The 98,459-nt window shown below is 68.2% G+C and carries 94 protein-coding genes and 1 pseudogene (1 of these 95 only partly in view); 59 read left to right on the top strand and 36 right to left on the bottom strand.

From position 1 onward, the window contains the following. Window positions 1–100 precede the first annotated feature (100 nt). From proW to IAE24_RS13280, 5 genes are all read right to left on the bottom strand, one after another. Window positions 101–1,291 (bottom strand): glycine betaine/L-proline ABC transporter permease ProW, encoded by a 1,191-nt coding sequence (proW, locus tag IAE24_RS13300; RefSeq protein ID WP_199961704.1) that lies wholly within the window; start codon window positions 1,289–1,291, stop codon window positions 101–103. Beyond that, window positions 1,288–2,610 carry a glycine betaine/L-proline ABC transporter ATP-binding protein ProV gene (gene proV / locus IAE24_RS13295; protein ID WP_141834109.1) on the bottom strand — a complete coding sequence of 441 codons (1,323 nt, stop codon included), beginning with the start codon at window positions 2,608–2,610 and terminating at the stop codon, window positions 1,288–1,290. The genes proW and proV overlap by 4 nt, the downstream gene beginning before the upstream one ends. A gap of 674 nt (window positions 2,611–3,284) precedes the next feature. Next, window positions 3,285–4,088 (bottom strand): lipoyl protein ligase domain-containing protein, encoded by an 804-nt coding sequence (locus tag IAE24_RS13290; RefSeq protein ID WP_197942963.1) that lies wholly within the window; start codon window positions 4,086–4,088, stop codon window positions 3,285–3,287. Window positions 4,089–4,131: 43 nt separating this feature from the next. Further along, window positions 4,132–4,494: a hypothetical protein gene (locus tag IAE24_RS13285; RefSeq protein WP_141833917.1), complete on the bottom strand. Its 363-nt coding sequence runs from the start codon at window positions 4,492–4,494 to the stop codon at window positions 4,132–4,134. A 441-nt stretch (window positions 4,495–4,935) separates the two neighbouring features. Next, entirely contained in the window at window positions 4,936–5,544 is a 609-nt protein-coding gene (locus IAE24_RS13280) for a TIGR00645 family protein (RefSeq protein ID WP_012204594.1), read from the bottom strand. A 231-nt stretch (window positions 5,545–5,775) separates the two neighbouring features. Here IAE24_RS13280 and acs point away from each other — a divergent pair, with 231 nt between their 5' ends. Together acs and IAE24_RS13270 are read left to right on the top strand one after the other, a co-directional pair. Next, complete coding sequence (acs, locus tag IAE24_RS13275; RefSeq protein WP_013803247.1) at window positions 5,776–7,776, top strand: acetate--CoA ligase; 2,001 nt, start codon at window positions 5,776–5,778, stop codon at window positions 7,774–7,776. Window positions 7,777–7,951: 175 nt separating this feature from the next. Further along, window positions 7,952–8,434, top strand: a complete 483-nt coding sequence (locus tag IAE24_RS13270) for a hypothetical protein (protein ID WP_013803246.1) — start codon at window positions 7,952–7,954, stop codon at window positions 8,432–8,434. Between the two features lie 103 nt (window positions 8,435–8,537). Here the strand turns inward: IAE24_RS13270 and IAE24_RS13265 are convergent, their stop codons facing one another. Beyond that, entirely contained in the window at window positions 8,538–8,843 is a 306-nt protein-coding gene (locus IAE24_RS13265) for a c-type cytochrome (RefSeq protein ID WP_034398318.1), read from the bottom strand. 106 nt (window positions 8,844–8,949) lie between these two features. Between IAE24_RS13265 and IAE24_RS13260 the strand changes: the two genes are divergently transcribed. Together IAE24_RS13260 and ilvD are read left to right on the top strand one after the other, a co-directional pair. Next, the gene (locus IAE24_RS13260) at window positions 8,950–9,198 is read left to right on the top strand and encodes a TIGR04438 family Trp-rich protein (RefSeq protein ID WP_013803244.1); all 249 of its coding nucleotides are present in this window, start codon (window positions 8,950–8,952) and stop codon (window positions 9,196–9,198) included. A 189-nt stretch (window positions 9,199–9,387) separates the two neighbouring features. Beyond that, a complete protein-coding gene (gene ilvD / locus IAE24_RS13255) occupies window positions 9,388–11,247 on the top strand; it encodes a dihydroxy-acid dehydratase (protein ID WP_013803243.1) in 1,860 nt (619 codons plus the stop codon). A gap of 343 nt (window positions 11,248–11,590) precedes the next feature. Here ilvD and bfr read toward each other — a convergent pair whose 3' ends face one another. After that, window positions 11,591–12,067: a bacterioferritin gene (gene bfr / locus IAE24_RS13250; RefSeq protein ID WP_013803242.1), complete on the bottom strand. Its 477-nt coding sequence runs from the start codon at window positions 12,065–12,067 to the stop codon at window positions 11,591–11,593. Window positions 12,068–12,331: 264 nt separating this feature from the next. Between bfr and IAE24_RS13245 the strand changes: the two genes are divergently transcribed. From IAE24_RS13245 to IAE24_RS13205, 9 genes are all read left to right on the top strand, one after another. Next, entirely contained in the window at window positions 12,332–13,171 is an 840-nt protein-coding gene (locus IAE24_RS13245) for a p-hydroxycinnamoyl CoA hydratase/lyase (RefSeq protein WP_063326635.1), read from the top strand. Between the two features lie 70 nt (window positions 13,172–13,241). Continuing rightward, complete coding sequence (locus IAE24_RS13240; RefSeq protein WP_199961705.1) at window positions 13,242–15,413, top strand: acetate--CoA ligase family protein; 2,172 nt, start codon at window positions 13,242–13,244, stop codon at window positions 15,411–15,413. A 106-nt stretch (window positions 15,414–15,519) separates the two neighbouring features. Further along, the gene (locus IAE24_RS13235) at window positions 15,520–16,890 is read left to right on the top strand and encodes a spinster family MFS transporter (RefSeq protein ID WP_063326633.1); all 1,371 of its coding nucleotides are present in this window, start codon (window positions 15,520–15,522) and stop codon (window positions 16,888–16,890) included. Further along, a complete protein-coding gene (locus IAE24_RS13230; RefSeq protein WP_199961706.1) occupies window positions 16,887–18,677 on the top strand; it encodes an acyl-CoA dehydrogenase in 1,791 nt (596 codons plus the stop codon). The genes IAE24_RS13235 and IAE24_RS13230 overlap by 4 nt, the downstream gene beginning before the upstream one ends. 109 nt (window positions 18,678–18,786) lie before the next feature. Then, window positions 18,787–19,251, top strand: coding sequence for a MarR family winged helix-turn-helix transcriptional regulator (locus tag IAE24_RS13225; RefSeq protein WP_013803237.1), 465 nt, complete (start codon window positions 18,787–18,789; stop codon window positions 19,249–19,251). A 61-nt stretch (window positions 19,252–19,312) separates the two neighbouring features. Then, a complete protein-coding gene (gene lgt, locus IAE24_RS13220; RefSeq protein ID WP_225614206.1) occupies window positions 19,313–20,158 on the top strand; it encodes a prolipoprotein diacylglyceryl transferase in 846 nt (281 codons plus the stop codon). Between the two features lie 229 nt (window positions 20,159–20,387). After that, window positions 20,388–21,833: a malonyl-CoA decarboxylase gene (locus IAE24_RS13215; protein ID WP_199961707.1), complete on the top strand. Its 1,446-nt coding sequence runs from the start codon at window positions 20,388–20,390 to the stop codon at window positions 21,831–21,833. A 96-nt stretch (window positions 21,834–21,929) separates the two neighbouring features. After that, the gene (locus IAE24_RS13210) at window positions 21,930–22,928 is read left to right on the top strand and encodes a Bug family tripartite tricarboxylate transporter substrate binding protein (RefSeq protein WP_012204613.1); all 999 of its coding nucleotides are present in this window, start codon (window positions 21,930–21,932) and stop codon (window positions 22,926–22,928) included. 116 nt (window positions 22,929–23,044) lie between these two features. After that, on the top strand, window positions 23,045–24,199 hold the full coding sequence (locus IAE24_RS13205) for an esterase-like activity of phytase family protein (protein WP_199961708.1): 1,155 nt from the start codon (window positions 23,045–23,047) through the stop codon (window positions 24,197–24,199). Window positions 24,200–24,211: 12 nt separating this feature from the next. Here IAE24_RS13205 and IAE24_RS13200 read toward each other — a convergent pair whose 3' ends face one another. Next, window positions 24,212–24,928, bottom strand: a complete 717-nt coding sequence (locus IAE24_RS13200) for a GntR family transcriptional regulator (RefSeq protein ID WP_013803234.1) — start codon at window positions 24,926–24,928, stop codon at window positions 24,212–24,214. Between the two features lie 39 nt (window positions 24,929–24,967). On the opposite strand from IAE24_RS13200, the gene IAE24_RS13195 reads away from it, so the two are divergent. The 4 genes from IAE24_RS13195 (at window position 24,968) to IAE24_RS13180 (ending at window position 29,816) form a co-directional block, all read left to right on the top strand. Then, window positions 24,968–25,717, top strand: a complete 750-nt coding sequence (locus IAE24_RS13195; RefSeq protein ID WP_199961709.1) for an enoyl-CoA hydratase/isomerase family protein — start codon at window positions 24,968–24,970, stop codon at window positions 25,715–25,717. A gap of 183 nt (window positions 25,718–25,900) precedes the next feature. Continuing rightward, window positions 25,901–26,869 carry a Bug family tripartite tricarboxylate transporter substrate binding protein gene (locus IAE24_RS13190; protein ID WP_047217627.1) on the top strand — a complete coding sequence of 323 codons (969 nt, stop codon included), beginning with the start codon at window positions 25,901–25,903 and terminating at the stop codon, window positions 26,867–26,869. 162 nt (window positions 26,870–27,031) lie between these two features. Further along, entirely contained in the window at window positions 27,032–28,219 is a 1,188-nt protein-coding gene (locus tag IAE24_RS13185; protein WP_199961710.1) for a CaiB/BaiF CoA transferase family protein, read from the top strand. A 43-nt stretch (window positions 28,220–28,262) separates the two neighbouring features. Continuing rightward, window positions 28,263–29,816: a malonate--CoA ligase gene (locus IAE24_RS13180; protein WP_043819527.1), complete on the top strand. Its 1,554-nt coding sequence runs from the start codon at window positions 28,263–28,265 to the stop codon at window positions 29,814–29,816. Window positions 29,817–29,924: 108 nt separating this feature from the next. On the opposite strand, the gene IAE24_RS13175 is transcribed toward IAE24_RS13180, so the two are convergent. Beyond that, window positions 29,925–30,368, bottom strand: coding sequence for a universal stress protein (locus IAE24_RS13175; protein ID WP_012204620.1), 444 nt, complete (start codon window positions 30,366–30,368; stop codon window positions 29,925–29,927). Between the two features lie 116 nt (window positions 30,369–30,484). On the opposite strand from IAE24_RS13175, the gene IAE24_RS13170 reads away from it, so the two are divergent. The 9 genes from IAE24_RS13170 to IAE24_RS13130 all read left to right on the top strand — a co-directional run bounded on the left by IAE24_RS13170 (window position 30,485) and on the right by IAE24_RS13130 (window position 38,838). Further along, window positions 30,485–32,920, top strand: coding sequence for a heavy metal translocating P-type ATPase (locus IAE24_RS13170; protein WP_199961711.1), 2,436 nt, complete (start codon window positions 30,485–30,487; stop codon window positions 32,918–32,920). A gap of 163 nt (window positions 32,921–33,083) precedes the next feature. Further along, a complete protein-coding gene (ccoS, locus tag IAE24_RS13165) occupies window positions 33,084–33,221 on the top strand; it encodes a cbb3-type cytochrome oxidase assembly protein CcoS (RefSeq protein ID WP_013803228.1) in 138 nt (45 codons plus the stop codon). A gap of 63 nt (window positions 33,222–33,284) precedes the next feature. After that, complete coding sequence (gene ccoN, locus IAE24_RS13160; RefSeq protein WP_012204623.1) at window positions 33,285–34,721, top strand: cytochrome-c oxidase, cbb3-type subunit I; 1,437 nt, start codon at window positions 33,285–33,287, stop codon at window positions 34,719–34,721. Between the two features lie 19 nt (window positions 34,722–34,740). Then, a complete protein-coding gene (gene ccoO, locus IAE24_RS13155; protein ID WP_012204624.1) occupies window positions 34,741–35,373 on the top strand; it encodes a cytochrome-c oxidase, cbb3-type subunit II in 633 nt (210 codons plus the stop codon). A gap of 11 nt (window positions 35,374–35,384) precedes the next feature. Beyond that, window positions 35,385–35,522 (top strand): cbb3-type cytochrome oxidase subunit 3, encoded by a 138-nt coding sequence (locus tag IAE24_RS13150; protein WP_012204625.1) that lies wholly within the window; start codon window positions 35,385–35,387, stop codon window positions 35,520–35,522. A 27-nt stretch (window positions 35,523–35,549) separates the two neighbouring features. Next, entirely contained in the window at window positions 35,550–36,467 is a 918-nt protein-coding gene (gene ccoP, locus IAE24_RS13145) for a cytochrome-c oxidase, cbb3-type subunit III (protein ID WP_012204626.1), read from the top strand. A 77-nt stretch (window positions 36,468–36,544) separates the two neighbouring features. Then, on the top strand, window positions 36,545–37,999 hold the full coding sequence (gene ccoG, locus IAE24_RS13140) for a cytochrome c oxidase accessory protein CcoG (RefSeq protein WP_199961712.1): 1,455 nt from the start codon (window positions 36,545–36,547) through the stop codon (window positions 37,997–37,999). A 57-nt stretch (window positions 38,000–38,056) separates the two neighbouring features. After that, window positions 38,057–38,371, top strand: a complete 315-nt coding sequence (locus IAE24_RS13135; RefSeq protein WP_071954955.1) for a FixH family protein — start codon at window positions 38,057–38,059, stop codon at window positions 38,369–38,371. Window positions 38,372–38,550: 179 nt separating this feature from the next. Further along, complete coding sequence (locus IAE24_RS13130) at window positions 38,551–38,838, top strand: hypothetical protein (RefSeq protein WP_199961713.1); 288 nt, start codon at window positions 38,551–38,553, stop codon at window positions 38,836–38,838. Window positions 38,839–38,919: 81 nt separating this feature from the next. On the opposite strand, the gene fnr is transcribed toward IAE24_RS13130, so the two are convergent. Next, complete coding sequence (gene fnr, locus IAE24_RS13125; protein WP_034391808.1) at window positions 38,920–39,639, bottom strand: fumarate/nitrate reduction transcriptional regulator Fnr; 720 nt, start codon at window positions 39,637–39,639, stop codon at window positions 38,920–38,922. 162 nt (window positions 39,640–39,801) lie between these two features. On the opposite strand from fnr, the gene hemN reads away from it, so the two are divergent. The 4 genes from hemN to IAE24_RS13105 all read left to right on the top strand — a co-directional run bounded on the left by hemN (window position 39,802) and on the right by IAE24_RS13105 (window position 45,805). Continuing rightward, window positions 39,802–41,184: an oxygen-independent coproporphyrinogen III oxidase gene (gene hemN / locus IAE24_RS13120; RefSeq protein ID WP_034391810.1), complete on the top strand. Its 1,383-nt coding sequence runs from the start codon at window positions 39,802–39,804 to the stop codon at window positions 41,182–41,184. 5 nt (window positions 41,185–41,189) lie between these two features. Next, window positions 41,190–41,906 (top strand): sulfite exporter TauE/SafE family protein, encoded by a 717-nt coding sequence (locus IAE24_RS13115; protein WP_199961714.1) that lies wholly within the window; start codon window positions 41,190–41,192, stop codon window positions 41,904–41,906. A gap of 69 nt (window positions 41,907–41,975) precedes the next feature. After that, window positions 41,976–43,322, top strand: coding sequence for an HD-GYP domain-containing protein (locus IAE24_RS13110; protein WP_071954957.1), 1,347 nt, complete (start codon window positions 41,976–41,978; stop codon window positions 43,320–43,322). Further along, window positions 43,319–45,805 carry a bifunctional diguanylate cyclase/phosphodiesterase gene (locus IAE24_RS13105; RefSeq protein ID WP_013803222.1) on the top strand — a complete coding sequence of 829 codons (2,487 nt, stop codon included), beginning with the start codon at window positions 43,319–43,321 and terminating at the stop codon, window positions 45,803–45,805. Before IAE24_RS13110 ends, IAE24_RS13105 begins: the two co-directional genes overlap by 4 nt. On the opposite strand, the gene IAE24_RS13100 is transcribed toward IAE24_RS13105, so the two are convergent. The 3 genes from IAE24_RS13100 to IAE24_RS13090 form a co-directional block, all read right to left on the bottom strand. After that, a complete protein-coding gene (locus IAE24_RS13100; protein ID WP_013803221.1) occupies window positions 45,769–46,587 on the bottom strand; it encodes a sulfite exporter TauE/SafE family protein in 819 nt (272 codons plus the stop codon). The two genes, IAE24_RS13105 and IAE24_RS13100, sit on opposite strands and share 37 nt — an antisense overlap. 391 nt (window positions 46,588–46,978) lie before the next feature. After that, a complete protein-coding gene (locus IAE24_RS13095; RefSeq protein ID WP_012204636.1) occupies window positions 46,979–47,380 on the bottom strand; it encodes a cell division protein ZapA in 402 nt (133 codons plus the stop codon). A 33-nt stretch (window positions 47,381–47,413) separates the two neighbouring features. Continuing rightward, window positions 47,414–47,623 (bottom strand): hypothetical protein, encoded by a 210-nt coding sequence (locus IAE24_RS13090; protein ID WP_012204637.1) that lies wholly within the window; start codon window positions 47,621–47,623, stop codon window positions 47,414–47,416. 316 nt (window positions 47,624–47,939) lie between these two features. Here IAE24_RS13090 and IAE24_RS13085 point away from each other — a divergent pair, with 316 nt between their 5' ends. From IAE24_RS13085 to IAE24_RS13060, 6 genes and pseudogenes are all read left to right on the top strand, one after another. Then, complete coding sequence (locus IAE24_RS13085) at window positions 47,940–49,340, top strand: cobyrinate a,c-diamide synthase (RefSeq protein WP_199961715.1); 1,401 nt, start codon at window positions 47,940–47,942, stop codon at window positions 49,338–49,340. After that, entirely contained in the window at window positions 49,337–49,930 is a 594-nt protein-coding gene (locus tag IAE24_RS13080) for a bifunctional adenosylcobinamide kinase/adenosylcobinamide-phosphate guanylyltransferase (RefSeq protein WP_013803219.1), read from the top strand. The genes IAE24_RS13085 and IAE24_RS13080 overlap by 4 nt, the downstream gene beginning before the upstream one ends. After that, window positions 49,927–50,805, top strand: coding sequence for an ABC transporter substrate-binding protein (locus IAE24_RS13075; protein WP_199961716.1), 879 nt, complete (start codon window positions 49,927–49,929; stop codon window positions 50,803–50,805). The genes IAE24_RS13080 and IAE24_RS13075 overlap by 4 nt, the downstream gene beginning before the upstream one ends. A gap of 41 nt (window positions 50,806–50,846) precedes the next feature. Beyond that, on the top strand, window positions 50,847–51,830 hold the full coding sequence (locus tag IAE24_RS13070) for a FecCD family ABC transporter permease (RefSeq protein ID WP_199961722.1): 984 nt from the start codon (window positions 50,847–50,849) through the stop codon (window positions 51,828–51,830). Continuing rightward, window positions 51,827–52,624 carry an ABC transporter ATP-binding protein gene (locus IAE24_RS13065; RefSeq protein WP_199961717.1) on the top strand — a complete coding sequence of 266 codons (798 nt, stop codon included), beginning with the start codon at window positions 51,827–51,829 and terminating at the stop codon, window positions 52,622–52,624. The genes IAE24_RS13070 and IAE24_RS13065 overlap by 4 nt, the downstream gene beginning before the upstream one ends. Before the next feature lie 17 nt (window positions 52,625–52,641). Then, window positions 52,642–53,438, top strand: a pseudogene (locus tag IAE24_RS13060) (aminoglycoside phosphotransferase family protein). Here IAE24_RS13060 and IAE24_RS13055 read toward each other — a convergent pair. Then, window positions 53,435–54,313 carry a MurR/RpiR family transcriptional regulator gene (locus tag IAE24_RS13055; protein WP_199961718.1) on the bottom strand — a complete coding sequence of 293 codons (879 nt, stop codon included), beginning with the start codon at window positions 54,311–54,313 and terminating at the stop codon, window positions 53,435–53,437. The pseudogene IAE24_RS13060 and the gene IAE24_RS13055 sit on opposite strands and share 4 nt — an antisense overlap. 160 nt (window positions 54,314–54,473) lie before the next feature. Here IAE24_RS13055 and IAE24_RS13050 point away from each other — a divergent pair, with 160 nt between their 5' ends. The 10 genes from IAE24_RS13050 (at window position 54,474) to IAE24_RS13005 (ending at window position 63,715) form a co-directional block, all read left to right on the top strand. Continuing rightward, window positions 54,474–55,817: an aspartate aminotransferase family protein gene (locus IAE24_RS13050; protein WP_199961719.1), complete on the top strand. Its 1,344-nt coding sequence runs from the start codon at window positions 54,474–54,476 to the stop codon at window positions 55,815–55,817. Window positions 55,818–55,888: 71 nt separating this feature from the next. Beyond that, complete coding sequence (locus IAE24_RS13045) at window positions 55,889–56,806, top strand: amino acid ABC transporter substrate-binding protein (RefSeq protein WP_141833864.1); 918 nt, start codon at window positions 55,889–55,891, stop codon at window positions 56,804–56,806. A 17-nt stretch (window positions 56,807–56,823) separates the two neighbouring features. Further along, complete coding sequence (locus IAE24_RS13040) at window positions 56,824–57,480, top strand: aspartate/glutamate racemase family protein (protein WP_013803211.1); 657 nt, start codon at window positions 56,824–56,826, stop codon at window positions 57,478–57,480. A 63-nt stretch (window positions 57,481–57,543) separates the two neighbouring features. Continuing rightward, window positions 57,544–58,113 carry a cob(I)yrinic acid a,c-diamide adenosyltransferase gene (gene cobO / locus IAE24_RS13035; RefSeq protein WP_063326617.1) on the top strand — a complete coding sequence of 190 codons (570 nt, stop codon included), beginning with the start codon at window positions 57,544–57,546 and terminating at the stop codon, window positions 58,111–58,113. 39 nt (window positions 58,114–58,152) lie between these two features. Next, window positions 58,153–58,860 carry a 5,6-dimethylbenzimidazole synthase gene (gene bluB, locus IAE24_RS13030; protein WP_012204651.1) on the top strand — a complete coding sequence of 236 codons (708 nt, stop codon included), beginning with the start codon at window positions 58,153–58,155 and terminating at the stop codon, window positions 58,858–58,860. After that, window positions 58,857–59,951: an adenosylcobinamide-phosphate synthase CbiB gene (gene cbiB, locus IAE24_RS13025; RefSeq protein WP_199961720.1), complete on the top strand. Its 1,095-nt coding sequence runs from the start codon at window positions 58,857–58,859 to the stop codon at window positions 59,949–59,951. The genes bluB and cbiB overlap by 4 nt, the downstream gene beginning before the upstream one ends. After that, window positions 59,948–60,991 carry an aminotransferase class I/II-fold pyridoxal phosphate-dependent enzyme gene (locus IAE24_RS13020; protein WP_199961721.1) on the top strand — a complete coding sequence of 348 codons (1,044 nt, stop codon included), beginning with the start codon at window positions 59,948–59,950 and terminating at the stop codon, window positions 60,989–60,991. Before cbiB ends, IAE24_RS13020 begins: the two co-directional genes overlap by 4 nt. Continuing rightward, the gene (locus IAE24_RS13015; protein WP_199139795.1) at window positions 60,978–62,483 is read left to right on the top strand and encodes a cobyric acid synthase; all 1,506 of its coding nucleotides are present in this window, start codon (window positions 60,978–60,980) and stop codon (window positions 62,481–62,483) included. Before IAE24_RS13020 ends, IAE24_RS13015 begins: the two co-directional genes overlap by 14 nt. Before the next feature lie 143 nt (window positions 62,484–62,626). After that, entirely contained in the window at window positions 62,627–63,058 is a 432-nt protein-coding gene (locus IAE24_RS13010; RefSeq protein ID WP_200016373.1) for a hypothetical protein, read from the top strand. Between the two features lie 285 nt (window positions 63,059–63,343). Beyond that, window positions 63,344–63,715 carry an oxidoreductase gene (locus IAE24_RS13005; RefSeq protein ID WP_012204656.1) on the top strand — a complete coding sequence of 124 codons (372 nt, stop codon included), beginning with the start codon at window positions 63,344–63,346 and terminating at the stop codon, window positions 63,713–63,715. A gap of 85 nt (window positions 63,716–63,800) precedes the next feature. Here IAE24_RS13005 and otnI read toward each other — a convergent pair whose 3' ends face one another. From otnI to IAE24_RS12970, 7 genes are all read right to left on the bottom strand, one after another. Beyond that, on the bottom strand, window positions 63,801–64,598 hold the full coding sequence (gene otnI, locus IAE24_RS13000; RefSeq protein WP_199961441.1) for a 2-oxo-tetronate isomerase: 798 nt from the start codon (window positions 64,596–64,598) through the stop codon (window positions 63,801–63,803). A gap of 35 nt (window positions 64,599–64,633) precedes the next feature. Next, window positions 64,634–65,917 (bottom strand): 3-oxo-tetronate kinase, encoded by a 1,284-nt coding sequence (gene otnK, locus IAE24_RS12995; RefSeq protein WP_199961440.1) that lies wholly within the window; start codon window positions 65,915–65,917, stop codon window positions 64,634–64,636. Next, window positions 65,914–66,846: an L-threonate dehydrogenase gene (gene ltnD / locus IAE24_RS12990; RefSeq protein ID WP_199961439.1), complete on the bottom strand. Its 933-nt coding sequence runs from the start codon at window positions 66,844–66,846 to the stop codon at window positions 65,914–65,916. Before ltnD ends, otnK begins: the two co-directional genes overlap by 4 nt. Further along, the gene (gene denD / locus IAE24_RS12985; protein ID WP_199961438.1) at window positions 66,843–67,823 is read right to left on the bottom strand and encodes a D-erythronate dehydrogenase; all 981 of its coding nucleotides are present in this window, start codon (window positions 67,821–67,823) and stop codon (window positions 66,843–66,845) included. The genes ltnD and denD overlap by 4 nt, the downstream gene beginning before the upstream one ends. A 43-nt stretch (window positions 67,824–67,866) precedes the next feature. Beyond that, window positions 67,867–69,198 (bottom strand): MFS transporter, encoded by a 1,332-nt coding sequence (locus tag IAE24_RS12980; RefSeq protein WP_088165280.1) that lies wholly within the window; start codon window positions 69,196–69,198, stop codon window positions 67,867–67,869. A gap of 102 nt (window positions 69,199–69,300) precedes the next feature. After that, a complete protein-coding gene (otnC, locus tag IAE24_RS12975; RefSeq protein ID WP_099734125.1) occupies window positions 69,301–69,939 on the bottom strand; it encodes a 3-oxo-tetronate 4-phosphate decarboxylase in 639 nt (212 codons plus the stop codon). 147 nt (window positions 69,940–70,086) lie between these two features. Next, entirely contained in the window at window positions 70,087–70,854 is a 768-nt protein-coding gene (locus IAE24_RS12970) for a FadR/GntR family transcriptional regulator (protein WP_013803197.1), read from the bottom strand. A 119-nt stretch (window positions 70,855–70,973) separates the two neighbouring features. On the opposite strand from IAE24_RS12970, the gene cobT reads away from it, so the two are divergent. Then, a complete protein-coding gene (cobT, locus tag IAE24_RS12965; protein WP_233626280.1) occupies window positions 70,974–72,218 on the top strand; it encodes a nicotinate-nucleotide--dimethylbenzimidazole phosphoribosyltransferase in 1,245 nt (414 codons plus the stop codon). A gap of 20 nt (window positions 72,219–72,238) precedes the next feature. On the opposite strand, the gene pdxR is transcribed toward cobT, so the two are convergent. Then, a complete protein-coding gene (pdxR, locus tag IAE24_RS12960; RefSeq protein ID WP_199961437.1) occupies window positions 72,239–73,702 on the bottom strand; it encodes a MocR-like pyridoxine biosynthesis transcription factor PdxR in 1,464 nt (487 codons plus the stop codon). Between the two features lie 105 nt (window positions 73,703–73,807). Here pdxR and IAE24_RS12955 point away from each other — a divergent pair, with 105 nt between their 5' ends. After that, complete coding sequence (locus tag IAE24_RS12955) at window positions 73,808–74,554, top strand: GNAT family N-acetyltransferase (RefSeq protein WP_199961436.1); 747 nt, start codon at window positions 73,808–73,810, stop codon at window positions 74,552–74,554. Here the strand turns inward: IAE24_RS12955 and IAE24_RS12950 are convergent. Next, a complete protein-coding gene (locus IAE24_RS12950; RefSeq protein WP_026062687.1) occupies window positions 74,530–75,435 on the bottom strand; it encodes a LysR family transcriptional regulator in 906 nt (301 codons plus the stop codon). The genes IAE24_RS12955 and IAE24_RS12950 overlap by 25 nt on opposite strands. Before the next feature lie 143 nt (window positions 75,436–75,578). On the opposite strand from IAE24_RS12950, the gene IAE24_RS12945 reads away from it, so the two are divergent. Next, window positions 75,579–76,586, top strand: coding sequence for a tripartite tricarboxylate transporter substrate binding protein (locus tag IAE24_RS12945; RefSeq protein WP_199961435.1), 1,008 nt, complete (start codon window positions 75,579–75,581; stop codon window positions 76,584–76,586). A gap of 9 nt (window positions 76,587–76,595) precedes the next feature. Here the strand turns inward: IAE24_RS12945 and IAE24_RS12940 are convergent, their stop codons facing one another. Then, a complete protein-coding gene (locus IAE24_RS12940) occupies window positions 76,596–77,483 on the bottom strand; it encodes a helix-turn-helix transcriptional regulator (protein WP_442778749.1) in 888 nt (295 codons plus the stop codon). Between the two features lie 106 nt (window positions 77,484–77,589). On the opposite strand from IAE24_RS12940, the gene IAE24_RS12935 reads away from it, so the two are divergent. Both IAE24_RS12935 and IAE24_RS12930 read left to right on the top strand, forming a co-directional pair. Further along, a complete protein-coding gene (locus IAE24_RS12935; RefSeq protein WP_016453040.1) occupies window positions 77,590–78,078 on the top strand; it encodes a DUF3237 domain-containing protein in 489 nt (162 codons plus the stop codon). Window positions 78,079–78,125: 47 nt separating this feature from the next. Next, entirely contained in the window at window positions 78,126–79,133 is a 1,008-nt protein-coding gene (locus IAE24_RS12930; protein WP_013803189.1) for a Bug family tripartite tricarboxylate transporter substrate binding protein, read from the top strand. Between the two features lie 3 nt (window positions 79,134–79,136). On the opposite strand, the gene nth is transcribed toward IAE24_RS12930, so the two are convergent. Next, window positions 79,137–79,790 (bottom strand): endonuclease III, encoded by a 654-nt coding sequence (gene nth / locus IAE24_RS12925; protein WP_043819386.1) that lies wholly within the window; start codon window positions 79,788–79,790, stop codon window positions 79,137–79,139. A gap of 232 nt (window positions 79,791–80,022) precedes the next feature. Here nth and IAE24_RS12920 point away from each other — a divergent pair, with 232 nt between their 5' ends. Beyond that, entirely contained in the window at window positions 80,023–81,096 is a 1,074-nt protein-coding gene (locus IAE24_RS12920) for a PDDEXK nuclease domain-containing protein (RefSeq protein WP_192368073.1), read from the top strand. A 71-nt stretch (window positions 81,097–81,167) separates the two neighbouring features. On the opposite strand, the gene IAE24_RS12915 is transcribed toward IAE24_RS12920, so the two are convergent. Beyond that, on the bottom strand, window positions 81,168–82,076 hold the full coding sequence (locus IAE24_RS12915; RefSeq protein WP_199961434.1) for a LysR family transcriptional regulator: 909 nt from the start codon (window positions 82,074–82,076) through the stop codon (window positions 81,168–81,170). Between the two features lie 115 nt (window positions 82,077–82,191). Between IAE24_RS12915 and IAE24_RS12910 the strand changes: the two genes are divergently transcribed. The 4 genes from IAE24_RS12910 to IAE24_RS12895 all read left to right on the top strand — a co-directional run bounded on the left by IAE24_RS12910 (window position 82,192) and on the right by IAE24_RS12895 (window position 86,313). Beyond that, the gene (locus IAE24_RS12910) at window positions 82,192–83,679 is read left to right on the top strand and encodes an amidase (protein WP_199961433.1); all 1,488 of its coding nucleotides are present in this window, start codon (window positions 82,192–82,194) and stop codon (window positions 83,677–83,679) included. Window positions 83,680–83,738: 59 nt separating this feature from the next. Next, window positions 83,739–84,725, top strand: a complete 987-nt coding sequence (locus IAE24_RS12905; RefSeq protein ID WP_065346291.1) for a Bug family tripartite tricarboxylate transporter substrate binding protein — start codon at window positions 83,739–83,741, stop codon at window positions 84,723–84,725. 137 nt (window positions 84,726–84,862) lie between these two features. Then, complete coding sequence (locus IAE24_RS12900; protein WP_043819376.1) at window positions 84,863–86,059, top strand: aminotransferase-like domain-containing protein; 1,197 nt, start codon at window positions 84,863–84,865, stop codon at window positions 86,057–86,059. Next, entirely contained in the window at window positions 86,056–86,313 is a 258-nt protein-coding gene (locus IAE24_RS12895) for a SlyX family protein (RefSeq protein ID WP_199961432.1), read from the top strand. The genes IAE24_RS12900 and IAE24_RS12895 overlap by 4 nt, the downstream gene beginning before the upstream one ends. 55 nt (window positions 86,314–86,368) lie before the next feature. Here the strand turns inward: IAE24_RS12895 and IAE24_RS12890 are convergent, their stop codons facing one another. The 3 genes from IAE24_RS12890 to IAE24_RS12880 all read right to left on the bottom strand — a co-directional run bounded on the left by IAE24_RS12890 (window position 86,369) and on the right by IAE24_RS12880 (window position 89,154). Continuing rightward, window positions 86,369–86,503 carry a DUF3149 domain-containing protein gene (locus tag IAE24_RS12890; protein ID WP_012204679.1) on the bottom strand — a complete coding sequence of 45 codons (135 nt, stop codon included), beginning with the start codon at window positions 86,501–86,503 and terminating at the stop codon, window positions 86,369–86,371. 198 nt (window positions 86,504–86,701) lie between these two features. Continuing rightward, entirely contained in the window at window positions 86,702–88,129 is a 1,428-nt protein-coding gene (locus IAE24_RS12885; RefSeq protein ID WP_065346288.1) for a M20 family metallopeptidase, read from the bottom strand. Then, window positions 88,126–89,154: a tripartite tricarboxylate transporter substrate binding protein BugE gene (locus tag IAE24_RS12880; RefSeq protein WP_199961431.1), complete on the bottom strand. Its 1,029-nt coding sequence runs from the start codon at window positions 89,152–89,154 to the stop codon at window positions 88,126–88,128. Before IAE24_RS12880 ends, IAE24_RS12885 begins: the two co-directional genes overlap by 4 nt. 190 nt (window positions 89,155–89,344) lie before the next feature. Between IAE24_RS12880 and IAE24_RS12875 the strand changes: the two genes are divergently transcribed. Continuing rightward, window positions 89,345–90,334 carry a LysR family transcriptional regulator gene (locus IAE24_RS12875; RefSeq protein ID WP_063326597.1) on the top strand — a complete coding sequence of 330 codons (990 nt, stop codon included), beginning with the start codon at window positions 89,345–89,347 and terminating at the stop codon, window positions 90,332–90,334. Between the two features lie 116 nt (window positions 90,335–90,450). Further along, window positions 90,451–90,990 (top strand): DUF2721 domain-containing protein, encoded by a 540-nt coding sequence (locus IAE24_RS12870; RefSeq protein ID WP_051941074.1) that lies wholly within the window; start codon window positions 90,451–90,453, stop codon window positions 90,988–90,990. A 30-nt stretch (window positions 90,991–91,020) separates the two neighbouring features. Here the strand turns inward: IAE24_RS12870 and IAE24_RS30585 are convergent, their stop codons facing one another. From IAE24_RS30585 to IAE24_RS12840, 6 genes are read right to left on the bottom strand one after another with little or no spacing between them, the layout of a single operon-like run. Next, window positions 91,021–91,467 carry a type IV pilin protein gene (locus tag IAE24_RS30585; protein WP_318246463.1) on the bottom strand — a complete coding sequence of 149 codons (447 nt, stop codon included), beginning with the start codon at window positions 91,465–91,467 and terminating at the stop codon, window positions 91,021–91,023. A gap of 2 nt (window positions 91,468–91,469) precedes the next feature. Continuing rightward, window positions 91,470–94,823: a PilC/PilY family type IV pilus protein gene (locus IAE24_RS12860; protein WP_199961430.1), complete on the bottom strand. Its 3,354-nt coding sequence runs from the start codon at window positions 94,821–94,823 to the stop codon at window positions 91,470–91,472. A gap of 10 nt (window positions 94,824–94,833) precedes the next feature. Then, window positions 94,834–95,391: a pilus assembly PilX family protein gene (locus IAE24_RS12855; RefSeq protein WP_179217907.1), complete on the bottom strand. Its 558-nt coding sequence runs from the start codon at window positions 95,389–95,391 to the stop codon at window positions 94,834–94,836. Window positions 95,392–95,393: 2 nt separating this feature from the next. After that, complete coding sequence (locus IAE24_RS12850) at window positions 95,394–96,506, bottom strand: PilW family protein (protein WP_199961429.1); 1,113 nt, start codon at window positions 96,504–96,506, stop codon at window positions 95,394–95,396. Further along, window positions 96,503–96,991, bottom strand: a complete 489-nt coding sequence (gene pilV, locus IAE24_RS12845; protein WP_051940613.1) for a type IV pilus modification protein PilV — start codon at window positions 96,989–96,991, stop codon at window positions 96,503–96,505. The genes IAE24_RS12850 and pilV overlap by 4 nt, the downstream gene beginning before the upstream one ends. A 19-nt stretch (window positions 96,992–97,010) precedes the next feature. Next, window positions 97,011–97,844: a GspH/FimT family pseudopilin gene (locus tag IAE24_RS12840; protein ID WP_199961428.1), complete on the bottom strand. Its 834-nt coding sequence runs from the start codon at window positions 97,842–97,844 to the stop codon at window positions 97,011–97,013. 23 nt (window positions 97,845–97,867) lie between these two features. On the opposite strand from IAE24_RS12840, the gene IAE24_RS12835 reads away from it, so the two are divergent. Continuing rightward, complete coding sequence (locus tag IAE24_RS12835) at window positions 97,868–98,176, top strand: hypothetical protein (RefSeq protein ID WP_199961427.1); 309 nt, start codon at window positions 97,868–97,870, stop codon at window positions 98,174–98,176. A gap of 118 nt (window positions 98,177–98,294) precedes the next feature. Here the strand turns inward: IAE24_RS12835 and IAE24_RS12830 are convergent, their stop codons facing one another. Beyond that, window positions 98,295–98,459: the 3' end of an HTH-type transcriptional regulator ArgP gene (locus tag IAE24_RS12830; protein WP_012204684.1), read on the bottom strand. It continues 741 nt past the right edge of the window; the window shows 165 of its 906 coding nt (coding positions 742–906); the start codon falls outside the window, past its right edge; it ends in the stop codon at window positions 98,295–98,297.

Raw genomic sequence — 98,459 nt, 5'->3', positions numbered from 1 at the left:
CCCGTTTGTGTCATTTCGGGTTGGTGGGCGCCCGGGGGGGCGGCCCGCTTTTCGGGAAGGCGGCGCGGCAGTGGGCCCATCCGCGCCGCAGTGAAGGCATTCAGCTGGTGCTGCCGCGATGGACCGGCTTGTTGCCGGCGCCCAGCAGGCGGGCAATGCAGCCGGCGGGGCCGCTGTGCCACCAGCGCGCGCCGCCACGGGTCGTCTGCCCCATGGCCTGGGTGATGCGGTCCAGCACGATGGCCAGCAGCACGATGCCCAGTCCGCCCACGGTGGCCAGGCCCATGTCCAGGCGGCCGATGCCGCGCAGCACCATCTGGCCCAGGCCGCCCACGGCGATCATGGAGGCGATCACCACCATGGACAGCGACAGCATCAGCGCCTGGTTCACGCCCGCCATGATGGACGGCATGGCCAGCGGCAGCTGCACCTTCCACAGCAACTGCCAGGGCGATGCGCCATAGGCGCGGCTGGCCTCGATCAGGTCGGGGCGCACCTGGCGGATGCCCAGGTTGGTCAGGCGGATCAGCGGCGGCAGCGCGAAGATGATGGTCACGATCACGCCGGGCACGTTGCCGATGCCGAACAGCATCACCACGGGCACCAGGTAGACGAAGGCCGGCGTGGTCTGCATGGCGTCGAGCAGCGGGCGTGTCCAGCGCTGCGCACGGTCGCTGGAGGCCAGCAAAATCCCCGCAGGCAGGCCGATGACCATGCAGAACACCAGCGAAGTCAGCACCAGGGACAGCGTCACCATGGCCTCGGGCCAGATGCCCAGCATGGCGACCACCACCAGCGAGACGGTGGCACCAATGGCCATGGCGCGGCCCGCGAACTGCCAGGCCACCAGGGTCAGGATCAGGATCAGCAGCGGCCAGGGCAGGGCCAGCATGGCATCGGTGATGCCCGACAGCGTGCCGTCGATGGGCGTGCGCACGGCCTGGAAGAAGGGGCGGAAATGGTGGACCACCCATTCCAGGCCGCTGTTGATCCAGCCCTGCACGGGCAGGCCGTCGGTGGTCAATTGGTGCCAGAGGCTGGCATGGGCGTCGTCGGGAACGCCCGAGCCGGCCGAGGCGCCCAGCCAGTCATCGCCTGCGGCATCACCGCCGCTGGCGGCGCCCCAGGGATCGGCCGAGGCATCGGGTGCCGGCGTGGCGGCGGTGGCCCAGGGATCGGCGCTTGCAGAGGCCGCGGAATCGGTGGAAGCAGGGGCTGTGCTCGCATCGGCCCAGGGATCGGTGGCGGCAGCGGCGGTGTTCGGGTTCAGGCTGTTGGTTGCATCGCTCATGCGGCATCTCCTTGTCGTTGTTCGATCGGCTCCACGGTCGGCGCGACGGTGGGGGCGTTGGAGGCCGGGAAATGCGGGTTGAGCGTGACCGGCGGCACGATCTCCTGCGGCGGCGGCACGGGCGGCGTGTCGCGGTCCAGGAAGCGCAGCATGGTGGTGCGGCTGACCACGCCCATGAACTGGCCGTCGTCGCTGGTCACCGGCAGCGCGCAGGGCGCGGCGGCCACGGGGCCGAACAGCTCGGCCACCGGCGTGCCTGCAGACAGCGGCTCGACGTTGGGCAGGAAGGCGTGGCTCAGGCCCAGCATGCCCGGGCGGCCATGCAGTGCGTCGCGCAGCGACTGCGAGGACACCACGCCCAGGAAGCGGCGGCGCGCGTTGACCACATAGGCGTAGTCGCGGTCGGAGTCTTCCAGCAGGCGCTGTGCCGCGCGGCAGCCGCGGTCGCTGTGCTCGGACACCACGGTCAGCGCCTGGCGCGCGATGTCGCCGGCCTTGAAGACCGAGGCCGCGTCCACGCCACGCACGAAGCTGCGCACATAGTCGTCGGCAGGGCTGCGCAGGATCTCGTCGGGCGTGCCGACCTGGATCACCTGGCCGTCCTTCATGATGGCGATGCGGTCGCCGATGCGCATGGCCTCGTCCAGGTCATGCGAGATGAAGACGATGGTGCGGCGCTGGATCTGCTGCAGGCGCAGCAGCTCGGACTGCATCTCCGTGCGGATGATGGGGTCCAGGGCCGAGAAGGCCTCGTCCATCAGCAGGATGGACGGATCGGACGCCAGCGCCCGGGCCAGGCCCACGCGCTGCTGCATGCCGCCCGACAGCTCGTCGGGGTAGCTGGCGCCCCAGGCGCCCAGGCCCACCTGCTCCAGCGCGGCCTGGGCCTGTGTCTGGCGCTCGGCCTTGTCGGCGCCGGCCAGCTCCAGGCCGAAGGCCGTGTTGTCCAGCACCGTCATGTGCGGCATCAGCGCAAAGGACTGGAACACCATGGAGATGTCCTTGCGGCGCAGCGCGCGCAGGTCGCGCTCGCTCAGGGCATTGATGTCCTGGCCATCGACCACGATGCGCCCGGCCGTGGGCTCGATGAGGCGGTTGAGCATGCGCACCAGGGTGGACTTGCCCGAGCCCGACAAGCCCATGACGACGAAGATCTCGCCGGCCTCGATGGTGAAATTGGCGTCGAACACGCCGATGGACTGGCCCGTGCGCTCCAGGATCTCCTGTTTGCTCAGGCCCTGTTGGACGAGGTCGAGTGCGGTCTTGGGGTCGTCCCCGAACACCTTGAACACATGATCGATGATGATCTGCTTGGCCACTGTGGCGTTCTCCTTTTGGGTGAGATGGAACACAGTCCAGCGTCCTCGACGGGCGAAGACGCTGGCGCGCAAGCCAAAAATGAAGCCCTGATGCCGTTCGCTGCAGGGGACTGCCGTCCCCCGTTGCTGGGATTCAAACAGGTGCGAAAGCACCCGAGGCGGCTCGGATGGCACGCGAAGCGGTGCGCAAGAGCCAGAAGTCGAGAGCAGCCGGCGGCGAGGCGCGCGGTGTCTCAGTCGGGCATCGTGGCTGAAGATCAGCCAGCGCGATGCCCCACAACATCAGGACCGAGTTTCGGCCCGGTTGACGGGGCTGTGCCGGGAGCACAACGATCCGCCGGGGTGTATCGGCAGGCCGCCAGATGCAGGGCAAATGGGGTGCCAATGACCTGCTCGGCAGGTTGTAAAGAAGCCGAAATTATATAAAACGACTTTTACTGCGTCAAAACGCATGAGCCGAAAAAAGCCTGTTTCGGGCCGTTTCGGCCCGTCTGGCGGGCTGATCGGTCGCTTTTTTGCTCATTTAATAATAGCGTAATAGCTATATTCCATGAGATATCTGCTGCCATCGGTGAATAAAATCGGCGAAGCGTCAGCTTGAGGAAAGCTTCAGGCCAGATCTTCACCGAAAACGAGGCTTCGGACGCGAAAACGACCCGCAGGCATTGATGCACTCAGGACACGGCGGTTTCCGCCTTGCCCGGCGGGCCGCACCGGCATACCGAATCGGCCAGGAGGGAGTGCAGTGCCTGCATGGTGTCAGCCTGGTTGCCCGGCCCCTGCGCGGGCGCAAGCGCCTGGGCCACGTTGATGGTGCTGTCCGGGTCATAGTGGCGGCTGCTGTCCAGCGCCTGCTCGAAGCCGTTGGCCAGCACATGGGCGGCTGGCAGGTCGGCGTCGACCAGCAGCACGGCATGGGCCAGCACGGCATGCGCACGTAGGCTGCCGGGCGCCGTGCCTGGCGGCGCCGGCAGCGGGCGCCAGTATTGGGCCGTGCCGGCGATCTTGCGCGCCCGCCCTTCGTGGGTGCAGGCCAGATTGAAGCGGCCATCGCAGAACGAGCCTTCCACTGCCTGCCAGTGCGTTGCCAGGCCCAGGCTGTGCAGCGGGCCGCGCAGCATCTCGCACAGGTGCAGGTAGACGGGCTCGGCCCATTCGCCCGGCATGCCGCGCACCACATAGGCCAGGCTCAGGTTGAGCATGCCCGGGCCCTGGGGAACCAGGCCACCGCCCGAGGAGCGCAGGTACACCGGGCAGCCTTGCGCCGCAAAGCGCTCGCGCACCGCGTCCAGTGCCGCATGGCGCTGGTAGCTGCGTGGCACCACCAGGCAGGTGGGGGCGGTCCACAGCTGGGCCAGGGGATGGCCTGGGTCTGCGGCCAGCCGCTCCAGCAGCGCGAGGTCGGCCGCCACGGGATTGACGAGGCCCAGGCCTTGGGGCTCGACCAGGGTGAAATGCGGCAGGTGCGAATAGGGCATGCGGCCAGTTTAGGGACAGGAGCAACCGGCAGGCATCAACCCCTCACCCTGGCGGTGCTGTCCCCAGGCTGGCAAATGCCTGCGCGAACCTCAAGGTTGCGGTCTGCGCCGCATTGCGCCGGCGCTGCGCGGGCTGGTCTGTGGATGCGCAGTCCAGGGGGCGCGCCTCTTCGGACACTGCGTGTGCCAGCGCGCTGGCGCTGCTGCGGATGGCCTCCAGGGCCTGGGCCACCGTTTCGATGCGCTGGTGGCCCTCCGGGTGTTCGAGCCAGGCCAGGGACAGGTCGACGATGGCGGCTATCTGGGTGCAGCCTCGTTGCACGATCAGGTCCATGTCGCCCAGCGCAAGGGACAGATGCCGGGCGTGCGCGTCGTCAGGGGGCTGGGGCGCCTTTTGCTGCTTCATGGCTGGTGCCTCCGCCCTGGATTGCGCAGGGATGGCGCAGGGGGATAAAGGTGGCGTGGCACGCAGGCGCGTGCAAGGGAAACGGCTGTCATGGTTCTGTGCTCCTGGACGAGACTTGAACCACCGGCCCGCGTTCTTACGCGCGGACGGGTGGACGGGATGTTAAGAACACGTGCCAGCCGTGCGGACGCCCTTGCGGGTAGCCCCATCCCGCCCGTAACCGTATGGACGTGGGTATGCACCCACGATCCGGAAATCAGACGTGACAAGGCCTCTTTAACGGCGAGGCCGCACCGCTGGCGATCAAGGTGTTCTTACGCACCAGCCCTGAACTGGGGGCTGGCGCAATGATAGTGGGTTTCACCTCGGCGCCCTGCAATGAAAAAGCCCCGCAGCGGCTGGCGCTGCGGGGCTTTGGGGGGCTTGATGACAGCTGCCGGCTCAGTGGTTGCTGGCCGTGCTGTTGATCAGCTTGTCGGTGTAGGCGATGGCCAGGGCGCTGGCCAGGAAGGTGACGTGGATGATGGTCTGCCACATCAGCACCTTGACGTCGTAGCTGCCTGCGTTGATGAAGGTCTTGAGCAGGTGGATGGAGCTGATGCCGATGATGGACAGGGCCAGCTTGACCTTGAGGATGGAGGCGTTCACGTGGCCCAGCCACTCGGGCTGGTCGGGGTGGCTGTCCAGGCCCAGGCGGCTGACGAAGGTTTCGTAGCCGCCCACGATGACCATGATCAGCAGGTTGGAGATCATCACCACGTCGATCAGCGCCAGAACCACCAGCATGATGATGGTTTCGTTGAGCGCGCCGATGGGCGCATCGTGCTTGTAGCCGATGCTGGTGATCAGCGCCTGCAGCGCTTCCTGGTTGCCGAAGGCGGCCTCGATCAGGTGCCACAACTCGAGCAGGAAGTGCCAGACGTAGACGCCCTGGGCGGCGATCAGGCCCAGGTACAGCGGCAGCTGCAGCCAGCGGCTGGCGAAGATCAGGGAAGGCAGGGGACGCAGGGGGGAGCCGGGGGCTCGATTGGAGTTTTGCTGGCGGGCCATGGTGGTCGGTCGCGCTTGTCTGGTGTGGGAGCGTGGATGGGAGGGGACAATGGCCGTGGAAAACGGGCGCGCGATTTTAGCGGCGAAACAGGCCATTGCCAGTGACAGCCAGGAACTGCGGGGAATCCCCAGGTAGACGCGCCCAAGGGGGTTTCAGTCAGTGGCATGTAAGACCGGCCCCCGACAGTCACACCACAATTTTTATTTGGCCAGCCCAGGAGACAAGCAAGCATGAGCACCGCAACAGCATCCCCCATTGAATCGGTACTGGTGGAGAACCGGGTCTTCCCGCCGCCGGCAGACTTCGCCGCCAAGGCCCGCATCTCCGGCATGGAGCAGTACAAGGCGCTGTGTGCCGAGGCAGAGAACGACTACCAGGGCTTCTGGGCCCGCCTGGCGCGCGAGAACGTGGTCTGGTCCAAGCCCTTCACCCAGGTGCTGGACGACAGCAATCCCCCGTTCTTCCGCTGGTTCGCCGACGGCGAACTCAACGCCAGCGCCAATTGCCTGGACAAGCACATGGGCACGGACGTCGAGCACAAGACGGCCATCATCTTCGAGGCCGATGGCGGCGAGGTCACCAAGGTCAGCTACCGCGAACTGCTGGAGCGCGTCTCGCAGTTCGCCAACGCGCTCAAGGCCCAGGGCGTGCAAAAGGGCGACCGCGTCCTGATCTACATGCCCATGACCATCGAGGGCGTGATCGCCATGCAGGCCTGCGCGCGCATCGGCGCCACGCACAGCGTGGTGTTCGGCGGCTTCTCGGCCAAGGCGGTGCAGGAGCGCATCGTGGACGTGGGCGCCGTGGCCGTGATCACCGCCAACTACCAGATGCGCGGCGGCAAGGAGCTGCCGCTCAAGGCCATCGTGGACGATGCGCTGGCGCTGGGCGGCTGCGAGGCCGTGCGCCATGTCTTCGTCTACGAGCGCACGGCCACGGCCTGTGCCATGACGGCCGGCCGCGACAAGACCTTCGGCGAGATCCTGGCCGGCCAGAGCACCGAGTGCGCGCCCGTGGCCGTGGATTCCGAGCACCCGCTGTTCATCCTCTACACCAGCGGCTCCACGGGCAAGCCCAAGGGCGTGCAGCACTGCACGGGCGGCTATGTGCTGTGGGCCAAGCAGACCATGGAGTGGACCTTCGACCTCAAGCCCAGCGACGTATTCTGGTGCACGGCCGACATCGGCTGGATCACGGGCCACACCTACGTGGCCTACGGCCCGCTGGCCGCTGGCGCCACGCAGATCGTGTTCGAGGGCGTGCCCACCTTCCCCAACGCGGGCCGCTTCTGGCAGATGATCGAGCGCCACGGCTGCACCATCTTCTACACGGCGCCCACGGCCATCCGCTCGCTGATCAAGGCCGCCGACGGCGATGCCGCCGTGCATCCGAAGAACTCGGACCTGTCCAGCCTGCGCCTGCTGGGCAGCGTGGGAGAGCCCATCAATCCCGAGGCCTGGATGTGGTACCACCGCAATGTGGGCGGCGAGCGCTGCCCCATCGTGGACACCTTCTGGCAGACCGAGAACGGCGGCCATGTGATCGCCCCCATGCCGGGTGCCACGCCGCTGGTGCCGGGTTCGTGCACGCTGCCGCTGCCGGGCATCATGGCCGCCATCGTCGACGAGACCGGCCATGAACTGCCCAACGGCGCAGGCGGCCTGCTGGTGGTCACCAAGCCCTGGCCCAGCATGATCCGCACCATCTGGGGCGACCCCGAGCGCTTCAAGAAGAGCTACTTCCCGGCCGAGCTGGGCGGGCAGACCTACCTGGCCGGCGACGGCGCGGTGCGCAGCGAGGACCGGGGCTACTTCCGCATCACGGGCCGCATCGACGACGTGCTCAATGTTTCGGGCCACCGCATGGGCACGATGGAGATCGAGTCGGCCCTGGTGTCCAAGACCGACCTGGTGGCCGAGGCCGCCGTGGTGGGCCGCCCCGATGACCTGACAGGCGAGGCCATCTGCGCCTTCGTGGTGCTCAAGCGCTCGCGTCCCACGGGCGAGGAGGCCAAGCAGATCGCCAAGGAGCTGCGCGACTGGGTGGCCAAGGAAATCGGCCCCATCGCCAAGCCCAAGGACATCCGCTTTGGCGACAACCTGCCCAAGACGCGCAGCGGCAAGATCATGCGCCGCCTGCTGCGCTCGATTGCCAAGGGCGAGGCCATCACCCAGGACACGAGCACGCTGGAGAACCCGGCCATCCTCGACCAGTTGGCCGAGACGAACTGAGGGCGGACACGCCCGCCATGAAGAACCGGAGCACAGGCTCCGGTTTTTTCTTGGCTGGACTGCGGGCGGCGCGCTGTCTTGCAGTCCTATTTTGTGTGGGCCGACAGCTCAGGCATGATGGTTGCAGTACAACCGAAGCTGTTGTTTTCACCACTGCCGAGGGAGGCGTTGCACCATGAACCTGAGAACCCTGTCGCTGCTGATCACCGTGGCCCTGATTGCGCTGCTGGCGGCATTCAACTGGAACACGCTGGCCGCGCCTTCCGTCGTGTCGCTGGGCGTGACCGAAGTCCAGGCGCCGCTGGGCGTGCTGATGCTGGCGCTGACCTGCCTGCTGGGCGTGTTCTTCGTCGCCTATGTGCTGTGGCTGCAGGGCTCGGTACTGATGGAAGCGCGCCGCCACGCCAAGGAAATGCAGGCCCAGCGTGACCTGGCCGACAAGGCCGAGGCTTCGCGCTTCACCGAGCTGCGCACCGTGCTGGAGGACCTGCATGCGCGTGACAAGGAAGTGCTGATGGCGCGGCTGGACGGGCTGGAGGCGCACCTGGTGCAGCGTGCCCAGGAGTCGGACAACAGCACGGCCGCCTATGTGGGGCAGCTGGAGCAGCAGGTTCGCCTGTACCAGCAGCCCGGCGCAGGCGCTCCGGACTACAGGTAGGCGGCCCGCGCCCGGATTCACGGGCGGACCATGAAAAAAACCGCGCGACTTGCGTTGCGCGGTTTTTTTCGTTGCGGGCCCCGAGGCGGGAGGCCGGCGGAACTTACTTCAGCGACAGCACCCAGGCGGCCAGCTTCTTGGCGTCGGCATCGTTGACCTGGGGGTTGGCGGGCATGGGAACCGGGCCCCAGACGCCGCTGCCGCCCTTCATGATCTTGGCAGCCAGCTTGTCCACCGCGTCCTTCTGGCCTGCGTACTTGGAGGCCACATCCTTATAGGACGGGCCCACCAGCTTCTTGTCCACGGCGTGGCAGGCCATGCAGTTCTTGGAGGCGGCAAGAGCCTGGTCGGCCATGGCGGGAGCCACGGTGACGACGGTCAAGGCCAATGCGATCAATGTCTGCTTCATCATGAGTTCCTGGGGGTTGTCGGGAATAATTATGCGAAACATTGTAGTGGGCGCGCATGCCTGATGCGTTACCTCGTGTGAAGCACCGTCTGGTGAAGGAGAAGTTATGTATCTGTTGGGAATCGCGGTCCTGCTCACCCTGCTGAAGTTGGCCGATATCGAGCCTGTGGCCTCCTGGTCCTGGTACGTCATCCTGGGCGCCTATGGCGTGACGGCCGCCTGGTGGGCCTGGGCCGACACCTCTGGCTACACCAAGCGGCGCGCGGCCGACAAGATCGAGCAGCGGCGCTTGAAGCGCATCGAAAAGAACAAGGAAGCCATGGGCACGGGCACGCGCTCGCGTTCGCGCCGCTGAGGGGCCTTGAACGGCGGCGCAGGCTTCGCCGCAGGCGATGCCTGGGGTCTGCAAAGGGGCAGCCCATGCCGGCCGGGGCATTCCTGTGGCCCAGCGGTGCGGCGGGCGCTGCGCCATAATCTTCGCCCAGACCCTGGCCTTCCCCACAGGACCAGGGATGGACCGAGACGACAGACAACTGGATTCCCCATGCCCGCATACCGTTCCAAGACTTCCACCGGCGGCCGCAACATGGCCGGTGCGCGCGCCCTGTGGCGTGCCACCGGCATGAAGGATGGCGACTTCGACAAGCCCATCATCGCCATCGCCAACTCCTTCACGCAGTTCGTTCCGGGCCACGTCCACCTCAAGGACCTGGGCCAGCTGGTGGCGCGCGAGATCGAGGCCGCAGGCGGCGTGGCCAAGGAATTCAACACCATTGCCGTGGACGACGGCATCGCCATGGGCCACGACGGCATGCTGTACTCGCTGCCCAGCCGCGACATCATCGCGGACTCGGTGGAGTACATGGTCAACGCCCACTGCGCCGACGCGCTGGTGTGCATCTCCAACTGCGACAAGATCACCCCCGGCATGCTGATGGCCGCCATGCGGCTGAACATTCCGGTGATCTTCGTCTCCGGCGGCCCCATGGAGGCGGGCAAGACCAAGCTGGCCAATCCCAACACGCACAAGCTGGAGTTCAAGAAGCTGGACCTGGTCGATGCCATGGTGATCGCGGCCGACTCCAACTACACCGACGAGCAGGTCGCCCAGGTCGAGCGCTCGGCCTGCCCGACCTGCGGTTCCTGCTCGGGCATGTTCACCGCCAACTCCATGAACTGCCTGACCGAGGCGCTGGGCCTGTCCCTGCCCGGCAACGGCACGGTGCTGGCCACGCATGCCGACCGCGAGGAACTGTTCAAGCGCGCCGGCCGCCGCATCGTCGAGCTGGCCCGTGAGTACTACGAGCAGGAAGACGCCTCCGTGCTGCCGCGCTCCGTGGGCTTCAAGGCCTTCGAGAACGCGATGACTCTGGACATCGCCATGGGCGGCTCCACCAACACCATCCTGCACCTGCTGGCCATTGCCCGTGAAGCCGAGATCGACTTCACCATGGCCGACATCGACCGCCTCTCGCGCTCCGTGCCCCAGCTGTGCAAGGTGGCGCCCAACACGCAGAAATACCACATCGAGGATGTGCACCGCGCCGGCGGCATCTTCGCCATCCTCGGCGAGCTGGCCCGCGCCGGCAAGCTGCACACCGACGTGCCCACTGTGCACGCCAAGACCCTGGGCGAAGGCCTGGCGCAGTGGGACATCACCACCACCCAGGACGAGGCCGTCAGGCACTTCTACCTGGCAGGCCCGGCCGGCATTCCCACCCAGGTGGCCTTCAGCCAGAACACGCGCTGGCCCAGCCTGGACCTGGACCGTGCAGAAGGCTGCATCCGCTCCTACGAGCACGCCTTCTCCAAGGAAGGCGGCCTGGCCGTGCTGACGGGCAACATCGCCCTGGACGGCTGCGTGGTCAAGTCGGCCGGCGTGGACGAAAGCATCCACGTGTTCGAAGGCACGGCCCACGTGACCGAGTCGCAGGACGAGGCCGTGCAGAACATCCTGGACGACAAGGTCAAGGCCGGCGACATCGTCGTCGTGCGCTATGAAGGTCCCAAGGGCGGCCCCGGCATGCAGGAAATGCTCTACCCGACCAGCTACATCAAGTCCAAGGGCCTGGGCAAGGAGTGCGCACTGCTGACCGACGGACGCTTCTCGGGCGGCACCTCGGGCCTGTCCATCGGCCACTGCTCGCCGGAAGCTGCCGCTGGCGGCGCCATCGGCCTGGTGCGCAACGGCGACCGCATCCGCATCGACATTCCCAACCGCAGCATCAACGTGCTGGTCTCCGACGAGGAGCTGGCCCGCCGCCGTGCCGAGCAGGATGCCAAGGGCTGGAAGCCCGCCGAGCCGCGCCCGCGCAAGGTGTCGGCCGCGCTCAAGGCCTATGCCAAGCTGGTGATGTCGGCCGACAAGGGCGCCGTGCGCGACCTGTCCCTGCTGGACGACTGACACCGGGCAGCACCGCCGCCAGGCGGTGCGCACCCGATGAAAATGAAAAGGGATGGAAGGCCTTGCGGCTTTCCATCCCTTTTTCTTTTCTCTTCTCTTCTCTCAGGCCCTTGAGGGCTCTTGTTTCATCGCGGGGCGACCGGCTTGCCGTTTCATCGTGGCTGCCGGTTCGGGTTTTCATCGTGGAGCAAACAGCCCACTCTCATTTATGGGAAGTGCCTGAAAAACTGGCGCGGCCAAAACAAGGGACAGCGAGCAAGGGCCGCCCCGCCGCGAGGCTGTCGTCCCCCTCCCGCGAAGCGAGAGAGGGGGAAGGCGCGAAGCGCCTCAGGGGGAGCTTCATTCAGGCGGGCTCGCCCATCTTGCTTTGCAGGTAGTTGGGCAGACCGATCTTCTCGATCAGGCCCAGTTGCTTCTCCAGCCAGTAGGCGTGGTCTTCTTCCGTGTCGCGCAGCTGGGCCAGCAGCAGGTCGCGGCTGTTGAAGTCGCTGTGGCGCTCGCACAGGGCCATGGCCGAGCGCAGGCTGTCACGCACGCGGTATTCGGTGGCCAGGTCCTTGCGCAGCATCTCTTCGACGGTCTCGCCGGGCGTGAACTCGTGCGGGCGCATGTCGGGGCGGCCGCCCAGGAACAGGATGCGGCGCAGGATGGCGTCGGCGTGCTGGGTTTCCTCTTCCATCTCATGGCCGATGCGCTCGAACAGGCGCAGCAGGCCCTGGTCTTCGTACTGGCGCGAGTGGATGAAGTACTGGTCGCGCGCGGCAAGCTCGCCGCGCAGCAACTCTATGAGGCATTCGATGACTTCTGGTTGGCCTTGCATGTTCTTCTTCTCCTGACTGTGTGAACGCCGCAAGTATCGCGTGAACCGGCCCTTGGGCCAAAGCGCGCGCTGCAATTCCCCGTGGACGGCGCATTGCATGCATGCGCGACGCAGAAGCATTCGCATCGCGGCAGGCTGGCGGGGGGGATGGAGCTAGGGTAAACGCTGTATTGCGGGCTTCAATAATAGTTATTTATCATAACGATTATGGAGCCGAAGCATCGGTGTCCAAAACCCCATTTCCCCTTTGCACAAGGAAGCGCAATGAGCACCGAACGTACCGAAGAACAGACCGTGTCCTGCACCGTCACAGGCCGCGTGGCCTGGGTGAAATTCAACCGCCCCGAAAAGCGCAACGCCATGAGCCCCCAGCTCAACCGCCAGATGATGCGTGTGCTCGACGACCTGGAGTTCCGTGACGACGTGGGCGTGGTCGTGCTTGCAGGCGAAGGCACGGCCTGGACGGCCGGCATGGACCTGAAGGAATACTTCCGCGAGACCGAGGCCACCGGCCTGGCCGGAACCCGCAAGGCCCAGCGCGAGAGCTATGGCTGGTGGCGCCGCCTGCGCTGGTTCCAGAAGCCGACCATTGCCATGGTCAACGGCTGGTGCTTCGGCGGTGGCTACGGCCCCCTGTTCGCCTGCGACCTGGCCTTTGCCTCGGATGACGCCAAGTTCGGCCTGTCTGAAATCAACTGGGGCATCCTGCCCGGTGGCGGCGCCTCCAAGGTGGCGGTGGAGCTGCTGTCCTTTCGCCGTGCCATGTACCACGCCATGCTGGGCGAGAACATCGACGGCCGTACGGCCGCCGAGTGGGGCCTGGTCAACGAGTCGCTGCCGGCCGATCGCCTGCAGGCCCGCGTCACCGAAGTGGCCGAGGCCCTGCTGCAGAAGAACCCCAGCGCCCTGAAGGCCACCAAGGACGCCATCCGCCGCGTGCGCGACATGAGCTACGACAACGCCGAGGACTACCTGGTGCGCGCCCAGGAAGCCGCCAACAGCTACGACAACGAAGGCCGCAAGGAAGGCATGCGCCAGTTCCTCGACGACAAGACCTACAAGCCAGGTCTCGGAACCTACGACCTCTCGAAGCAAAAGTCCTGAAGCCCCGCACATCCTGAGTGGCCGCGCCCTCGCTGCTAGGGCGCCTGCCGCCAACCCATTGGAGACAAGAATGACAACGACAGAGATGGCGGCCGCCCTGCGGCCCGACATCGGCAGGCTGCTGAGGCCGCGTTCCATCGCCATCGTCGGCGCCTCGGCCACGCCGGGTGCGCTGGGCGCATCGGTGCTGGGCAACCTGGAGCGCAACGGCTTTGCCGGCGACATCCACCTGATCAATCCCAAGCGCAGCGAGATCGCCGGGCGGGCCTGCCTGGCCTCGGTCGATCAGCTGCCCGAAGGCGTGGATGTGGCCGTGCTGGCCATCCCCCAGCCCTTTGTGCTGGAGACAGTGCGCGCACTGGCGGCGCGCCGCGTGGGCGCGGCGGTGATCTTCTCGGCAGGCTTTGCCGAGGCGGGCGAGCGCGGCATGGCCGAGCAGCGCGAGATCGCACGCATTGCCGCCGAGGCCGGCATGGTTGTGGAAGGCCCCAACTGCCTGGGCTGCATCAACTACCTGCAGCGCGTGCCGCTGACCTTTGTCGAGGTGAATATCGACGCGCAGCAGGTCGATGCCACGCGGCCCGCCATTGGCGTGGTCTCGCAAAGCGGCGCCATGATGACCGTGCTGTGCACCACGCTGGCCAGCCGCGCGCTGCCGCTGTCGCACGCCATCTCCACGGGCAACGAGGCTGCCAGCCATGCCGAGGACTATGTGGACTTCCTGCTGGAGCAGCCCTCCACCCGCGTGGTCGCCATGATCGTCGAGCAGTTCCGCCAGCCCGCGCGCATCCTGGCCGCCGTGGCCCGTGCGCGCAGCCTGGGCAAGTCGGTGGTGCTGCTGCATCCGGGCAAGAGCAGTGCGGCGCGCGCCTCGGCCGCCACGCACACCGGCGCCATGGCCGGCGACTATGCGCTGATGCGCACCAAGCTGGAGCGCGCAGGCGCCGTGTTTGCCGAGACACTGGAGGAGCTGGGCGACATCGCCGAGATCGCCATCCGCTGCCCCGTGCTGCCATCGGCTGGTGGGGCCGGTGCAGCCGCTGCATCGGGAGTTGCCGTGCTGGGCGAGTCCGGCGCCTTCAAGGCGCTGACGCTGGACTGGGCCGAGCAACTGGGCCTGGCCCTGCCCGCCATCGGCGACGACGACTCGCCCGCGCTGCGTGCTGCACTGCCCGAGTTCGTGGGCGTGAGCAACCCGCTGGACCTCACGGCCCAGGGCCTGGTGGAGCCGGATCTGTATTTCCGCACGCTGGATGCGCTGTTTGGCGATGCGCGCTTTTCCACCGTCCTGGTCGGCCTGATCCAGGGCGATCCGGTGACCTGCGGCATCAAGATGCCACCCGTGCTGCGCGCCGTGCGCGAGCTGCGGCCGGCCAAGCCCGTCATCGTGGCGGGCCTGGACGAGGGCGCGGCCGTGCCTGCCGAGTTCATCGCCGAGATGCGTGCGCTGGGCGTGCCGTACTTCCCCAGCACCGAGCGTGCCCTGCGCGCCGTGCAGCGCCTGACCGCCTTCAGCCAGCGCAGTTTCGAGCGCACCGATGCCCAGCCCATCGCTCTGGCCCTGCCCGCAGGCCGCACGGTGGTGCCCGAGTACGAATCCAAGGCCGTGCTGGCACAGGCCGGCATACCCTTTGCGCGCGGCCGGCTGGCCACCTCGGCCGAGCAGGCCGTGGCGATTGCGGCGGAGATCGGCTGGCCCGTGGCGCTCAAGGCCCAGTCCGCCGACCTCAGCCACAAGAGCGATGCGGGCGGCGTGATCCTGAACATTGCCGATGCGCAGGCCATGGGCGAGGCCTGGGGGCGACTGCATGCCAACGTGGCGGCCTATGACAGCGCCATTGCGCTGGACGGCGTGCTGATCGAGGCCATGGGCCAACGTGGCCTGGAGATGATCATCGGCGCGCGCAACGATCCGCAGTGGGGCCCGGTGATCCTGGCCGGCCTGGGCGGCGTGACGGCCGAGATCATGCGCGATGCGCGCCTGCTGGACGCCGACCTGTCCACCGGCGAGGTGCTGCGCGAACTGGACCGCCTGCAGGGCGCGCCGCTGCTGCACGGCTACCGGGGCGCCCCGGCGCTGGACCGCCAGGCGCTGGCCGAGCTCATCGTGCGCCTGGGCCAGGTGCTGCGCGGCACGCCGGCCATCCGCGAGATCGACCTCAACCCGGTCATCGTGCTGCCCGAAGGGCAGGGCGTGGTCGCGCTTGATGCGCTGATGCTGGTCGAGCACAGCGCGGGCTGATGCCCGCGCAAGGGCTGGCGCGGTGCGCCGGCCCTTTTCATGCGCAGCCCTGTCTCGCTTTCCCGCTTTCTTTTTTCCGCTTTCCCTTCCTCCACAGGAGGTCTCCATGAGCCTGCCTTACCCGCCGGGCCGCGTGTCCACGCCCGCGCCGGCCGAGTCGAACGGACTCGGCTATGCCTACTACGTCACCATCATCCTGCTGCTGGCCTACACCCTGTCCTTCGTGGACCGGCAGATCCTGGGCCTGCTGGTGCAGCCCATCAAGAAGGATCTGCAGCTGTCGGACTGGGTGTTCAGCATCGTCCACGGCTTTGCCTTCGCCATCTTCTACACCTTCGTCGGCATCTTCCTGGGGCGCCTGGCCGACCGCTGGAACCGCCGCAACCTCATCGTCATCGGCATGGCGATCTGGGTGGTGGCCACGGCGGCCGGTGGCTATGTCACGGGCTTTGTCTCGCTGTTCGTGGCGCGCATGTTCGTGGGCGTGGGCGAGGCGGCGCTGTCGCCGGCGGCCTATTCCATGCTGGCCGACTACTTCCCGCCCGAGCGCCGCGCGCGCGCCATGAGCATCTACACCTCGGGCGTGTACATCGGCTCGGCCACGGCCTTCATCGTGGGCGGCCTGGTCATCCAGGCCACCAGCCAGGCCGGCGAGGTGGTGTTCCCGCTGCTGGGCAGCTTCAAGCCCTGGCAGGCGGCCTTCATCTTCGTGGCCCTGCCCGGCATTCCGCTGGTGGCGCTGATGTACACCGTGCGCGAGCCGGTGCGCCGCGGCCTGCAGGCGGCAGGCGCCTCCGCCAGGGCCGCCGCTGCAGCAGGCCCCGCGCCCGATCTGTCCCATGTGTTCCGCAACAAGCGCGCCTTCCTGCCGCTGCTGCTGGCGCCGGGCATCACGGCCATGATCACCTTCGGCGTCACGGCCTGGCTGCCGGCCACCTTCATCCGCCAGTGGGGCTGGACGCCCGGCGAGATCGGCCCGGCCTACGGCGTCATCATCCTGACCTTCGGCATTGGCGGCATGCTGCTCAGCGGCTTCCTGGCCGACTACCTCACGGCGCGCGGCAAGCAGGTGGGCTCGATCGTCATCTCGCTGGTGGCCACCGGCGTGCTCATCGCCAGCGGCCTGGTGCTGGCCTTTGCGCCTTCGCCCACCGTGGCCCTGGTGGCCGTGGCGGTCACCACCTTCTTCCTGGGCATGCCGGTGGCGCTGGCGCCGCCCATCCTGCAGGCGGTCACGCCCAACCAGCTGCGCGGCCAGGTGACTTCCATCTACCTGCTGCTGATCAACCTGATCGGCCTGGGGCTCGGCCCCTTCCTCGTGGCCTTTTTCACCGACTTCGTTTTCCACGACGAAAAGCTCGTGGGCCTGTCGCTGGGCCTGGTGTCCGCCCTGGCCGCGCTGCTGTCCGTGCTGTGCCTGGCCAGCGCCATCGGTCCCTACCGCCGCCTGGTCGCGGCCATGGAGGGCCGGGCATGAGCGCGCAGGCATCGCATTGCTCGCATTACCAGCCGCCGCTGGAGGACATCCGCTTCGTCCAGCAGCACTGGCTGGGCGCAGAGGCCGACTGGCGCCGCATGCCGGCCCATGAAGCCCTGGACCAGGAGACGGCCGACATGGTGGTCGAGGCGGCCGGGCGCTTTTGCGCCGACGTGCTGGCGCCGCTCAACGGCCCGGCCGACCTGCAGGGATGTCGACTGGAAGAGGGCAGGGTGCGCACGCCCGATGGCTTTCCCGAGGCCTATGCGGCTTTCGTGGAAGCCGGCTGGCCGGCCCTGGCCTGCGCGCCCGAGGCCGGCGGCCAGGGCCTGCCCCAGCTGCTGGATGCCGCGCTGCACGAAATGCTGGCCTCGGCCAACCATGGCTGGACCATGTACCCGGGCATCCTGCACGGCGCCTATGCCTGCCTGCACGCCCATGGCGACGCGCACCTGCGCGCCACCTACCTGCCGCACATCGTCAGCGGGCGCTGGCTGGCCACCATGTGCCTGACCGAGCCCCAGGCCGGCTCCGACCTGGGCCTGCTGCGCAGCCAGGCCCGGCCCCGGGGCGATGGCAGCTACCGCCTGGACGGCAGCAAGATCTTCATCTCGGGCGGCGACCAGGACATGAGCGAGAACATCGTGCACCTGGTGCTGGCGCGGCTGCCCGATGCGCCGGCGGGCACGCGCGGGCTGTCGCTGTTCCTGGCGCCGCGCGGCATTCCCCAGGACGGCGGCGGGTTCCTGCCCAACGCCATTCACTGCGACGGCATCGAAAAGAAGATGGGCATCAAGGGCAGCGCCACCTGCGCCATGCGCTTCGAGGGTGCGCAGGCCTGGCTGGTCGGCCAGCCCCACCAGGGCCTGGCCGCCATGTTCGTGATGATGAATTCCGCCCGCCTGCACGTGGGCCTGCAGGGCTTGGGCCATGCCGAGATGGCCTGGCAGCTGGCGCGCGCCTATGCGGCCGAGCGCCGCCAGATGCGTGCCCAGCCCCGGCCCGCCGATGCGCAGGGCCCCGCCGACCCCATCGCCCTGCAGCCGGCCGTGCAGCGCATGCTGGCCGACCTGCGCGTCTGGACCGAAGGCATGCGCGCCATTGCAGGCTGGGTGGCCCACCAGCTGGACCTGGCCGAACAGGCGCCGGATGCCGAGGAGCGCGCCCAGGCCCATGCGCTGGCCTCGCTGCTCACGCCCGTGGTCAAGTCCTTCTTCACCGAGCGGGGCTTTGCGCTGGCCAGCGAGGCGCTGCAGGTCTTCGGCGGCTACGGCTATGTGCACGAGTACCGCATCGAGCAGACGCTGCGTGATGCCCGCATCGCCATGATCTACGAGGGCACGAACCAGATCCAGGCACTGGACCTGCTGCAGCGCAAGGTGGCGGCCAGCGGCGGGGCCGCGCTGGCACCGCTGCTGGCGGCACTGCGCGAGGAGGCCGCTGCCTGCGAGGCGGCGGGCATGGAGCCCGGCCTGGCCGTCGCGCTGCGCAGCTGGAGCGATCGCACCGAAGCGCTGACGGGCGCGCTGTGCGCCCGCGCCGAAGGCGACGCCCCGTTGCTGGCGCGCTGCGCCGAGGACTATCTGCGCCTGGTCGGCACGCTGTGCATGGCCTTTGCCTGGGCGCGCGCGGCGCGCGTCAGCCAGCCGCTGGCCGATCCGGCGCTGCGCCGCTCCAAGGCGGACAGCGCGGCCTGGTTCTTCGCGCATGGGCTGCTGGATGCGGAGCACTGGCTGCGCCGCACCGAGTCCGCCGCGCGCACGCCGCTGCCGGCTGCCGTGGCCTGAGCGGGCAGCCGGGGCTTTTATGATGGAACGCCGCACTGGCCCTGAAGATCCGCAGGCGCCGGGGCGGCTTTGCCTCGGTGTGCCTTCTTCCTCTTCCAGATCCGTGTCCATGGACAGCTCCTCCGAACCCGCCGTCGATCAGTCGCGCCTGCAGCGTTTCCTGGGCTACCGCCTCACGCGTGCGGAAATCCACATCCACAAGCTGTTCGCGCGGCGCGTGGCCGAACTGGACCTCAAGCCCAGCGAGTTCTCCATCCTGGTGCTGATCCACTCCAATCCCGGCATCTACCTGCGCCAGCTGGGCGAGGCGCTGGACATCTCGCCCTCCAACCTGGTGCCGGTGGTCGAGCGCCTGGTGCAGCGCGGGCTCATCGGGCGCCAGCCCGATCCGCGCGACCGCCGGCTGCAGCAGCTGCACATGACGGCCGAAGGCAGCGCGCTGCAGGCGCGGGCCGAGGGCGTGGTGGTGCAACTGGAAGACGAGCTGGAGCAACTTCTGACCGCCACCGAGCAGCGCCATCTGTTCGCGGCCCTGGACAAGCTCATGGCCATCCAGGAAAGCCAGCCGGGCTGAACCGCCGCGCCGCCAGCTTTCCAACCCCTGGCCGGCGCCGGCCATGCGGCGCTGCGGCACAATGCCGACCATGCTGATGTACCCGCAGATCGATCCCGTGGCCCTGCAGATCGGGCCCCTCGCCGTGCACTGGTACGGCCTGACCTATCTGGCCGCTTTCGGCCTCTTCCTCTGGCTGGGAACGCGCAGGCTGCGCCACCCGCCCTTCGTGCGCATGCAGGGCGACCGCGCCTGGACGCGCAAGGACGTGGAAGACATTCTTTTCCTGGGCGTGCTCGGCGTGGTCGTCGGCGGCCGGCTGGGCTACTGCCTGTTCTACAAGCCGGGCTACTACCTGAGCCACCCGCTGGAGATCTTCTATGTCTGGCAGGGCGGCATGAGCTTTCATGGCGGCCTGGTCGGCGTGATTGCCTCCATGGTCTGGTTCGCGCGCTCGCGGGCCCGCTCCTGGCTGGAGGTGGCCGACTTCGTCGCGCCCTGCGTGCCCACGGGCCTGGCGGCCGGCCGCGTCGGCAACTTCATCAACGGGGAACTGTGGGGCCGCTTCGCCAGCCCCGAGCTGCCCTGGGCCATGGTCTTCCCGCAAAGCGGCTCCATGCTGCCGCGCCACCCCTCGCAGGTCTACCAGTTCCTGCTGGAAGGCCTGCTGCTGTTCGTGCTGCTGTGGCTGTATGCGCGCAAGGAGCACAAGCCGGGCCAGGTGGCGGCGGTCTTCCTCGTCGGCTACGGAGCCTTCCGCTTCATTGCCGAGTACTTCCGCGAGCCCGATGACTTCCTGGGCCTGCTGTCGCTGGGCATGAGCATGGGCCAGTGGCTGTGCGTGCCCATGGTGATCGGCGGCATCGCCATGTGGTTCTGGGCTGCGGGGCGCCCGGCCTATCCTGCCCAGGCGGGCAAGCCGGCCTGAGGCCGGCGGTACGCACGGATACGAAGCGGGCCTGGTGCCCGCTTTTTTTTGTGCAAGGTTGACGGGAGAGGGGACAGGGGCATGCATGGGGATAGCCCGAAGACAAGAACGCGACATCGGCGTACACGGTCTGCCGTGCAGACTCTCATAATGTGAGCAGCAAAAGATTGTCATTGGCCGATTGGCGGCATGACAGTCCCGTGACCGCTTGACATGGAGGAACTTCTGAATGGGTCTGGCTACTGACTGGATTGCCCGCAATGTGTCCCGCTTTCGCAGCACCGATGCGGCTGCGCCTGCAACAAAGTCCGAGGGCGAGGCAGCCAAGGGACCCGCGCCGCGCGGCACGGCACAGCGCCTGCAGGCCACCCTGCGGCGCGGCCAGGAAGTGCTGTCCCCGCGCGAGCTGCGCAAGCTCATGGAAGACCTGCAGGCTGCCGCCGACGCCGGCCTGAGCGATGTCGAGGGCGGCCGCCATGCGCAACTGCTCATGGACTGGTACGCCCAGGCCGAGCTGCCCGCGCACAAGGATTTCTGGGCGCTGATCGTCGAGCAGTTCGGCCCCGATACCGAAGCCCTGATGGCCGCGCGAAAGCGCTATGACACGGCGACCAGCGATGCCGAGCGCGGCCAGGCCGAGATGGACCTGCGCCGCGCGCTGATGTCGCCGCGCACGCGGCTGCTGCAGCGCTTTGCCCAGCCCCAGGGCGGCATGGGCTTTCTGGTGGACCTGCGCGCCGAACTGCTGGCCCTGCCCAAGGCGGAGCAGCAGCGCTTTTCCGCTCTGGACGCCGAGCTGGAGCACCTGTTTGCCAACTGGTTCGACGTGGCCCTGCTGGAGCTGCGCCGCCTGAGCTGGGACTCGCCGGCCTCGCTGATCGAAAAGCTCATCCAGTACGAGGCCGTGCACGACATCCGCAGCTGGGCCGACCTCAAGAACCGCCTGGACAGCGACCGGCGCTGCTACGGGTTCTTCCACCCGCGCATGCCCACCGTGCCGCTGATCTTCGTGGAGGTGGCGCTGGTGGACCGGATGTCCGACAGCATCGCCCCGCTGCTGGACGAGACGGCGGCGGCCTCCGACCTGGGCCGCGCCACCACGGCCATCTTCTACTCCATCAGCAACACCCAGGCCGGCCTGCGCGGCGTGAGCTTTGGCGACTCGCTGATCAAGCATGTGGTGGAGACGCTGACGGGCGAGTTCCCCCGGCTGCGCCATTTCGCCACGCTGTCTCCCATTCCGGGCCTGCGTGCCTGGATCGCCAAGCACGGCGATGCCATCCTGGAGAAGATGGACGAGCGCCAGCGCAAGGCCTTCGAGCTCAAGGCCGGCGGCATGGGCGCCGAGCACCTGCTGGCGGCGCTGGATGCGCCGCAGGATCTCAAGCCCGACGCACCCGTGCGCCGCGCACTGCTGTTCTGCGCTGCCCACTATCTGGGGCGCGAGACGGCCAAGGGCCGGCCGCTGGACCCGGTGGCGCGTTTTCACCTGGGCAATGGCGCGCGCGTGGAGCGGCTCAACTGGGCGGCCGACCTGTCGGCCAAGGGACTCAAGCAGTCGCTGGGGCTGATGGTCAACTACCTCTACGACCTCAAGCGCCTGGACAAGCATCGCGGCCTGCTGGCGCAGGGCCGCATACCGGTGTCCTCGGACATCGAAGCCCTGTGCAAATGAAAAGGGGCGCGGCGCAGGCCGTGCCCCTTTTCTTGCACAGGGACTGCTGCGCCTGACAACGAAGACAGCCTCAAAGAGGCGACAAGGAGACAAGTCATGCAAGCTTCCCACCCCACGGGGCGGCGCGCGGTGTTGCGCGCAGCCGGGGCCTCGATGGCCGCGCTGGCCCTGCCCATGGCAGCCCGCGCGGCGGCGGACTGGCCGTCCAAACCCGTGAACCTGGTCGTGCCGTTTCCAGCCGGCGGGGGCACCGATGCCTTTGCCCGGCCGTTCTCGGCCCAGTTCGCCAAGAGCGCGGGCAAGACCCTGGTGATCGACAACCGCGGCGGCGCAGGCGGCACCCTGGGCGCCAGCTACGCGGCCAAGCTGGCGCCGGACGGCTACAACTTCTTCATGGGCGGCACCCACCATGTGATTGCGCCGTCCATGTACCCGCGCCTGGACTATGACCTGGAGCGCGACTTCATCGCGCTGGCCCTGCTGGCCAGCGTGCCCCAGGTGCTGGTGGTCAACCCGCGCAACGTGCCGCACAAGACCGTGCAGGAGCTGCTGTCCGACCTGCGCAAGCGGCCGGGCAAGCTCAACTACGCCTCGGCGGGCGCGGGCACCTCGCACCACCTGGCCGGCGAGCTGTTCAAGCTGCAGACCAATACCTTCATCACCCACATTCCCTATCGGGGCGCGGGCCCGGCGCTGCAGGACCTGATCGCCGGCAATGTGGACATGATGTTCGACGGCCTGGGCTCGTCGGCCCAGCACATCAAGAGCGGGCGCATCCGCGCGCTGATGGTCTCTGGCGACAAGCGCAATCCCGCCTTCCCCGACGTGCCCTGCGCGGCCGAGTCCGGCCTGCCCGACTACACGGTCACGACCTGGTACGGCCTGTGGGCGCCCAAGGGCACGCCGCAGGCCGTGCAGGCCCAGGTCATCGACCAGGTGCAGCGCATAGGATCGGCCGAAGAGATCAAGTCCATCTGGGCGCGCAACGGCGCCGACTACGGCGGCATGAACCAGCAGCAGTTCGCGGCCATGGTGCATGGCGAGATCGCGCGCTGGGCGCAGGTGGTCAAGGCCTCGGGCGCCAAGCTGGAGTAGCGGACGAGGGGCCGGTCAGGGCTGGTGCAGGGCGGCGGCATGCGCGTGCATGTCACCACCCTGTCACGGGCCTTGGCTACGGTCCATCCCTTCTGAGATCCATCCTGGGAGGGAATATGAACCAGGCAGACAAGGTCCGCTCGCCCGCATCCGTGCTGCTCGCGCTGGTCCTGGCTTTCGGCACGGCCACGGGCCTGGCAGGCTGCGGCGGCAGCGACGACGGCCCCGAGACCATCGGCTCGCTGCGGCTGATCGGCGACTACAGCATCAGGACCAAGACACTGTTCGACGGCGTGGAGTTCGGCGGCATCTCCGGCCTTGACCGCGCGCCCGATGGCAGCTACTGGGCCATCTCCGATGAGCGCGGCGGCGAGCGTGGCACGCCGCGCTTCTACAACCTGGGCATTCAGTTCGATGACAAGGCCATCCAGGCCGTGACCATCCGCAAGATGGTCACGCTCAAGGGCCGCGACGGCCAGCCGCTGCCCAGCACGCGCCGCACCGTGGACCCCGAAGGCATCCGCGTGGCGCCCAACGGCAACCTCTACGTGTCCAGCGAGGGCAACTTCAGCACCGACCCCGCCAGCCTGTTCCAGCCCTTTGTGCGCGAGATCAAGGTCGACGGCAGCTTCGTGCGCGACTTCGAGACGCCTGCGGCCTTCAACTACGTGGACAACACCACCAGCGGAGGGCGCAACAACAAGCTGTTCGAGGCCCTGGCCGTCACGCCCGAAGGCAGCGTGTTCACGGCCAACGAGGATGCGCTGGTGGAAGACGGCCCCCTCACCACGCTGGCAGCGGGCAGCGTCATCCGCGTCCTCAAGCTCGATCCGGCCACGGGCAAGTCGGGCGCGCAGTATGCCTACCAACTCCCGAAGATTCCGCTGGACAAGGCCGCCAGCGGCAGCTTTCCGCCGGACAACGGCCTGCCCGAGCTGCTGGCGGTCTCCAACAACGAGTTCATCGCCATCGAGCGCGCCTTTGCCGATGGCGTGGGCAACACCATCCGCCTGACGCGCGCCACCATCGAGCCGGACACCACCGACGTGCGCAGCTTCAAGAGCCTGGTGGGCGCCAGCTACAAGCCCATGAAGCGCGAGCTGCTGCTGGAAATGCCCGTGACCTACCAGGGCGTCAAGCTCGACAACATCGAAGGCATCTCCTGGGGTCCGCGCCTGGCCAACGGCAACCGCACCCTGGTGCTGGTGGCCGACAACAACTTCGCGGACAACCAGGTCACGCAGTTCCTGGCCTTCGAAGTGCGGCCCTGAGCCCTCTTCGGGCTACCTTGACTTGCGCGGGCGCTCGTAGCCCGCCTGCGCGGGCGCGCCCAGCACCATGTCGGTGAAGGCGCTGCCGCCTGCGCAGATGTGCTGGCGCATGGCCTCGGCTGCCACCTCCGCCTGGCCTGCGCAGATGGCGGCCACCACGGTGGCGTGCTCCTGCTGCGAGCGCGCAAGCCGGCCGGGCTTCTCGAACATGCGGCCCCGGTAGGGCGTGATGCGCAGCCGCAGCAGCCGCGTCTGCTCCACGATGAAGTCATTGCCGCTGGCCTCGTATATCAGTTCGTGCAGCTGCATGTTGGCCTGCACATAGCCCTCGGCATCCTGCGCCTGGGCGCAGGCAGCGGTGTGCGCCAGCGCCGCCTGCAGCCGCTCGCGCAGCTGCGCATGGATGCGCGTGGCAGCCAGTCGGGCCAGCACACCTTCCAGCTCGGCCAGGCCTTCCATCATGGCCACCAGCTCGCGCGCATCCAGCCGCCGCACATAGATGCCCGAGCGCGGAACGATCTCCACCAGCCCCTTGGCCACCAGCAGCAGCAGCGCCTCGCGCACGGGGGTGCGCGAGGCGCCGAAGCGTTCGCACAGGGCCGGCTCGTCGATGGCGTCGCCGGGCCGCATGGCGCCCGAGCGCAGCTCGTCTTCCAGCGATTGCCGTATACGCTCCTGCAGGCTGGACGTGGCCGGGGTTTTCTCCAATGGCTGCTTGGCTGGAAGCATTTTCTAATTCAAATATATCTGATTGACTGACTGATACATATGACACCCAGACTCGACATCCAGGATCACCTGGCCACCATCACGCTGCAGCGTCCCGAAGCGGCCAACAAGCTGGCCCCGGAAGACCTGGGCGCGCTGGTCGCGCACATGGAGCATATCAACCACCGCGACGATGTGCGCGTGGTGGTGCTGCGCAGCGAAGGCAAGTACTTTTGCAGTGGTTATGATATATCAGAGATCCAGGGCAGCCAGACCGAGGGCAGCAGCTTCGGCGAGATGGTGGACGCCATCGAACAATGCCGCGCCGTGACCGTGGCCGCCATCCACGGCGGCGTCTACGGCGGCGCCACCGACATGGCCCTGGCCTGCGACTTTCGCGTGGGCAGCACGGCGGCCGAGATGTTCATGCCGGCCGCGCGCCTGGGCCTGCATTTCTACGCGGGCGGGCTGGAGCGCTATGTCTCGCGCCTGGGCCTGGACACGGCCAAGCGGCTGTTCCTGACCTGCGAGCGCATCCAGGCCCCGGAGATGAAGGCCTGCGGATTCCTCACCCATCTGGCCGATCCCGCCGCCTTCGCCGTGGCCGTGGAGCAGCTCACCGGCACGCTGGCCGCCATGGCGCCCATCCCCCTGTTCGGCATGAAAAAGCACCTGAACCTGATCGCGCGTGGCCGCCATGACGTGGCCGAGATCACGCGCGAGGTGCAGCGCAGCATCGCCTCCGAAGACCTGCAGGAAGGCGGCCGGGCCTGGCGCGAGAAGCGCAGTCCGGAGTTCAAGGGGCGCTGAACCGCATCCTCCCGCATACACGCAGATTGCCCGTGGTGCTGCCTACCGCCCACAGCCCACGGAACCGGCGCGGCCCAACTCGGGGACACCGAGGAAGGGCCGCTCCCGCACCGAGGGTGTCGTCCCCCTTTGGGGGGAAGGCGCGCAGCGACTCAGGGGGTATCAATAAACAGGAGACAAGCCATGTTCAAGCGTTTTGCACTGTCGTTGCTGCTGGCCGGATTGGCCGGTGGCGCGATGGCCCAGTCCTATCCCGCGCGGCCCGTCACGCTGGTCGTGGGATTTCCTCCCGGTGGCGGCGCCGACGCGGTGGCGCGCATCGTGGCCGACAAGGTCGGCAAGATCCTGGGCCAGCCCCTGCTGGTGGACAACCGCCCGGGCGCTGGCACCACGCTGGCCTCCGAGCATGTGGCGCGTGCAGCGCCCGACGGCTACACGCTGCTGCTGGGCAGCGCCAATATCTATGGCTCGGACCAGCTGCTCTACAAGAGCGCGCGCTATGACGGCGCGCGCAACTTCACGGGCATCACGCGCTGGAGTTCAGCCCCCATGCTGCTGGCCGTGCGCAAGGATTTTCCGGGCCAGGGCGTGGGCGATCTGGTGGCGCTGGCACGCAGCCAGCCCGACAAGCTCAGCTATTCCTCCTCGGGCGCAGGCGTGATCACGCACCTGGCCACGCTGTCGTTCGCGGGCGCCAGCGGCGGGCTGCGCATGCTGCATGTGCCGTTCAAGGGCGGTGCGCCATCGATACAGGCCGTGGCCGCCGGCGATGTGGACCTGACCTTCGGCACGCCGCCCTCGGTGCTGCCGCTGGCCCAGGCGGGCAAGCTGCGCATGCTGGCGGTGAGCACGGCCGAGCGCTCCCCGCTGTTTCCCGAGCTGCCGGGCATGAAGGAGTCCGGCGTGCCGGGTTTTGACTACACGTTCTGGTTCGGCCTGTTCGCCCCGGCGGGTCTGCCCGAGGACGTGGCGAAGAAGCTGTTCGATGCCAGCACCAAGGCGCTGGAAGACCCCGATGTGAAGGCCAGGCTGGCCAAGCAGGGCAATCTGGCCGCGCCCTCGGCATCCCTAGAAGAATTCCGCGCCTGGGCCCTCAAGGAAGGGCAGGAGTCCAAGGCCCTGACCCAGCGTTCCGGCGCCGGGCTGCAGTGAGACACCCCCTGAGGCGCCACGCGCCTTCCCCCTCTCGCTTCGCGGGGGGACGACACCCTCGGTGCGGGAGCGGCCCTTCCTCGGTGTCCTGGTCTTGGGCCCCGCCGGTCCCACAGGTTGTGGGTGTCGCATCAAGCAGTAGATAACGATATGGAAATCCCTATGAATGAACAAGCCACGGGCCTGCCGCTGGAAGGCCTTACCGTCATCGACCTCACGCGCGTGCTGGCCGGCCCCATGTGCACGCAGATGCTGGCCGACCTGGGCGCGCGCGTGATCAAGGTGGAGCAGCCCGGCACGGGCGACGATGCGCGCGGCATCGGGCCGTTTGTGGACGGGGGCTCGGCCTATTTCCTGTCGGTGAACCGCAACAAGGAATCCATTGCGCTGGACCTCAAGCAGCCGCAGGACCGCGAGGTCTTCGAGCGCCTGCTGCAAGGCGCCGATGTGCTGGTCGAGAACTTCCGCCCCGGCACCATGGACAAGCTCGGCTATGGCTGGGAGACCCTGCATGCGCGCCATCCCCGGCTGGTGATGACGTCGGTCTCTGGCTTCGGCCAGACGGGTCCCTACAGCGGCTTTCCTGCCTACGACATGGTGGTGCAGGCCATGAGCGGAATGATGAGCGTGACCGGCCACCCGGGCGCCGGGCCCTGCCGCGTGGGCGTGTCCATCGGCGACCTGGGCGCAGGGCTGTACGCCGTCATCGGCACGCAGGCCGCACTCATGCGCCGCGCCCGCACGGGGCAGGGCGAACGTGTCGATGTCTCCATGCTCGACTGCCAGGTGGCCCTGCTGGAGAACCCCGTGGCGCGGCTCGGCGCGCTGGGCAGCGTGCCGGGGCCCATGGGTACGCGGCATCCGTCCATGGCACCCTTCGATGTGTTCGCGGCGCAGGACGGCTGGTTCGTCATCGCCGTGGGCAGCGATGCGCTGTTCCGCAAGCTGTGCAGCCTGCTGCAATTGCCCGAACTGGCCGAGGACGCGCGCTTTGCCGGCAATGCCCTGCGCTGCGAGCACCAGGCCGAACTCAAGGCCGCGCTGGAGGCGCGCCTGCGGGACAGTCCCAGGGCGCATTGGCTGCGCCTGCTCACTGATAATGGCATCCCGGCGGGGGAGTACAACAGCGTGGCCGATGTCGTCGAGCACCCCCAGGTGCGCGAGCGCGGCATGCTGGCCCAGGTGCAGGCCCCCGGTGGCCAGACACTGCGCGTGGCGGGCAACCCCTTGCTGGCCGCGTGCGATCAGCCCCTGGTGCGCAGGCAGCCGCCCGCGCTGGACGCGGACCGCGAGCGCATCCTGCGCGAGCTGTCCGTGGCGCAGTCTTCGCCCAACCATGAACGTGCCTGAGATTTCCCTGCTTCCCGCGGACTCTTCCTTCTTCTTCACAGCCATGACCAACCGCAATCTGTTCGCTGCCTTGCGCGCCGCCTTTCCCCAGGATCTGCAGAAGTGGGCCGTAGAGGCCATAGGCGCGGACGGCGCCAGCCTGTTCTACAGCTGGGCCGACCTGGACCGTGGCAGCGCGCGCATGGCCAACCTGCTGCAGTCGCTGCAACTGCCGCCCGCCAGCCGCATCGCCGTGCAGGTGGAAAAGTCGGTCGAGGCGCTGATGCTCTACCTGGCCACGCTGCGCAGCGGCCATGTCTTCCTGCCGCTGAACACGGCCTACCAGAGCGCCGAGATCGAATACTTCGTGGGCAATGCCGAGCCCGCCGTCGTGGTCTGCGCGCCGGGCAATTTCGGCTGGGTCTCCAAGATCGCCTTCACCTCGGGCGTGGCCCATGTCTACACCCTGGGCGACGACCGCAGCGGCACGCTGCTGGAGCGCGCGGCCCACCATGGCGACGAGCATGAGGTGGTGGAGCGCGGCGAGGACGACCTGGCCGCCATCCTCTACACCAGCGGCACCACGGGCCGCAGCAAGGGGGCGATGCTCACGCACGGCAACATGCTGTCCAACGCCGAGACGCTCAAGGACTACTGGGGCTGGCAGGACGGCGACGTGCTCATCCACGCGCTGCCCATCTTCCATGTGCACGGCCTGTTCGTGGCTATCCACGGCGCGCTGATCAATGGCAGCCCCATGATCTGGCTGTCCAAGTTCGAGCCCGGCACGGTGATCTCGCGCATGCGCGACGCCACCGTCTTCATGGGCGTGCCCACGCTCTACGTGCGCATGCTGGCGGACGCGCGGCTCACGCGCGAGGCGGCGGCCCACATGCGGCTGTTCATCTCGGGCTCGGCCCCCATGCTGGTGGAGACGCACCGCGACTGGCAGGAGCGCACCGGCCACGTCATCCTGGAGCGCTACGGCATGAGCGAGACCATCATGCTGACCTCCAACCCCTACCGCGCCGACGCGCACAACGGCGGCCAGTCCGAGCGCCGCGCCGGCACCGTGGGCTTTGCGCTGCCCGGCGTGGGCGTGCGCATCGTGGACGACGCAGGCGAGCAGGTGCCCGTGGGCGAGATCGGCAACATCCAGGTGCGTGGCCCCAATGTGTTCAAGGGCTACTGGCGCATGCCCGAGAAGACGGCCGAGGAGTTCACGGCCGATGGCTGGTTCCGCACGGGGGACGTGGGCAAGCTCGACGAGCGGGGCTATGTGAGCATCGTGGGCCGCAGCAAGGACCTGATCATCTCGGGCGGCTACAACGTCTATCCGGCCGAGATCGAAGGCTTCATCAACGAGCTGCCCGGCGTGGCCGAAAGCGCCCTGGTCGGCGTGCCGCACCCGGACTTCGGCGAAGTGGGCGTGGCCGTGGTCGTGCCGCGCCCCGGTGCCGCCCTGGAGCCCCAGGCGGTGGTCGATGCGCTCAAGGGCCAGCTGGCCAATTTCAAGATTCCCAAGCGCTGCTTCGTAGTGCAGGAGCTGCCGCGCAACACCATGGGCAAGGTGCAGAAGAACCTGCTGCGCGACGAACACAAGCAGCTGTTCGCCTGAGTTGGCGCCAGGGTGCGGATTGCGCCCTGGCCTGATTGAAAAAGCAAAAGGCATCGGCGCCGCCGATGCCTTTTTTTGTGTGGCGGCCGCCGAGGCTGCCGCTACCCTTCAACGCAGGACGAGCACGGGGATATGGGTGTGCGTGAGCACATGCTGCGTCTCGCTGCCCAGCAGCAGGCGCTGCAGGCCCTTGCGTCCGTGCGAGGCCATGACGATGAGATCGCAGTCGCGGCGCTTGGCCACGTCGATCACGCTTTCGGCGACCAGGTCGGACTTGACGATCTCGGTGGTCACGTTGACCTTCAGAGCCTGTCCCTTGGCATGGATGGCATCCAGCACGGTCTGCGCGTTGGAAGTCCACTGGCCTTCGATGCGCTCGATCTGCTTGAGGTCCACGGTCTCGCCGCCCTCGAAGTAGCTGCGCGGATAGTGTTGCACCACCTGGACGACGACGACGCTGGCGCCGCACAGCGCGGCAAGGCCCAGCCCGCTGTCCACGGCCTTGTCGGAAAGCTCGGAACCGTCGGTGGCGATCAGGATGCGGTTGTACATGCGTGCTCCTTTCGTGTGTGCTGATGGATGGGATGAAGTCAGCATAGACCCAACCATGAGTTAACGGTTGATTAATGTCAATACGCTTATCATGCGGCCCGATTACGCTAAGAACCATGCCCCACACCACGATAGCCCCATCCAGCGAGGCGGCAGTGGCGGCGCTTGATTCAGGCCCCTCGCCCTCGCAGCAGGCCACCGCCCGGCTGCTGGATGACCCGCAGGAGTGGAGTTCGTTCGGACGGCCCGCAGGCCCCGCAACTCCCGCCGACCCTTCCAAGGAACCCACCGACTTTCCCGCCTGGGATTCGCACGTCGTTCTGGAAGGCATGCACTGTGCCGCATGCGCCCTGACCATCGAGGATGCGCTGCGTGCCGTGCCCGGAGTGGAGAAGGCCGAAGTCAGTGCTGCCACGCGCCGCGCCCGTGTCACCTGGCGCCACGCGCAGGTGCTTCCCTCCGAGTGGATGGAGGCCGTGCGGCGCGCCGGCTACCAGGCGCTTCCCGCACGCGATGCCTTTGCGCGCGAGCGCCGCCAGGCCGAGAGCCGCCGTGCGCTGTGGCGCTGGCTGGTGGCCGGCTTTTGCATGATGCAGGTCATGATGTATGCGTGGCCCGCCTACGTGGCCCGCCCCGGCGACCTGTCGCAGGAGATGGAGACGCTGCTGCGCTGGGCCTCCTGGGTCATCTCGCTGCCCGTGGTGCTGTTTTGCTGCGGCCCCTTCTTCTCCAGCGCGCTGCGCGACATACGCCAGCGCCGCGTGAGCATGGACCTGCCCGTGGCCCTGGGCATGCTGATCACCTTCGTGATCAGTTCGCTGGGCACCTTCGATCCTTCGGGCCCCTTCGGCGAGGAAGTCTTCTACGACTCGCTGACCATGTTCGTCTTCTTCCTGCTGTCCGGCCGCTGGCTGGAGCTGCGCCTGCGCGACCGCACGGCCGGCGCGCTGGAGGCGGTGATGAACCGCCTGCCCGATGCCGTGCTGCGCGAGAACGCAGCCGGCCATTTCGAGCGCGTGGCCACGCGCCGCCTGCGCGCGGGCGACCGGGTGCGCGTGCTCAGTGGCGAGGCCTTCCCGGCCGACGGCACCATCGTGCGCGGCCGCACCCATGCCGACGAGGCCCTGCTCACCGGCGAGTCCACGCCCGTGCTGCGCGCCGAGGGCGATACCGTCACGGCCGGCAGCTACAACCTGGATGCCGTGGTCGATGTGCGCGTGGATGGCGTGGGCGCCGATACGCGCTTCGCCCAGATCGTGGGCCTGATGGAAAGCGCCTCGCTGCAAAAGCCGCGCCTGGCCCAGCTGGCCGACAAGGTGGCGCGGCCCTTTCTCGTCGTGGTGCTGCTGGCTGCGCTGGGCGCCGCCATCTGGTGGTGGCCCACCGATCCCGGCAAGGCCATGATGGTGGCGGTGGCCGTGCTCATCGTCACCTGCCCCTGCGCGCTGTCGCTGGCCACGCCCGTGGCCATGCTCACCGCCGCCGGCACGCTGGCGCGCAGCGGCGTGCTGGTGCGCAACCTGCAGGGCCTGGAGGCGCTGGCCGCCGTGGACACCCTGGTGTTCGACAAGACCGGCACGCTCACGCGCGATGGCCTGGCCCTGTCGTCCTTCGAGCCTGCTGCGGGCGAAGACGCCGACGAAGTGCTGGCACTGGCGGCGCTGCTGGCGCGCCAGTCCATCCACCCGGCCTCGCGCGCCATTGCGCAGGCCGGCGCCGATGCCGCCACCGACTGGAAGCTGGACACCATGCAGGAAATGGCCGGCCTGGGCCTGGACGCCTGGGTTCAGCGCGCCGGCGCGCGCCGCCATCTGCGGCTGGGCTCGGCCCTGCACGCAGGCCTGGCCGGGGAGCAGCCCGTGCAGGGTGTGCTGCTGGCCGAGGAGACCTCGCAGGGCTGGCACACGCTGGCCCGCTTCGTCCTCAGCGAGGACGTGCGGCCCGAGGCCGCAGCCGTGGTGCAGGCGCTGCACCGGCATGGCGTACAGGTGATGCTGCTGTCCGGCGACCGCGAGGACGCGGCCCGCGCCATGGCGGCGCGCGTGGGCATCACCCAGGCCGAAGGCGGCTGCAGCCCGCAGGACAAGCTGGAGCGCCTGCAGCAGGCGCAGGCTGGCGGCCACCACGTGGCCATGGTGGGCGACGGCCTCAACGACGGCCCAGTTTTAGCTGGAGCGCATGTCTCTTTTGCGTTTGGTAGAGCAGTGCCCCTGGCACAATCGCGCGCAGATTTCGTTGTTCTGGGTGACAGCCTGGAACTGGTACTCCAGGCATGCCTGTTGTCGCGCCGCACGCTGCAGGTGGTGCGCCAGAACATGGCCTGGGCAGCCGCTTACAACGCGGTGTCGATTCCGCTGGCCCTGGCGGGCTTCATGCCTGCCTGGGTGGCCGGCCTGGGAATGGCACTGAGTTCGCTGCTGGTGGTGATGAATGCCGCGCGCCTTGCGCGCAGCCTGCCACTGGCTGCAACGAAACACACGGGCACGCCTGCTGCGCCCGCAGCGTCCGTCGCGATGAAGACGGGCTCCACCGCAACGGTGGGGAGGTTCTGATGGAAATACACCCCCTGAGCGGCTGCGCCGCTTCCCCCTCTCTCGCTTCGCGGGAGGGGAACGACACCTTCGCCGCGAGGCGGCTCTTGCTCGGTGTCACTGAGCTGGATCGCGCCCGTTCTGGGGGCAAGGCGTGGCGCGTCAGCGCCACGGGGAACTGACCATGGATATTTTGTATTTGCTGATCCCGCTGTCGGTGGTGCTGGTGCTGGCCATCCTTGCGGCCCTGTGGTGGGCCGTGTATCGCGGGCAGTTCGAGAGTGTGGAGCAAGAGGGTGAGCGCATTCTTCGGGACGATTGACGTGGGTCAACACGCCCGGGAGCGAAGAACGTAACACTTTGATAGCAATCTAAGGGGTGCACGATGGATAGTTCAAATAAAAACGCTGTCTATTACGACGATTCCGTCGTAAGGCAGTTCTCTATCATGGCCGTCGTCTGGGGGGTGGTAGGCATGGCTGTCGGGGTGTTGATCGCCTCGCAGCTGGCCTGGCCGGAACTCAACTTCGGCATTCCATGGCTGAGCTACGGACGCCTGCGTCCGCTGCACACGAACGCCGTGATCTTTGCCTTTGGCGGATCGGCGCTGTTCGCAACCAGCTACTACGTGGTGCAGCGCACCTGCCAGACGCGGCTGTTCATGCCCAAGCTGGCCAGCCTGACCTTCTGGGGCTGGCAGATCGTCATCGTCGCCGCCGCCATCAGCCTGCCGCTGGGCTACACCCAGGGCAAGGAGTACGCCGAGCTGGAGTGGCCGATCGACCTGCTGATCGCCGTGACCTGGGTCTCGTATGCCATCGTGTTCTTCGGAACCATCGGCATCCGCAAGGTCCGTCACATCTACGTGGCCAACTGGTTCTTCGGCGCCTTCATCATCGCCGTGGCACTGCTGCACATCGTCAACAGCGCGGCCATTCCGGCCGGCTGGATGAAGAGCTACTCGGCCTACGCCGGCGTGCAGGACGCGATGGTGCAGTGGTGGTACGGTCATAACGCCGTGGGCTTCTTCCTGACCGCGGGCTTCCTGGGCATGATGTATTACTTCATCCCCAAGCAGGCTGGCCGTCCGGTCTACAGCTACCGCCTGTCCATCGTCCACTTCTGGGCGCTGATCTTCACCTACATGTGGGCGGGTCCCCACCACCTGCACTACACCGCGCTGCCCGACTGGACGCAGTCCGTGGGCATGGTGTTCTCGCTGATCCTGCTGGCTCCCAGCTGGGGCGGCATGATCAACGGCGTGATGACGCTGTCGGGCGCATGGCACAAGCTGCGCGACGACCCCATCCTGCGCTTCCTGATCGTGTCGCTGTCGTTCTACGGCATGTCCACGTTCGAAGGTCCGATGATGTCCATCAAGACCGTCAACGCGCTGTCGCACTACACGGACTGGACCGTGGGCCACGTTCACTCGGGCGCCCTGGGCTGGGTGGGCCTGATCACCATGGGCTCGCTGTACTACCTGATCCCGCGCCTGTTCGGCAAGACCAAGATGCACTCGGTGGGCGCCATCGAACTGCACTTCTGGATGGCCACCATCGGCATCGTGCTGTACATCGCCGCGATGTGGATCGCCGGTGTGATGCAGGGCCTGATGTGGCGCGCCGTCAATCCCGATGGCACGCTGACCTACACCTTCGTCGAAAGCGTCAAGGCCAGCTATCCGTTCTACGTGATCCGCGTGGCCGGTGGCCTGCTGTACCTGGGCGGCATGCTGGTCATGCTGTGGAACACCTGGAAGACCGCGATCTCGGGCCGTTCGGTGAAGGTGGCCGTGCCTGCCGTCGTGGCCCACGCCTGAGCGTCTAGGAGCATTACTCATGTCCGATCACAACAATAGCGCTCCCAAGAGCTTTTCCCACGAGAAGGTGGAAACCAACAATTTCCTGCTGATCGTGCTGACCCTGCTGGTGGTCGCCGTCGGCGGCATGGTGGAAATCGTTCCGCTGTTCTTCCAGAAGTCGACCACGGAAGCGGTGGCGGGCCTCAAGCCCTACACGCCGCTGCAGCTGATGGGCCGCGACGTCTATCTGCGCGAGGGCTGCTACAACTGCCACTCGCAGATGATCCGCCCCTTCCGCGCCGAGACCATGCGCTACGGCCACTACTCGGTGGCTGGCGAGTTCGTCTATGACCACCCCTTCCAGTGGGGTTCCAAGCGCACGGGTCCCGACCTGCACCGCGTGGGCGGCAAGTACAGCGACGAATGGCATCGCATCCACCTGAACAACCCGCGCGACGTGGTGCCCGAGTCCAACATGCCTGCCTACACCTGGCTGGAAAAGAACAAGGTGGATGACACCGTGGTCGCCCAGCACATGAGCGCGCTGCGCAAGGTGGGCGTGCCCTACAGCGACGAGGAAATCAGCGGCGCTGCCGAGCAGGTCAAGGGCAAGACGGAAATGGACGCCGTCATCGCCTACCTGCAGGTCCTGGGCCGTTCGGTCAAGTAAAGGAGAGCGACATGGACATCACCACCATGCGCATCGTGGCCACGCTGGCCTCGCTGGCCTGCTTCATCGGCATCTGGTGGTGGGCGTTCGCCCGCCGCAACCAGGCCCGTTTCGACGAGGCCGCCCAGCTGCCGTTCGAGCAAGACTGAGTCCCTCCACCAGAACGAGAACTTCCCATGAGCGATTTCGTAAACAACTTCTGGTCGATCTATGTCACGGCGATCACGCTGGGCGGCATCATCGGCTGCCTGCTGCTGCTGTATCTCACCGCACGCAAGAAGGTGGTCCCCTCGGCCGACAACACCACGGGCCACGTCTGGGACGAGGACCTGCGCGAGCTGAACAACCCCATGCCCAAGTGGTGGATGTGGCTGTTCATCATCACCTCGGTGTTCGGCTTCGCCTACCTGGCGGCCTATCCGGGCCTGGGCTCGTTCGCGGGCAAGCTGGGCTGGACGCAGCTGGGCGCCTATGAAAACGAGATGGCCAAGGCCCGCGCGGACCTGGAGCCGCTGTACGCCAAGTTCACGAGCATGAGCACCGAAGACATGGCCAAGGACCCCCAGGCCATGGCCATCGGCGAGCGCCTGTTCATGAACAACTGCGCACAGTGCCACGGCTCGGACGCACGCGGCGGCAAGAGCTTCCCCAACCTGACCGATGGCGACTGGCTGCATGGCGGCACGCCCGAGAAGATCAGGGAAACCATCACGGGCGGCCGCATCGGCATCATGCCGCCCATGGCCGCTGCCGTCGGCACGCCCGACGATGTGCGCAACCTCTCGCACTATGTGCTGAGCCTGTCGGGCAGCCCGCACGACTCGCTCAAGGCCTCGCTGGGCAAGTCCAAGTTCACGGCCTGCGCTGCCTGCCACGGCATGGACGGCAAGGGCAACCAGGCCCTGGGCGCACCCAACCTGACCGATGACATCTGGCTGCACGGCTGGGGCGAGGCCGCCATCACGGCCATGATCAACAACGGCAAGCACAACGAGATGCCTGCCCAGAAGGACAAGCTGACCGAGGCGCAGATCGCGGTGCTTGCTTCCTATGTCTGGGGCATGTCGCACAAAGACGGCGCAGTCCGTCAGTAAGCACGGGGGCGGCGCTGCGGCGCCGCCTTTTTGCGTTTTGAGTTTTCAGATATTTCAAAAAAACAAAGGAACCCACCATGAAGCCCGAGAGCGGGGATGACACCGGGAAGCCTCCCCGCAAAGTCATTCCGATCACGCCGGCCACGCCTGATCCGGGCGAGCTGGTGTCGATGTTCGAGTCGGAAAAGAAGGTCTACCCGCGCTCCATCAGCGGTGTCTTCGCACGCTGGCGATGGGCCCTGGTGTTTCTTACCCAACTGGTTTTCTACGGCCTGCCCTGGCTGGAGTGGGGCCAGCGCCAGATGGTGCTGTTCGACCTCGGAACGCGGCGCTTCTATCTCTTCGGGCTGGTGCTGTACCCGCAGGACTTCATCTACCTGGCGGGCCTGCTGATCATCTCGGCGCTGGCATTGTTCCTGTTCACGGCCGTGGCCGGGCGCCTGTGGTGCGGCTTCTCGTGCCCGCAGACGGTCTACACCGAGATCTTCATGTGGGTGGAGCGCAAGGTCGAAGGCGACCGCAGCGCGCGCATGCGGCTGGACAAGAACGGCTGGACCTTCGAGAAGGCCTGGAAGAAGTCGCTCAAGCAGTTGCTGTGGATCGCCATTGCGCTGTGGACCGGCTTCACCTTCGTGGGCTACTTCGTGCCCATCCGCGAGCTGGGCGGCGAGCTGCTGGCGCTGCAGGGCAGCTGGCAGATGTTCTGGGTGCTGTTCTACAGCTTTGCCACCTATGGCAACGCGGGCTACATGCGCGAGCAGGTCTGCAAGTACATGTGCCCCTATGCGCGCTTTCAGAGCGCCATGTTCGACCGGGACACCATGATCGTCAGCTACGACACGGGCCGGGGCGAGCCGCGTGCACCGCGCACCAAGAAGGTGGACTACAAGGCCCAGGGCCTGGGCGACTGCATCGACTGCAAGATGTGCGTGCAGGTCTGCCCCGTGGGCATCGACATCCGCAACGGCCTGCAATACGAATGCATTGGCTGCGGCCTGTGCATAGACGCCTGCAATTCCATCATGGACAAGATGGAGTACCCGCGCGGCCTGATCCGCCTGACCACGCAGAACGCCATGGCCGGCCTGTGGCGGCGTGCCCAGGTGTTGCGCCGCATCTTCCGTCCGCGCGTGCTGATCTACTCGGCCGTGCTGATCGGCTTGAGCGTGGCCATGATCGTGAGCCTGGCGTTGCGCCAGTCGGTCAAGGTGGACGTGATCCGCGACCGCGCCTCGCTGTCGCGCATCGTGGCGGGCGGCAAGCTGGAGAATGTCTACCGCCTGCAGATCATGAATGCCACCGAGCAGGCCCAGCGCTACCGCATCAGCGCCCATGGCCTCGATGGGCTGGAGCTGGCGTCCGAGCAGGAAGTCGAGGTCGGCCCGGCCGAGACGCGCGGCATTGCGGCGCGACTGCAGATTCCCTACGGTTCGGCCGAGCCGGGCTCGCACACCGTATTCTTCGATATCGATGCCGTGCATTCAGGCGCGGGACGCGCGTCCGAAAAGGCCGTCTTCCTGGTGCCCCGGTGATGTTCCTGGCAGGCGCGGCACGGTCCGCGCCTGCCGCCTGAAAGAAAGAGGTTTCCCATGTCTTCCAGTCCCGCAGTTTCCGCGCCCGCGCAGGCTCCCTCGCACCCCGACGCCGGCAAGCCCTGGTGGAGGTTCGGCCATGTCTGGCTGGTGGTGGCCGGCCCGGCGGCCGTGGTGGTCGCTGCCGTGATCACGGCCATCATCGCCATCAATGGCGCCGATCCCGTGATCGACCCCGACTACTACCGCAACGGCATCACGATCAACGAGCGTGCCGATGGCGTGCGCGAAGTGCCCAAGAGCATGGCGCCCGCCGTCACCGGCCGCAACCATGCGGCTACGCCCGCGCACGATCACCCCACGGACCGCTGATCGCCGTGCACCCCTGCAAGAGGCCGCAGTCGCGGCCTTTTTGCATGGCGGATCGCATCTCCGGCATGCGCGACGGGTGAGGGTTTCCTACAGGCGTGCAGGGCGCTGCGGGGCTTGGCGCCATGCGTTGGCGCGGCGCACAATGAAGGCGACCCCTCGACAGCACAAGGAGATCGCTGATGTTGGCCCAACGCTGGATGTGGATTGCCTGGCCTGCCTTTCTGGCAGCCGCCGTGATGGAGATGCTGGTTTTTGCCTTTGTGGACCCGCTGGAGCTGCATTGGCTCGGCGACCTGGGCTGGTCGCGCCAGGGCATCTACACGCTGGCCTTCTTCGCCTTCTGGGGCGTGACCATGCTCTCCAGCCTGATGACCACCATGCTGGGCTGCTCGGCCCGCGATCTCAATGACGGCGTGGTCTCCGAGCCCGACCCGGACCTGGCCATGCAGGGGCTGGGGCGGGACTGAGCGAGAGCCCGCCGCAATGAACAAGGCCCGCTGTCGCGGGCCTTGTTCATTGGCGGATGAATGCTTGCCGCCCTTGCAGCCTCACTGGCACTGCTGGCTGTTGACGATGCGCTTGAGCGCCTCCGTGTCCAGGATGCGCAGATGGCGCTGGCGCACCTCGATGATGTTGTCGTCCGCGAACTTGGAGAAGGTGCGGCTCACCGTCTCCAGCTTCAGGCCCAGGTAGCTGCCGATTTCCTCGCGCGTCATGCGCAGCACCAGTTCGGACTTGGAAAAGCCCCGTGCATGCAGGCGCTGCACGAGGTTGAGCACGAAGGCGGCCAGGCGCTCTTCGGCGCGCATGCTGCCCAGCAGCAGCATCACGCCGTGCTCGCGCACGATCTCGCGGCTCATGACCTTGTGCACATGGTTTTGCAGGGCCGTGACCTCGCGCGACAGGTCTTCCAGCTTGTCGAAGGGCATGACGCAGACTTCGGCGTCTTCCAGCGCGACGGCATCGCAGGTGTGGTGGTCGTTGACGATGCCGTCCAGGCCGATGATCTCGCCGGCCATCTGAAAGCCTGTGACCTGGTCGCGTCCGTCCTCGGTGGCCACGCAGGTCTTGAAGAAGCCGGTGCGGATGGCGTACAGCGAGGTGAATGTCTCGCCGTTGCGAAACAGCAGGCCTCCGCGCTTGACCTTGCGGCGCGTGGCCACGATGTCGTCGATGCGCTGCATCTGCTCGGCATCCAGGCCCATGGGCATGCACAGTTCGCGCAGGTTGCAGTTGGAGCAGGAGGCTTTGATGGTCTGAAGGTTCATGGAGTGATAAACATCAGCGGCACACAGCGTGCCGGCGGTGACCTCGTGGATTGCGATGAGTTGGATCAAATTGTCGCAGCAGTCCCTCAAACAACTCTTGATATGAGTCAAGGACATGACCGATGTGCTGCGGCACAGTCGAGGTATTAGAGGAAAAAACCCATGACCGCTGTCACCCCAGAGCTGCTGCGTCGCTTTGACGTACCGGGGCCCCGATACACCTCGTTCCCTACCGCCGACCGCTTTGTCGAGGCCTTTGGTGCAGAGGACTATATCCTGGCGCTGCAACAACGCAAATCGAGTACCGCAGCGCGTGCCATGCCTTTGTCGCTGTATGTGCACGTGCCCTTTTGCGAGTCGCTTTGCTATTACTGCGCCTGCAACAAGATCGTGACGCGCCACCACGATCGCGCCGCCGTCTACCTGGACTACCTGGCGCGCGAGATGGCCTTGCACACGGCCCATTGCGGCAAGGGCCAGACCGTCAGCCAGCTGCACCTGGGCGGCGGCACGCCCACCTTCTTCTCCGACGACGAGCTGCGCACGCTGATGGGCCTGTTGCGCGAGCATTTCAAGCTGGAGCCGGGTGGCGAGTACTCCATCGAGGTCGATCCGCGCACCGTCAGCGTCGAGCGCCTGGCCGTGCTCAAGGAGCTGGGCTTCAATCGCCTGAGCTTCGGCGTGCAGGACTTCGACGAGCAGGTGCAGATCGCCGTGCACCGCGTGCAGCCGGCCGAGCAGGTGTTCGAGCTGGTGGCGGCCGCGCGGCAGCTGGGCTTTGCCTCCATCAACGTGGACCTGATCTACGGCCTGCCCAAGCAGACGCCCGAATCCTTCGAGCGCACGCTGGCCCAGGTCAACGCGCTGCGGCCCGACCGCATCGCGCTCTATGCCTATGCCCACCTGCCCGAGCGCTTCAAGCCGCAGCGGCGCATTGCGGCCGAGGATCTGCCCCAGGGGGCCGACAAGCTGGCCATGCTGTCGCGTTCCATCGCCGCGTTCATGGACGGTGGCTATGTCTATGTGGGCATGGACCACTTCGCCCTGCCGGAGGACTCGCTGGCCGTGGCCAAGCGCCAGGGCCGGCTGCACCGCAACTTCCAGGGCTACAGCACCCAGCCCGACTGCGACCTGATTGCGCTGGGCGTTTCGGCCATCGGCAAGGTGGGTGCCAGCTACAGCCAGAACGCCAAGACGCTGGAGGAGTACTACGACGCCATCGACGCCAGCCACCTGCCCGTGGTGCGGGGCCTGGCGCTGTCGCGCGACGACCTGGTGCGCCGCGCCGTCATCATGGCCATCATGTGCCAGGGCGCCGTGCTGTTCGAGCCCATGGAGCAGGCCTGGCTGCTGGGCTTTCGCGAGTACTTCGCGCCCGAGATGGCGGCCCTGGAGGACCTGCAGGCCAAGGGCCTGGTGCAGATCAGCGACGAGGGCTTCCAGGTCACTCCCATGGGCTGGTACTTCGTGCGCGGCGTGGCCATGCTGTTTGACCGATATCTGCAGGCGGACAAGAACCGGGCGCGGTTTTCGAGGATCATCTAGGCCCCATGCTGTTGTCGCTGCTCTGGACCGCTTTGATCATGGGGCTCGTCGGCGGGCCCCATTGCCTTGCCATGTGCGCTGCGCCCTGCGGCGTGGTCACGGGCGGGGCGGGGCAGGGCGGCGGCTCGCAGGTGGTGGCCGTGCATGGATTGCAAAGCCGACTGTGGCTGCGCACGGCGCTGTTCCACGGCGGCCGTCTGGCCGGTTATGCCAGCCTGGGCGCTGCCTCGGCCCTGGCCATGGAGAGCCTGTCCTGGCTCACCAGCCAGACCACGGCGCTGCAGCCGTTCTGGATGCTGACCCATGTCGCCGTGATGGCCTGGGGCCTGGCCATGATGGTGCAGGCCCGCCAGCCCGCCTGGCTGGAGTCAGCCGGCCGCGCCGCCTGGCGGCGCGTGCAGCCCTGGGTGTCGGCGCCGGGCGGCACGCTGGCGGCAGGCTATGCCTGGGCGCTCATGCCTTGCGGACTGCTGTATTCGGCCGTGCTGGTCGCCGCGCTCAGCGGCGGCCCGCTGCAGGGCGCGCTGGCCATGGCGGCCTTTGGCGTGGGCAGCGGCCTGTGGCTGGTGGCCGGCCCCTGGCTGTGGCGGCTGGGCCGGCAGCGCCTGAACGGCCTGCGCGCCGAATGGGGCACGCGCCTGGCCGGCCTGATGCTGGTGGGCGTGGCCGTCTGGGCGCTGTGGATGGACCTGATCTACAAGCCCAGCCTCTGGTGCCGTTGAGCAACAGCTGAGGCCAGACTTGGCACCTGGGGTCGCGGATTGGCTGCGAGGCCCTCAGAACTGGAGATAATGCCCGAATCATCGGCTTACATATTGCCGATTCCTTCAGCCTCGGGGCCGTTGCCGCGCGTGAACCATTCCGTCCTCATCGATATCCGAGACCTCCGTCCGGGCATGTTTGTCCAGCTCGATGTTGGGTGGCTGAACCATCCCTTTCCGGTCAGCAGCTTCAAGATCACCTCCAGCGCACAGATCCAGACCCTGAAATCCCTGGGCCTGGAGGTGGTGCGCTGTGTCCCGCACAAAAGCGACACCTGGCCCGCCGAGGTGCGCACCCCGCCGCCGCAGGAGCTGCCGCCCGTCGTGGTGGCCCCCGAGCCTGCACCCACCGAACCTGCTCCAGCACCGCTGCTGCTGTCCGTGCCCGACTGGCGCGGCCGGCTGGAGGATTGCAATGCGCGCTTTCAGAAGGTGGAGCGCGGCTATGTGGCCATAGAGACCACCATTGCCAGCGCGCCCGAGCAGGCGCGCATGCCCACCGAGGCCCTGGTCGATGGCTGCCTGGCCGAACTGGCGGGCCCGCAGGACGTGGCCATTCACCTGCTGTCCGATGGCGTGGGCAGCAGCCAGAGCGTGCATGCCGTCAACGTGACCGTGCTCAGCCTGCTGCTGGGCCGGGCCCTGGGCCTGCAGGAATCGCTGCTGCGCGACCTGGGCCTGGCGGCGCTGCTGCATGACGCGGGCAAGCCCGTGGCCGGTGTCGAAGGCATGCACGGCCTGGCCCTGGAGCCTTCCGTGCCCGACGCCCTGCGCGAGCGCTACGAGCGCCATGTGGGCGAATCCGTGGCCATTGCCATGCGCATGGGCCTGTCGGCCCAGGTCACCACGGCCATCGCCCAGCACCATGAATGGGCCGACGGCACGGGGTTCCCGCTGAGCCTGGTGGCCGAAGACATGGAACTCACGGGCCAGATCCTGGCCCTGGTCAACAGCTACGATCGCCTGTGCAATCCTGGCGATGCACAGACGCCGCATACGCCGCACGAGGCCCTGTCCATGCTGTTCAGTCGGCTGCGCGACAAGTTCGCCGCGCCCGTGCTCAATGGCTTCATCCGCATGATGGGTGTGTTCCCCCCGGGCTCGGTGGTGGAGCTGACCGACGGGCGCCATGCCATGGTCATGTCCGTGAATGCATCACGCCCGCTCAAGCCCTCGGTGATGGTGCACGATGCCGGCGTGCCGGCCGCGCAGGCGCCCGTGCTGGCGCTGGAGCTGTTTCCCGAGCTGGGCATACGCCGGGGAGTGGCGCCCGCGCAGCTGCCGCGCGATGCGCTGGACTACCTGTCGCCGCGTCGGCGTGTCTGCTATTACTTTGAACGGGCGGTGGAGTTGGATCCACCGAAGGTGGCGTCTTGAACAAGCAAGCGCTCAACCGCGCCTGGCCCCGCCTGCTGGATGCACTGCAGGAGGCCCTGTGGCTGATCGATGCGCGCACCCTGAAGGTGCTGCGCGCCAACGCCGCCAGCGAATCCGTCACCGGCTATGAGGCCGATGCGGCCCCGGGCCTGCCCGTGCAGGTGCTTGCCGCCACGCCGCAGCAGCAGGCTTTCTGGAGCGATCCCTTCAACTGGCAGGCCGGAGCCCAGTTCATTGCCGAGGTGCGCCGCGCCGATGGCCAGCTGGCGCCCGTGGAGATGCGCGTGCGCGCGCTCGACGGCGAGGTGCTGCTGGTCAGCATGCTGGACCGGCGCGAGCAGGCCTTGCACGAGGCCGAGTTCGAGAGCCTGCTGGGCGAGCTGCGCGCCACGCTGGAGTCCGCGGCCGACGCCATCCTGGTCTGCGATCCCGATGGCCGCATCCGCGCCTTCAACCACCGCTTTGCCACGCTCTGGGGCATTCCCGAGGCGCTGCTGGTGCGCCGCAACGACGTGGCCATCCTCGACCACCTGGCCAGCCAGGTGCGCGATGCCGAATCCTATGCGCGCCAGTTGAAGCTGCTGTCGGCCCAGCCCCTGATGGAGGCGGCCGACGTGCTGGACCTGCGCGACGGGCGCATCCTGGAGCGCCGCGCCGTGCCCCAGCTGCGCCGGGGCCTGCCCATGGGGCGGATCTTTTCCTTTCGCGACATCACGGCCGAGGCCCAGACCCAGGCGGGCCTGGAGCTGGCTGCGCGCGTCTTCGAGTCCAGCCTGGACGGCATCTTCATTGCCGACGGCTACATGGATGTGGCCCGCACCAACCCGGCCTGCGAACGCCTGCTGGGCGGCATGCCCGTGCAGGGACGCACGGTGGAGTCGCTGTTCGAGGCCTCCGAAGGCCAGGCCGACACCCTGGGCGACCTGGCCCGCATCCAGTGGCACCAGGGCGGCTTCTGGGAGGGCGACCTGTGGTTGCGCCAGGCCGGCGGCGCGCGCTGCGCCGTGCGCCTGTCATGGGTGCCGCTGCGCAACGCGCAGGGCGACGTGGTGCAGAGCATCGGCTTCATGCGCGACCTCACGCAGCAGCGCGTGGCCCAGCAGCGCATTGAACAGCTGGCCTACAGCGACGCGCTCACCGGCCTGCCCAACCGCCTGAACCTCACGGAGCGCGTGGATGCAGCCATCGAGGCCGCGCGCGCAGGCGGCACGGTGTTCAGCATCCTGTTCATCGACCTGGACCGCTTCAAGATCATCAACGACTCGCTGGGCCACCAGTTCGGCGACCGCGTGCTCAAGCTGGTCGCGCAGCGCCTGAGCGACTGCATGCGGCCCGTGGACATCCTGTGCCGCCTGGGTGGCGACGAGTTCGTGCTCTATCTGCAGGGCTGCAACGCCGAGCTGGCCGCGTCGGTGGCCAAGCGCATCCTGCAGGAGATGGAGCGCCCCTTCCTGCTCGACGGCCTGGGTTTCTCCGTGCAGTGCAGCATCGGCGTGGCCCAGTATCCAGCCGATGGCCTCACGCTGGATGAGCTGATCCGCCAGGCAGACACCGCCATGTACCGCGTCAAGGAACGGGGCCGGGGCCATTTCAGCTTCTACCAGCCGCAGATGAGCGCCGGCCTGCTGTCGCGCATGAAGCTGGAGCATGCCATGCGCCAGGCGCTGGAGCATGGCCGCATGGCGGTCTACTTCCAGCCACAGGTGCACATAGACAGCGACCGCATCGTCGCCGCCGAGGCGCTGCTGCGCTGGACCGATCCCGAATTCGGCGTGGTCTCGCCGGGTGTCTTCATCCCGCTGGCCGAGGAGTCGGGCTACATCGTCACGCTGGGCGCCTGGGTCATGGAGCAGGCCGTGCAGGAGGCTGCACGCTGGCAGCAGCAGGGCATGCCCATCAAGGTCTCGGTCAACGTGTCGGCGCTGGAGTTCCGCCAGTCAGGCTTTGTCGAGCGGGTGACCGAGCTGCTGCGCAGCTACGGCCTGACACCCCAGCTGCTGGAGCTGGAGCTGACGGAAAGCATCTTGCTGCAGGACGCCCAGGACATGGCGCTGCGCGTATGCCAGATCGCCGATCTGGGTGTGGGCATGGTGATTGACGACTTCGGCACCGGCTACTCCAACCTGGCCTACCTGAAGAAGCTGCCCATCTCCAAGATCAAGATCGACCAGAGCTTCGTGCGCGGCCTGCCCAGCGACGAGGGCGACCAGGCCATCGTCGGCGCCATCATCAGCCTGGGTCTGGCGCTGGGCGTGGAGATCGTGGCCGAGGGCGTGGAAACGCACGAGCAGCTGACGGCCATCCACCGCATGCAGGGCCACTACTTCCAGGGCTTCCTGTGCGCGCCTGGCCTGCCGCGCGAGCAGTTCGGCGAATGCCTGCAGGCGCAGCGCGCCGGCATTGGCGCCATCGCCTACCGGCAGAGAATGGCCCAGGCCGCGAGCGCTCAGTTGCCTGCGCTCAAGCCCTTCCAGAGCATGTAGGCCGCCAGGCCGAACAGCAGCGTGGCAAAGATGCGCTTGAGCTGGCCCACGGGCAGCCGGTGCGCGGCCCGTGCCCCCAGCGGTGCCGTCAGCACGCTGCAGCAGGCCAGGGCCAGCAGGGCCGGCAGCCACAGGTAGCCCAGCGAGTATTCGGGGCGCCCCGCGTCACCCGCGCCGGTGAAGATCAGGCCCGCCGCATTCACCACGGCAATCGGAAACCCCAGCGCCGCGCTGGTGCCCACGGCCATGTGCATGGGCACCGAGCAGCGCATCATGAAGGGCACGCTGATGAAGGCCCCGCCCGCACCCACCAGCCCCGAGATGAAGCCCAGGCCCGTACCCGCGCCGTACAGCCCCAGCGGCCCCGGCAGGGCGCGCGTGGCCGTGGGCTGGCTGTTGCTGCGCAGCATGCGCAGCGCCATGTAGCCGATGAACACGCCAAAGAACAGTGCCAGGTACTTGCCTCGCAGCAGCGCGAAAACGCCTAGGCTGGCGAGCAGGCCGCCCGTGATGATGCCCGGCGCCAGGCTGCGCACGATGTCCCAGCGCACGGCGCCGCGCCCATGGTGGGCGCGCAGGCTGGAGATCGAGGTGAACACGATGGTGGCCATGGCCGTGGCGATCGCCATCTTCACGGACAGATCCGGGCCGACCCCGCGCTTGTCGAGAAAGTAGGTCAGAAACGGCACGAGCACCATGCCGCCGCCCACTCCCAGCAGGCCGGCCAGGAAGCCGGAGCACAGGCCCAGCAGGGCCAGTTCGAGAAACAGCAGGTCAGGCATGCGGCAGAAGATCGGTAGTGGATGGGCGGGGAGGGGAGGGCAACAAAAAACCCGGCGCACCGTGGAGGTGCGCCGGGTTGGAATCAGGTGTCTGCAAAGACCACCGGGCCGTCATCCTGAACCGGGGTTCAGGGGGGCAAGGGCAGCCAGACGTTGGGTTCATCTAACGCGAGACGATCACGCTCGAATGGCAATGTACCAAGCCCGGGCTCATAGAGCATTGGTCCAAGGAACTATAAAGCCCGGCGGGTTTGCAGACGCCTCCATTCTACGGCGATTGGGCAGGCCCGCAATCAAGTTCTTTGAACGGCATGGACTTTCCATTGACATGGCCGATGCCATGAAAAACGGCCTCCGAAGAGGCCGTTGGGTAGACGGGGAGTGCAGCGGCTCAGAGCAGCCGAGCATCGCTTTCCAGGGCCTGGTCCAGGCGCAGCACCAGTTGCTCGGCAAGGGCCTGCTGGCGCTGGCGCTCGGCCAGTTCCTCGGGGCTGGGCTCGGGTGGCAGGGACTGGGCGGCATGCTGCGAAGTGACCTCGTCATGCAGGGACTGCATTTCGGCCTGGGCCGTGGCCATGGCGCTTTCCTGCGCTTCGCGGTCCAGCACGTCGAAGGCCATGTTCAGCGCGGACAGCACGGCCACGCGCTCGCGCGAGCGGACCTTGCCGCTGTCGCGGATCCGGGTCATGGCCGTGTCCACACGGCGCACGGCCTCGAGCAGACGCTCTTCCTGGCCATCGGGGCAGGTCAGCACATAGCTTTGCTGCAGGATTTGCACTTCGATCTGCTTCATGGGCGTTCGGGGCGTCGGCGGTTGCGAAGGGGGTCAAGCCCCCTGGTTGGAGGGCAGGCGCTCGATCAGGGCATCGACGCGGGCCCGGGCGGCGTTGAGCCGCGAGCGCAGTGAATCACGCTCCTGGGTCAGGGCCGCCACCTGTTCGGCGAGTAGCGCATTCGTGCGTTGCAGTTCCTCGTGGCGAACCAGCAGGCGCTCCACGCGCTCTGCAATGTGGTCGAGGGAAGTCTGGGAGGTCATAGACGCTGAGATTGTAGGACGTGCGAACGAAGTGAGCGCATTCCGTGGAAGTATCCGAGGAAACCTGATAGCAGGGGGGCTTAGAAGGCTTGACGTCAGCGCCGTGCTCAGGTATTCGAGCGCAGGCGGCAGACTGTCTCACAAAATCGTAGCGCCATGTGTAGGACGCGTCTGCTTCGGCGGGGTGTAATGCGTAAGCATTGGTTGCGGGCGCGGTGCGGGTCGGGTGCGGATACGGCGGGGGTGCGCACTACAATGCGCCGCGTTGGCGGAGCGGCCGGTTCAAGGCAGCGTCGCACGGAGCAAACAAATACACATGAATATTGACCTTGGCCGGGGCGGGGCACGCTGCCCGGCGCTGCTGATCACTTCCACGGCCTCGGGCCAGGGCAAGACCACGCTGACGGCTGCGCTGGCGCGGCTGCATGCGCGCCAGGGGCGCCGCGTGCGCGTGTTCAAGTGCGGCCCTGACTTCCTGGATCCGCACTGGCACGAGCTGGCCAGCGGTGCGCCCGTGCACAGCGTCGATCTGTGGATGACGGGCGAGGCCGACATGCGTGAGCGCCTGCACGCTGCCGCCTGCGAGGCCGACCTCATCCTGGTGGAAGGCGTCATGGGCCTGTTCGACGGCACGCCCTGCGCTGCCGATGTGGCCGAGCAGCTGGGCCTGCCAGTGCTGGCCGTGATCGACGCCTCGGGAATGGCCGGCACCTTTGGCGCACTGGCCCATGGCCTGCAGCACTACCGGCCGGGCCTGCGCTGGGCCGGCCTGCTGGCCAACCGCGTGGGCAGCGCCCACCATGCCGACCTGCTGCGTGCCGGCCTGCGCGAGCCTTCGTTGTGGCTGGGCGCGCTGGCGCGGGTGCAGGGTGCAGGCGCCACCTCGCTGCTGCCCGAGCGGCACCTGGGCCTGGTTGCCGCGCATGAGCTGGACGATGCCCTGCAGCGCCTGGACGTGGCCGCCGATGCGCTGCTGGCCACGCCGCTGGGCCAGTTGCCTTGGCAGGCCGAAGCGGGGCAGGGCGCCAGCTGGCAGGACTGGTCCGTGGACTTTGAACCGTGCCCGGAACCTGCCGAAGCCGTGCAGCCCTGGCTGGCGGGCCGCACCGTGGCGGTGGCGCGTGATGCGGCCTTCAGCTTCATCTACCAGGCCAACCTCGACTGCCTGCGTTCCATGGGTGCGCGGATCGCCTTCTTTTCGCCCCTGGCCGCAGAGCGCCTGCCGCAGTGCGATGCGCTGTGGCTGCCCGGCGGCTATCCGGAACTGCACCTGGACGCGCTGGCCGCCCAGGCCGCGCTGCGCGGTGACATTGCCGCCCACGTGGCTGCCGGCCGCCCGGTCTGGGCCGAGTGCGGCGGTATGCTCGCGCTGTGCGAACGACTGACCGACACTGCAGGCCGGACCACGGACCTCTGGGGCCTGTTGCCCGGCCATGCGCGCATGCAGCCGCGCCTGGCCGGCCTGGGCATGCAGCAACTGCCCACGCCCTGGGGCCTGTTGCGCGGCCATACCTTCCATTACAGCCGGCTGGACACGTCCATGGCCGAGGCCGGGCGCAGCAGCCGCCCCGGCCAGGCTCCCCAGCCCGACCGGGGCGAGGCGCTGTACCGCCAGGGCAGCGTGCACGCCAGCTATTTCCATGCCTGGTTTGCCTCGCAGCCGCGCGCCGTGGCGGCGCTGCTGGGCGCTGACATTCCCGCAGGCCAGGCGTCATGACCGACCAGATCTCCACCTATTCGCTTGCGCGCAGCCAACTCATTCTGGGCGGCCAGAAAAGCGGCAAGTCGCGCCGTGCCGAATTGCTGGCCCGCGCCTGGCTCGATGGCGCCCTGGACCGCGAGGCCGCGCTGATCGCCACCGGCCAGCCCTGGGACGACGAAATGCGCGAGCGCATCGCCCGCCACCGGCGCGACCGCGCCGAGCGCGTGCCCGGCATGGCCACGCTTGAGGAGCCGCTGGACCTGGCCGCCATGCTTGCGCGGCACAGCACGCCGCAGCGCCTGCTGGTGGTGGACTGCCTGACGCTGTGGCTGACCAACTGGATGATGCCGGCCCAGCCTTCCGAGGAACTGGCGCGCGGATGGGAGGGCCAATGCACGGCCTTTCTGGCCGCCTTGCAAGCTGCGCCCGGCCCGGTGATCCTGGTCGGCAACGAGATCGGCCTGGGCGTGATCCCGCTGGGATCGCAGGTGAGGGCCTTTGTGGATGCGCTGGGGGTGCTCAACCAGCGTGCGGCGCAAAGCTGCGAAACCGTCACGCTGATGTGCGCCGGCCTGCCGCTGGCGCTCAAGGGCCCGCAGCCGTGAGGCCATGGCGTCCCGCCCTGTGGGGCCTGGCGTTGGCACTGGCGCTGTCTGCGGCGCAGGCTGCCATCCGGGTCACGGATGGGCGGGGCGTTCCGGTGGAGCTGCCACAGCCGCCGCAGCGCATCGTCAGCCTGCTGCCCTCGCTGACCGAGACCGTATGCGAGCTGGGCGGCTGCCAGCGCCTGGTCGGCGTGGACCGCTATTCGAACTGGCCGGCCCATGTGAAGACCCTGCCTGTGGTGGGCGGCGGCATGGACCCCAATATCGAGGCCATCGTCGCGCTCAAGCCCGATCTGGTGCTGGTGTCCATGGCCTCGCGCTCGGTGGCGCGGCTGCAGGCATTGGGCCTCAAGGTGGTGGCGCTGGAGCCGCGCACCCATGCCGATGCGCAGGCCGTGCTGCGCACCGTGGGCCAGTTGCTGGACCTGCCGCCCGCGCAGGGCGCCGACCGTGTCTGGTCCGCCATCGAGGCGCGCATGCAGGAGGTGGAGCGCAGCATGGCCCCCGCGCTGCGCGGGCAGACCGTGTATTTCGAGGTCAATCGCGGCCCCTTTGCCGCCGGCGAGTCTTCGTTCATCGGCGAGACCCTGGCGCGCCTGGGCATGCGCAACATCGTGGGTGCGCAGCTGGGGCCGTTCCCGCGCATCAACCCTGAATTCGTGGTGCGCGCCGATCCGGACTTCATCCTGGGCGGCGACCGCAGCCTGGGCACATCGGGCGAGCCCTATCCGGGCTGGGGCCGCATGCGTGCCATGCAGGCCGGGCGCGTCTGCCGCTTTGTGCCGGCCGAGCTGGACGTGCTGGTGCGCGCCGGCCCGCGCATGGCCGAGGGCGCTGCGCTGATGGCGCGTTGCCTGAACGGGGCCGCACGGTGAGGCAGGCCCGCAGGCTCCACCGCGGCCTGGCCGCGCCCTGGATGGCACTGGCCCTGCTGGTCATGAGTGCTCTGCTCATGCTGCTGGGCGCGGGCGTGGGCAGCACGGGCTGGGAAAGCGTTTGGGCGGCGCGCAGCGATCCGCTGTCCTGGCAGATCGTCACCGAGATCCGGCTGCCCCGCACGGCGGGCGCGTGGCTGGCGGGCGGCCTGCTGGGGCTGGCCGGGGCCATCGCCCAGGGCGTGTTCCGCAATCCGCTGGCCGATCCCTATCTGCTGGGCAGCGCTTCGGGCGCCTCGCTGGGCGTTGCATTGAGCATGGCGGCGCTGGGCGCCTCGCCCTTCGCACTGGCGGGCCTGGCGCGCCTGGGTGTCACGGGTGCGGCCTTTGCGGGCGCGGCCCTGGCCGTGCTGCTGACCCTGGTGCTGGCCCAGGGCGTGCACAACACCATGCGCCTGCTGCTGGCCGGCGTGGTGGTGGGGGTGGTTCTGGGCGCGGCCGCGTCCCTGGTGCTGCTGATGAACCCGGACATCATGCAGGCCATGCAGGCCTTCATGCTGGGCAGCACCTCCTTCATCGGCTGGGGCGCCTGCGCGCTGATGCTGGCCGTGCTGCTGGCCACCACCCTGGGCGCCTGGTGCCTGGGCCGCGTGCTCGACGGCCTGTCCCTGGGCGAGGCCACGGCCCACAGCCTGGGCCTGCCGCTGGCGCCGCTGCGCATGGTGCTTATCTTGCTGCTGGCCCTGGCCACGGGCACGGCCGTGGCGCAGACCGGGCTGATCGCCTTCGTCGGCCTGGCCGCGCCGCATCTGGTGCGCTCCATGGTGCGGTCCATGCACCGCTGGCTGCTGGTGCTCAGCGCGGGCATGGGTGCCGTGCTGCTGCTGGCCGCCGACCTGCTGGCGCGCTGGCTCATCGCCCCGCAGGAGCTGCCCGTGGGCGCGCTCACGGCCTTGCTGGGAGGCAGCTACCTGCTGTGGCTCATGCACCGCCGCCACGCCCTGCGCGGCGGGGAGGGTGCATGACGGTCCCCGCCCTGCAAGCGCGCGCGCTGAAGGTTCGCCTGGGCGATCGACAAGTCTTGGGCGGCCTGAACCTGGCCCTGCCCACCGGCCGCTGGACCGCCATCGTCGGCCCCAACGGCGCCGGGAAATCCACGCTGCTGCGCGCCCTGGCAGGCATGGAGTCCGGCGCTGGCGTGCAAGGCGAGGTGGAGCTCCTGGGCCGCCCGCTGCGGCAATGGAGTGCGCGCGAACGGGCCTGCTCGCTCGCCTGGCTGGGCCAGAACCAGCCCGTGGCCGGCGACATGCGGGTCCATGACGTGGTCATGCTGGGCCGCCTGCCGCACCAGGGCTGGCTGGCTGCGCCCAGCCAGGCAGACCATGCCGCCGTGGAGCAGGCCCTGCGCCAGACCCAGGGCTGGGACTGGCGCATGCGCAGCGTGGGCAGTCTCTCGGGCGGGGAGCGCCAGCGCGTGCTGCTGGCGCGCGCCCTGGCCGTGCAGGCCCGCGTGCTGCTGATGGACGAACCCCTGGCCAACCTCGACCCGCCACACCAGGCCGACTGGCTCGAATGCGTGCAGGCCCTGGTCACCCAGGGCTGCACCGTGGTCAGCGTGCTGCACGAGATATCGATGGCCTTGCAGGCCCAGGAACTGGTCATTCTCGACAAGGGGCAGGTGCTGCACCAGGGCGCCTGCGCCGACGCGGCCACGCATGCGGCGCTGGAGGCCGTGTTCGAGCACCGGCTGCGCATCCGCGCCATCGACGGGCAGTGGCTGGCCCTGCCACGGCTGCGGGGGCAAGCTGCAGCTGCCTGATCGCCTGTTAGAAAAAAATGTCTCTCCATGCGCCGTATCTGAGCCGCTGGGCTCTGACCATCGATGGCCAGCCCCTGTCCACGCCGCGCGGTGTGTTGCTGCCCGTGCGCCAGGGCGGCACGCCCGCCATGCTCAAGATTGCGCTGGAGCCCGAAGAGGTGGCCGGCGCCCGCCTGATGGCCTGGTGGAATGGCGATGGTGCCGCGCCTGTGCTGGCCCATGAAGGGCCGGCCCTGCTGATGCTGCGCGCCACAGGACCCGAATCGCTGGTGGACATGGCCCGTGGCGTGCGCGATGAGCAGGCCACGCGCATCCTGTGCACCGCTGCCAAGCGCCTGCACCTGCCGCGCGCCAAGGCTTTGCCACCCCTGGTGCCGCTGACGCAGTGGTTCCATGCATTGCTTGCACAAGGCCATGGAACCGCCAGCCTGCTCGGCCTGTGCGCCGCCACGGCGCGCGAGCTGCTGGCCGCACCGCGCGACGTGACCGTGCTGCATGGTGACCTTCACCACGGCAATGTGCTGGACTTCGACCCCTGGGCTGGCTGGCCATCGACCCCAAGGGCCTGCACGGTGAGCGCGGCTTCGACTACGCCAACATCCTGAGCAATCCCGACCCCGCCAGCGCGCTGGCGCCGGGACGCTTTGCGCACCGCATGGCCACCATTGCCGAAGTCTCGGGCATAGAGCAAAGGCGCCTGTTGCAATGGGTGCTGGCCTGGTCGGGACTGTCTGCCGTCTGGAGCATGGAAGACGGTGACGATCCTGGCGCTGCGATGGCTGTGGCGCAAATGGCGGCTTCGGCCTTGGGCTAGTCGCGACCGGCTTTCCTCGACCGAGGTGCCTCCAGATACGCACCGCTGGCAAACAATTGCTCCTCGGCCTGGTCGATGCGCTGCACCACGCCTTTGCCGGCGCGGCTGGCCAGCAGTTCCACCAGGGCCTCGGACAGCGCCACGGCCGAGGTGATGGAGGGGAAGAACGACGGGCTGTGCAGCGAAAACAGCAGCGTGGCGTCGGCCAGCAGCGCCAGGGGCGAGGCGGGGCTGTCGGTCAGCGCCACGATACGGCAGCCCGCATCCCTGGCGGCCTGGGCCACGGCCAGCGCCTCGCGCGAGTAGGGCGCAAAGGCGACTACCAGCAGGGCGTCGCCGCGCTCCATGGCGCGGCATTGCATCTCCAGCGTGCCGCCCTGGCCGTCCAGCAGGTGCACGCTGGCGCGCAGCAGCCGGTACACATAGACAAATGAAAAGGCCACGGGGTAGCTGGCGCGAAAGCCCGCCACATGCACGCTGCGGGCCTTTTCCAGCAGTGCGCAGGCCTGCTGCAGGGCGTCGCCCAGGCGCCGCTCGGTGGCCTCCAGATTGCGGCGGTGCACCTCGAAGGTCTCACCCACCAGGTCATGGTCGCCAGCGCGGCCCACCAGGGCCTTGGCGCGCTGGCCGTAGGCCTCGTCGCTGCCCAGTCCCATGTCATGCGCGAAGGCCTGCTTGAGCTGCGGCCAGCCGTCAAAACCCAGCCACTGCGCAAACCGCACCAGCGTGGCGGGCGGGCTGCCGGCGCGCGTGCCCACGCTGCGCATGGAGGCCGTGACCACATCGTTGGGATGCTCCAGCACGAAGCGGGCCACCTGTTGCAGCGCCGGGCTCAGCTCGGCAAATCGCTGGCGGATGTCGTCTTGAACGGACATGGGTTTTCAGGAGAAAGGAGGGGAAAAGGGCGGTATTGGCTGCGCCGACTGTAGCCCAGGCGCGGGCCGGCTTGGAACGGCTGTGGTTGAAATCTCTGTTGACGGAACAAATGTTCCGTCAAATAATGCGATGAAACATTTGTTCCTTGAAAGAACTGCCATGAGCCATGTGTTCCATCGTCACCTGCACCACACGCCCCCCGTCGCCGTCGCCGCCAGCGGCCTGGAGATACGCGACGCGCAGGGGCGCAGCTATATCGATGCCTCGGGCGGCGCGGCCGTGTCCTCGCTGGGCCACGGTCATCCCGACGTGATCGCCGCCATGCATGACCAGATCGACCGGCTGGCCTATGCCCACACCAGCTTCTTCACCACCGCGGTGGCCGAGGAACTGGGGCAGGAACTGGTGCGCGGCGCGCCCGAAGGCACCAGCCACGCCTACCTGGTCAGCGGCGGCTCCGAGGCCGTGGAGGCCGCGCTCAAGATGGCGCGCCAGTACTTCGTGGAGATCGGCCAGCCCGAGCGCACGCACTTCATCGCGCGCCGCCAGAGCTACCACGGCAACACGCTGGGTGCGCTGGCCGTGGGCGGCAATGCCTGGCGGCGCGCGCCGTTCGCGCCCATCCTGGTGCCGGCCACCCATGTCTCGCCCTGCAATGCCTACCGCGACCAGCGCGACGATGAAACCCCAGAGCAATACGGCCAGCGCCTGGCCGACGAACTGGATGCGGCCATCGGCGTCCACGGCCCGCGCAGCGTGATCGCCTTCGTGGCCGAGACGGTGGGCGGCGCCACGGCCGGCGTGCTCACGCCCGTGCCCGGCTACTTCAAGGCCGTGCGCGAGGTGTGCGACCGCCACGGCGTGCTGCTCATCCTGGACGAGGTCATGTGCGGCATGGGCCGCACGGGCACCCTGCATGCCTGCGAGCAGGAAGGCGTGGTGCCCGACCTGATCACCGTGGCCAAGGGCCTGGGCGGCGGCTACCAGCCCGTGGGCGCGGTGCTGGCGCAGGGGCGCATCGTGGATGCCATGTCGCGCGGCAGCGGCTTCTTCCAGCACGGCCATACCTACCTGGGCCACCCGGTGGCCTGCGCGGCGGCGCTGGCCGTGCAGCGCGTGATACGGCGCGACGGCCTGCTGGACAAGGTGCGTACCGATGGCGAAGCCTTCGGGCAGATGCTGGCGCAGGCCCTGGGCAGCCACCGCCGCGTGGGCGAGCACGTTGGCGACATTCGCGGGCGCGGCTTCTTCTGGGGCGTGGAGCTGGTGGCCGACCGCGCCAGCAAGGCGCCCTTCGATGCAGGCCTGAAGCTGAACGCCCGCATCAAGACCGAAGCCATGCAGCGCGGCCTGCTGTGCTACCCCGGCGGCGGCACGGCCGATGGCCGTGCGGGCGACCACGTGCTGCTGGCGCCGCCCTTCATCGCCACGCGGGAACAGCTGCAGACCATTGCCACGCGCCTGGCCGAGTCCATCGAGGCCGCACTCGCCCAGGTTCTCTGATCCGTTCCTGCGCTCGCGCGCACTTCCACGCTTTCCCACGCTTTCCCCAACCCTGCCACAGGAGTGTCCCCATGACCCCATCCCGCCCGACCCTGAAGCGCACGGCCCTGGCCGTGACCAGCGCCCTGATCGCCGCGCTGCTGCCGCTGGCCGCCAGCCATGCCCAGGACAGCGGCACGCTCGCCAAGATCCAGCAGGCCGGGGCCATCACGCTGGGCTACCGCGAGTCCTCGTTCGGCTTTTCCTATCTGGATGGCGATCTCAAGCCCGTGGGCTACAGCATGGACATCTGCCGGCGCATCGTGGACGAGGTCAAGGCCCAGCTCAAGTTGCCCGCACTGCAGGTGCGCTATCAGGCCGTGACCTCGGCCAACCGCATCCCGCTGGTGGCCAACGGCACGGTGGACCTGGAGTGCGGCTCCACCACCAACCTGGTGGAGCGGCAAAAGCAGGTGGCCTTCTCGCCAGATATCTTCCGCTACAACGTGCGCATGCTGGTGCGTGCGGACTCGGGGCTGCGCTCCGTCGCCGACCTGCAGGGCAAGACCGTGGCGACGACGGCGGGCACCACGTCCTTTCGCCTGCTGCGCGAGGCGGACCGGGGCCGCAACCTCGACATCACCAACCTTTCGGGCAAGGACCATTCGGACTCCTTCATGCTGGTGGAGAGCGGCCGTGCCCAGGCCTTCGTGCTGGATGACATCCTGCTCGCCGGCCAGATCGCCAATGCCAAGAACCCGCAGGACTACCTGATCACCGGCGAAAGCCTGCGCACCGAGAACCAGGCGCTGATGCTGCGCAAGGACGATGCCGGCTTCAAGTCCATCGTGGACCGCGTGGTGACGGGCATGATGCAGTCCGGCGAGATGGAAAAGCTCTACAACCGCTGGTTCATGTCGCCCATCCCGCCCAGGAACATCAACATCAACTACCCGCTCAACGCCGAGACGCGCGAGGCCTTCGCCCATCCCTCGTCCAAGGGCATCTGAACTTATTGCACGCATCCATGACCCGCATCGCCCTCATCCACGCCCTCAGCCACTCCGTCGCTCCCATCAACGAAGCCTTTGCGCGCGACTGGCCCGAGGCGGTTCGCATGAACCTGCTGGACGACAGCCTCTCGGCCGACCTGGCGCGCAACGGGCGCGGGCTGGACGCCGCCATGCACGAGCGTTTCCAGCGCCTTGCGCAGTACGCCGTGGACACGGGCGCGCAGGGGATCTTGTTCACCTGCTCGGCCTTTGGCCCCTGCATCGAGGCCGTGGCCGCGCGCCATGCGCCGCTGCCCGTGCTCAAGCCCAACGAGGCCATGATCGAAGAGGCCGTGCAGGGCCAGCAGGGGGCCTTGGGTTTGATCTCCAGCTTCGCGCCCACGCTGCAGTCCATGCCGCCGGAGTTTCCGGCCGGCATCGAACTCGTGCCCGCCCTGGCCGATGGCGCCATGGACGCGCTCAACCGGGGCGACACCGCCACGCATGACCGCCTGGTGGTCGAGCAGGCCAGGGCCCTGGCCGCGCGTGGCTGCACGCGCATTGCGCTGGCCCAGTTCAGCATGGCGCGTGCCCGCGCCGCCTGCGAGGCCGCTACGGGCCTGCCCGTGCTCACCACGGTGGACAGCGCCGTGCGTGCCCTGCAGCGCCGGCTGGGCGTCCGCCTCGGTTAAAGTGGCGCTCCGCTGCGGCGCATGCCCGCCGCAGCGCGTGCAACTTTTGAGGATGACAGACCCATGCAGATCGAACAGGCCCCGACGGAAAAGCCCTATGAAAAGCCCGAAGGCGAACGCCGTGGCCTGGTGCTGGTGAACACCGGCGACGGCAAGGGCAAGAGCACGGCGGCCTTCGGCCTGGCCCTGCGCGCGCATGGCCGAGGCAAGTCCGTCAAGATCTTCCAGTTCATGAAGGTGCCTACCGCGCGCTTTGGCGAGCACCGCATGTTCGAGCAGCTGGGCATGCCCATCGAGGGCCTGGGCGACGGCTTCAGCTGGAAGAGCCAGGACCATGAGCGGTCGGCCCAGATCGCGCGCGAGGGCTGGGAGCGTGCGCGCACCGCCATCCTCTCGGGTGAGCACTTCCTGGTCGTGCTCGACGAAATCACCTATCCGCTGATCTATGGCTGGCTGCCGCTGGAGCCTGTGCTGCAGGCCCTGGCCGACCGCCCGCGCCATGTGCACGTCATGCTCACGGGCCGCCGCTGCCCCGAGGAAATCATTGCCGTGGCCGATACCGTCACGCGCATGGAACTGGTCAAGCACGCCTTCCAGGCCGGCATTCCCGCCCAGCGTGGTATTGAGGACTGATGCCGCCCGCAGGCCCGGCCTGCGGCGGACAATGGCGGCATGAGCAGCGAAACGCAATCCCGGGCGCCAGAGACCATTCCCGCCCAACCCTTTGCCGAGGCCGAGCGGGCAGCCGTCTACCGAGCCATCCATGAGCGGCGTGACATGCGCCACTTCTGCGGCGGCGAAGTCGCGCCCGAGGTGCTGCTGCGCCTGCTGCGCGCCGCCCACCATGCGCCCAGCGTCGGCTTCATGCAGCCCTGGCGCTTCATCCGCGTGCGCGATGCGCAATTGCGCCAGGAGATCCATGCCGTGATCGAGCAGGAACGCCTGCAGACCGCGCGTGCGCTGGGCGAGCGCGAGGAAGACTTCATGCAGCTCAAGGTCCAGGGTGTGCTGGATGCGGCCGAGGTGCTGGTCGTGGCCATGCCGCCAGGGCGCGAGGCCCATGTCTTCGGCCGGCGCACCCTGCCCGAGATGGACGTGGCTTCGGCCGCCTGCGCCATCCAGAACCTGTGGCTGGCCGCGCGTGCCGAGGGGCTGGGGCTGGGCTGGGTCTCGCTGTTCGATCCCGAGGTGCTGGCCGCGCTGCTGCAAATGCCCGTGGGCAGCCGGCCGCTGGCCGTGCTGTGCCTGGGCCCCGTGTCGGCCTACTATGCCGAGCCCATGCTGCAGCAGCAAAAGTGGGCCAGCCGCGCACCGCTGCAGGACATGCTCTACGACGACTTCTGGGGCCAGCGCGCCGCCGGCCCGCAGCCGCAGGCATGAGCGACAGCCCTTCCTGGCAACTGCTGGGCGCCGCGCTCAGCCCGCTGTGGTGGTGCTGGCAGGCGCTGTCGCAGCCGCAGGCCCAGGTCCAAGCCGAACCCTGGGCGCGCCACGCCCTGGCCGCCGCGCTGGCCGTTCCCGTGGCCCTGCTGATCGACCGGCTCTGGGGGGAGCCGCCCGTGTGGATGCACCCCGTGGTCGCCATGGGCCGGCTGCTGGCTGCGGTTGGGCGAAGAATTGCCCCACGCGAAGAACATGTGCGCGACTGGCCACGCTTTGCGCTGGGCGCAATCGCCTGGGGCCTGCTGGCTCTGCTGTTCTTCGCCATCTACGCGTTCATCCAGTGGCTGCTGCCGCCCATGCCCTGGTGGCTGGGCGCCCTGGTGCTGGGCGTGCTGCTCAAGCCACTTCTGTCCTGGCGCATGCTGCGCGACGAGGTGCTGGCCGTGGAAGCCGCACTGCAGCAATCCCTGCCCGCAGGCCGCGAGCGGCTGACCTGGCTGGTCAGCCGGGACACGGCACGGCTCGACGCTGGCCAGGTGCGCGAAAGCGCCATCGAAACCCTGGCCGAGAACCTCAGCGACTCGGTGCTGGCGCCGCTGTTCTGGTTTGCCGTGGCCGGCCTGCCGGGCGCGGCCCTCTACCGCTTTGCCAATACGGCCGATGCCATGTGGGGCTACCCGGGTTGGCGCGGGCAGGGCGATGACCGGCGCCACTGGCAATGGGCCGGCAAATGGACGGCGCGTGCCGATGACCTGCTCAACTGGATACCGGCGCGCCTGACCGCCTTGCTGCTGGCCTTGTCCAGCCTGGCCGCCGGCCGGCGGCCAGGCTGGGGTGCGCTGCGCCAGGACGCGCGCATCACCCCGTCGCCCAACGGCGGCTGGCCCATGGGCGCCATGGCAAGGCTGCTGGGCGTGCGCCTGGGCAAGCCCGGCGTCTACGTGCTCAACCCCGCAGGCCGCGTGCCGCAGGCGGCCGAGCTGCAGCAGGCCGTGGCGCATGCGGGCCGCGTGGTCGCCATGCTGGTGGCTGCAGCGCTGGCCGCCGCCCTGGTCCTTGGATGGGCGATGGCAGGAAGGACACCATGAAACCGATCCCAGTCACCCACGGGGGCACGGATGCCCTGGGCGTGCCCGCGCACGATTTCTCCACCAACCGCAATGCCTGCGGACCCTGCCCGCAGGCGCTGGATGCGCTGTCCCAGGCACACGCGGCCCAGTACCCCGACCCGCAGTACACGGCGCTGCGTGCGCGCCTTGCGGACTTTCATGGCGTTGCGGCCAGGCGCATCGTCATCGCTGCCAGCGCCAGCGACTTCATCCACCGCATCACCATGCATGCAGCGCGCGAGGGCGCGGCCGTCGCCAGCCTGCCGGCCCACCATTACGGCGACTACGCCCACGCGGCGCAGGTCTGGCGCCTGCCCCTGGCCGCGCGCGACGGCATCACCGAAGCCGGCCCCGGCCTGCACTGGGCCTGCGCACCATCGAGCCCGCTGGGCCGGCCCGAGGATGTCTGGCCCCTGTGGAGCGAGCTTGCACCGCCCGGCACCTGGCGCGTGATCGACTGCGCCTATGCCCCCCTCAGACTGGAGCCGGGCATGGAACCCGCCGTGCCCTCCCAGGTGCGCGATGCTTGGCAGATGTGGACTCCCAACAAGGCCCTGGGCATGACCGGCGTGCGCGCGGCCTACGCCATTGCGCCCGAAGCCGTGCCGCACGACGAGATCGATGCCTTGCGCGCCCTGTCGCCATCCTGGCCCGTGGGCGCCCATGGCGAGGCCATGCTCACGGCCTGGACCGCACCGGCCACCCGGCAATGGCTGGCGCAAAGCCTGCAACGGCTGCGCGATTGGAAGGCGCAGCAGCTCGATCTGGTGCAGCGCCTGGGCTGGCAGGTACTGCCCGGCTCGCAGGCCAATTACTTTGTGGCGCGCTGGCCGCAAGCCCAGCAGGGCGGCGCCATGCAGACGCGTCTGGCCCAACTGCGCGCGCAGGGCATCAAGCTGCGCGACTGCGACAGCTTCGGCCTGCCCGGCTGCGTGCGCATGGGCGTGCTGGCGCCCGCATCCCAGAACGCATTGCTGGCCGCCTGGCAGCCAATGGAGAAACACCATGCAATCGAATGAACCCGCCGCCGTGAATCTGCCCCTGCCCAGGCCCGGCCAGCGCCCCGCACTGTGCGTGATGGTGCTGGGCACCAGCAGCGGCGCCGGCAAGAGCTGGGTGGCCACTGCGCTGTGCGCCTGGTACCGTGCCCAGGGCTACAAGGTGGCGCCCTTCAAGGCGCAGAACATGAGCAACAACGCGCGGGTGGTCTCCGCGCCGGGCGGTGCCTGGGGCGAGATCGGCACGGCACAGTACCTGCAGGCCCTGGCCGCAGGCTGCGCGCCCGATGTGCGCATGAACCCGCTGCTGCTCAAGCCCGAGGCCGACATGCGCAGCCAGGTCGTGCTGCTGGGCCGGGTCAGCGAGGAACTCTCGGCCTTGCCCTGGCGCGGCCGCAGCGCCCGCGTCTGGCCGCAGATCGCCGAGGCGCTGGACAGCCTGCGCGCCGACAACGATGTGGTCGTCATCGAAGGCGCAGGCTCTCCGGCCGAGATCAACCTGCATGCCAGCGACGTGGTCAACATGCGCGTGGCGCGCCACTGCGGCGCGCATTGCCTGCTGGTGTCCGACATCGACCGGGGCGGCGCCTTCGCCCACCTCTACGGCACCTGGGCCCTGCTGCCGCCGGAAGAACAGGCGCTGATCCGCGGCTTTGTGCTCAACAAGTTCCGGGGCGACGCCAGCCTGTTGGCGCCCGCCCCGCAGATGCTGCAGGAGCGCACCGGCGTGCCCACCGTGGCCACCATCCCCATGCAGTTCCAGCATGGCCTGCCGGAGGAGGATGGCGTCTTTGACGACCGTGGCTCTGGAGGAGGGGCGGGGCGCGCCGTGCACACCACCATCGCCATCATTGCCTACCCGCGCATCAGCAACCTCGACGAATTCCAGCCCCTGCTGCAGGTGCCGGGCCTGCGCGTGGTCTGGGCGCGCACGCCGGCCCAGCTGGCAGGCGCGGACTGGATCATCCTGCCCGGCTCCAAGGCCACGGCTGCCGATCTGGCCTGGATGCGGACCCAGGGCCTGGATGCCGCCGTTGCTGCACATGCTGCGGCAGGCCGGCAGGTGCTGGGCATCTGCGGCGGCCTGCAGATGCTGGGCGAGGCGCTGATCGACCTGCATGGCGTGGACGGCAACGCAGCCGGCCTGGGCCTTCTGCCGCTGACGACCCTGTTCGCGCCCGACAAGACCGTGCTGCCCGCCAGCGTGCAACTGCCGCCGCTGCCGGGTGCGCTGGCGCCGCTGTCTGGCGTACAGGCGCAGGTCTATGAAATCCACCACGGCCAGACCAGCGTGCGCCCCGACATGGTGGCCGCTGGCAGTGCCGTGGCCGAGCCCGTGCCCGGCCTGCTGTGGCACAGCCCTGACGGCCGCATCGCGGGCTGCTACTGGCACGGCCTGTTCGAGAACGCCGAGGTGCTGCGCGCCCTGTGGGGCGCCGAGGTGCCCACGCTGGACAGCGTCTTCGCACGCATGGCCGAAGGCGTGCAGCGCTGGTTTGCGCACCAGGCTTGACCCATGTCAGGGGCCGCTTGCAGGGGGCACGGCAAGCTGTAGGCCATGGCCTGCATGCGCAGCCGTGCTGTACCGATAAATGGGGAGCTGGAAAACACGCATGCTTGGGCCTTGACTTTTTTCACGAGGAATGGAGTGAAGCTATGAAGAACCCATGGATTCGTCCCCTGCAGCTGTGTATTGGCGCCGCCGTGCTTGGCATGGCCGGACTGGCCGCTGCCCAGCCCGCCCCTGGCCCCGATGGCATGCCGCCCCCGCCACCCGCTGCGGAAAAGGCCAAGCCCCATCACCACCACAAGAAGCACGCCGAGCCCAAGGGGCCCGCCAAGCGCGGCTATGACCGCCGCGACCCTGCCCAGCACGAGGCTGCAGCCGTCCAGGAGCAATCGCGCCGAGGTGGCGTCCAGTCGGGCGACCACTTCCAGCGCAATGCCGTGGCCCGCTGCGATGTCTTCAAGAACGAAGGCGACCGCCGCTCTTGCGTGGAGCGCGTCAAGGACGGTCAGGTCAGCGGCTCCGTCGAAGGCGGCGGCGTGCTGCGCGAGTACACGGAGCAGGTTCCTGTAAGGCAATAACAGCGCTGGCTGTTGTTTACCTGAGAAAACCCGCCGGGCCACGAAGCCGGCGGGTTTTTTTGTGGGCGAATGCAGGCTCTCGCGTCAGCAGCCTGTGGTGTGGTCCCTGCTGCAGGCAGCCGGTATCGAACCTCGACCGCAGAGACCTGGCCCGCCACCACGCCCCTGTCCACCGGATTTGATCTGGGTCATACAAACCCATTCCACCTGTCCCGGACCGGCGCGCACCGGCAAGGCATTTCTATGATGGCGCCGTACTTCCCATATGGAAAAAGGATTCATCCCATGCAAGCCTTCCGGATCGTGGTCATTGGTGCGGGGCAGACCGGCACTCCCTTGCTGCAGCAATTGCTGGACGCGCCCTTCGTGCAGTTGCTCGGGGTGGCCGACCTGGATTTGAACCAGCCCGGCATCGCACTGGCACGCGCGCGCGGCGTGCCGGTCACCACCCGGTTCATGGAACTGGTGGACGCGGCGGTGGACATCATCATCGACGTGACCGGCTCCCTGCAGGTGCGCGAATCGCTGCGCAGCAAGATGGTGGAGACCGGCAACACGCACACGCTGATCATGCATGAGGCGATTGCGCTGCTGATGATGTCGCTGTCGGCCGGCCGGCTGGTGGTCGGCAAGCACAGCGATCTGGAGTACTCCTGAACGCAGGCGGCGGATACGCAGGACAGCTATCCGCCCCATCCTCCCGTGCCTGGCGGATGACGGGCTGCCGCAGCAGACGCTACAGCTACAGCCACTCCTTCATCCACCCCAGCCCCTCGCTGGTGGCGTGCGCCGCCGCGCCGCGCGCGGGGCGGTATTCGCAGCCTATCCAGCCGTCGTAGCCCAGCTGGTCCAGCAGGCGGAACAGGTAGGGGTAGTTGACCTCGCCGACGTCGGGTTCGTGGCGTTCGGGCACGCTTGCGATCTGCACATGCCCCACGCGGCCCGTGGGCAGGTACTGGCGGATCTTTATGGCGAGGTCGCCTTCGACGATCTGGCAGTGGTAGAGGTCCATCTGGACCTGGACATTGGGCTCTGCGATGTCGGCCAGCAGCGCATGGGCCTGGTCCTGGCGGCTCAGGAAGAAGCCGGGCATGTCCCGGCCGTTGATGGGCTCCAGCAGGATGGCGATGCCGTGGGGCGCGGCCAGCCGTGCGGCGTGGCTCACGTTGGCGATGTAGGTGGCGCGCAGGATGTCATCGCTGGCGCCTGCGGGCTTGAGCCCGGCCATGACGTGGATGCGCGGGCAGCCCAGGGCCTGGGCGTAGGCCACGGCGCGTTCCATGCCCTGGGCAAATTCCGCTTCGCGCCCGGGGATGCAGGCCAGGCCGCGCTCGCCCGCATTCCAGTCGCCGGGCGGGGCGTTGAACAGCACCTGCTGCAGGCCGTGGTCCTGCAGGCGCCGGGCCAGTTGCTCGGGCGCGAAGTCGTAGGGGAACAGGTATTCGACGGCCTGGAAGCCGTCGCGCGCGGCGGCCTCGAAGCGGTCAAGAAAGTCCAGGTCGTTGTAGAGCATGGACAGGTTGGCGGCGAAACGGGGCATGAAAGCTTTCCTGAAAACGGAGGCTGAGTGTGGCATCAGGCGCGCTGCAACGCGCCGAAGGCCTTGGTGAAGAAGTCCGTGGTGCCGAAGTTGCCGGACTTGAGCGTGAGGTGCAGGCCCTGCGGCGCCAGGGGCGAGGCGGCATGGCACCAGGGCACGCCAGGGTCGATCTGCGGCCCTATGCGCATCTGCTCGATGCCCAGCGCCTGCACGCAGGCGCCCGAGGTTTCACCACCGGCCACGACGAGCTGGCGCACGCCCATCTCGACCAGCCCCCGGGCGATGGCGGCGATGGTCTGTTCGACCAGTGCGCCGGCCTGCTCCACGCCCAGACGGCCCTGCACCGCCTTGACGGCCGAGGATTCGGCCGTGGAGTAGATCAGCACCGGGCCGCTGGCGATGTGCTGGCGGGCCCAGGCCAGGGCCTTGCCGGCTTCGTCCTCGCCAGCGGCGATGCGCAGGGGCTCCAGCGCGAGGGCAGGGCGCCCCGAGGCGATGAAGTGCGCCACCTGTGCATTGGTGGCCACCGAGCAGCTGCCCGAGACGACCGCCTGCAGGCCGGTGGCGGTTGGCAGGGCAGCGGCTTGGGCCGTGGGCTGGATGCCGAAGTTCGCGGGCAGGCCGATGGCCACGCCCGAGCCCGCCGTGACAAGCGGCATGCCGGCCAGGGCCGGGCCCAGGCGCAGCAGGTCGTCGTTGGAGACGGCATCGACCACGGCCATGCCCACGCCCTCGGCCTGGAGTGCGGCGATGCGCGCGCGGATGGCGGCCTCGCCCTGCGCGACGGCCACATGGTCGATCAGCCCTACCTTGCGCCCTGTCTGCGCCTGCAGCACGCGCACCAGGTTGGCATCGGTCATGGGCGTGAGCGGGTGGTTGCGCATGCCACTGTCGCTGAGCAGCACATCACCCACGAACAGGTGGCCCTTGAAGACGGTGCGCTGGTTGTCGGGGAAGGCCGGTGTGGCGATGGTGAAGCCACAGCCCAGCGCGTCCATCAGCGCATCGGTCACGGGGCCGATGTTGCCCTGCGGCGTGCTGTCGAAGGTGGAGCAGTACTTGAAGTAGATCTGCGGCGCGCGGCCATTGGCGCCCTGGGCCTGCAGCCATTCGAGGGCCTGCAGCGATTGCGCAATGGCATCGGCCGGCGCGATGGTGCGCGATTTGAGCGCGACAACGACGGCGTCCACGCCCTCGTCCACCGGGCCGGCAGGCACGCCAATGCTTTGCACCACGCGCATGCCTGCGCGCACCAGGTTGTTCGCCAGATCGGTGGCGCCCGTGAAGTCGTCGGCTATGCAGCCCAGAAGAAGGGTCATGGGGATTCCGATGGAGCCTGGGGCAGGGTGATGCCCGGGAAGATCTTGATGACGGCGCTGTCGTCCTCGCGGCCATGGCCGGCGGTGGATGCCTGCATGAACATCTGGTGGGCCGTGGAGGCCAGGGGCAGCGGGAATTTGCTGTGGCGCGCGGTGTCCAGCACCAGGCCCAGGTCCTTGACGAAGATGTCCACGGCCGACAGCGGGGTGTAGTCGCCGGCCAGCACGTGGGCCATGCGGTTCTCGAACATCCAGCTGTTGCCGGCGCTGTGGGTGATGACCTCGTAGAGCGCGGCGGCATCGACGCCTTCGCGCAGGCCCAGGGCCATGGCCTCGGCCGCTGCCGCGATGTGCACGCCGGCCAGCAGCTGGTTGATGATCTTGACCTTGCTGCCCGCGCCCGCGCTGTGGCCCAGGCGGTAGACCTTGGCGGCCATGGCGTCGAGCACGCCTTGGCAGGCGGCATAGGCCTCGGGGCGGCCTGCCGTCATCATGGTCATCTGCCCGGACGCCGCCTTGGCCGCGCCGCCCGAGATGGGCGCGTCGATGTAGTGCACGCCCTGTGCCTGCAGCCTGGCCTCCAGCGCCACGGACCAGTTTGGGTCCACGGTGGAGCACATGACGAAGACGGAGCCGGGCTGCAACGCGGGGGCGATGCCGCCTTCGCCGAACAGCACGGCCTCGGTCTGCTGGGCGTTGACGACCACGCTGACGATGATGAGGCAAGCGGCGGCCATGTCGGCCAGCGTGGCGCAGGCCGTGCCACCTTCGGCGGCGAAGGCGGCTGCGGCCTCGGGGCGGATGTCGTGGACGTGAACGTGGTGGCCGGCGCGGCGCAGGCTTTGCGCCATGCCGGCGCCCATGGCGCCCAGGCCGATCACGCCGACGCAGCGTGCTGCGGGCTGTGGTGTGGAGGTGTCGTTGCTCATGGCTTGGCCGGTGTCAGGTCATCGGCGATGTAGGCGCGCACGATGGCCGCAAAGTCCTCGTCGCCGCGCAGGCCCAGCTGGTTGGCGCGCGCGGTATCCCAGCGGCCGGGCCAGCTGCCGACGATGCGCTCGACCTTGTCGTCGGGCTGCCAGCTCACGCGGTTGGCCACTTCGTCGCCAGCCACTTCGCGCAGCGCGCGCACCATGTCGCCTGCGCTGACGGACACGCCAGGCAGGTTGATGGGGCGGCGGTCGGCGACGGCACTGGCATCGAGCTCGCAGCCTGCGACCAGGGCCTCGACGGCGCGGCGCGGGGACAGCAGCCACAGCCGCGTGGTGGCACCCACGGGGCAGTTGGCCGCCTCGCCGTTGAGGGGCTCGCGGATGATGCCGCTGGCAAACGACGAGGCGGCCGCATTGGGCCGGCCCGGGCGCACGCTGATCGTGGGCAGGCGCAGCACGCGGCCGTCGACAAAGCCGCGCCGCGTGTAGTCGGCCAGCAGCAGCTCGGCAATGGCTTTTTGCGTGCCGTAGGAGGACTGCGGGTTCAGGGCCGTGCCGTCCAGCACGGTGTCGGGCAGGTCGCCCCCGTAGACGGCCACCGAGCTGGTGAAGACCACGCGCGGCATGTGGCCCACGGCGCGGCAGGTCTCCAGCAGGGCGCGCGAGGCATCGAGGTTGATGCGCATGCCCAGCTCGAAGTCGGCCTCGGCCTGGCCGCTGACCACGGCGGCCAGATGGAAGATCACGGCCGTGTCCTGGTCTATGGCGCCGCGCAGCACCTGCGGGTCGGCAATGTCGCCCACCAGGGAGCGCACGCGCGTGTCGTCAATCGCGTGGGTGGCCACCACGTCGAGCAGGTCGATCTGGTGGATGGGCCAGCGGGTGCCGGCCAGCGTCAGCGCGCCCTGTTCGAGCAGCTTGCGGGCCAGGCGCTGGCCCAGGAATCCGGCGCCGCCGGTGATCAGTACTTTCATGTGTCTTGGGGCTTGGAGCTTGAGGGATGGGAAGAAGGGCCGGTCAGCGGTTGACCATCTTTGCGGGGGTGAGCCAGACCGCGATGGCGCCCACCACGAGCACCCCCGCCAGCACGAACATGCCGGCCTGCGTGGACTGGGTCAGGTCCTTGAGGTAGCCGATCATGTAAGGGCTGGCGAAGCCCGCGAGGTTGCCGACCGAGTTGACGATGGCAATGCCCGCCGCTGCCGCCGTGCCCGACAGAAATGCCGTGGGCAGCGACCAGAACAGCGGCGCGCAGGTCAGCACGCCGGCTGCGGCCAGCGACAGGAAGATCAGGGAAAGAACGGTGTTGTCGGCGAAGAAGGCCGTCATCGCAAAGCCCACGGCGCCCATCAGCGCGGGCACGATCAGGTGCCAGCGGCGCTCGCGGCGCTTGTCGGCACTGTGGCCCATGAGGTTCATCACCACGATGGCGCACAGGAAGGGAATGGCACTGAGCAGGCCGATGTTCAGCGCGCCCGTGACGCCCGTGGACTTGATCAGCGTGGGCATCCAGAAGGTCAGGCCGTACTGGCCGGCGACGAAGGCGAAGTAGATCAGGCACATCCACCAGACGCGGCGGTCGGCGAAAACGGCCTTGAGCGAATGCTTCTGGGCGCCTGAGTGCTGCTGGTCCAGCTCGATCTCGCGCGCCAGCAGCTGCTTTTCGGAGGCCGTCAGCCACTTGGCGCTGGAGATGCCGTTGTCCAGATAGAAGATGGTCACCACGCCGATCACCAGGGCGGGGATGGCCTCGATCAGGAACATCCACTGCCAGCCGTGCAGGCCATGGTCGCCGTGGAAGGCCTGCATGATCCAGCCCGACAGCGGGTTGCCGAAGATGCCGGCCACGGGGATGGCCGACATGAACAGCGCCACGATCTTGGCGCGCCGGTGGGCCGGGTACCAGTAGGTCAGGTACAGGATCACGCCGGGGTAGAAGCCCGCCTCGGCCAGGCCCAGCAGAAAGCGCAGGATGTAGAAGCCCGTGGGCGTTTCCACATACATGAACATGGCCGACAGAATGCCCCAGGTGATCATGATGCGGGCGATCCAGACGCGCGCGCCCAGGCGGTGCATGAGCAGGTTGCTGGGCACCTCGAAGAGGAAGTAGCCGATGAAGAACACGCCTGCGCCCAGGCCGAACACGGTCTCGCTGAAGCCCAGGTCCTGGGACATCTGCAGCTTGGCAAAGCCCACGTTCACGCGATCGAGGTAGGCGATCACATAGCACAGCATCAGGAACGGCACGAGGCGCCAGAACACCTTGGCGTAGGCGCGTGCCGTCTCCAGCGAGTCGGGCTGGCGCGGGGCGGCCCCGGCCTGGCCGGATGCGATATCCGTTGTCGTCATTTCAAGTCTCCCTTGGGTTCGCCGCTTGATGCGCCGCCTGGCGGCTGCGCGGCTGTGGATGGGCTGGGTGGTGGAATGCGGCCGTGGGCGCCGCGGTGCAAATCAGTAGCGCGCCCCGAAGGTGGTGCGCAGCTCGTCGATGGCGGCCGCGTCCAGGGGCTGCGGCCGGGGATGGGTCATGAGCCAGAGCCTTGCGGTCTCCTCCAGCTCTTCCAGCACATGGCTGGCCTGCTCCACCGAGCGTTCCCAGACCACGGGGCCCAGGCGCTCGAACAAGGCGCCGCGCACCTGGCCGGCCAGCGCGGCCACCTCGGCGGCGGCCTGCGGATCGCCGGGCCGGCGGTAGCGGATCAGCGGGATGCGGCCCACCTTCATGACCTGGTAGGGGGTGATGGGCGGCAGCACCTCGTCCTCGCGCCAGACGCCGGACAGCGTCAGCGCCACGAGATGCGTGGAATGCGTGTGGATGACGGCGCGCGCCTCGCCGTCATTGGCGTAGATGCCTCGATGCAGGACCAGGGTCTTGGAGGGCTTGGCTCCGCTGACCCACTGCCCGCCGGCATCGACCTTGGACAGCTCGGCCGGGTCGAGCCGGCCCAGGCAGGCGTCGGTGGGGGTGATCAGCCAGCCGTCATGCAGGCGCGCGCTGATGTTGCCGGCCGCGCCGACGGTGTAGCCGCGCTGGTAGAGGCTGGCGCCGGTCGCGCAGATCTGCTCGCGGATGCGGGATTCGTCGCTCATGGGTGAACGCCCAGGCAAAGGCCAGGTGTGCCGGCTGCAAAAAGAGGTGTGACTGATATTGTCATCAGGTCATCATACAAATTTTGCGCAAAAATCCAAACAAGGTGGAAACCCTTGGCCATGCGCCAAGGGGATGGTTTCGGAGGTTCAGGGCTTGGCGGCCAGGATGTCGCGGGCCAGGCGTTCGCCGTCCTGCTCCCAGAAGCTGGCGTCGGCGCGGTGGATGCGGTCTATGGCGTTGCCCATGTGCGTGGCGGCGGCCTTGCGCGCGGCCTTGGGGTCGCCGGCCTCGATGGCCAGCACGATGCTGTGGTGCTCGCGTTCCACGGCCTTGCCGAAGTCCTCGCGCCGCGCCTCGTTGGCGCGCGTGATGCGCATGGCGCCGCGCAGGAACTGCGACAGGTAGTCCAGCGTGCTGATCAGGAAGGGATTGCCCGAAGCCTGGGCAATGGCGCGGTGAAACGCCATGTCTTCCTCCACGCCATCACGGCCCAGCCGCACGGCCTCGGCCAGGGCACTCTCCGCATCGTGGATGCGCTGCATGTCCTCTTCGCTGCGCCGCCGCGCCGCGAGTTCGGCCACCTCGGCTTCCAGCGCGCGGCGCACCTCGGTGATCTGTATCAGCGCATTCCTGCCAGCCGCCGGCAGGCCTTCGAAGTCCAGTGGCTCTATGCCCGCCGCCTTCACGAACACGCCGCTGCCCTGGCGCGATTCCACCAGGTTGCGCGACTTGAGCTGGGACACCGCCTCGCGCACCACGGTGCGGCTGACCTCGAGCTGCTGCACGAGCTCGGCCTCGGTCGGCAGCTTCTGCCCCGGCTGCAGATTGCCGGCGCGGATGCGCGCCTCCAGCTGCCGGGCAACCTGGTCCGCAAGCTTGAGACCGGGCTGGATGGCCGAGAAGGAAACCGTCATGGAGGGAGTGGGGGGCTGGGGAGACACGTGTGGCAGCGATTGTCTCAGAACGGTGCGGCCTGTACGGCCTGCTGCGGCAATCGACGCCCAGACCGTCCATGGCGGCAGGAAAGAGACCGATGGTTCTGCCGGAGTTGCGCGGCGCGCCATACTTGCGCCTTTGCAATCCGCCCGCCACGCCCGCTCCGGGCCAAGGCCGCTTCGCCATGTCAACGCCCACCCCGCATTCCGCTGCACCCACAGAACACTCGCACGATGGCTCCATTGCCACCACTACCGCTATAGCCGCTATTCCCGCCATCGCCTCGCTGGCCGATGCCGCCTTCACCCAGCGCGTGCAGCACGCCATAGACCACAAGACCAAGCCGCTGGGCGCACTGGGGCGGCTGGAGCAGCTGGCGCTGCGCATTGCCTGCATCCTGGGCCAGGACAGCCCGGTGCTGCAGCAGCCGCAGATGCTGGTGTTTGCTGCCGACCATGGGCTGGCTGCGCGCGGCGTGTCGGCCTATCCGGTGGATGTGACCTGGCAGATGGTCGAGAACTTCATGGCCGGCGGCGCCGCCGTCAGCGTGCTGGCGCGCCAGCATGGGCTGGCGCTGAACGTGGTGGACTGCGGCGTGGCGCGCGACTTTCCCGCGCGTGAGCAGGACCCCGACGACAAGCTTCCCCAGCCCGGCCAGCCGCGCCTGTGGCGCCGCAAGCTGGGCTACGGCACGCGCGACTGCAGCCAGGGCCCGGCCATGACGGCCGCCGAATGCGCCATGGCCCTGCGCAACGGCGCGGCCCTGGTGCGCCAGTTGCCGGGCAATGCGCTGCTGCTGGGAGAGATGGGCATCGGCAATACCTCCAGCGCATCCTTGCTGCTGGCGCGGCTGTGCGGCGAACCGCTGGCCGAGGTCACGGGTGCGGGCACCGGCCTGGATGCAGCCGGGCTGGCCCGCAAGATCGGGGTGCTGCAGGAGGTGCTGCAACTGCACGCCCAGGCCACGGAACCGCTGGACGCGCTGGCGGCCATGGGCGGCTTCGAGGTCGCCACCATGGTGGGCGCCGTGCTGCAGGCCGCCGCCGAGCGCCGTGTCATCGTGGTCGATGGCTTCATCACCACGGCCGCCGTGCTGGTGGCCAGCCGCCTGCAGCCGGCCGTGCTGGAGCGCTGCGTTTTCTCGCACCGCTCGGGCGAGCCCGGCCATGTGCGCATGCTGGCCCACCTGGGTGCCGAGCCGCTGCTGGACTGGCAGCTGCGCCTGGGCGAAGGCTCGGGCGCGGCCCTGGCCTGGCCGCTGCTGGTGTCGGCCTGCGCCATGCTGGGCGAGATGGCCAGCTTTGCGCAGGCAGGGGTGAGCACGCGTTCGGAGGAGGCATAGCTGCTGGAGCCGCGGCGCGGCTAGCGCGGTAACGCAGCTGCCGCCAGCTTGCCCAGCTGCCTGACCAGCGCGCCGAAGCGCGCGGCATCGGTGTTGCCATAGCCGATCACCAGGCCGTTGTCCTGCGGCAGCGGTGCCAGGGCGAAGGACGAGAGGGCGCCCGGGTTCATGCCGGCGCGCCGCGCCTGCTCCACGATGGCACGGTCGGACAGGTCCGGCGGCAGCCGCACCGTCAGATGCAGGCCGCCGTGGCCGCCCAGCACCTCATGCTCCACGCCCAGTTGCGTGGCCAGCGCCTCGCGCAGGCCTGCCTGGCGCTCGCGGTACAGGCGCCGCATGCGGCCCAGGTGGCGCGAGAACTGGCCGCTTTCCATGAAGTCCGCCATGGCCAGCTGCTCCAGGCGGTGGCCGCCGCGCAGCATCTCCTGCACGGCGGATGCCGCGCTGGTGGCCAGGGCCTGCGGCAGCACCACAAAGCCCAGGCGCAGTGCCGGGAACATGGTCTTGCTGAAGGTGCCCACGTAGAGCACGGGCGCGTCCGGCACCTGGCCCTGCATGGCTGCGATGGGCGTGCCCTGGTGGCGGAATTCGCTGTCGTAGTCGTCCTCGATGATCCAGGCGCCGGCACGGCGCGCGCGCTCCAGCAGGTCCAGCCGGCGCGCCACCGACAGCACGGCGCCCGTGGGATATTGGTGAGATGGCGTGATCTGGATCAGCCGTGGAGGATGGCTGTCCCACAGGCCGGGCGCGATGGCTGCGCCATCCGCATCCACGCGCAGTGTGCTGACGCACAGGTCACCCCCTGCAAAGGCCGACTTGGCGCCCCGGTAGCCGGGCTCCTCCAGCCAGGCATGGTCGCCCGGGTTGGTGAGCAGTTGCACGCACAGGTCCAGCGCACCCTGGGCGCCTTCGGTGACGATGATGCGCGAGGCATCGCAGCGCACGCCGCGCGAGATGCGCAGGTGCTGCGCAATGGCCTGGCGCAGTGCGGGCTCGCCCGCAGGGTCGCCATAGTCCAGCGTGGCGCTGGCGGGAAGGCGCAATGCGCGGTCCTGCGAACGGCGCCAGGCGGGCAGGGGGAATCTGTCCAGCGCGGGCGTGCCCGGCGTCAGGGGCAGGCTGCGGTCGATGGCATGGCGCGTGGGCGCGATGCGGTCCAGGCGCCGTGCCGTGCGGGGTGCGCAGGGGGGCGCGGCGGCCGCCTCGGCGGCTGCCGTGGAATGGGTGGATACAGCCGCCACGCGCGTGCCCTGCCGGTCGGCGACCACATAGCCTTCGGCCGCCAGTTGCTCGTAGGCGATGAGCACGGTGTTGCGCGAGACTCCCAGATCCTCCGACAGCGCGCGCGAGGCCGGCAGGCGGTCGCCGGCCGGCAGGCGGCCCGCCAGGATGGCCTGCTTCAGGCGCTGGATCAGTTGGCGCTGGCGGGGAGCCGCTCCAGGGCCGGATTGCAAGGGACTGGTCAGCAGGTCGGAGGCGTGCATGCAATGGATGGCGTGGCACCATGAAATAAGGGGGATATGGCGCTTTCAATGATGCCACGCCAGCGCTATCGTGGCCCTGCCAAATGACCTGACCAGGAATCTCCCATGCCCCCCGCACTCAATGCCCACTCCCAACCCGTAGGCCACGACCTTCCCAACTGGACCCCACGCCAGCGCCCGCCGCGCACGCCCATGCAAGGCCGCTACTGCCGGCTGGAGCCGCTGTCCGCCGCGCGCCATGCAGCCGATCTGTTCGATGCCTTCAGCCAGGCGCCGGACGCCAGCGACTGGACATACATGTCGGTAGGCCCCTTCGCGGATGCCGAGGCCTATCTGCGCTTTGCCGAGGCCGCCCAGGCCAGCGATGACCCGCTGCACCACGCCGTCATCGACCTGGCCACGGGCCGTGCCATCGGCTCGCTGGCGCTGATGCGCGTGGACACGGCCAGCGGCGTGATGGAAGTGGGCTTTGTCTGCTACTCGCGCCAGCTCAAGCGCACGCGTGCGGCCACCGAGGCGCAGTTCCTGCTGATGCAGCGCGCCTTCGACGAGCTGGGCTACCGCCGCTACGAGTGGAAGTGCGACAGCCTGAACGCGCCGTCGCGTGCCGCAGCGGCGCGCCTGGGCTTCCGGTTCGAGGGGGTGTTCCGCCAGGCCGTGGTCTACAAGGGCCGCAGCCGCGACACGGCCTGGTTCTCCATCATCGACAGCGAATGGCCGGCGCTGCGCGCGGCCTACCAGCGCTGGCTGGAGCCGGGCAACTTCGATGCGGGCGGCGGGCAGGTCCTTTCGCTGTCCAGCCTGATGGAGCAGGGTGCGCCGCAGGCTCAGGAGACGGCAGGCGCGGCGTAGTAGGCCTGCAGCACCTCGATCAGGGCCTGCGCATGGCGCGGCAGCCGGCCCTGGTCGCGCACGAGGATGCGGCGCTCGCGCACGCTCCAGGCGTCTGTCAGATCGATCAGCGCCAGCCCCATGCTTTCGCGGTTGCGCCGCGCGGCGCTCTCGGGAACGATGCCTATGCCCACGCCGGCGCCGATCATGCGGCACATGGCGTCGAAGCTGGACAGCTGTATGCGCAGCTTCATGGGCTTGCCCAGGCGCTCGGTCACACCTGCCAGAAATGTCTGCAGCGTGCTGCCCTGCTGCATGCCGATGGCGTCCTCGTCCAGCGTCTCGGCAAACGCAATGCGCTTGCGCCGCGCAAAGCGGTGGCCGCGCGGCGTGGCCAGCACCAGCCGGTCGGTGCTGAAGTGGATGGTCTGCAGGCCCAGCGTGTCCACCTGGCCGGCCACGATGCCCAGGTCGGCCCGGCCGTCGAGCACGCCGCGCGCGATCTCGGCGTTGGGCCGCTCCTGCAAGTCCACATTCACGCGCGGGTGGTCGGCAAGAAAGGCGGGCAGGATCTCGGGCAGGAAATCGGTCACAGCCGTGGTGTTGGCAAACACCCGCACATGGCCGCGCAGGCCGGCGCCGTACTCCTGCAGGTCGTGGCGCAGCTGCTCGGACTGCAGCAGCATGCCGCGCGCGTGGTGCAGGAAGGCTTCGCCGGCCGGCGTGGGCCGCACGCCGCGCGCCTCCCGGTACAGCAGGGGCATGCCCGCCTGCTCCTCCAGCGCCTTGATGCGCAGGCTGGCTGCGGCCAGGGACAGGTGCTGTCTTTGCGAGGCGCGCGTGAGGCTGCCCAGTTCGGCGGCATGCACGAACAGGCGCAGGTCCGTCAGGTCGAAATGCATGAGGGGCATGAAGGGCGAAGAGGGCATGGGCGGGGTCAAGGCTTTGTCAATTCCGAAGGCCGGGTCAGGAAATGCGCGATTGTGCGCTGGCCCGGCACGGGCAACCATGCGGGCTTGCGACAAGAACAAATGGAGACATGACCATGCCGGATTCTTCCTTTCCCCTGCCGTCGAGCCTTTTGCGCCGCCGAAGCCTGCTGGCAACTGCACTCGCCTTGCCCCTGCTGGGCCATGCCCAGGCCTGGCCCGCGCGGCCCATCGTGATGATCGTCCCGCAGGCGCCGGGCGGCACCAACGACATCGTGGGCCGGCTGGTGAGCCAGAAGCTGGCCGAGGTGCTGGGCGCCAGCGTGGTGGTCGAGAACCGGCCCGGCGCGGGCGGCAACATCGGCACCCAGGCCGTGGCCAAGGCGCCGCGCGACGGGCATACCCTGCTGATGACCATCAGCAGCAGCCAGGCCATCAACCCCGCGCTGTACCGCAAGCCGGGTTTCGATCCGGTGAAGGACTTCCGGCCCATCGGCCTGATCGGCTCCGTGCCCAATGTGCTGCTGGCCCATCCCGGCTTTGCGGCCAAATCCGTGCCCGAGCTGATCGCCATGGCCCGGGGCCGGCCCGACGAGTTCCGCTATGCCTCGGCCGGCAACGGCACGCTCAACCATCTGCTGGGCGAGATGCTCAACAGCATGGCGGGCATCCAGCTGCAGCATGTGCCCTACAAGGGCGTGGCGCCGGCGCTCAACGATGTGCTGGGCGGGCAGGTGCCGCTGCTGTTCGGCAGCCTGCCATCGACCCTGCCCCATATCCAGGCCGGCCGGCTGCGTGCGCTGGCCGTGAGCGGCGCGACGCGATCGCCGCTGCTGCCCGATGTGCCCACCATTGGCGAGACCGTGCCCGGCTACAACGGCACGCTGTGGGTGGGTCTTTTTGCGCCTGAAGGCGTGCCCGCACCGGTGCTGGCACAGTTGCAGGACGGCATGGCCCGCGCGCTGGCGGCCGGCGATCTGCGGGGCAAGCTCGAAGCCTCGGGCGTGGAGCTGGCCGGGCCGGCGGACAGGCCCGTGCCGCCCGCCCAGATGGCGGCCCTGCTGCGCGAGGATATCGCCAAGTGGGCGCGCATCGTCAAGGCGTCCGGCGCATCGCTGGATTGACGCAAGGCCTCAGCCCTGCGGCTCCATGGCCAGCGCGAACAGCTCGCTGCGAAAGTGGATGCCCAGCCGCGCGAAGGCGCGGTTGCGATAGGTCTTGACGGTGGGCAGGCTCAGGCACAGGTCGCAGGCAATGCCCTCATGCGTCATGCCCTGCAGCAGCCGGGCGCAGACATCGAGTTCGCGCGGCGTCAGGTCGGGCTGTGCCTGCAGCAGGCGCATGCGCAGGGCCGGCAGTGTCTGCCGCTGCCGGGGCTGGCTGGGTGGGGTGGCCGGGGCCGAGGCCAAGGCCGTTACCACGGCGGGCTGCGCCTGCGTCAGCGCGATGTGCTTGTGCGCCAGGGCCAGCAGCACGGGCGCCATGCTCCCGAAGCGGTCGATCTGCGCATCGCCCAGTGCCCTTTGGTGCTGGTGGCGGTAGAAATTGACGGCAAACACACCGCCGTCGTCCTGATGCTCGACGATGGACACGCGCTCGGCCATGCCGTGCGCGTCGTAGACCAGGGCGCGGTGCTCGCCTTCCACCTCCTGGGCCGTGATGTGGCACAGCGCCGTGCTGCGTGCCGGGCCGGCGTCGCCGTGGTTCCAGGTGCTGTCGCGCAGATAAGGACCCGAGAGATAGGCCCACCAGCAGTCGCGCGTGGTGTCGCGCGCCTCGCTGCTGGCCGACAGGAACAGCTGCGGCCGGCTGCGCGGGCCCGTGCGATAGACCGACCAGGAGGCGGCGGGCAGCAGCGGGTTCATAGCCTCCAGCACCTGCCGGGCGAAGCCGGGCTCGCCCAGGCTGGCGACCATGTGGCCGATGGCGTGGCTGGGCGCGTGGCTGGGCGCGTGGCCGGACGCATGGCCGCTCAGGGCGCTGGCGTCAGGGGTGTCGGAGGGGGCGGTCCAGTGTCTCAAGGGAAGGCAGGGGCGGGCAGGGCGTTGTCATCTTCCGGGATGACGGCCGGCCCGGGCAATGGTGCTTATGCTAGGTCCCGATTCCATCCACCGGAGCCCCAGAACCATGCCAGATGACGTGCCGCAGCTTGCGGCCTTGCCCGATCCGCGCTTTCGTTTCTTCGCCGACCTGAGTGTGCAGGTGGGCCCGCCGCAGGAGGTCGGTGCCACGGCGCACGGCGGGCGCCGACTGATCCCCATCCTGGGCGGCACGGCCCGGGGCGACGGCTGGAGCGCGCGCGTGCTGCCCGGAGGCGCGGATTTCCAGCGCATCGTGCACGGCGGGCTGGCCGAGCTCGATGCGCGCTATGTGCTGGAGACCGATGCCGGCGACCTGATCTATGTCTGCAACCAGGCGCTGCGCAGCGGCGACCCGGCGCACATGGCAAAGCTGGCGCGCGGTGAGCCCGTGGACCCCGCGCACATCTATTTCCGCTGCGCGCCCCGCATGGAGACGGCCAGCCGTGCGCTGGCCTGGATCAACGAGCGCCTGTTCTTCGGCACCGGCGCGCGCCATCCCGATCGCGTGCAGATGCGCTTTCACGAACTGCTCTGAGCCGCGCCTTTCCCCTCTCGATACCCACAATGCAGGAGACAAGACACATGAAAAACCAGGCATCGAAGTCGCGCCGCACCGCCGTGGCCTGCGCACTTGCCGCCGTGCTGGCCACCGGGCTGGCTCCCTGGACCGTGGTCGGCGCCCAGCCGGCCTTTCCGAGCAAGCCTGTACGCCTGCTCGTCGGCTTTCCTGCGGGAACCGGGCCGGACATCGTGGCGCGCCTGCTCGCGCAGAAACTCTCCGAGCAATGGGGCAACCTGGGCGTGGTCGTGGACAACAAGCCGGGCGCTGGCGGCCTCATCGCCGCCAGCGAGGCGGCACGCGCCGTGCCTGACGGCTACACGCTGATGCTGGGCGAGACCGGCCAGCTCAGCATTGCGCCCAACACCTACCAGCGCCTGCCCTACGACCCGCAAAAGGACTTCGTGCCCGTCAGCCAGGTCGTCACCTCCGACTTCGTGCTGCTGGTCAATCCGCAGAAAGTGCCGGCCCGCAATGTGCCCGATTTCGTGGCCTGGGCGCGCCAGCGCAAGGAGCTGTTCATCGCCACCTTCGGCGCCGGCACGCCCGGCCACTTCGGCGCCTTCATGTTCGGCAATGCCGTGCAGCTCAAGCCCGAGCCCGTGCACTACAAGAACACCAACGATGCCCTGGGCGGCCTGTTCAGCGGCGACGTGCAGGCCGTCTTCGCCACGGCGGCCCTGGCCGCCCCCCAGGTCAAGGCCGGCAAGCTCACGGCCCTGGGCAGCACGGGCGCCACGCGCACCCAGTCCATGCCCGAGCTGCCCACCATCCGGGAGCAGGGCTATCCGTCGCTGGAGTTCAATTCCTGGTTCGGCGTGGTCGCGCCCGCCAAGACACCGCCCGAGATCGTGGCCAGGCTGCAGGCCGACATCGTGCGCGCCCTGCAGCAGCCCGACAGCCGCAGCCGGCTGGAGGAGGCGGGTTTCCGCGTGACGGGCACCACGGGCGACGAGCTCGCCCGCATCATGCGCGCCGACACGGTCACCTGGGGCAAGGCCGTGGCGGCCACGGGGTTCAAGGCCGATTGAGGCTCAGCGCTTGCCCGCAGCCGGGGCAGGGGTCTTGGGCGAGTAGTCGCAGTACGGTGCCACCACGCATTCCCAGCAGCGTGGCTTGCGGGCCTGGCAGACGTAGCGGCCCAGCAGGATGAGCCAGTGGTGCGAGTCCACGGCATAGGCCGGGGGCACGCGCTTCATCAACTGCATCTCCACGGCCAGCGGCGTCTTGCCCGGCGCCAGGCCCGTGCGGTTGCCCACGCGGAAGATGTGCGTGTCCACGGCCATGGTGGGCTCGCCAAAGGCCACGTTGAGCACCACGTTGGCGGTCTTGCGTCCCACGCCGGGCAGGGCTTCCAGTTCCTCGCGCGTGCGCGGCACCTGGCCGCCGTGGCGCTCGACCAGGATCTGGCAGGTCTGCATCAGGTGTTTGGCCTTGCTGCGGTACAGGCCGATGGTCTTGATGTACCCCTCCAGCCCTTCAAGTCCCAGGTCCAGGATGGCCTGGGGCGTATTGGCCACGGGAAACAGCTTGCGCGTGGCCTTGTTCACGCCCACGTCCGTGGCCTGGGCCGAGAGCAGCACGGCAGACAGCAGCTCGAACACATTGGTGTATTCCAGCTCGGTCTGGGGCGAGGGATTGGCGGCCTTGAGCGTGGCGAAGAAGGGTTCGATGCTGGTGGTTTTCATTGTGGGGGGCGCGTATCCATCGATGTGGCGTGCATTGTCATGCAAGCGCGGGTATTTGAAAGTGCGTAACAGGCTCTAGGAATGTTCTGATTTTTCATGTCTGCCAGGGTCAGATCGTCTGGTTATGCAGATGCGGCGTTGACTGGCCAAGGCCGCATCGCAATAGTCGGCCGGATCGATTCCGCCGACACCAGACATCCAGACATCACGCCACCAGGAGGGGGGCGACCACATGGCCACTCGCAAGATATCCGTTTCTCCCGCGCTCGCATCGTCACAGGCCCTGCTGGGCAATGTACGGGACCTGATCGAGGCCGCGCGGCTTCGCGTGGCAGCCAACGTCAACAGTGAACTCACCCTGCTGTACTGGCACATCGGCCAGCACATCCATGGCCATGAATCCGAGGTGCGGCAGGCAGGCTGCAGCGATGAGGTCCTGCCGGTGCTGGCCGGGCATCTGGTCCAGGACTATGGCAGCAGCTTCTCGGAGAAGAACCTGTGGCGCATGACGCAGTTCTCCACCGCGTTTCCCGACCAGCCCCTGGTCATCTCGCCGACCCGGAAATTGAGCTGGGCGCATTTCATCGTGCTGATTGCGATCAAGGACCCGGTGCAGCGCGAGTACTACGCCAGCATGGCGAGCCTTGAGCGCTGGAGCGCACGCACGCTGCGCAGCCGCATCGACTCCCAGCTCTATGAACGCCTGGCGCTGCCCTGCGATGCCGAGGCGCTGATCGCGCAGGAGCCGGTCACGCCGCGCAGCACCGAGCGCATGTCGCCGGCGCTGTTCATGCGCGATCCCTACATCTTCGACTTTCTGGGGCTGCACGATGCCTGGCAGGAGGGCGACCTGCAGGCCGCCATCATCCGCGAGATGGAGGCCTTCCTGCTGCGGTCGGGCACGGGCTTCACCCTGGTGGCGCGGCAAATGCACATGCATGTGGATGAGCAGGACTTCCACCTCGATCTGCTGTTCTACAACCGCAAGCTGCGGCGGCTGGTGGCGGTGGAGCTGAAGGTGGGCGAATTCACGGCCGAGGACAAGGAGCAGATGGAGCAATACCTGCGCTGGCTGGACCGGCATGAGCATGAGCAGGGCGAGAACACGCCGATGGGCATGGTGCTGTGCACGGGCAACAGCTCCGAGCAGATCGAGCTGCTGGAGCTGGGACTGCGCGGCGTGCAGATGGCCGAGTACCTGCCCGGCCTGCCTGAGCGCCAGACGCTGGCACAGCGGCTGCGGCAGGCCACACGCCGGGCGCAGTGGCATTGGGCGCAGCGCCAGCTGGAAGGCGGGCAGGCCTGAGCGCCTGCCGCTGCGCTTGAGACCCGTTCCCCTTCTTCTTCTTCTTCCTTCGTTCCCCTCTCCTCTTCCTCCTACCCAGGCGGCAGCAGTTCCCGCAGGTGCTCCACAAAGGCCCGCACGCCCTTGGACAGGGTGCGTCCGGACAGCGTCTGCAGCTCGATGGCGCGCGCATTCATGCCGCGCTCGCGGATGGGCGCCGCATGCAGCTCGCCTCGGCGCACGCGCTCGCGCATGGTGACCTCACCGCCCAGCGACAGGCCGCCGCCGTGCAGCACGAAGTGCACCAGGGTCTCGAACTGGCCGCTGACCAGGGCGGGCTCGAACACCAGGCGGCGGTGGCTGCAGGCGATGTCGAACAGCTGGCGCGCGGTGTTGGCGTCCTCGGGCAGGGCAATGGCATGGGGATGCATCTGGGCCAGGGTGATGTTGGCATGCCGGGCCAGCGCATGGTCGGGCCGCATGATGGCGACCACGGGCGAGACCTGGCGGTGCCAGACCTCGATGTCACGTGCCGCCGCGCGGCTGTAGGTCAGGCCCACATCGGCCTCGCCGCCCAGCACGGCCTGGGTCACGGCGGCAGGCGCCTCCACACGCAGGTGGAACTGCATGCCCGGGTACTGCTCGCGGAACAGTGCCATGGCGCGTGGCAGGAATTCGATGGCAAAGCCGCCCGAGCTGCACACGCGCACCACGCCCCGGCGCAGGCCCTGCAGGGCCTCGATGTCGGAGACCACACGGTCGGCCTCCAGCGCACCGCGGCGTGCGTGGGCGGCCAGCAGCTCGCCTGCCGGGCTGGGCGCCATGCCGCGCGGGCGGCGCTCGAACAGCGGCACGCCCAGCATCTCTTCCAGTCCGGCGACCTGGCGGCTCACGGCCGAGGGCGAGACATTGAGCCGCGTGGCGGCTTCGCTGACCGAGCCGCTGCGCACCACTTCGAGAAAGTAGCGCAGGGCCGTGTCCTGTAGGCGGTTGGAAAGCATGGTGGCCTGCTCATGGTTTGCGAAAAACGCAACGATAAGCCAAGAAAAAGGCGATTGTCGAAATAGTTTCGCCTGCTTATGCTGACTTCGTTCTGTCACAAAAACGAGGAAATCCATGGAGTCAAACGCAAGCACCGCAACGCAGCAGCCGGATCTGGCCACCGGGGGTGGTGGCGTCGTGGAGATGTCGGCCGTCGCGCTGTCAAAGGCCATCCAGGGCCGCGATCTGTCCTGCGTGGAGGTGCTGGATGCCTATTGCGCACAGATCGACCGCCTCAACCCCGTGGTCAACGCGCTGGTATCTCCGCTGGACCGCGACTGGCTGCGCGGCCGCTCCCGCGAGCTGGACACGCTGCTGGCGCGCGGCCAGAGCCTGGGGCCGCTGCACGGCTTTCCCCAGGCACCCAAGGACATCATGCCGGCGGCCGGCATGGTGACGACCAAGGGATCGCCCATCTTCGCGGGCCAGGTCTCGCAGACCGATTGCGTGGTGTTCGAGCGCATGCGCGCAGGCGGTGCGCTGTTTGTGGCGCGCAGCAATTCGCCCGAGTTCGGCCTGGGCGGCCATACCTACAACCCGGTCTACGGGACCACGCGCAATGCCTTCGATCCTTCGCGCTCGGCTGGCGGCAGCAGCGGCGGGGCCGGCGTGGCCGTGGCGCTGCGCATGCTGCCCGTGGCCGATGGCTCGGACATGATGGGCTCGCTGCGCACGCCGGCCGCCTTCAACCATGTCTATGGGTTGCGCACCTCGGTGGGCTGCGTGCCGCATGGCCCTTCGGAGGAGGTGTTCTTCCAGCAGTTCAGCGTGGCCGGCCCCATGGCGCGGGACATTCCCGACCTGGCCCTGCTGCTGTCCGTGCAGGCAGGCTTTGATGCACGCCTGCCGCTGACCCGCCGCAGCGAGCCGCCCAAGGACTGGACCGCGCAGCTGCAGCGCGATTGCAAGGGCCTGCGCATCGGCTGGCTGGGGGACCTGGGCGGGCACCTGCCCACCGAGCCCGGCCTGCTGGAGACCTGCCGCGCGGCACTGCGGCATTTCAAGACCATCGGCTGCACGGTGGAAGAGGCCGTGCCGGCCTTCGACTTCGAACGCCTGTGGCGCGCCTGGATCGACCTGCGCAGCTTCAGCGTGGCCGGGGCCAACGCCGCCCTGTACCGCGACCCGGTCACGCATGCCCTGCTCAAGCCCGAGGCCCTCTGGGAAATCGAGCGCGGCCTGGCGCTGCCGGCCATGGCTGTCTATGACGCGGCGCGTGTGCGCTCGGCCTGGTACGAAACCCTGCGCCGCCTGTTCGACAGCTACGACTTCCTGGTGCTGCCCTCCGCCCAGGTCTTCCCGTTCGATACGGCGCTGGACTGGCCGCATGCCGTGGGCGGCCGCGAGATGGACACCTACCACCGCTGGATGCAGACCGTGGTGCCCGCCACCATGGCCGGCTTGCCGGCCCTGGCCGCGCCCGCAGGCTTCGGGCCGCAGGGGCTGCCTGCCGGGCTGCAGATCATCGGCCCGGCGCAGGCCGATCTGGCCGTGCTGCAGATCGGCCATGCCTATGACCAGGCCGGCGGCTTCTCGCGCGTGCGCAGCCCGCTGCTCGACTGAAACCGCCGCATCGATTTTTCCCAGGTTCCCGTTCCCTCGTCCCCCAGGAGATCCGCGCCATGGCCTTGTCCCGTTCCCGTTTTCTGTCGTGTCTGATGGCCGGTGCCACGGCACTTGCGCTGCCCGCAGCCAAAGCCCAGCCCCAGTCCTACCCGGATCGTCCGATCAAGCTGGTCGTGCCGTTTGCGCCGGGCGGCGCCACCGACATCCTGGGCCGGCTGCTGGCCACCTCGCTGGGTGAGAGGCTGGGCCAGCCCGTGGTCGTGGAAAACCGCCCCGGTGCAGGCACGGTGGTGGCGGGCGCGCTGGTGGCCAAGGCGCCGCCCGACGGCTACACGCTGCTGCTGGGCGCCAGCACCACGCTGACGCTCAACCCCGCCATCCGCAACCCGCTGCCCTATGACCCGCTGCGCAGCTTCACGCCGCTGGGGCTGGTGGCCGACATGGGCCTGGTGCTGGTGGCCCATAACGAAACGCCTGCACGCACGCTGCCCGAACTCGTGGCCCTGGCCAAGGCCGACCCCGACAAGCTGTCCTACGGCTCCTTCGGCACGGGATCCTCGGTGCACTTCGGCGGCGAAATGCTCAAGACCGCCACGGGCATGCGCATGGTGCATGTGCCCTTCAATGGCAGCTCGCCCAGCCTCACCGCGCTGATGGGCGGCCAGGTGCAGGTGGCCGTGGACACGGTGGTGGCCACCACGCCGCTGATCAAGGCCGGCAAGATCCGTCCCATCGCAGCCCTGGGCCCGCAGCGCCTGGCCCTGCTGCCCCAGGTGCCCACCGTGGCCGAAAGCGGCTACCCGGGCTTTGCCATGGACACCTGGTTTGCCTTCCTCGCCCCGGCCGGCCTGCCCGCACCCATCCAGAAGAAGCTGGAGAAGGCGCTGGCCGACGCCATGGCCGAGCCGGCCATGAAGAAAAAGCTGGTGGACATCGGCCTGTCGCCCGCATGGGGTCCGGCCAGCGCGCTGCAGGAACGCATAGAACGCGAACTGCCGCAAATGCGCGCAGTGGCCGCCAGAGCCGACATCAAGGTGGATTGAACGCAGCTGCCTTCCGGGAGAGAGGGGGAAGGCGCGAATCGACTCAGGGGGCTTCTAATCGTGCAGGAAAGCTGCGGCAGGATTGGCGACAATGCATGCTTCGCCTTTTCATTGCACCGACAAAGAGACTCCTGCCCATGCAATTCGCCGACCGTCTGAACAACGTAGAAACCTCCGCCATCCGCGAGCTGTTCAAGCTGCTGGGCAAGCCCGGCATCATCAGCTTTGCGGGTGGTTTCCCGGACAGCGCCATGTTCGACGTGGCCGGCATCAGCGCCGCCTCCCAGGCTGCGCTGCAGCAGGAGCCGGGCGCCGCGCTGCAGTACGGTGCGACCGAGGGCTACCAGCCGCTGCGCGAGCAGATCGCCGCCTTCATGGCCGGCAAGGGCGTGCGCGAGCTGGCCCCCGAGCAACTGGTGGTGACCACGGGCAGCCAGCAGGCGCTGGACCTGCTGGGCAAGACCATGATCAATCCCGGCGACAAGGTCATCGTCGAAGGCCCGACCTTCCTGGCCACCATCCAGTGCTTCCGCCTGTACGGCGCCGAAGTCATCAGCGCGCCCATCGACGCCGAAGGCGCCCAGGTCGATGCGCTGGAGCAACTCATTGCCGAGCACCGCCCCAAGCTGGTCTACCTGATCCCCACCTTCGGCAACCCCAGCGGCGCCATGCTGAGCCTGGAGCGCCGCAAGAAGGTGCTGGAGCTGGCCGTCAAGTACCAGACCCTGGTGGTGGAGGACGATCCCTACGGCGACCTGTATTTTGGCGAAGCGCCTCCGCCCAGCCTGCTGGCGCTGTCCAGCCAGGTGCCCGGCAGCCGCGACTGGCTGGCGCACTGCGGCTCGCTGAGCAAGGTGCTCAGCCCCGGCCTGCGCATTGGCTGGCTGGTGGCCCCGGCCGAGCTGCTGGGCCGCGCCGTGATGTGCAAGCAGTTCAGCGATGCCCACACCAGCACCTTTGCCCAGGCCACGGCCGCGCAGTACCTGAAGTCCGGCGCCATGCCCGCCACGCTGGCCCATGTGCGCGAGGTCTACGCGCGCCGCGCCAAGGCCATGGGCGATGCGCTGCGCGAGCACCTCGGCGATGCCGTGGAATTCCTGCAGCCCCAGGGCGGCCTGTTCCTGTGGGTGCGCCTGACCGGCAAGGGCGGCGCGCTGGCCGATGCCGGTGAGCTGGCCAAGCGGGCCATTGCCCAGGGCGTGGCCTTTGTGCCGGGTGCGCCGTTCTTTGCGCAAAACCCCGATGCCACCAGCTTCCGCCTCTCGTTCGCCACGGCTGACGAGGACAAGATCCGCGAAGGCATCGCCCGCCTGGCCCAGGCGCTCAAGGCATGAGCGTGGCTGACGACGCAGAACATGGCGGCGGGCACGCAGACGCCGATGCCCTGCAGGCGCGCGTGATGGAGCTGGAGATCAAGGCCAGCTACACCGATGACCTGCTGGAGCAGTTGAACGTGACCATCTACCGCCAGCAGCAGCAGATCGACCGGCTGCTTGACGAGCTGCGCGACCTGCGCCGCCGGGTGCCCGAAGGCGGACCCGCCGGCGGCGCGACCAATTTGCGCGACGAGCTGCCCCCGCACTATTGAGTGCGCAGGGCTGCTGCGTGCGAATGCCCAGGCCAGCCCCTGCCTGGGCATTTCTTCATTCAAGCGGCTTGTTGGCCACGTGCTTCATCTTGCCCAGGAACAGGCGCAGGAAAAAGCCCGCCATGATCAGCATGAAGACGATGGCGCCCAGGCTCATCAGGCCGTAGTCGGTGGAAAAAAGATCAATCATCAGCTTCACAAGTCCTCCTGTGGTTTGTTGGTATCGGTGGGGTCCCGATCCAACTATCGCCGTGGCCTGGCGCGGAGGGCTTGTGATGGGTCAACGCGGCGGCGGGGTGGGTTTGCGGCAGCGCAAAGGGGCAAGCCCCGGCAAGCCCGGGAACTGGGCATGGGGTACGAGTCCATCATCCAGGGCGGGCCAAGCCCATCACCCCCGCATGAACGGCAAGGGCACCTCCGCAGGAATCGGGCACGCATAGGGTCGGCCGCCGCGGCGCTCAAGCAGCTCTGCCTTGGCCTGGGCAATGCGTTCGGGCTGCTCCAGCAAGGCGATGGCCGTGGCCGCCAGCACCTGGGCGGCGCGCACCATGCCTGCGTGGGCCAGGCCGGACTGGCCTTGCGAGACCATCTGCCAGGAGTGCAGCGGCGTGCCGAAGGCGTAGCAGGCCACCCAGGCCTGGACGGTGGGCGTGATCCAGCTCACATCGGCCACGTCGGTGGAGCCGAACAGGGTGTCCTCCACGGCAGGATCGTAGGGCGCCAGGCCTTCGAACACGGCAGGCACCTTGCCGCGCAGCACGCTGGCCAACGGGCGGCTGACCTGGTCCACGTCGTTGCTGTCCAGCGTGGCCTGGAAGTCTCCGGCCAGGCGATGCAGGCCGGGGTCCACGTGCAGCGGGCCCAGGGCCTGCATCTGCGCATACATCACCTGGTTCAGCGTGCGGTTCTGCAGCAGGTTGGAGCAGGCCTTGTCAAAGACGATCTCCAGCCGGCAGTCCGTCATCAGCGCGGCGCCGCGCGCCACGTTCTGCACGCGCTCGTACAGCGCTGCTGCCTCGTGGTTGCGCGCGGCCCGCACCAGGTACAGCACCTCGGCACGCGCCTGCACCACGTTGGGCGACAGGCCGCCCGAGTCGGTGATGGCGTAGTGCACGCGCGCATCGGTGGGCATGTGCTCGCGCAGGTAGTTCACGCCCACGTTCATCAGCTCCACGGCGTCGAGCGCGCTGCGGCCCAGGTGCGGGGAATGCGCGGCATGCGCGGCCTTGCCGTGGAAGATGAATTTCGCCTGGATGTTGGCCAGCGTGCTCTGGCTGAACACGCCGGTGAAGCTGGCCGGGTGCCAGGTCAGCGCCGCGTCCACATCGTCGAAGACCCCGGCGCGCGCCATGAAGGTCTTGCCCGATCCACCCTCCTCGGCCGGGCAGCCGTAGTAGCGCACACGTGCCTTGGCGCCGCTGCGGCGCAGGTGCTCCTGCAGCGCAACGGCCGCGAAATGCGCCGAGGTGCCCAGCAGATGGTGGCCGCAGCCGTGGCCCGCCAGGCCCGGGCTGTCGGTGGAGGGCGTGCAGACCAGGGCGCCGCTTTGCTGGTTCAGGCCCGACAGCGCGTCGTACTCGCCCAGGAAGGCCAGCACCGGGCCCTCGTCGCCCCATTCGGCCAGGAAGGCCGTGGGAATGCCGGCCACGCCGCGCGTGATGCGAAACCCGGCCTGCTCCAGTGCATCGATGTGCAGCCGGGCAGAAGCGGTTTCTGCATAGCGCAGCTCGGCCAGGGACCAGATGCTGTCGGCCAGGGCCGCCATGCGCGGGGACTGCTGCTGGAAGAAGTCCTGGAGGTGCTCGACTGCGCTCATTCCGGCTTCACCCCTGCCTTGTCCAGCAGCGCCTTGTTGCGCTGCAGTTCGCTGGCGATCTGGGCCGGGAAGCGGGCCTGGTCCATCTCGGTGACCGAGGCGCCCAGCAGCTTCAGGTGCTTTTGCACCTCGGGCAGGCGCACGGCCTTCGTGGACGCTTCCTGCAACTGCCGGACGATGGCCGGTGGCGTGCCGGCCGGCACGACCAGCCCGAACCAGCTGATGCCCAGTTCGTTGAGCTGCGCGTAGCCCAACTCCTTGAAGGTGGGCACATCGGGCAGGTCGGGCGAGCGGCTGTCGCCCGACAGCGCCACGGGGATGAGCTTGCCGCCCTTGATCTGGGGCATGGCCGAAGGCAGCTGGTCGGTCATCACCTGCACCATGCCGGCCAGCGCATCGTTGAGCGCCGGCCCGTTGCCGCGGTAGGGCACGATCTGCACCTGGGTCTTCATGGTCTCGTTGAAGGACGCCACCATCAGATGGCCCAGCGTGCCCAGGCCCGGAACGCCCGCGCTGTAGGCGCCGGGCTGGGCGCGCAGCCTGGCCAGAAAGCCTGGGAAATCCTTGACGCCCATCTTGGGGTGGACCATGTAGACCGACGGCATGGTCACCAGATTGGCCACGGGCAAAAGCCTGCCTTCCAGCTTGGCGGCGCGCGTGTACAGCGAGGGATTGATGGTGGCCGTGCTCACCGTGGCCATGCCGATGGTGTAGCCGTCAGGCGCGGCCTGGGCAATGCTTTCGGTGCCGATCAGGCCGCCAGCGCCGGCCTTGTTGTCCACCACCACGGGCTGGCCCAGCGTGCTGCGCAGGCCCTCTGCGATCACGCGCGCAACGATGTCGGTGGAGCCGCCTGCCGCAAAGGGCACGATGAGCTTGACCGGCTTGTTCGGATAGGCATCGGCCGCATGGGCCGTGGAGGCCGTGTGGGCCAGGGTGAGGCCGCACAACACGGCGGCAAGGCCGGACGTGCCCAGCGAAAGCACGGTGCGCCGCGGCAGCTGAAAGAGGGGTTTGGCTTGCATGGCATGGGTTCCATCAACGGTGGAGGAGCCGCAGGCCTGGGCCGCGCCGGCTCCCGATGCAGGCGACTATAGAAATCCTGCCGCCCGCGTGGGCCACGGTATTTGTGCCAAGCTATAAGTCGTTCCGATAGCTTGCCCTGCGCCGCCTGTGGCGCGCCAGGGCCTGCCTGGGGAAAACACTGAGACTCCCATGAGCAATGACTTCGATGACCGCGACGGCCTGGACGATGCGGCCACGCCCCAGGGGCGGCTGCTGTATTCGCGCCTGACCAAGCATGTGCGCCTGCGCCAGCTGCAACTGCTGGTGGCGCTGCAGCAATGCGGCTCGGTGGTGCAGGCCGCCGCCACGCTGCACATGAGCCAGTCGGCCGCCACCCAGGCGCTGGCCGAGATGGAGCGCGTGCTCGACATCCGCCTGTTCGAGCGGCATGCGCGCGGCATACGCCCCACGCTGGCCGGCCAGACCCTGGTGGACACGGTGCGCGGCGTGCTGGCCGCGCTGGAGGAGGTGGCGGAATCGCTGGCCGCCATTCGCCGGGGCGCGGCGGCCGCGCTGCGCCTGGGCGCCATTCCGGCGGCAGCCCTGGCCATTCTTTCGCCCCTGCTGGCGCGGTTCTATGCCGAGCATCCCGAGGTGCATGTCGATGTGCACGAAGACGCCAGCACCCGGCTGCTGTCCCAGCTGCTGGGCGGCGGGCTGGACGCGGTGTTCTGCCGCGAGCCGGCGCTGCTGCCCGGCCCCTTCGTCTTCGAGCCGCTGCTGGCCGACACGGCCGTGGTGGTGGCCGCACGCTCGCATGCGCTGGCCGGGCGCCGTGACGTGCCGCTGCAGGCCTTGACCGGCGCGCGCTGGGTGCTGCCCACGGCCAACATCGCCGTGCGCGGGATTTTCGAGGCCGAGGTGCTCCAGGCGCTGCCCGATGCGCCCTGGTTTCCCGTCTCCACCGTTTCCCTGCCGATACTGGAGGGCCTGTTGAGCCAGCCAGGCGCCGTGGCCCTGGTGCCACTGAGCATTGCGCCGGGCCTGCAGACCCATGCGCGCGTGTGCCGGCTCGATGTGCGGCTGACGGGCAGGTTGGCGCCGCTGGGCGTGGTCTGCCGGCGTGACCAGGCGCCCGCCCTGCTGACCGAGATGCTGTCGCTGTGCCGGCAGATGCTGCCAGCGCCACCGGCCCGCTGAATGCCAAAAGCTGGCGACATGGCTTCTTGCGGCCCCCGCTTGCGGCCACAATACTGTCCGCGCGAAAACACGGCAGCATGGCCGCACCAGACAACAGAAAGCACGCAGAGGACCGCATGATCAATTGGTCGCTAGACGCCGATACCGTCACCCACAGCATCCAGCTGGCGCTGGCGCCGGTGTTCTTCCTGACGGCCGTGGCCGGCATGATCGGCGCCGTGGCCGGGCGGCTGGCCCGCATCATCGACCGCGCGCGCAAGCTGGAAGAACTGCTGCGCAACCCGCAGGAAGAGGACTTCATCGCGCGCAGCCTCACGGAACTGCACTTTCTGCGCAAGCGCGGCCGGCTGGCCAATGTCTGCATAGGGCTGCTGACCGTCTGCGGCTTTTGCATCGGCCTGACCATTGCCCTGCTGTTCCTGGGCGAGGCCTACGGCATCAACGGCCATGGCTATGCGGTGCTGGGCTTTCTGTTCGGCGTGCTGATGTTTCTCTCGGCCCTGGCCTGCTTTCTCTGGGAAACCATCATGGCCACCAGCCTGCTGGACTTCCACACCCTGACCCGCGTGCGCGCGGCCGTGCGCACCATACAGCGGCCCGAGCCTGCCGGGCCCGGGGCGCCGGCCCCGAGCCCTGGGCCGGGCAGCGAACCCTGAGCGCGGCTGCCTGGGTAAGCTGCTCAGCTGCTACCAGCAATCGCGTGCAGCCAGGGTGCCATTGCGGACCCCGCCCACGCCCAGGTGGTCGTAGGTGAAGGTATGGCATTTGTCGCTGAGCTGGCTTCGCAGCGGCGAGGCAATGAGGGTGTAGCTCGATGCGGTGGGGTCAGGGCTCAGCGACAGTTCGTAGAAACCGTCGGGAGATCGGCTGGCATAGACGCCGGTGCCTCCCAGCGTCGCACCCTCGTAGGTCAGGTTGGCGGAAAAGTACTTCTCCATGGCGCCTGCGGCCTCCAGCAAGGCGCGCCTGCCATCGGTGCGGCGGGACTTGCGCAGGTATTCGGCATAGCTGGGATAGGCGATGGCCGACAGGATGCCGATCACGGCCACCACCACCATCAGCTCGATCAGGGTGAAGCCGCCTGCCGTCCGGCGGCGGCCGGGCGTCGGCAACGGGTTGTTCTGCATGCCCATGGTCAGTCCAGGCCCAGCGGATGGATGTCGGCCGGGGTGTCCTCGCGCCAGGAAATGCGCCTGTTGCTCAGCGGCCCCTTGCTTTCGGCCAGCGACTGCAGGCCTGCGGTGCTGTTCATGACCTTGGTTTCCTGCTTGCCGTTGTTCAGGATGACGGGCTGCGAGCTGATGCCCTCCAGCCGCGCGCCCCCGGTGGCGCGGTCGTTGTCGCCGTAGCGGTCGCTGCCGTCCACCGTACCGTCGCCGTTGATGTCGAACAGGCCGTCGGCATACTTCTCCGCGCCCTGGCCGTCCAGGGAGAGTTCCATCAGCCAGCTATGGCCGCCTGCCGTACACATCTGCGTGCTGGGCACGGCCGTGGTGAAGATGATGCGGTCGCGGCGCAGCAAGGGATGGGTGATCAAGCGCTCGCCCGCGTCGGCCAGGGGCATGATCCAGTTCCTGTTGCCGGGGCGGCCGTCGGAGATCAGCCGCAGGGACATCTGCGTGGTGCGGCCATCGCCGTTGGCGGCGCCGGCGTCGACACTGGTGACCTTCAGCACGCTGTGGCTTGCGGAGGAGCCCCCGGTGCCTTCGTCCAGCAGGCTGAAGAAGTACTGGGATGCGGAGGCCGGGGCCGCAGCGTCATGGTCGCCGACCTCGAAGCTCTTGCCCGTGCCGTACAGCAGCTGCACGTGCGATTGCAGCGTGCCGTGGCTGATCTTGGCCTCGGGCCGCGTGGTGATGGGCTGCCCGTGGAAGCTGCCGCCCCAGGGGGTGGTCATCGGTGCAGGAGTGCCGTTGACCGACGGAACGATCCCGTCCCCGTCCCCGCTCGCGGCCATGAGGTCGAAGCGCCACATGTTGCCCTGCAGGTCTCCCGCATAGACGCGGTCCACCAGCCCGTCGTCATCCAGGTCCACGGCGGCCGGCGTGCTCAGGCCATTGGGCCACCTGCGAGTGCTGTCTTGCACGCCTCGGCGAGTGTCCCATTTCCTGTGCAGCGCGCCGGTCTCCAGGTTGATGGCGTACAGCACGGCATTGCCGCTGGTGCTGGCCGCGCCGTCCGCCTCCACATTGTTGTAGCCGTTGCCGAACAGGGCCATCCAGCCTGCCCGGGTCCTGGCGATGGAAGGCTGCGCGAAGCTGAAGCCCATGTCCATATCGAAACCGGCCGGTCGGTTGCTGCCCGGTGCGCGCCGGTCGCGGTCGCCGAACTCCCACAGCACGACGTCCTTGGCAGCGGCTTCGGTGATCGCATCGGGATCGGTGATGTCCAGCGCGTACACGCCCTGGCCCCCTGCGCCCAGACCCCCCACGAGGATGGTGCGCCACCGGCCGCCGATGAAGGCATCGGCCACCATGGGCGAGCCGTCCACGTAGAAGCGGTGGCGGTAGTTCGGATCGGACAGCTGGCGCAGGTGGGGGATCACGGTCGAGGGGACATAGGCAAAGAGCTCCTGCCCCGTGTCCGCGTCGAAAGCATGCAGCATGCCGTCGTTGGCTCCCACGTAGACCATCTTGCGGCGATCGGCCCGTGCCTTGCGGAATTCGCGGTAGGAGGCCTCGGTGTAGGGCATCTCGGGCGCGCCCACATACACCGGGGCCGAGTTCACGATGTCGCCCAGCAGGCTGGTGCGCCTGCGCAGGGGTCCACGGGGCGCTTCCTGCGCCTGGCTGCCCCGCAGGTAGGCCAGCACGTCGGGCGCTCCGATCTGCCTTTGCTGCTCGGGGTTCAATTCAGCCCAGGCAAAGGCCACGCCTTGGCGCGTGTCGGGCCGGTAGCTGAGGATGCGGCGTGTCGCAGGAATGCGTGCCTCCCACTGCGCCTGTTCGGCCACCGCAGTGCCTGTGATGCTGTGCGCTGACAGCGTGCCGCTCCAGTCGCGGGGATCGAAGCGTGCCTGGTAGATCCTGGTGCTGCTGGACACGTTGGTGGAGTTGGCCGCCACGGCGGCCACGCTGGAGGAGCGGGCGGCGATGTCGGCGAAGATCGCCTGCAGGGCGGTATCGAGGGTGGCGGGGTCGTTGGCCGCGAAGGCGCGCTCCGTGCCCCCGGCGGCGGCCACCTCGTTCAATTGCTCGGGATTGGTGCCGAAGGGCAGGGCGAATCCGATGACGAAGGTCTCCACGTTGGCCTCTTGCCTGAGGCGCCGCGCGGCCTCTGCCGTCTGGCGCAGGCCGGCCGCCATGTCCTGGATGATGGTGCCGTCGGGCCGGGTCGAGGGCAGGCCGTCGGTGAGCAGCACCAAAAAGTTGCGGCCGCAGGACTGGGGCAGCGGATAGCAGGCGGGCACATAGCCCTCTGCCGCATCGCGCCAACTGCCCCCTCCGCCCTGGAAGTAGTCGAGCGCCGTCAGCAGCGTGCCCTCCAGCGGCGTACTGCCCGCGTTCTGCAGGGGCAGGGCGGGATTGGTCGGCCCGTTGACCTCAAACTGCGAGGTGGCCAGCTTGCGATCCAGCGCGGCCCTGTGGGCGCCGTCCAGCGGCCGGATGGGCTGGTGCAGGAAGCCGCGGCCTGGAAAGCGGCGGGAACCGTCATTGTTGCGCCACCCGTTGCTGAACCAGGCCAAGCCTATGGGCGTGAGGAATATCTGCCTGCCGAAGTCGAAGATGCCCTGGGCGAAGTCGGAGTCGGTGGCCTCGAAAGGTCCCCTGAACCAGATATCGCGATAGCCCGCAATGGCGGTGTCGTTGGCACCGGCGACATTGTCGGTACCTATCTTGCTGCGGAAGCAGGCATAGCTGTCCCAGGGGCCACGGGGTGTCTCGGTTGTGCGGAAGCCGTCGGGATTGGCGGGCGTGGCCGCGGCGTTGGCCGTGGCGGAAAAGCAGTGGGCGGCCGTGTTGCCGAGGCCGTACATCGGCAAGGCCACGTTGAAGTGGATGAAGCGCCCAGGGTCGTTGGGGTTGGGGAGGCGGAAGCGCTTGTTGTCGGGGCTGGCGCGCGGGCCTTCCCAGTCCCGGTTCCAGTGCCTGGGGTTGTAGCTGACGTCGTACAGCGAGTTGCCCAGGCTGGTGATGTCAACGTGGTCGTTCTGCTGGTAGGCCATCAGGCCCAAGTTCATGCGCCCCTGGTGGCGTTCAATGATGGTGCGGGCCGCGGTGCGGGCGATTTCGGACTTGCTGTTCGCACTGGCGCTGCCCACGGCCCAGCCGTTGGGTGCCTCGTCCATGCTGTTGGAGTTGTCCATGATGAGCAGCACGTTGGGCGTGGCGTTCTGCGTGGCCATCAGGGGCACCTGCGAGATGTTCAGGGGCACGGGGCGCGCCGGCTGCTGCGCGCGGGGGCCGGCCATGCAGGCGAGCAGCAGCATCGCCACTGCCGCCGGCAAGAGGGGGTGCTGGGCTGGCTTTTGCAGAGGGAGTTTGCGCATGGTCTTTCCTTCAATTGATGTACATGCTTTGCAGCACCACTCGCGAGGCCGGACTGCCATCGGCGCGCCGGGCCGCTCCCATGCCGATGGCCGTCACGCGAAAGACGGGAGGGCGGCCCTGGTCGGCGCCATAGCCCTGCACCACCACGCTTTGCGCAGGGGTCTCCAGCCGCTCGATGAGGTAGCGCGGTGCCGGTGCTCCCTGGGGGCCGGGGGCGGTCTGCCCGGTGTGCGTGCCCAGCGCCACGCCCAGCGTGTCCTGGGCAATGAGCGCCTCGGACCACGAGCTGCCGTCTTCCCTGGGCAGGCACAGGCCCGCTGTGCAGGCATCGTCAAAGGCCTCCAGGGCCGGGTTGCGGGTGGTGATGTCCTGCTCCCCGTCGCGCAGCGCGGCCTCGGCGGCCTGGAAGGCGATGTGCCAGTCGTTGCGGTTGCCCGTGGACCGGCCCTGCAGCAGGCCCATGTTCATGGCGGCCAGCGACAGCATCACCAGGGCCATCATGATGATCATGGTGGTGATGAGCGCCAGGCCGCCCTGTGTCCGTGTTTGTGTCCGTGTCCTTGCCATGCTCATTCCACCCGGTTTCGCAGCGTGAAGACCGCGCTGAATTCACGGTACAGCCGCCGATCGGCTGCGGTGGTGCGCCGGGGGGCGCCGTTGCCGTCGCGATAGAAGGTGTAGCTCTGGGGTGCGTGCAGCAGCGCACCCATGCCAGGCGCGGAGGCCATGAGAAGGCGCACTTCCACGGCGCGCACGGCAGGAGGCGGTGGCGGCGGAGTCGGGCCCGGCGTCGTCGCTCTGCCGGCCAGGCCGGAGCCGGTGTTGTTCCATACGCTGTTGCCGGGAGCCTTTTGCTGAACGGCGGCCGAGGGCTGGCCGTGTATGGCCTCGATCTTGAGATCCACGGCCCCTTCGGCCAGCATGCGGCAGCTCAGGTTATTGGCTTTGCCTTGCTCGGGCTTGGGATCGATCAGGCTGCTGGAGCAGTGGATGAGGCCGGTGGCGCCCTGCTGCCCGGTGCCCTCGCTGAGCCGCCCGATGAAGAACAGGTCATTGACTGCGGGCAGCACGCGTGCATCGCGCTTGAGGGGCGTCAGGCCGCAGGCGCCACGGTCCGCAGAGAAGCCGGAAATTCCCGATCCGGGCGGGGGCTGGATGCAGGTATCCAGGAGCACCCGGCGGGAAATGTAGGTCTGCGAGCAATCGGTCGCGACGACCACATCGTTGTCGCTCAGTTGCTGGCTGCTCTTGTGCGTGCCCGTGCCCGCGGTCCTGAGCACGTCCGACCGGGCGCTGGCCTGGGCAGGGACATCTTCCGCGAAACTGGTCCAGGCATCCTGTGCCTGTCCGCGCCGGATGCCTATGGGGTCCAGCAGGTTCCAGTGGGGCCCGAGCCTTTCGGGCTCGGCGATGAAGGGGGGAACCTTGGTCAGGGCCGTGCTGCAGCCCGTGAAGCCCGCATTGCGCACCGCCTGGCCCATCACGCCAAAGCTCAGGCGTGCATCGCTTTGCATGCGCGCCAGTGCATTTTCATGGCGCAGCAGGCCTCTTGCGTTCACATACAGTCCCGCCAAGGCGGCCAGGAGAAACAGGGCGATGACCACCGCCACCATGAGTTCCACCAGGGTCAGGCCCTGTTGCGGGCCTTGCTGCGGGCCACGGGATGCCAGCCGATCTCTCATGGGATGACCTCGATGCTGTGTTCTTCGGGGTTTCCATCCCCGCTGCGGGGATGGCTCCAGGTCACGGTGATGAGGGTCTTGCCTTCGGCAGTCTTGACGCTGCCCTGGCCCTGGGCCAGGGCGTTGCCCAGGTCCCTTTGCCACAGGCACAGCCGGTACTGGGCATGGGCCTTGTCGTCGCCGCCTTCGCCAGGGTCGCTGCAGGATCTGGGCGCGGTGCCGCCACCGCCGTCGAAGTCGCCTGCCAGTGCGCCCCGGCGGTTGGCGCGCAGGCGTTCCACCATCTCGGCGGCCTTTTGCACGGCCGCCGTGCGCTGGTAGGAGGCATTGAGGTCGCCCAGGTTCTGATAGAGCCCCTTGAGGGTGCCCAGCAGGCCGGCGGAAATGACCACCAGGGTGACCATGACCTCCACCAGCGTGAAGCCTGCCTGCGATGCCGCAGCTGCGGCGGGGGTGGGAGCGGGGTGTGGATCCTTCCTGTCCATGCGAAGTCCTCGCTTGTGTTCAGAGGCTGGCGGCGCAGCCTATGGCTGGCGGCTTGCTGCTGCCAGAGGCGCGGGGCAGCGGGTCGCGCGGTGCCAGGTCCTGCAGGCCACCGGCATACATGGCGATATGGCGGGCGGGCAGGTGCCGGGCGCGACTCGGGCAGGCCGTGAAGGTCACGTCGGGGTTGCAGGGGTAGGCCACGCGGTGGACCTGCTCGGCGCCCGGTGCGCCCTGGCGGGCCGTGGGCCAGCAGATCTGCCCGTCCGGAAGCGCGTGTACGGCGTGGCCCGCCGATTTCATGCCCTGGCCGCCCGTCGGATACCAGGCGAAGAGATCCACGCTGCGCACGCTGGGAAACACCCTGAGGACCTGGTCGTCCTCGTCGATCACGCGGGGGGTGCTGCCGTCGCTGAAGGCGATCAGCTCGCCGGACCAATCCTGGAGCCCCTGATAGGGACCACTGCCGATGGCGGTGTCGCTGCAGGCCTTGCGGCCCGCGCTGGCAGGGCAGATGGTGATGCGCTGGTTGCGTAGTCCCGCCTCGTGCTGGGCCATGCGCAGGGCCGCGGACAGGCGCATCAGTGCGGACTCCTGCTGGCTGGCCTGCACCATGTCGTTCATGTTGGGGGCGGCAATGGCCAGCAGGATGACCATCACGGCCAGGGTCACCATGATCTCCACCAGGGTGAAGCCCTGGTGGCGCCCTGCGGGCGGCGCAGGCATGCCGCCGGCTTCGCGGCGCCGCTGGCATGCCGCATGCGCAATGAATGGAATGCGCAAATGAAAAGCGAAGGAGTACTCCTGCATTGCCTGTCCCGTGTATTCGTCCCTGTGTATTCCTGTGGTGTTCATAGGCGAATCCTGAATATCCGGCAATGGCGGCATTGCCGGAGATGCCGATTTTCTGGATATGGCAAGTATTTCGAGGCACGTCTATTGCCTGCGTGATTTTCAAAAAAGAGTGGCAGATTTATGAAATTGCCTTGAGGCCCGCGAATTCTCTAGGCTCCCGGCAAATGGTGTCAAGGCTTTTCAGAAAATCTGAGTCCTTCTTTTTGCCCCCGGGACGCTTGTACCCGCCTTATGGGAATGCTCCTATTTTATTTCTAGGACTGTTCCTGTTTGCATTTTCCGGGCGTGCGCGGGATTATCTGCTGACGACGGTATTTCAGCGGATTCAATGAATGGAAGACCTGTTTGTTTCCGGTGTTGCGATGATCCCGGGCCGGCAAAAACGCATTGGCCGGGGATGTGGATTCGACGGAGTGGGCGAGGGGGAAAAAGGGGGGCGTCGATGCCCCCTCACTCCATCGGGTCCAGGCAGGCGGCTGCCGCCTGGATCACGCAGTCGGTCAGCCGCTGCAGGCTGGCCTGCGCATTGCGCGCATGGGCCCAGTACATGGGAATGTCCAGATCGTTGCCGGGCAGCAGCTCCACCAGGCTGCCTTCGGCCAGTTGCGCGCCGAT

Source organism: Delftia sp. S65 (assembly GCF_016516495.1).
In the GTDB taxonomy this organism is placed as follows: domain Bacteria; phylum Pseudomonadota; class Gammaproteobacteria; order Burkholderiales; family Burkholderiaceae_C; genus Comamonas; species Comamonas acidovorans.
This window is presented reverse-complemented; position numbering and strand designations above follow the sequence as displayed.

Bases quoted from the DNA above. Each gene is read 5' to 3' on its own strand.
- proW (WP_199961704.1), bottom strand. From the start codon at position 1,291: ATGAGCGATGCAACCAACAGCCTGAACCCGAACACCGCCGCTGCCGCC.
- IAE24_RS13290 (WP_197942963.1), bottom strand. From the start codon at position 4,088: ATGCCCTATTCGCACCTGCCGCATTTCACCCTGGTCGAGCCCCAAGGC.
- IAE24_RS13285 (WP_141833917.1), bottom strand. From the start codon at position 4,494: ATGAAGCAGCAAAAGGCGCCCCAGCCCCCTGACGACGCGCACGCCCGG.
- IAE24_RS13280 (WP_012204594.1), bottom strand. From the start codon at position 5,544: ATGGCCCGCCAGCAAAACTCCAATCGAGCCCCCGGCTCCCCCCTGCGT.
- acs (WP_013803247.1), top strand. From the start codon at position 5,776: ATGAGCACCGCAACAGCATCCCCCATTGAATCGGTACTGGTGGAGAAC.
- IAE24_RS13270 (WP_013803246.1), top strand. From the start codon at position 7,952: ATGAACCTGAGAACCCTGTCGCTGCTGATCACCGTGGCCCTGATTGCG.
- IAE24_RS13265 (WP_034398318.1), bottom strand. From the start codon at position 8,843: ATGAAGCAGACATTGATCGCATTGGCCTTGACCGTCGTCACCGTGGCT.
- IAE24_RS13260 (WP_013803244.1), top strand. From the start codon at position 8,950: ATGTATCTGTTGGGAATCGCGGTCCTGCTCACCCTGCTGAAGTTGGCC.
- ilvD (WP_013803243.1), top strand. From the start codon at position 9,388: ATGCCCGCATACCGTTCCAAGACTTCCACCGGCGGCCGCAACATGGCC.
- bfr (WP_013803242.1), bottom strand. From the start codon at position 12,067: ATGCAAGGCCAACCAGAAGTCATCGAATGCCTCATAGAGTTGCTGCGC.
- IAE24_RS13245 (WP_063326635.1), top strand. From the start codon at position 12,332: ATGAGCACCGAACGTACCGAAGAACAGACCGTGTCCTGCACCGTCACA.
- IAE24_RS13240 (WP_199961705.1), top strand. From the start codon at position 13,242: ATGACAACGACAGAGATGGCGGCCGCCCTGCGGCCCGACATCGGCAGG.
- IAE24_RS13235 (WP_063326633.1), top strand. From the start codon at position 15,520: ATGAGCCTGCCTTACCCGCCGGGCCGCGTGTCCACGCCCGCGCCGGCC.
- IAE24_RS13230 (WP_199961706.1), top strand. From the start codon at position 16,887: ATGAGCGCGCAGGCATCGCATTGCTCGCATTACCAGCCGCCGCTGGAG.
- IAE24_RS13225 (WP_013803237.1), top strand. From the start codon at position 18,787: ATGGACAGCTCCTCCGAACCCGCCGTCGATCAGTCGCGCCTGCAGCGT.
- lgt (WP_225614206.1), top strand. From the start codon at position 19,313: ATGCCGACCATGCTGATGTACCCGCAGATCGATCCCGTGGCCCTGCAG.
- IAE24_RS13215 (WP_199961707.1), top strand. From the start codon at position 20,388: ATGGGTCTGGCTACTGACTGGATTGCCCGCAATGTGTCCCGCTTTCGC.
- IAE24_RS13210 (WP_012204613.1), top strand. From the start codon at position 21,930: ATGCAAGCTTCCCACCCCACGGGGCGGCGCGCGGTGTTGCGCGCAGCC.
- IAE24_RS13205 (WP_199961708.1), top strand. From the start codon at position 23,045: ATGAACCAGGCAGACAAGGTCCGCTCGCCCGCATCCGTGCTGCTCGCG.
- IAE24_RS13200 (WP_013803234.1), bottom strand. From the start codon at position 24,928: ATGCTTCCAGCCAAGCAGCCATTGGAGAAAACCCCGGCCACGTCCAGC.
- IAE24_RS13195 (WP_199961709.1), top strand. From the start codon at position 24,968: ATGACACCCAGACTCGACATCCAGGATCACCTGGCCACCATCACGCTG.
- IAE24_RS13190 (WP_047217627.1), top strand. From the start codon at position 25,901: ATGTTCAAGCGTTTTGCACTGTCGTTGCTGCTGGCCGGATTGGCCGGT.
- IAE24_RS13185 (WP_199961710.1), top strand. From the start codon at position 27,032: ATGAATGAACAAGCCACGGGCCTGCCGCTGGAAGGCCTTACCGTCATC.
- IAE24_RS13180 (WP_043819527.1), top strand. From the start codon at position 28,263: ATGACCAACCGCAATCTGTTCGCTGCCTTGCGCGCCGCCTTTCCCCAG.
- IAE24_RS13175 (WP_012204620.1), bottom strand. From the start codon at position 30,368: ATGTACAACCGCATCCTGATCGCCACCGACGGTTCCGAGCTTTCCGAC.
- IAE24_RS13170 (WP_199961711.1), top strand. From the start codon at position 30,485: ATGCCCCACACCACGATAGCCCCATCCAGCGAGGCGGCAGTGGCGGCG.
- ccoS (WP_013803228.1), top strand. From the start codon at position 33,084: ATGGATATTTTGTATTTGCTGATCCCGCTGTCGGTGGTGCTGGTGCTG.
- ccoN (WP_012204623.1), top strand. From the start codon at position 33,285: ATGGATAGTTCAAATAAAAACGCTGTCTATTACGACGATTCCGTCGTA.
- ccoO (WP_012204624.1), top strand. From the start codon at position 34,741: ATGTCCGATCACAACAATAGCGCTCCCAAGAGCTTTTCCCACGAGAAG.
- IAE24_RS13150 (WP_012204625.1), top strand. From the start codon at position 35,385: ATGGACATCACCACCATGCGCATCGTGGCCACGCTGGCCTCGCTGGCC.
- ccoP (WP_012204626.1), top strand. From the start codon at position 35,550: ATGAGCGATTTCGTAAACAACTTCTGGTCGATCTATGTCACGGCGATC.
- ccoG (WP_199961712.1), top strand. From the start codon at position 36,545: ATGAAGCCCGAGAGCGGGGATGACACCGGGAAGCCTCCCCGCAAAGTC.
- IAE24_RS13135 (WP_071954955.1), top strand. From the start codon at position 38,057: ATGTCTTCCAGTCCCGCAGTTTCCGCGCCCGCGCAGGCTCCCTCGCAC.
- IAE24_RS13130 (WP_199961713.1), top strand. From the start codon at position 38,551: ATGTTGGCCCAACGCTGGATGTGGATTGCCTGGCCTGCCTTTCTGGCA.
- fnr (WP_034391808.1), bottom strand. From the start codon at position 39,639: ATGAACCTTCAGACCATCAAAGCCTCCTGCTCCAACTGCAACCTGCGC.
- hemN (WP_034391810.1), top strand. From the start codon at position 39,802: ATGACCGCTGTCACCCCAGAGCTGCTGCGTCGCTTTGACGTACCGGGG.
- IAE24_RS13115 (WP_199961714.1), top strand. From the start codon at position 41,190: ATGCTGTTGTCGCTGCTCTGGACCGCTTTGATCATGGGGCTCGTCGGC.
- IAE24_RS13110 (WP_071954957.1), top strand. From the start codon at position 41,976: ATGCCCGAATCATCGGCTTACATATTGCCGATTCCTTCAGCCTCGGGG.
- IAE24_RS13100 (WP_013803221.1), bottom strand. From the start codon at position 46,587: ATGCCTGACCTGCTGTTTCTCGAACTGGCCCTGCTGGGCCTGTGCTCC.
- IAE24_RS13095 (WP_012204636.1), bottom strand. From the start codon at position 47,380: ATGAAGCAGATCGAAGTGCAAATCCTGCAGCAAAGCTATGTGCTGACC.
- IAE24_RS13090 (WP_012204637.1), bottom strand. From the start codon at position 47,623: ATGACCTCCCAGACTTCCCTCGACCACATTGCAGAGCGCGTGGAGCGC.
- IAE24_RS13085 (WP_199961715.1), top strand. From the start codon at position 47,940: ATGAATATTGACCTTGGCCGGGGCGGGGCACGCTGCCCGGCGCTGCTG.
- IAE24_RS13080 (WP_013803219.1), top strand. From the start codon at position 49,337: ATGACCGACCAGATCTCCACCTATTCGCTTGCGCGCAGCCAACTCATT.
- IAE24_RS13070 (WP_199961722.1), top strand. From the start codon at position 50,847: ATGGCACTGGCCCTGCTGGTCATGAGTGCTCTGCTCATGCTGCTGGGC.
- IAE24_RS13065 (WP_199961717.1), top strand. From the start codon at position 51,827: ATGACGGTCCCCGCCCTGCAAGCGCGCGCGCTGAAGGTTCGCCTGGGC.
- IAE24_RS13055 (WP_199961718.1), bottom strand. From the start codon at position 54,313: ATGTCCGTTCAAGACGACATCCGCCAGCGATTTGCCGAGCTGAGCCCG.
- IAE24_RS13050 (WP_199961719.1), top strand. From the start codon at position 54,474: ATGAGCCATGTGTTCCATCGTCACCTGCACCACACGCCCCCCGTCGCC.
- IAE24_RS13045 (WP_141833864.1), top strand. From the start codon at position 55,889: ATGACCCCATCCCGCCCGACCCTGAAGCGCACGGCCCTGGCCGTGACC.
- IAE24_RS13040 (WP_013803211.1), top strand. From the start codon at position 56,824: ATGACCCGCATCGCCCTCATCCACGCCCTCAGCCACTCCGTCGCTCCC.
- cobO (WP_063326617.1), top strand. From the start codon at position 57,544: ATGCAGATCGAACAGGCCCCGACGGAAAAGCCCTATGAAAAGCCCGAA.
- bluB (WP_012204651.1), top strand. From the start codon at position 58,153: ATGAGCAGCGAAACGCAATCCCGGGCGCCAGAGACCATTCCCGCCCAA.
- cbiB (WP_199961720.1), top strand. From the start codon at position 58,857: ATGAGCGACAGCCCTTCCTGGCAACTGCTGGGCGCCGCGCTCAGCCCG.
- IAE24_RS13020 (WP_199961721.1), top strand. From the start codon at position 59,948: ATGAAACCGATCCCAGTCACCCACGGGGGCACGGATGCCCTGGGCGTG.
- IAE24_RS13015 (WP_199139795.1), top strand. From the start codon at position 60,978: ATGCAATCGAATGAACCCGCCGCCGTGAATCTGCCCCTGCCCAGGCCC.
- IAE24_RS13010 (WP_200016373.1), top strand. From the start codon at position 62,627: ATGAAGAACCCATGGATTCGTCCCCTGCAGCTGTGTATTGGCGCCGCC.
- IAE24_RS13005 (WP_012204656.1), top strand. From the start codon at position 63,344: ATGCAAGCCTTCCGGATCGTGGTCATTGGTGCGGGGCAGACCGGCACT.
- otnI (WP_199961441.1), bottom strand. From the start codon at position 64,598: ATGCCCCGTTTCGCCGCCAACCTGTCCATGCTCTACAACGACCTGGAC.
- otnK (WP_199961440.1), bottom strand. From the start codon at position 65,917: ATGACCCTTCTTCTGGGCTGCATAGCCGACGACTTCACGGGCGCCACC.
- ltnD (WP_199961439.1), bottom strand. From the start codon at position 66,846: ATGAGCAACGACACCTCCACACCACAGCCCGCAGCACGCTGCGTCGGC.
- denD (WP_199961438.1), bottom strand. From the start codon at position 67,823: ATGAAAGTACTGATCACCGGCGGCGCCGGATTCCTGGGCCAGCGCCTG.
- IAE24_RS12980 (WP_088165280.1), bottom strand. From the start codon at position 69,198: ATGACGACAACGGATATCGCATCCGGCCAGGCCGGGGCCGCCCCGCGC.
- otnC (WP_099734125.1), bottom strand. From the start codon at position 69,939: ATGAGCGACGAATCCCGCATCCGCGAGCAGATCTGCGCGACCGGCGCC.
- IAE24_RS12970 (WP_013803197.1), bottom strand. From the start codon at position 70,854: ATGACGGTTTCCTTCTCGGCCATCCAGCCCGGTCTCAAGCTTGCGGAC.
- cobT (WP_233626280.1), top strand. From the start codon at position 70,974: ATGGTTCTGCCGGAGTTGCGCGGCGCGCCATACTTGCGCCTTTGCAAT.
- pdxR (WP_199961437.1), bottom strand. From the start codon at position 73,702: ATGCACGCCTCCGACCTGCTGACCAGTCCCTTGCAATCCGGCCCTGGA.
- IAE24_RS12955 (WP_199961436.1), top strand. From the start codon at position 73,808: ATGCCCCCCGCACTCAATGCCCACTCCCAACCCGTAGGCCACGACCTT.
- IAE24_RS12950 (WP_026062687.1), bottom strand. From the start codon at position 75,435: ATGCATTTCGACCTGACGGACCTGCGCCTGTTCGTGCATGCCGCCGAA.
- IAE24_RS12945 (WP_199961435.1), top strand. From the start codon at position 75,579: ATGCCGGATTCTTCCTTTCCCCTGCCGTCGAGCCTTTTGCGCCGCCGA.
- IAE24_RS12935 (WP_016453040.1), top strand. From the start codon at position 77,590: ATGCCAGATGACGTGCCGCAGCTTGCGGCCTTGCCCGATCCGCGCTTT.
- IAE24_RS12930 (WP_013803189.1), top strand. From the start codon at position 78,126: ATGAAAAACCAGGCATCGAAGTCGCGCCGCACCGCCGTGGCCTGCGCA.
- nth (WP_043819386.1), bottom strand. From the start codon at position 79,790: ATGAAAACCACCAGCATCGAACCCTTCTTCGCCACGCTCAAGGCCGCC.
- IAE24_RS12920 (WP_192368073.1), top strand. From the start codon at position 80,023: ATGGCCACTCGCAAGATATCCGTTTCTCCCGCGCTCGCATCGTCACAG.
- IAE24_RS12915 (WP_199961434.1), bottom strand. From the start codon at position 82,076: ATGCTTTCCAACCGCCTACAGGACACGGCCCTGCGCTACTTTCTCGAA.
- IAE24_RS12910 (WP_199961433.1), top strand. From the start codon at position 82,192: ATGGAGTCAAACGCAAGCACCGCAACGCAGCAGCCGGATCTGGCCACC.
- IAE24_RS12905 (WP_065346291.1), top strand. From the start codon at position 83,739: ATGGCCTTGTCCCGTTCCCGTTTTCTGTCGTGTCTGATGGCCGGTGCC.
- IAE24_RS12900 (WP_043819376.1), top strand. From the start codon at position 84,863: ATGCAATTCGCCGACCGTCTGAACAACGTAGAAACCTCCGCCATCCGC.
- IAE24_RS12895 (WP_199961432.1), top strand. From the start codon at position 86,056: ATGAGCGTGGCTGACGACGCAGAACATGGCGGCGGGCACGCAGACGCC.
- IAE24_RS12890 (WP_012204679.1), bottom strand. From the start codon at position 86,503: ATGATTGATCTTTTTTCCACCGACTACGGCCTGATGAGCCTGGGCGCC.
- IAE24_RS12885 (WP_065346288.1), bottom strand. From the start codon at position 88,129: ATGAGCGCAGTCGAGCACCTCCAGGACTTCTTCCAGCAGCAGTCCCCG.
- IAE24_RS12880 (WP_199961431.1), bottom strand. From the start codon at position 89,154: ATGCAAGCCAAACCCCTCTTTCAGCTGCCGCGGCGCACCGTGCTTTCG.
- IAE24_RS12875 (WP_063326597.1), top strand. From the start codon at position 89,345: ATGAGCAATGACTTCGATGACCGCGACGGCCTGGACGATGCGGCCACG.
- IAE24_RS12870 (WP_051941074.1), top strand. From the start codon at position 90,451: ATGATCAATTGGTCGCTAGACGCCGATACCGTCACCCACAGCATCCAG.
- IAE24_RS30585 (WP_318246463.1), bottom strand. From the start codon at position 91,467: ATGGGCATGCAGAACAACCCGTTGCCGACGCCCGGCCGCCGCCGGACG.
- IAE24_RS12860 (WP_199961430.1), bottom strand. From the start codon at position 94,823: ATGCGCAAACTCCCTCTGCAAAAGCCAGCCCAGCACCCCCTCTTGCCG.
- IAE24_RS12855 (WP_179217907.1), bottom strand. From the start codon at position 95,391: ATGGCAAGGACACGGACACAAACACGGACACAGGGCGGCCTGGCGCTC.
- IAE24_RS12850 (WP_199961429.1), bottom strand. From the start codon at position 96,506: ATGAGAGATCGGCTGGCATCCCGTGGCCCGCAGCAAGGCCCGCAACAG.
- pilV (WP_051940613.1), bottom strand. From the start codon at position 96,991: ATGGACAGGAAGGATCCACACCCCGCTCCCACCCCCGCCGCAGCTGCG.
- IAE24_RS12840 (WP_199961428.1), bottom strand. From the start codon at position 97,844: ATGAACACCACAGGAATACACAGGGACGAATACACGGGACAGGCAATG.
- IAE24_RS12835 (WP_199961427.1), top strand. From the start codon at position 97,868: ATGGCGGCATTGCCGGAGATGCCGATTTTCTGGATATGGCAAGTATTT.